The sequence below is a fragment of the Xanthomonas arboricola genome, from assembly GCF_003353015.1.
Taxonomy (GTDB): Bacteria; Pseudomonadota; Gammaproteobacteria; order Xanthomonadales; family Xanthomonadaceae; genus Xanthomonas; species Xanthomonas arboricola_E.
The window spans coordinates 472855-579350 of record NZ_QREM01000008.1 but is presented as its reverse complement, the minus strand read 5'-3'; the positions used below and the strand labels follow the sequence as shown (position 1 = coordinate 579350).

Sequence of the window (106496 nt, the reverse complement as noted above, 5' to 3'; positions counted from 1 at the left end):
GGCGACGAAATCGAAATCGTCGGTATCCGCGACACCCAGAAGACCACCGTCACCGGCGTGGAAATGTTCCGCAAGCTGCTGGACCAGGGTCAGGCAGGCGACAACGCCGGTCTGCTGCTGCGCGGCACCAAGCGTGACGACGTCGAGCGCGGCCAGGTGCTGTGCAAGCCGGGTTCGATCAAGCCGCATACCGAGTTCGAAGCCGAAGTGTACGTGCTGTCCAAGGACGAGGGTGGCCGTCATACCCCGTTCTTCAAGGGCTACCGTCCGCAGTTCTACTTCCGCACCACCGACATCACTGGCGCCTGCCAGCTGCCGGAAGGCGTGGAGATGGTGATGCCGGGCGACAACGTGAAGATGGTCGTGACCCTGATCAACCCGGTCGCGATGGACGAAGGTCTGCGCTTCGCCATCCGTGAAGGCGGTCGTACCGTCGGCGCCGGCGTGGTTGCCAAGATCGTCAAGTAAGTNCCCGGTCGCGATGGACGAAGGTCTGCGCTTCGCCATCCGTGAAGGCGGTCGTACCGTCGGCGCCGGCGTGGTTGCCAAGATCGTCAAGTAAGTCCTGCAATCCGGCGGCTTCGGTCGCTGGATCCGCACGAACAAGGGTCGGCGCAAGCCGGCCCTTTTTTTGTCGCGCGCCGGCCCGGGCAGAGGTGCATCGACCGACGTACTGGCGGAGTGGAATGCTTGCGCAGGCGAGAAGCCATCGCTATAATGCGCGGCTCGGTGTCCCTGGGTAGGGCGCTGAGTTACAGCGAAAAGAACGGCAGGATGCCGCTCGTGTTCGCCAGACCGGGAAGGTCGCGTTGCATGGAGCACTCAACAACTCACGCGTTGTTGACCGTGCTCTTGTTGCGCATTATACTTTTCCGTCTGGGCAGGCCGGTTTACCGGGCTGCCTCAGTTTTTGGGCGGAGGAAATGCCCTCGTCAGCAGGATGCATGGCGATTTCATCTACGTCAGGAATATCGGGGCAGGTATCCCAGAGGCCTTGCCCGTCGCTCTTTTAACGAAGGAAGCTTCCGTCATGTCGGAACAAAAGATCCGGATTCGGTTGAAGGCGTTCGATCATCGTTTGATCGACCGTTCGGCCAGCGAGATCGTCGAAACGGCTAAGCGGACCGGCGCGCAAGTGCGTGGCCCGATCCCGTTGCCGACCAAGATCGAACGTTACACCATCCTCGTATCCCCGCATGCCGACAAGGATGCGCGTGACCAGTACGAAACCCGCACGCACAAGCGTGTGCTCGATATCGTCGACCCGAACGACAAGACCGTGGACGCGCTGATGAAGCTCGAACTCGCGGCTGGCGTCGACGTTCAGATCAAGTTGACCTGAGGACTACGACCATGACGAAGAAATATTCGTTGGGCTTCGTAGGCCGCAAGGCCGGTATGAGCCGCGTCTTCACTGAAGACGGTCGCTCGGTGCCGGTCACGCTGATCGAAGCAACTCCAAACCGCATCGCGCAGATCAAGACCGTCGAAGCCGACGGCTACAGCGCCGTGCAGATTACCGTTGGCGCGCGTCGCGCCGCACTGGTCAACAAGCCGGCCGCCGGTCACTTCGCCAAGGCGAAGGTCGAAGCAGGTCGTGGCTTGTGGGAATTCCGCGTTGAAGATGCGCAGCTCGGCGATTTCGCCGTCGGCGGCGAGATCAAGGCGGACATCTTCGAGGTCGGCCAGAAGGTCGACGTCCAGGGCGTCACCAAGGGTAAGGGTTTCCAGGGCACCATCAAGCGCTACAACTTCCGTATGGGCGATGCAACTCACGGTAACTCGCTGTCGCATCGCGCGCCGGGTTCGTTGGGTCAGCGCCAGACCCCGGGTCGTGTTTTCCCGGGCAAGAAGATGTCGGGCCACATGGGCGCCGTGCAGCAAAGCACGCAGAACCTGGAAGTGGTCAAGGTCGACGTCGAGCGTGGTCTGATTGCTATCCGCGGCGCCGTGCCTGGCGCAGCTGGTGGCGACGTGATCGTCCGTCCGGCGAGCAAGGCATAAGGAGAGATGACGATGGAACTCGTTATCACGGGTAGCAACAACAAGGTCTCGGTCTCCGATGCCGTGTTCGGTCGCGAATTCAGCGAAGATCTGGTTCACCAGGTCGTCGTCGCTTATCGCAATGCCGGTCGCGCTGGTACCAAGGCACAGAAGACGCGTTCGGAAGTTGCGGGCACGACCAAGAAGTCGAAGAAGCAGAAGGGCGGCGGTGCGCGTCATGGCGCGCTGACGGCTCCGATCTTCGTCGGCGGCGGCGTGACCTTCGCGGCCAAGCCGCGCAGCTTCGAACAGAAAGTCAACCGCAAGATGTACCGTGCGGCCATCTGCGCGATCTTCTCTGAGCTCAACCGCCAGGGTCGCCTGATGATCGTCGATGCGTTCGACGTCGAAACCACCAAGACCCAGGGTCTGATCGAGAAGCTGAAGGGACTGGATGTGGGCAAGCGCCCGCTGATCGTCACCGAGGAAGCCTCCGAGCACCTGTATCTGTCCGCCCGCAATCTGCCGTATGTGCAGGTGCGTGATGTGCAGGGTCTGGATCCGGTCGCTCTGGTCGGGGCCGATACGGTCGTGATCACCGCCGATGCGGTCAAGAAGGTCGAGGAGTGGCTGGCATGAGCAGCAACGAAAAAATCTTCAGCGTGCTGCGTGCTCCGCGAGTCTCCGAAAAGACCGCGCGCCTGCAGGAAATCTCCAACCAGTATGTCTTCGAAGTTTCGAACGAAGCCACCAAGGCCGATGTAAAGGCCGCGGTCGAGCAGCTGTTCGACGTCAAGGTCAAGGCAGTCAACGTGGTCAACGTCAAGGGCAAGAGCAAGTCCTTCCGTAACCGTGCTGGCAGCCGTGGCAATTGGCGCAAGGCGTACGTCCGCCTGGTTGATGGTCAGTCCATCGACGTAACGGCCAAGGCCTGAGGTCCATCCCATGCCATTGATGAAGTTCAAACCCACCTCTCCCGGCCGTCGTTCCGCCGTGCGCGTGGTTACTCCCGATCTGCACAAGGGCGCACCGCACGCGGCGCTGCTCGACTCGCAGAGCAAGTCCGGTGGTCGTAACCACCATGGCCGCATCACCGTGCGTCACGTCGGTGGTGGCCACAAGCAGCACTACCGCATCATCGACTTCAAGCGCAACAAGGAAGGCATTCCGGCGCGTGTGGAGCGGATCGAATACGATCCGAACCGTACCGCCCATATCGCCCTGCTGTGCTATGTCGACGGCGAGCGTCGCTACATCATCGCCCCCAAGGGCCTGAAGGCTGGCGACCAGGTCATTGCCGGTGCCAACGCGCCGATCAAGACCGGCAACACGCTGCCGCTGCGCAACATCCCGGTCGGTACGACGGTCCACGGTATCGAGCTGAAGCCGGGTAAGGGCGCTCAGATCGCACGTGCTGCCGGTGCAGCCGTCCAGCTGGTCGCTCGCGAAGGCATCTATGCCACGCTGCGCCTGCGCTCGGGCGAAATGCGCAAGGTGCCGGTCGAGTGCCGCGCCACCATCGGCGAAGTCGGCAACGACGAGCACAACCTCGAGAAGCTGGGCAAGGCTGGCGCCAAGCGCTGGCGCGGTGTTCGTCCGACCGTTCGCGGTGCGGCCATGAACCCGGTCGATCACCCGCACGGTGGTGGTGAGGCCAAGGCTGGCCAGGGTAATCCGCATCCGGTCACCCCGTGGGGTGTGCCGACCAAGGGTTACAAGACGCGCAAGAACAAGCGCACCCAGCAATTCATCGTCCGCGATCGTAGGGGCTAATCGACCATGGCACGTTCACTCAAGAAGGGCCCGTTCGTCGATCACCACCTTGCAAAGAAGGTGGAGTCCGCTGCGGGTAGCAAGAAGCCGATCAAGACCTGGTCGCGCCGTTCGATGATCCTGCCGGAAATGGTAGGCATCACCATCGCCGTGCATAACGGCAAGAACCACATTCCGGTGCTCGTCAACGAGAATATGGTCGGCCACAAGCTCGGCGAATTTGCCGTCACCCGGACCTTCAAGGGTCACGGTGGCGACAAGAAGTCGAGCAGGTAAGGAGAGATGACGATGGAAGCGAAAGCAATCCTGCGCACCGCGCGCATCTCCCCGCAGAAGGCCCGCCTGGTCGCTGACCAGGTGCGTGGTTTGTCCGCCGAGCGTGCGGTCAATCTGCTGAAGTTCTCGGATAAAAAGGCTGCGCACCTGATCAAGAAGGTTGTGGAGTCGGCGATTGCCAATGCCGAGAACAATCAGGGCGCGGATGTCGACGAGCTGAAGGTCAAGACCATCATGGTTGATGAAGGTCCGTCCCTGAAGCGTTTCATGGCGCGGGCGAAAGGCCGCGGTACCCGCATCCTCAAGCGCACCAGTCACATCACTGTGATTGTCGGCGCCGCCAAGTAAGCGGAAAGGAAAAGACCATGGGTCATAAAGTTCATCCGACTGGAATTCGCCTTGGCATCGCCAAGGACTGGAATTCCAAGTGGTACGCAAGCAAGGCCGACTTCGCCGCCTATCTGGCAGCCGACCTGAAAGTGCGTGAAATGCTGCGCAAGAAGCTCGCGCAGGCAGGTATCAGCAAGATCTTGATCGAGCGCCCTGCCAAAACCGCCCGCGTGACGATCCACACCGCCCGTCCGGGCGTGGTGATCGGCAAGCGTGGCGAGGACATTGAAAAGCTGCGTAAGGAAGTGAGCGCGATGATGGGTGTTCCTGCCCACATCAACGTCACCGAAGTGCGCAAGCCGGAGCTGGATGCGCAGCTGGTCGCCGAGTCGATCGCGCAGCAGCTTGAGCGTCGCATCATGTTCCGCCGTGCAATGAAGCGCTCGGTCGGCAACGCGATGCGCCTGGGTGCCCTGGGCATCAAGGTCAATGTGGCTGGCCGCCTCAACGGTGCAGAAATCGCCCGTTCGGAGTGGTACCGCGAAGGCCGCGTGCCGCTGCACACGCTACGTGCCGACATCGATTACGGTTTTGCCGAGGCGTCCACGACGTACGGCATCATCGGTATCAAGGTCTGGATCTATAAGGGCGAGGTCTTCGACTTCTCCCAGGTTGGCCAGGAGAAGCAGGACGACAGCCCGCGCAACGATCGTAACGATCGCGGCGACCGTGGTGACCGTCCTTCGCGCCCGGCTCGTGAAGCGAGGTAACGGCAATGTTGCAACCCAAGCGAACCAAATATCGCAAGATGCACAAGGGCCGTAACGACGGCCTGGCATGGAGCGGAAACGCCGTCAGCTTCGGCGAGTACGGCCTCAAGGCAACCGCGCACGGTCAGCTGACCGCGCGCCAGATTGAAGCAGCACGTCGTACGATCAGCCGCCACGTCAAGAAGGGCGGCAAGATGTGGATTCGTGTGTTCCCCGACAAGCCGATCACCAAGAAGCCGATCGAAGTCCGCATGGGCTCCGGTAAGGGCAACGTGGAGTACTGGGTCGCGCAGATTCAGCCGGGCCGCATGATCTATGAAATCGAGGGGATCCCCGAAGATGTCGCACGTGAGGCGTTCCGCCTTGCCGCCGCGAAATTGTCGGTGACCACCACTTTCGTGACCCGGACGGTGCGCTGATGGATATCAAACAACTCCGCGAGAAGTCGGCTGACGAACTGAAGGCCCACCTGACCGATCTGCGTAAGGAGCAGTTCTCGCTCCGTATGCAGCAGGTCACCGGCCAGCTGCCGAAGACCCACGATACCCGCCGGGTGCGCCGCGAGATTGCTCGCGTCAAGTACCTGCTCGGCAGCACCAAGTAAGGACGGCCGCGATGAGCGACAACAACGAAAAGCAAACGCTGCGCACGGTCGAAGGCCGTGTCGTCAGCAACAAGATGGACAAGACGGTCACCGTGTTGGTGGAGCGCCAGGTCAAGCACCCGTTGTACGGTAAGTACATCAAGCGCTCGTCCAAGCTCCACGCACACGACGCCGACAATGCCTGCAACGAAGGCGACGTCGTGCGTGTGACCGAGATTGCTCCGATGTCCAAGACCAAGAACTGGCGGGTGGTCGAAATCGTCACCCGTTCGGCCGAATAAGGGAGATCTGAATCATGATCCAGATGCAGAGCTACCTCGATGTCGCCGACAATTCGGGTGCCAAGGAAGTGATGTGCATCAAGGTGCTGGGCGGCTCCAAGCGCCGTTACGCACACATTGGCGACATCATCAAGGTGACCGTCAAGGACGCCATTCCGCGTGGCAAGGTCAAGAAGGGCGAAGTCTACGACGCCGTCGTGGTGCGTACCCGCAAGGGTGTGCGCCGTCCCGACGGTTCGCTGATCCGCTTCGATGGCAACGCCGCTGTGCTGTTGAACAATAAGCAGGAGCCGATCGGGACCCGCATCTTCGGGCCGGTGACGCGCGAGCTGCGTTCCGAGAAGTTCATGAAGATCGTCTCGCTCGCTCCCGAAGTGCTGTGAGCGGAGGACATATACATGGCTAACCGTATCAAGAAGGGCGACCAGGTCGTCATCAACACCGGCAAGGACAAGGGTAAGCAGGGTGAAGTTGTGCGTGTGGACGGCGATCGCGTGATCGTCTCCAATGCCAACGTCATCAAGCGCCACACCAAGCCGAACCCGCAGGCGGGTGTCGCCGGCGGCGTGGTCGAGCGTGAAGCGTCGATCCATATCTCCAACGTCAATATCGTCAACCCGGCAACGGGCAAGGGCGAACGCGTTGGCTTCAAGGTGCTGGAGGATGGACGCAAATTGCGTGTGTTCCGCTCCAGCGGTGAGGCGCTCGACGCCTGAGGAATGAGATCATGAATACGCGTCTCGAAAAGTTTTACAAGGAAAACGTGGTGCCGGCCCTGATGAAGGAATTCGGCTACACCAATCCGATGGAAGTGCCGAAGCTGGTCAAGGTCACGCTCAACATGGGCGTGGGCGAGGCTGCTACCAACAAGAAGATTCTGGAAAATGCGGTCGCCGACATGTCCAAGATCTCCGGCCAGAAGCCGGTGGTCACCAAGTCGCGCGTCTCGGTCGCATCGTTCAAGATTCGCGACGGTTGGCCGATCGGCTGCAAGACCACCTTGCGTCGCGCCAAGATGTACGAGTTTCTGGATCGTCTGATCAACATCTCGTTGCCGCGCGTGCGCGACTTCCGTGGTGTTTCGGGTCGCTCCTTTGACGGTCGTGGCAACTTCAACATGGGTGTGAAGGAACAGATCATCTTCCCGGAAATCGACTTCGACGCCGTCGACGCGATTCGCGGTATGGATATCGCCATCACCACCACCGCCAAGACGGATGCGGAAGCGAAGGCGCTGCTGGCAGCGTTCAAGTTCCCGTTCCGTAACTGACCGTCGAGGACATCCGAAATGGCAAAGACCTCCATGATCCACCGCGACATCAAGCGTGCAAAGCTGGCGAAGAAATTCGCCGGCAAGCGTGATGCGCTGAAGAAGATCCTCTCCAGCCAGGATGCGTCCTACGAAGAGAAGATCGATGCGTCGACCAAGTTGCAGAAGCTGCCGCGCGATTCGTCGCCGAGCCGCCACCGCAACCGTTGCGAGCTGTCCGGCCGTCCGCGCGGTGTCTACCGCAAGTTCGGTCTGGGTCGCAACATGCTGCGCAAGGCCACGATGAACGGCGACGTTCCGGGTCTGCGCAAGGCAAGCTGGTAACAGCAGTGCCGGCCGCTCGCGGCCGGCTTGAACAGGATCGTTCTGTTCAACAGGGGAGTCCGACGCAAGTCGGGCTCTTTTGTCGTATACTTCCGCTTCTGTCTTGCCCGCATGGGTTCGGCATGGCGTAAAGGGTCCTGGCCCATCCCCAGGAAAACACAAGATTTTCGCGAAAGCGGATATCGGTGCACTCAAAGGTACTCATATGAGCATGACTGATCCCATCGCCGACCTGCTGGTACGCATCAAGAATGCGGCCGCGGTCGGTAAGCAGACGGTGAAATTGCCGTCGTCCAAGATCAAGGTCGCGATCGCCCAGGTCCTGAAGGACGAGGGTTACATCACCGACCTGCGCGTGACAGCGACCGAAAACAACAAGTCGGAGCTGGAAATCGTGCTGAAGTATTTCGAAGGCCGTCCGGTCATCGAGACCCTGAAGCGTTTTTCGCGCTCGGGTCTGCGCCAGTACCGCGGCAAGACCGAGCTGCCCAAGGTCCTGGGTGGCCTGGGTATCGCCATCATCTCCACGTCGAAGGGCATCATGACCGATGCGCAGGCTCGCGAAGCCGGCGTTGGTGGTGAAGTCCTGTGCTTCGTGGCCTAAGGGAAGGAATCGATCATGTCCCGTGTAGCCAAGAAGCCTGTTTCCCTTCCGAAGGGTGTTGAGCTCAACGTCCAGCCCGAGCAGGTCAGTGTCAAGGGCCCGAAGGGCACCCTGACCCTGCCGAAGCCGGTTGGCGTTGAAATCGCCATCGACGGCGGCGTTGCCACGCTGTCGGCAAACGATCCGTCGCAGATCGCCATCACCGGCACCGTGCGCGCCATCCTGGCCAATATGGTCAAGGGTGTGTCCGAAGGCTTCGAGCGCAAGCTCGAGCTGGTCGGCGTCGGTTACCGCGCCGCCATGCAGGGCAAGGATCTGAACCTGTCGCTCGGCTTCTCGCACCCGCTGGTGTTCGTGGCGCCGGAAGGCATCACGCTGTCGACCCCGACCCAGACCGAGATCGTGGTCCAGGGTGCCGACAAGCAGCGCGTCGGCGAAGTCGCCGCCAAGATTCGCGGCTTCCGTCCGCCGGAGCCCTACAAGGGCAAGGGTGTGAAGTACGCCGGTGAAGTCATCATTCGCAAGGAAGCCAAGAAGGCGTAAGGCAGGTCCCTCTGCGAGAAGCCCGGCCATCCATGGCCGGACTTCCTGCTGCAAAAGCCTGTTTTCCTTCAGCTTCCGTAGGATAAATATCATGAGCATCAACAAGAACATCGCCCGTCTGCGTCGCGCCAAGTCCACCCGTTCGCACATCCGTGAACTGGGCGTCGCTCGCCTGTCGGTGCTGCGCACCGGCCAGCATCTGTACGCGCAGGTCTTCACTGCCGACGGTTCCAAGGTGATCGCCGCGGCGAACACCCTGCAGGCCGACGTGAAGGAAGGCCTGAAGAACGGCAAGAACAGCGATGCGGCCGTCAAGGTCGGCAAGCTGATTGCCGAGCGCGCCAAGGCTGCCGGTATCGAGAAGGTCGCATTCGACCGCTCGGGCTACCGCTACCATGGCCGTATCAAGGCGCTGGCCGACGCAGCTCGCGAAGGCGGCCTGCAGTTCTAAGCACTGCTGCGGATGTGGCCATCGGCCACATCCGCGTTACCGCCGGCAGGGGAGATGCCGGACCGTCCCGTTCTTTTGCAGCGGCCACGGGAACACCGTTTCACTCCACAACCATAAGCGGCTTCGAGCCGTACATACTCAATCAATCAAGGAATCAAGATGGCAGAAGAACGTGCACCGCGGGGTCGTGATCGCGACCGTAACCGCGAAGAGAAAGTCGACGATGGCATGATCGAAAAGCTGGTCGCGGTCAATCGCGTCAGCAAGACCGTCAAGGGTGGCCGCCAGTTCACCTTCACCGCGCTGACCGTGGTCGGCGATGGTCTGGGCAAGGTCGGTTTTGGCTATGGCAAGGCGCGCGAAGTGCCGGTCGCCATCCAGAAGTCGATGGAACAGGCGCGCAAGAACCTGGCCACCGTGGATCTGAACAACGGCACCTTGTGGCACGCGGTCAAGTCCGGCCATGGCGCTGCGCGCGTCTACATGCAGCCTGCGTCGGAAGGTACCGGCGTCATCGCCGGCGGTGCCATGCGCGCTGTGCTGGAAGCGGTCGGCGTCAAGAACGTGCTGGCCAAGGCAGTTGGTTCGCGTAACCCGATCAACCTGGTCCGTGCAACCCTGAAGGGCCTGTCGGAAGTGCAGTCGCCGGCGCGTGTTGCGGCCAAGCGCGGCAAGAAGGTGGAGGAGCTCAACCATGGCTAAGGACACCAACAAGACCGTGACGGTGCGCCTGGTGCGTGGCCTGCGTGGAACCCAGTCGCGTCACCGCCTGTCGGTGCGTGCGTTGGGCCTGAATAAGCTCAACGATGTGCGTGAACTCAAGGACAGCCCGCAGGTTCGCGGTCTGATCAATACCGTTCATTACCTCGTCAAGGTTGAGGACTAATCCCATGACTTTGCATCTCAATGACCTCAAGCCCGCCGACGGCGCCCGCACCGAGCGCACCCGCGTCGGCCGCGGCATCGGCTCGGGCCTTGGCAAGACCTGCGGCCGCGGCCACAAGGGTTCGTTCGCGCGCAAGGGCGGCGGCAAGATCAAGGCCGGCTTCGAAGGCGGCCAGACCCCGATGCAGCGCCGTCTGCCGAAGATCGGCTTCCGTTCCAAGATGGCGCGTGACAGTGCCGAAGTGTTGTCCTACCAGCTGGACAAGCTGGAAGCCGGTGAGATCGACTTTGCAGCGCTGCGTGCGGCCAATCTGGTCCCGAGCCGCGCCAAGAAGGCGAAGATCGTGCTGAAGGGTGAGCTGAGCAAGAAGTTCGTGCTGAAGGGCGTGGCTGCAAGTGCAGGCGCCAAGGCAGCAATCGAAGCTGCCGGCGGCAGCGTAGAGGAGTAATCGGCAGATGGCGCAGGCTGGCATTGGTAACCTCGGTGGCGGGCTCGGCAAGTTCACGGAACTTCGCCAGCGGCTGCTGTTCGTCCTCGGGGCATTGATCGTCTATCGCATCGGCTGCTATGTGCCGGTGCCTGGCGTGAATCCCGATGCCATGCTTTCGTTGATGCAGGCGCAGGGCGGCGGCATCGTGGACATGTTCAACATGTTCTCGGGCGGCGCCCTGCACCGTTTCAGCATCTTCGCGTTGAACGTGATGCCGTACATCTCGGCATCGATCGTGATCCAGTTGGCCACGCACATCTTTCCCGCCCTCAAGGCGATGCAGAAGGAAGGCGAATCCGGCCGACGCAAGATCACCCAGTATTCGCGCATCGGTGCGGTGCTTCTGGCGGTGGTGCAGGGCGGCAGTATCGCGCTGGCACTGCAGAACCAGACCGCGCCCGGTGGCGCTCCGGTGGTGTATGCGCCAGGCATGGGCTTTGTGCTCACCGCAGTGATCGCGCTGACCGCTGGCACCATCTTCCTGATGTGGGTGGGCGAGCAGGTTACCGAGCGCGGCATCGGCAACGGCGTGTCGCTGATCATCTTCGCCGGCATTGTGGCAGGTCTTCCGTCGGCGGCCATCCAGACCGTCGAAGCCTTCCGCGAAGGCAATCTGAGCTTCATTTCGCTGCTGCTGATCGTCATCACCATCCTGGCGTTCACGCTGTTCGTGGTGTTCGTCGAACGCGGGCAGCGACGCATCACGGTCAACTACGCGCGCCGCCAGGGCGGCCGCAATGCGTACATGAACCAGACCTCGTTCCTGCCGCTGAAGCTCAACATGGCGGGCGTGATTCCGCCGATCTTCGCCTCCAGCATCCTCGCTTTCCCGGCGACGCTGTCGATGTGGTCCGGTCAGGCGGCGTCCGGCAGCGGCGTGGGTTCCTGGCTGCAGAAGATCGCCAATGCGCTCGGGCCGGGCGAGCCGGTGCACATGCTGGTGTTTGCGGCACTGATCATCGGCTTTGCGTTCTTCTACACCGCGCTGGTGTTCAACTCGCAGGAAACCGCCGACAACCTCAAGAAGTCGGGTGCGCTGATTCCGGGCATCCGTCCGGGCAAGGCGACGGCGGATTACGTGGACGGCGTGCTGACACGTCTGACCGCAGCCGGTTCGTTGTACCTGGTGATCGTCTGCCTGCTGCCGGAAATCATGCGCACGCAGCTAGGCACCTCGTTCCACTTCGGTGGTACGTCGCTGTTGATCGCCGTGGTGGTGGTGATGGACTTCATTGCGCAGATCCAGGCGCATCTGATGTCGCATCAGTACGAGAGCCTGCTGAAGAAGGCCAACCTCAAGGGTGGCTCGCGCGGCGGTCTGGCGCGCAGTTAAGTCCCGCGGGCAGTTAGGTGGTACACTAGATCTTCATTGCGTGAAGACGGCCTGGTTCCCGGGCCACGATCTTCCGATCAGAAGGGCGGCTCGCGCGACGTCTCGCGCGCGGGTGTGACGAGGTGGTCCTGTGCGGGAGTAGTACAGGCGATTCGGAGAAGTTTTCTGGATCAACATCGTCCGGCGCCGGAGCGAGGGCACACTCCCCACGCCGGGTCCATGGAACTTTTGGTTCCACGGGCTTCAAAGCAATCCGAGGCCTTGCTACAATTCCGAGTTCACTTTTGATCCATCCTGCCGGATGGCGCCTGGGCGCTGTCGGGCCATCACTCAGTTGGAGAATCGCGTCATGGCGCGTATTGCAGGCGTCAACCTGCCAGCCCAGAAGCACGTCTGGGTCGGGTTGCAAAGCATCTACGGCATCGGCCGTACCCGTTCGAAGAAGCTCTGCGAATCCGCAGGCGTTACCTCGACCACGAAGATTCGTGATCTGTCCGAACCCGAAATCGAGCGCCTGCGCGCCGAGGTCGGCAAGTATGTCGTCGAAGGCGACCTGCGCCGCGAAATCGGTATCGCGATCAAGCGACTGATGGACCTGGGCTGCTATCGCGGTCTGCGTCATCGCCGTGGTCTCCCGCTGCGTGGTCAGCGCACCCGTACCAACGCCCGCACCCGCAAGGGTCCGCGCAAGGCGATCAGGAAGTAAGGGATAGATCATGGCAAAGCCAGCAGAAAAGAAAACGAAGAAGAAGATCAAGCGCGTCATCACTGACGGCGTCGCCCACGTCCACGCTTCGTTCAACAACACCATCGTCACCATCACCGATCGCCAGGGCAATGCACTGTCGTGGGCCACGTCCGGCGGCGCCGGTTTCCGTGGTTCGCGCAAGTCGACCCCGTTCGCTGCCCAGGTTGCCGCCGAAAAGGCTGGCCGCGCTGCGCTCGACTACGGCGTGAAGTCGCTGGAAGTACGTATCAAGGGTCCGGGTCCGGGCCGTGAGTCGGCCGTGCGTTCGTTGAACAACGTGGGCTACAAGATCACCAACATCATCGACGTGACGCCAATCCCGCACAACGGGTGCCGTCCGCCGAAGAAGCGTCGCGTCTAAAGGGAGCGATAAGAAATGGCTCGTTATATCGGTCCTACCTGTAAGCTCGCCCGCCGCGAAGGCGCCGATCTTTCCCTCAAGAGCCCGGCGCGTGCGCTGGACTCCAAGTGCAAGCTTGAGCAGAAGCCTGGCCAACACGGCGCGGCTCGCAAAGGCAAGCTCTCCGACTACGCTACCCAGCTGCGTGAAAAGCAGAAGGTCAAGCGCATCTACGGTTTGCTGGAGCGTCAGTTCCGCAACTACTACAAGAAGGCCTCGACCAAGAAGGGCAACACCGGCGAGAACCTGCTGCAGTTGCTGGAAACCCGTCTGGACAACGTCTGCTACCGCATGGGCTTTGCCGTCACCCGTCCGGCCGCGCGCCAGCTGGTGTCGCACCGTGGCGTGCTGGTCAATGGCAAGTCGGTGAACCTGGCCTCGTACCAGATCAAGGCTGGCGATGCGATCACGCTGTCGGAAAAGGCACAGAAGCAGCTCCGCGTGCAGGAAGCCCTGACCGTGGCTGAGCAGCACGACATGACGCCGTCGTGGGTCGAAGTCGATTCGAAGAAGTTCAGCGGCGTGTTCAAGGCCGTTCCGGATCGCGCTGACCTGCCTTCGGATATCAACGAAGCGCTGATCGTCGAGTTGTATTCGAAGTAATTCACATTGGAGAGCCTCCGGCACCGCCGGAGGTTCGCAGGAGACCCCGCAACATGACGGTTACCGCCAACCAGGTTCTGCGCCCCCGTGGTCCGCAGATCGAACGTCTTACCGACAATCGCGCAAAGGTCGTGATCGAGCCCTTGGAGCGCGGTTACGGGCACACGCTGGGCAATGCCCTGCGTCGTGTGCTGTTGTCGTCGATCCCGGGTTTTGCGATCACCGAGGTCGAGATCGACGGCGTGCTGCACGAGTACACCACGGTCGAAGGGCTGCAGGAAGACGTGCTTGACGTCCTGCTCAACCTGAAAGACGTGGCGATTCGTATGCATAGTGGCGACAGCGCGACGCTGTCGTTGTCCAAGCAGGGTCCGGGCACGGTCACTGCGGCCGACATCAGGACCGATCACAACGTCGAGATCATCAACGGCGACCACGTGATCTGCCACCTGACCAAGGACACGGCGCTGAACATGCGCCTGAAGATCGAGCGTGGTTTCGGCTATCAGCCGGCGGCCGCGCGTCGTCGTCCGGACGAAGAGACCCGCACCATCGGTCGTCTGATGCTGGATGCGTCGTTCTCGCCGGTGCGTCGCGTTGCCTATGCCGTGGAAGCTGCGCGCGTTGAACAGCGCACCGACCTCGACAAGCTGGTGATCGATATCGAAACCAACGGCACCATCGATGCCGAGGAAGCCGTGCGCACCGCCGCCGACATCCTCAGCGATCAGCTGTCGGTGTTCGGCGATTTCACCCACCGCGATCGCGGTGCGGCCAAGCCGGCTGCCAGTGGCGTGGATCCGGTGCTGCTGCGCCCGATCGACGACCTCGAGCTGACCGTGCGTTCGGCCAACTGCCTGAAGGCCGAGAGCATCTACTACATCGGCGATCTGATCCAGAAGACCGAAGTGGAACTGCTCAAGACCCCGAATCTGGGCAAGAAGTCGCTGACCGAAATCAAGGAAGTGCTGGCACAGCGCGGCCTTGCACTGGGCATGAAGCTGGAGAACTGGCCGCCGGCCGGTGTCGCCCAGCACGGCATGCTTGGTTAATGCTGCAAGGCATGGGCGTCTTCGGGCGCCCATGTTTGTTTTTCCTCATCGACGGGCCAAAGCCCGCGCTGACACCCGGTCGAGGGACGGCCGGTTCGGACCAACCGCAGTCCATTCAACAGCGCCAGGATGGCGACAACGTTTCTCAAGCAGTCTCAACATTCCTTAGGAAATCACACTCATGCGTCACCAGAAATCTGGCCGTAAGTTCAACCGCACCAGCGCGCACCGCGAAGCCATGTTCCGCAATATGGCCGCCTCGCTGTTCAAGCACGAGCTGATCAAGACCACCTTGCCGAAGGCCAAGGAACTGCGTCGCGTCGCCGAGCCGCTGATCACCATCGGCAAGGTCGATGGCGTTGCCAATCGTCGTCTGGCGTTTGCCCGCCTGCGCGACAAGGAAGCAGTGGGCAAGCTGTTCGTCGAACTGGGCCCGCGCTACGCGACCCGTCCCGGCGGCTACCTGCGCATCCTGAAGGCCGGCTTCCGTGCCGGTGACAATGCGCCGATGGCGTATGTCGAGCTGGTCGACCGTCCGGTCGTCGCCGAGGAAGTGGCCGAGTAATCGGTTCGCCCTTCGCAGAGATTCCTGAAAAGCCCGGCTAGCGCCGGGCTTTTTCATTGCAGGCCCTGAACCGGGTCGGCTGGCCCTGGTGTCGGTGGTGCAGCCGCACTGCGGTGCACGGCAACGGGCTGGTCCCGAGCATGGCCAAGCAAGCCGGCGCAGCGGTGGGTGCGGCCTGGCTGCATCGCTGGCGTACGAGGTGGCGCGTGACCGTCGATAGGCATGGCTGGACGCGACTTCGTGCCGCGATCTGTCCGATGCAGCGATCCGTGGTCACCGCGGCAGCGATGGCTGATAATCGGGCATTCGATCCTAGGCACGCGGTAGCGATGAATCCATTTCGTTGGGGTTTCCGGGCGCAGTTCTTGCTGGGCTTTGTTGCCTGCGCAGGTCTGCTTGGCTATGCGATCTATGTGCAGCTGCATCTTGGGCTGGAACCATGCCCGCTCTGCATCTTCCAGCGGATCGCCTTTGCGGCGCTGGCGGTGTTGTTCCTGCTGGGTGCGTTGCATGGGCCGCGCGCCGCGGGCACGCGCAAGGTCTATGGCGTGCTGGGTTTCATCGCTGCCGGCGTGGGCATGGGCATCGCGGCGCGGCATGTCTGGGTGCAGATCCGGCCCAAGGACATGATGTCGTCGTGCGGGCCGCCGTTGAGCTTCCTGAGCGAGACGATGGGGCCATTCGAGGTGCTCCGCACGGTACTGACCGGCACCGGCGACTGCGGCAATATCGATTGGCGCTTCCTGGGCCTGAGCATGCCGATGTGGAGCATGCTGTGGTTCACGGGCCTGGCGTTGTGGGCGCTGTATGCCGGCTTCAGGCAACGTGGTCCGCGCAAGTTGTTCTGATCGTTCCGTTCCGGCGGTTGCCGGCGCCCGAGATTTCTGGAGTTCACGATGTCCGCTTCCCCTCAGTCGTCCGTCAACCAGGCAGACCCGTGGTCGCCGCAGAGCTGGCGGCAGCGTCCGGCACTGCAGATGCCGGTCTACCCGGATGCCGTTGCGTTGGAACACACGCTGGGCGAGTTGCGGCAGTTGCCGCCGCTGGTGACCTCCTGGGAAATCTTCGCGCTCAAGCGCCAGCTGGCCGAGGCCCAGGAGGGCAAGCGCTTCCTGCTGCAGGGCGGGGATTGCGCCGAAAATTTCAGCGATTGCGAATCGGGCACGATCTCCAATCGCCTGAAGGTGCTGCTGCAAATGAGCCTGGTGCTGGTGCACGGCCTGCACCTGCCGGTGGTGCGGGTCGGGCGCTTTGCCGGGCAGTACGCCAAGCCGCGTTCGGCCGATACCGAAACCCGTGACGGGGTGACCCTGCCGAGCTACCGCGGCGATGTGATCAACGCGCCGGCCTTCACCGAGGCGGCGCGCGTGCCGGATCCGCAGCGCATGATCACCGCGCATTCGCGCTCGGCGATGACGATGAACTTCGTGCGCGCCCTGATCGACGGCGGCTTTGCCGACCTGCACCATCCCGAATACTGGAATCTGGATTGGGTGGGGTATTCGCCGCTGGCAGCGGACTACCAGAAGATGGTGGCGTCGATCGGCGATGCGGTCCGCTTCATGGAGACCCTGTCCGGCGCGGAGGTCTACAACCTCAATCGCATCGATTTCTATACCTCGCACGAGGCGCTGTTGCTGCCGTACGAGGAAGGCCTGACCCGCCAGGTGCCGCGCCAGTGGGGCTGGTTCAACCTGAGCACGCATTACCCGTGGATCGGCATGCGCACCGCCGCGCTGGATGGCGCGCACGTGGAGTATCTGCGGGGCGTGCGCAATCCGATCGCGATCAAGGTGGGGCCGTCGGTGCAGCCGGATCAGCTGCTGCGTCTGATCGATGTGCTCAATCCGGAAGACGAGCCCGGCCGCCTGAGCTTCATCCATCGCATGGGGGCGGCGCAGATCGCCGAGAATTTGCCGCCGCTGCTGGAGGCGGTCAGGCGCGACGGGCGTCGGGTGTTGTGGGTGTGCGATGCGATGCACGGCAACACCGAAAGCACCGGAAACGGCTACAAGACACGGCGTTTCGACAATATCCGCAGCGAGGTCGAGTTGTCGTTTGATCTGCACGCGGCCGCCGGGACGCGGCTGGGCGGGGTACATCTGGAACTCACCGGCGAAGACGTCACCGAATGTACCGGTGGCGCGCGCGAGTTGACCGAGCGCGATCTGGAACGCGCCTACCGTTCCAGCGTGGATCCGCGCCTGAACTACGAGCAGTCGCTGGAGATCGCAATGGCGATCGTGCGCAAGCAGCAGCAGGTGGCGGCGCAGCCGCTGGGCACATGATGTCGCCGTGCGCATGACGTGACGCTCATGCCGCGTGCGGCATGATGTTGCAGCCATCCCTCTTTCCCCCACAGGAGGAACGGTTTGACTGCCGACTGGAGCGTCATCCGCGACTACGCAATCCCGCTTGGTGCCGCGCTGCTCGCGGGCATCGTCACCTGGTCGTTGCTGCTGTGGCTGTTTCGCCGCATGCAGGGCCGCGACTACCGCCGCGCACGCATCATCCGCGTGGTCACGCTGCCGGCGGCCTTTATCCTGCCGCTGCTGTTTCTGGGCGTCGCCACCGAGGCGACGCCGCTGTCGGGCAAGGCGCTGACTGCGGTACAGCACCTGCTGCACGTCGGTATCGTCGGCTGCGTGACCTGGTTGCTGGTCCGTGCGGTCGCTGCCGGCGAGATGGCAATCCTGCGCAGCAACCCGATCGAAGTGTCCGACAACCTCACCGCACGGCGCATCCAGACGCAAACGCGCGTGCTGAGCCGGGTGGTGATGGGCGCGGTGATCCTGCTCGGCATCTCGGTGGTGCTGCTTGGCTTCGAGCAGGTGCGCCAGATCGGCAAGACGCTGCTGGCCTCGGCCGGCATCATCGGGCTGGTGGCCGGTATCGCGGCCAAGCCGGTGTTCGGCAACCTGATCGCCGGACTGCAGATCGCGCTGACCCAGCCGATCCGGCTGGACGACGTGGTGATCGTGGAAGGCGAATGGGGCCGCATCGAGGAGATCGGCAGCTCGTACGTGGTGGTGCGGATCTGGGACGAGCGACGGATGGTGGTGCCGCTCACCTGGTTCATCGAAAACCCGTTCCAGAACTGGACACGCAGCAGCGCCGACCTGCTCGGTACCGCATTCCTGTGGCTGGACTACCGCACCCCGATCGCGGCGGTGCGTGCCGAGCTGGAGCGCATCTGCAGGAGCGAGCCGCTGTGGGATGGGCGCGTCTGCGTGACCCAGGTGACCGAAACCAGCGAGAGCACGATCCAGGTGCGCCTGCTGGTGAGCGCGCGCAATTCCGGCGATGCGTTCGACCTGCGCTGCATCTGCCGCGAGCGCATGATCGACTTCCTGACCCGCGAGCACCCCTACGCCTTGCCAAGGATCCGTGCCGAAATCGCCGCGCAGGAAAAGCCGCCGCTGCGCGCCGCCGCGCCGATCGCCCCGGAGAGCGTGCGCTCGCCCGGTGCTGAAGACGGCGAGCCTGCGACTACGGTGTAGTAGCTGCAGGCGCGGCCGCCGGTGCGCTGGGCGCAGTCGGCGCATAGCCGGGCGCAAACCGCGCCTGGCTGCGCTGCTCGTACGCGTAGGCCAGTTCGATCAGGCGTGGCTCGCTCCAGGCGCTGCCCATGAACAACAAGCCCAGCGGCAGGCCCTGAGTGTGTCCCATCGGCACGCTCAGGCTCGGGTAACCGGCCACCGCGGCGGCCCCATAGCCGGCGCCGGGAAAGGTGTCGCCCTTGACCAGGTCGGTGACCCAGGCAGCCCCGGTGGTCGGCACGATCAGGGCGTCCAGGCGATTGGCCTGCAACGCGGCATCGATGCCTTCCGGCCCGGCCAGGCGTCTGGCTGTGGCGCGGGCGGTGAGATAGGCGGCATCGTCGAGCCCGGGCGCGGCCTGCGCCTGCTCGAACAACTCCTGCCCGAAGTAAGGCATCTCGCGCTGTGCGTGGCTGCGATTGAAGGCGATCAATTGCTCCAGGCTCGCTACGGGTGCAGCGTGGCTGCGCAGATAGGCGTTCAGGCCGGCCTTGAACTCGACCAGCAAGACCGTCTGTTCGGCAGCATCCCACTGGCCGTCGGTCGCCAGGCGGGTTTCGATCACGGTGGCGCCGGCCGCACGCAGGGTCTGCACCGCACGGTTCAAGGTGGCGGCGATCGCGGGATCCTCGCGCAGTGGATTGCGCAGCAGGCCCAGGCGCGCGCCACGCAGGCCATCGCGCTTGAGATGCGCCAGGTAGTTCGGGGTGGGTGCCGGCGCAGTGCGCGTGGCCGGGTCCTGCGGGTCGGGCGCGGCGATCGCCTGCAGCACGGCGGCCGCATCGGCGACGCTGCGCGTCATCGGGCCGGCGGTGTCCTGGCTGGCCGAGATCGGAATGATGCCGTCGCGGCTGACCAGGCCCACGGTCGGCTTGAGCCCGACCAGACCGTTCACCGCGGCCGGGCAGGTGATGCTGCCGTCGGTTTCGGTGCCGATGCCGACCGTGGCCAGGCTGGCGGCGATCGCCGCGCCGGTGCCGGCGCTGGAGCCGCAGGGATTGCGATCCAGCACGTAGGGATTGCGGGTCAGGCCACCGCGTGCACTCCAGCCGGAACTCGACTTGGTGGAGCGGAAATTGGCCCATTCGCTCAGGTTGGTCTTGCCCAGGATCACTGCGCCGGCGGTGCGCAGGCGTTGCACCAGGAAGGCATCGCGGGCCGGCCTGAAATCGGCCAGCGCCAGCGAGCCGGCGCTGTTGACCATCGGCAGCGCATCGATGTTGTCCTTCAGCAGCACCGGAATGCCGTGCAGGGGGCCGCGCACGCGGCCGGCACGGCGTTCGGCGTCCAGTGCACGCGCGTCGGCTTCGGCCTGCGGGTTGAGTTCGATCACCGAATTGAGGGTGGGGCCGGCGCGATCGATGGTCGCCACGCGCTGCAGGTAGGCGCGGGTCAGATCCAGGCTGCTGGTCTTGCCGGACATCATGCGTGCCTGCAGACCGCCGATGTCGGCATCGCCGAGGTCTTCATGCCCGGTGGCGGCGCCGGCACCGGCCGGCGTCAGGTCATCGGCATACGCATGGCCGCACAGCGCAAGCAGCAGCGCGAAGGACAAGGTGGTGGATCGCATTGGTTGGTCTTCCCCGGAGGACTGTTGGCAGGCTAACGGCGCTGCGTCGGGGTGACAACGTGTATGAGGTGCCCGCAGACGGGCAGGGCGTCAGCGCCGCCGGCGCTTGATCAGGTCGCGTGCCAGCACGCCGACCACGATCAGATTGATCGCCAGCACAGCCCAGGCGGTCCAGCCGGGATGGCGGACGATGGCGTAGATATCGAAAGGCAGGTAGATGGCCGCCGACAGGCAGCCCAGCAGCGACGCCCAGGCCTTGGCACGCCACAGCCCCCAGGCTTCCACGACGTGCAGCAGGCCGTAGGCCAGCATTGCGGCAGCGGCCAGATGGACGGCGTCGGGGTTGATGGTCTTGAGCAGCGACGGCAGTGCGCCGTGGTCGGGATCCAGGCTGAAACGGCGGATCAGCGTGCTCACCGCATTCTGCAGCGGGAGCGGGCCCAGAATTTCCAGGCCCGTCGCCGCCAACAGCGCAAGCGTCCCCTTGACCGCCTCTAGCAAGGCGATCGCGTGCAGCCCCGGATGCGCGCGCGGATCCGGGCTGTAGGGCGTGTTGCTCACGAAGAGGGACCGGCCGTGCTTAGCCGGAACGGCCAGCGCGCTTGCGATCGCTTTCGGTGAGGAACTTCTTGCGCAGGCGGATTTCCTTCGGGGTGACTTCGACCAGCTCGTCGTCCTCGATGAAGTCCAGTGCCTGTTCCAGCGTGTACTTGATTGCCGGGGTCAGCTTGATCGCATCGTCCTTGCCCGAGGCGCGCATGTTGGTCAGCGGCTTGGTCTTGATCGCGTTGACGGTCAGGTCGTTGTCCTTGGAGTGGATACCGACCAGCTGGCCTTCGTACACGTTGTCGCCTTCTGCAGCGAACAGGCGGCCACGCTCTTCCAGCGGACCCAGCGCATAGGCGGGGGTGGCGCCGGCGGCATTGGCGATCATCACGCCGTTCTGGCGCTTGGCGATGGCGCCCTGTTCCTTCGGGCCGTAATGGTCGAACACGTGGAACAGCAGGCCCGAGCCCTGGGTCAGGGTGCGGAACTCGTTCTGGAAGCCGATCAGGCCACGCGCCGGGATCATGTAGTCCAGGCGCACGCGGCCCTTGCCGTCCGGCTCCATGTTCTTCAGCTGGCCCTTGCGGGTGCCCAGCTTTTCCATCACGCCGCCCTGGTGCTGTTCTTCGATGTCCACCACGAGCTGTTCGATCGGCTCCATCTGCTTGCCGTCAATCTCCTTGATGATCACTTCCGGACGCGACACGGCCAGCTCGTAGCCTTCGCGACGCATGTTCTCGATCAGCACCGACAGATGCAGTTCGCCACGGCCGGAGACCAGGAACTTGTCGGCGTCGGAGCCTTCCTCGACCTTCAGTGCCACGTTGTGCACCTTCTCGCGGTCCAGGCGGTCGCGCAGCTGGCGGCTGGTCAGGAACTTGCCACCGGACAGGTCCTTGTTACCGGCGAACGGCGAGTTGTTGACCTGGAAGGTCATCGAGATGGTGGGCTCGTCCACGGTCAGCGCCGGCAGCGCTTCGGGCGCGTCGAGCGCGCACACGGTGTCGGAAATGGTCAGTTCGGCCACGCCGGAGATGGCGACGATGTCGCCGGCCTCGGCGGTGTCCTGCTCGATGCGCTCCAGGCCCAAAAAGCCCAGCACCTGCAGCACCTTGCCCTGGCGCTTCTTGCCTTCGCGGTCGATCACGCTGACCGGCATGTTCTTCTTCAGCACGCCGCGCTGGATGCGGCCGATGCCGATCACGCCGACGAAGTTGTTGTAGTCCAGCTGGCTGATGCGCATCTGGAACGGGCCGTCCGGATCCACGGCCGGTGCCGACACGTGCTGCATGATCGCTTCGTACAGCGGGGTCATGTCGCCGTCGCGCACGCTCGAATCCAGGCTGGCGTAGCCGTTCAGGGCGGAGGTGTAGACGATCGGGAAATCCAGCTGCTCGTCGGTGGCGCCGAGCTTGTCGAACAGGTCGAACACCTGGTCGATCACCCAGTCCGGGCGGGCGCCGGGACGGTCGATCTTGTTGACCACCACGATCGGCTTGAAGCCCATCGCGAACGCCTTCTGGGTCACGAAGCGGGTCTGCGGCATCGGGCCGTCCATCGCGTCGACCAGGATCAGCACCGAGTCCACCATCGACAGCACGCGCTCGACCTCGCCACCGAAGTCGGCGTGTCCCGGGGTGTCGACGATGTTGATGCGGTTGCCGTTCCAGGTGATGGCCGTGTTCTTGGCCAGGATCGTGATGCCACGCTCCTTTTCCTGGTCGTTGCTGTCCATCACGCGCTCAGCCAGCACGGTGCGTTCGGACAGGGTGCCGGACTGCTTCAGCAGGCAGTCGACGAGAGTGGTCTTGCCATGGTCAACGTGCGCGACGATGGCGATATTGCGGAGTTTTTCGATAGACATGCGGAAAGGGCCCCTGTCTGGCGCCAGTCTTGAGATGAGGTAAGCCCGACATTATAGCGGTTTCGTTGCCGTGCCGTTGCGTTCGGCCGCCAGGCGGTCCAAAACGCCCATTCAGCTTGCCGGCGCACCCCCGACGATGGTCCAACCTGCACGGTCGCCTGCGTGGCCGGGTGTATTCTAATGGGCTGTCATACACCCTGAAACCTGCAAGGATTTCCATGTCCCTGATTGCCCATTTCGACACCACCCGCGGCCCGATCGCGGTCGAGCTGTTCGCCGACAAGGCCCCGCTGACCGTCGCCAACTTCGTGAACCTGGTCCAGCGAGGCTTCTACGACGGCCTGAGCTTCCACCGCGTCATCGCCGACTTCATGATCCAGGGCGGCTGCCCGGAAGGCTCCGGCCGCGGCGGCCCGGGCTATCGTTTCGAGGACGAAGCCAACAACGGCGTCGGCCACGAGCGCGGCGTGCTGTCCATGGCCAATGCCGGCCCCAACACCAATGGCAGCCAGTTCTTCATCACCCATACCGCCACCCCGTGGCTGGACGGCAAGCACACCGTGTTCGGCAAGGTCACCCAGGGCCTGGACGTGGTCGATGCCGTCGCCCAGGGCGATGTGATCAACAAGGTGACGATCGAAGGCGATACCGACGCCGTGCTGGCCGCCAAGGCCGACCGCGTCGCGGAGTGGAACAAGATCCTCGCCGCCTGATGGCTTTTCCCGAACGGCCGCCGAGTGCGGCCGTTCGTCTGTCCCTGCGCGCCGCCAGGCCCCGCGCCACGCCAGCGTGCACCTCCACCCATGTTTTTTAGCAGAGGAAACTCCCCATGAAAGCACCTGTTCGTGTTGCCGTGACCGGCGCTGCCGGCCAGATCGGCTATGCCCTGCTGTTCCGCATCGCCTCCGGCGAAATGCTGGGCAAGGATCAGCCGGTGATCCTGCAATTGCTGGAACTGTCCAATGAAAAGGCCCAGGCCGCGCTCAAGGGCGTGATCATGGAGCTGGAAGACTGCGCATTCCCGTTGCTGGCCGGCGTGGTCGGCACCGACGACGCCGAAGTGGCGTTCAAGGACATCGATGTTGCGCTGCTGGTCGGCGCGCGTCCGCGCGGCCCGGGCATGGAGCGCAAGGACCTGCTGCTGGAGAACGCCAAGATCTTCACCGCGCAGGGCGCGGCGTTGAACAAGGTCGCCAAGCGTGACGTCAAGGTGCTGGTGGTCGGCAACCCGGCCAACACCAATGCCTACATCGCGATGAAGTCGGCACCGGATCTGAACCCGAAGAACTTCACTGCCATGCTGCGTCTGGACCACAACCGTGCGCTCAGCCAGCTGTCGCAGAAGCTCGGCAAGCCGGTCGGCGGCATCGAGAAGCTGGTGGTGTGGGGCAACCACAGCCCGACCATGTACCCGGACTACCGTTTCGCCACCGCCGATGGCGCGTCCATCGGCGATGCGATCAATGACCAGGAATGGAATGCGTCCACCTTCATCCCGACCGTGGGCAAGCGCGGCGCGGCGATCATCGAAGCGCGCGGCCTGTCCTCGGCAGCGTCGGCCGCCAATGCCGCGATCGATCACGTGCGTGACTGGGTGCTGGGCAGCAATGGCAAGTGGGTGACGATGGGCGTGCCGTCCGACGGCTCCTACGGCATTCCGGAAGGCGTGATCTTCGGCTTCCCGGTCACCACCGCCAACGGCGAGTACACCCTGGTCAAGGATCTGCCGATCGACGACTTCAGCCAGAAGTACATCGACAAGACCCTGGCCGAGCTGGAAGAAGAGCGCGGCGGCGTGTCGCATCTGCTGGGCTGAGTTTTCCGGCTTGGCAGTACATGAAGAACGCCGGGCAGTGCCCGGCGTTTTTTATGGGTCGCGTCCGTGATGCGTTGGGTTACATGCGTTGGGCGGTGGCGCGAGAAAGGCGCGATCACGCCCATCGATCCTGCACGGCCGCTGCGATACGCGTTGCCGCCGCACTGATCACATCATGCGGTGCGCCCGGCTCAGGCCAGGCCTTCGGCCTTCAGTGCGGCCTGCACAGCGGCATCGTCGAGCATGCGCTGCACGAAAGCAGCCACTGCGTCCAGGCCGCTCAGGTCCACGCCCGTCTTCTGCGCCCATCGCAGCGTCACGAACAGATACGCATCGGCGCCGGTGTGGGTGTCGCCGGCCAGCCAGTTGCGTCCTTGCAGATGCGCGTCGACACGTTCGTACAGGGCGCGCAGCTTGTTGCGCGCGTCGTCATGGCTGCGCGCAATCAGCGCCTCGTCCTGCAGATAGGCGGTGCTGCCGAAGATCGGCTTGAAGGCCGGATGCACATCGGCATTGGCGAAGGCGATCCAGCGATTGATCTCCGCACGGCTGCGCGCAGTGCCATCGCCGGACAGCCCGGTGAGCGGCGCGATGTCGGCGATGTAGTTCAGGATGGCCGCGTTCTGGGTCAGTGCCCAATCGTCGACGACCAGCAGCGGCACGGCACCGGCTGGATTGAGGCGCAGATATTCGGGGGACTTCATCGTTGCGGCGTCGACCACTTCCAGATCGAAGGGCAACCCCGACCAGCGCAGCACGATGTGATCTGCCAGCGAACAGGCGCCCGGCTTGGTGTACAGCTTCATGAGAATTTCCGCACAAAAACGAAGGCGCCAGCTTAGCGGCAACGCGTGAGTGCGTGGGTCACGTCAGGATGCGGTGCGTGGACGCAGCTTCTGCACGCGATAGAACGTGTGGTCGCCGATGGTGGCCACCTGATATGCATTGCGCCAGCTCGGGCTGGCGATCGCGCTTGCGGCAAAGTGGCTGGCGCCCGGCACGATTTCCTTGCGTTGACCCACCGGCAGCGCCCAGTTGCGCTCTGCAGCCAGTGCAACATCCAGTGCCTTGTTCCAGGCATCGTCATTTTTCAGCTGCGTTCCCGGAGCCACGATGGTGGGCGCGAACTGCTTGCGCGCAGTGACCACCTGGCACATCGAATCGCCCCACAAACCACTGTCCAGACGGCGCAACGCAACTTCCGCGACGGCTTGCTGGCCGCGCAAGGTCTGGTCGCGTGCTTCCAGGTACACGGTGGTGCTCAGGCACAACGAATCTGCAGCCGGCTGCGGCAACAACTGCGACAGCCAAAGTATCCAAACCAGTTTCATAGAACTCCTTGCTCCGTATGGGCCGGTCCGCAGAGCATCCAAGGTGGATGCACCAGTACAGAGGGCTTGGCGTCATGGGGAGGCGGCCTGCCACGGGTCGCCCGGTCTCCGGCGAAAGAGGATCTACCGGAGGTGCCCACCAAATGCGGTGGGTCAAAAAGTTGGCGCAAGGTAGGCGGCGATCACAGAATCGCGGCTGAATAGGCGGGCTTGACGCGTGTGATGGCCTGCGGCATCTACCGCTGCGCTCGGTGACGACCGCGCAAGGCCGCCGCTGGATGCGTCGCATCGCCGAGGCGACAGCGGATGCTGCAAGGATCGGTGCGGCGCGCATGCCACGCAGTGCGTTCCTGCAAAGTTGCGAGCGTCGCAAGGCCGTGCCTGGCCAATGGTTGCAGCGTCAGCCGCAATCTGTGCTGCACAGCATCGTCACCGAAGGATGTGCTTGTGTCGGTGTGTTGACGCAGCAGCGATATCTCGAGATGCGAAGGTCGGATGTGCACAGCGGTCAACGCTTCATCATCGCGATCATCGGCGGTGTCGTTGAACCCCGACTCCCACGATGCTCGCACGCGTGTGCGTACGGGCATCATGGGCCAGCTGCCGTGGCCTTCAGCCCGTCGCAGCAATGCACACTACAACGTCGCCGCCAGTCGGCAGGCCTGATTGATCGCACGCTTGGCATCCAGTTCGGCAGCGACATCCGCACCGCCGATCAGATGCGGTTGCCGGCCGTCCGCCTGCAGCGCGGCAAGCAGGTCACGGCGCGGTTCCTGCCCGGCGCAGACCACCACCGTGCCGACATCGAGCAGTTGCTCGTTACCTTCCACGCGGATCCGCAGCCCGGCGTCGTCCACGCCCAGATATTCCACGCCCCCGAGCATCTTGACGCCCTTGGCCTTGAGCGTGGCGCGGTGGATCCAGCCGGTGGTCTTGCCCAGGCGCGCGCCGGGCCTGCCGGGGCTGCGTTGCAGCAGCCAGACCTGGCGGGCAGGGCGTTCGGGCTGCGGGCTGGTCAACGCGCCAGGGGTCTCGAAGCTGGGGTCCACGCCCCATTCGGCCATCCAGCGTGCCGGATCCAGCGACGGCGATTGCCCCGTGTGCACGAGAAATTCGCCGACATCGAAACCGATCCCGCCGGCCCCGATGATCGCGACCTTGTCGGCAGCCACATGACGGCCCAGCACCACGTCCAGATAGCTCACGACCATCGGGTGATCGGCGCCAGGGAAATCCACCTTGCGCGGCTCGATACCGGTGGCCAGCACGATCTCGTCGAAGTCCTTCAGATCGGCCGCCTGTACGTGGGTATTCAGGCGCAACTGCACCCCGGTCGCCTCGATACGGTGACCGAAATAGCGCAGCGTCTCATTGAATTCCTCCTTGCCGGGAATCCGCCTGGCGACGTTGAATTGCCCACCGATCGCATCGCCTGCATCGAACAGGGTCACGCGGTGGCCGCGCTCGGCGGCCACTGTTGCGCAGGCCAGGCCGGCCGGGCCTGCACCGACCACCGCAATGCGTTTGGGATCGGCGGTCGGTACGTAGATCAGTTCGGTTTCGTGCGCTGCGCGTGGGTTGACCAGGCAGCTCGCCAACTTGTTCTCGAACACATGATCCAGGCAGGCCTGATTGCAGGCGATGCAGGTATTGATGGCCTGCGACTGGCCGGCGCGGGCCTTGTCGGCCCACTGCGGATCGGCCAGCAGCGGGCGCGCCAGCGACACCATGTCGGCCGCGCCGTCGGCAAGGATGCGCTCGGCCACGTCCGGCATGTTGATGCGGTTGGTCGCCACCACCGGAATGCGCAGGTGCGGCTTGAGCTTGGCGGTCACACCGGCAAATGCCGCGCGCGGTACCGACGTGGCAATGGTCGGAATGCGTGCCTCGTGCCAGCCGATGCCGGAATTGATGATGGTCGCGCCTGCCGCTTCGATCGCCTGCGCCTGCGCCAGGATGTCCTGCCACTGGTTGCCGCCGTCGACCAGATCCACCAGCGACAGCCGGTAGATGATGATGAAGTCCGGCCCGCAGGCCTCACGGATGCGCTGCACGATCTCCACCGCAAAGCGCATGCGTCTTGCGGCATCGCCACCCCAGGCATCGCTGCGCTGGTTGGTGCGCGCGGCGGTGAATTCATTGATCAGGTAGCCTTCCGATCCCATCACCTCCACGCCGTCGTAGCCGGCCTCGCGCGCCAGCCGCGCCGCACGCGCGTAGGCGGCGATCTGCCGATCCACCGCACGTGCCGAAAGCGCGCGCGGGGTAAACGGGTTGATCGGCGCCTTGAGCCTGGACGGCGCCACCGACAGCGGGTGATAGGCGTAGCGCCCGGCATGCAGTAGCTGCAGGCAGATCTTGGCGCCGTGCGCATGCACCGCGCGGGTGACCTGGCGATGCGGGCGCACCTCCCACGGCCAGGACAGCTTGCCGCCGAACGGCTTGAGCCAGCCCACCACGTTCGGCGAGAACCCGCCGGTGACGATCAACCCGACTCCGCCGGCCGCACGCTCGGCGAAATACGCGGCCAACTTGGGGAAATCGCGCGCACGGTCTTCCAGGCCGGTGTGCATCGAGCCCATCAGGACGCGGTTGCGCAGTTGCGTGAAGCCAAGATCGAGCGGCGTGAACAGGTGCGGATAAGGCGAGGCGGAGGGGCCGGTGGCGGGCGACATGGTGTGGATACGCTGGCGTACGGAGTACGCACGATGCCGGCAAACGGGCCTGCCGGCAAGTCTTGACGCGCGCGGCCGGTGCTGTCGGCAGCCCGGGGCTGCGGCGGAGCGCTCGATCTGTGCAGCCAGCAGGCCGGTGCGCCACGCGGCAGCAAACCTCAGGCGCTGATGCCGCTCACCAGCCCGCCAGCACCAGCTTGCCGATCGTGCTGCCGCTCTCCAGGCGCCGATGCGCCTCGCGCAGGTGCTGCGCATTGATCGGCGACAGCGTTTCGGTATGCGTGGTGCGCAACTCGCCCGCATCGATCAGGCTGGCGGCGCGGTTGAGGATGCGGTGTTGCTCGACCATGTCCTCGGTGGCGTAGCGGGCGCGGGTGAACATCAGTTCCCAATGGATGCCGATGCACTTGGCCTTGTAGGGATCGCCGATCGGCAGCGGGCCGCGCGGCTCCACGATCAGGCCCACATGCCCCTGCGGTGCCAGGACCTCGCCCAGCTGTTCCCAGTAGCGATCGGTGTCGGCCAGGTTGAGGGCGGCCTCCACGTCCTGCATCCCCAGGGCCTGCAGCTGCGGCAGCAGCGGCTGGTGATGGTCGATCACATGCTGGGCGCCCATCTGCCGCACCCATTCAATGGTCTCCGGTCGCGAGGCGGTGGCGATCACGCTGAAGCCGGCATGCCGCGCCAACTGGATGGCGATCGAGCCCACGCCGCCCGCGCCACCGATGATCAGCACGTGCTTGCCGCGATTGCGCGCGCCGTCGAAAGAGAATGGCATGCGCTGGAACAGCAGCTCCCACGCGGTCAGCGTGGTCAGCGGCAGCGCCGCGGCCTGGGCGAAGCTGAGCGAGGTGGGCTTGCAGCCGGCTATGCGTGCATCGACCAATTGATACTGCGCATTGCTGCCCGGTCGCCCGATATCGCCCGCGTAGTAGACCTCGTCGCCGACCGCGAACGCGGTGACGTCAGGACCCACCGCTTCGACGACGCCGGCCGCGTCGTAGCCCAGGATCTTCGGCGCATCCAGTGTCTGCGGCTTGGGTGCGCGCACCTTGGTGTCGACCGGATTGACCGAGATCGCCTCCACACGCACCAATAAGTCATACCCCGATGGGGCCGGCGGGGCCGGAAGTTCCATGTCAAGCAATGCGGCCGGATCGTCGATCGGCAGGTGACGGGTGATGACGACAGCTTTCATCGGGTCGCTCCAGGTGGGGAGTTCAGGGTGCGTTGTGTTGCCGTCGCGCTGCAACCACCGACCCCACAATTCAGCTCGGACGGGGTCTGGCGTTCACCAATGTGGTTTTCGCATCACTGCGCAGTCCGTTCGTCGCCCCAATCCGAGGGCGTATTCAACTGGCTTAATTGGGCTGCGGTTCATGCAGGCGCGATGCGCAAACTGGGCGCGCGGTCCTTCCCTTCATCAAGCTGTATACGTAGTATTGAAAGGGATCGCCGGCCCTGGAGATTGCTTTCACATGTTATATGACCGTTAACGCGATCTTCACTGAGGCCGGCTTAATCTGCGCCCCGATGGCTCTGGATGTGACGAGCATCTTTACCAAGAACAACGCCTCTATCGGTTTTATCTCCCAAAGAAGGAGCTGTATACACATGAACAAGAAAATTCTCACTGCCGCGTTGCTCGGCGGTCTGGCGGTTGCCCAGGCTGCTTCCGCGCAGGAGTTCGATGACCGTTGGTACCTGACCGGTAGCGCTGGCTTCAACTTCCAGGACAGCGATCGTCTGACCAATGACGCCCCGTTCGTCACCCTGGGTCTGGGCAAGTTCGTCAGCCCGAACTGGTCGATCGACGGCGAGCTGAACTATCAGAACCCGAACTTCGACGCCAATCAGGACCAGAACTGGAGCCAGTACGGCATCTCGTTCGACCTGCGTCGCCACTTCATCCAGGAAGGCCGCGGCTGGAACCCCTACCTGCTGTTCGGTCTGGGCTACCAGCGTTCGGAAGAAGAGTTCGACGCCACCCCGAACCCGGTTTCGCCGGGCCAGCAGAAGGACGGCAACTTTGCCGCCAAGGCTGGTGTCGGTCTGCAGACCACCTTCGACAAGCGCGTCGCCGTGCGTGCCGAGTTGGCCTACCGCGCTGACTTCAACGACCAGAGCGTTGCTGCTCCGCAGGAAGACTGGTTCGGCGACGTGCTGGCTTCGGTCGGCGTCGTGATCCCGTTGGGACCTGCTCCGGTGACCGCTCCGCCGCCGGCTCCGGCTCCGGTTGCCCCGAGCTGCGCAGACCTGGATGACGACGGTGACGGCGTCAACAACTGCGACGACAAGTGCCCGGCTTCGCAGCCTGGCCAGACCATCGGTCCGGACGGCTGCCCGGTGCCTGTGTCGATCGACCTGAAGGGCGTGAACTTCGACTTCAACAAGTCGACCCTGCGTCCGGACGCCGTCTCGATCCTGAGCGAAGCGACCGAGATCCTGAAGCGTTACCCCGACCTGAAGGTCGAGGTTGCCGGTCACACCGACTCGAAGGGTACCGACGCGTACAACCAGAAGCTGTCCGAGCGTCGTGCGACCACCGTGTACGACTACCTGACCAAGAACGGCGTCGATGCGTCGCGTCTGGTCGGCCCGATCGGCTACGGCGAGAGCCGTCCGATTGCTCCGAACGCCAACCCGGATGGTTCCGACAATCCGGAAGGCCGTGCGAAGAACCGTCGTACCGAGCTGAACGTCCAGAACTAATTGGACCGCTAGCTGTTGCACACAAAACCCGGCCTAGTGCCGGGTTTTGTCTTTGTGGGAACCGCAAATCCGTACCTGGACAGTGCAAATCCTGTCTGTGTTGCGATCCAGGCACGGTTCCGGTTGAAACGGCGTTCATCGCTGCCTACACTCGCCGCGTCGCCACCACACTCATAACTGGAAGAACCCGATGCTGCGTACCGCTACGGCTGGATTGCTCTGTCTCGCCCTGATTCCCGCCGCCTACGCCGCTCCGAACTGCGCCGGCAGCACGGTGTCCCAGCCACTGCCGTTGCCCGCCACCGTCATTGCGCCGGCGGCCGCCGAGCTCTATGCCCGCAGCGTGCAGTTGGGCATGCCCACCGGCGTGCTGGCACAGCCGTACACCACCGAGCAGTCGGTGGACCGCGTGCTGCTGCGCCTGCGCGTGGAAGGCTGCCAGGACCTGGCCAAGGTCATTCCGCCCGGCGGCACCGTCAATCCGAACGATCCGGCCGCCTACAAGGCCACCACCGCATTCGACAACACGCCGTGGCGCTTTGACATGAGCCAGAACGGCAAGCGCATGACCGCCGAGGAATTCGACGCCTGGATGAAGGCGCGCGGCGTGCGCGTGGTGAAGGCGCGTCCGGTTGCCGGCGCAGCGCCGACGGCGGCGGCGCCTGCACCGGCGGCCGACGCCAAGCCGGTCGAAAACAAGTAAGCCGCGCGGTCGGGACGGCATGACCCGGCGACCTGCGCCGGCGACGTCCCGGCAGCGCACGCGTGGTCCGGCCGGCGCGTCGCGCGCCTCCGTGACGACCACCGCGACCACCGCGCCACGCCATGGGCTGGCGCGCGTGCTGTCCAAACTGGGCGTGTGTTCGCGTACCGAAGCGGCGCGCTGGATCGCCGCAGGGCGGGTCAGCGTGGCGGCGCGCGTGGTGCACGATCCCGAATATCCGGTCCGCGCCGACCAGCACTCCGCCATCCGCATCGACGGACAACCGTTGGCAGGGCCGGCGCGCTGCTACCTGATGCTCAACAAGCCGCGCGGCGTGGTCACCACGGTGCGCGACGAGCAGGGCAGGGACACGGTGTATCGCTGCTTCGATGGCGCCGGCCTGCCGTGGATCGCCCCGGTCGGGCGATTGGACAAGGCCAGCGAAGGCCTGCTGCTCTTCAGCAACGACCCGCAATGGGCAGCGGCCGTGACCGACCCGGCAACCGGGCCGGACAAGACCTACCACGTGCAGATCGATTGCCGCCCAAGTCCTGCGCAACTGGCGCAGCTGCAGGCTGGCGTGGTCGATCCCGATCCGGACGGCGATGGTGTGCTGCTGCGCGCCAGGCGGGTGGCTGTGCTGCGCGAAGGCGAGCGCAATGCGTGGCTGGAGATCGTGCTGGACGAAGGCCGCAATCGGCAGATTCGCCGCTTGCTGGCGGCGGTGGAGATCGGTGTGCTGCGGCTGGTGCGGGTGGCGATCGGCGCGCTGGCGATGGGCGAGTTGGGCAAGGGGGCGTGGCGGATGCTCAGTCCGGAGGAAGTCAGCGCGCTGACGGCGGCTCCCGCCAACGCGCCAGGCGCGCGCTGAGCAAGGCGCTGACCACCTCGACGGCGCGGGCGTCGCCGGCACCGTTGGCATCGTGGCGACGGCCCTTGGCATGGTTGCAGCTGGCACAGGCCAGGGCGAGGTTACGTGCTGCATTGGCATCGTCGCCGACCAGCGCACAGAGCGCCGCTGCCGCGCGACGGCCGAACCAGGCCTGCGGGACCACGTGTTCCAGCGTGGTATGCCCGAGCGGTTCGCCGTCGACGCCGATGTGCAAGCGCCGACGGCAATGCAGGCAGCGGGTTTCCCAGTTGCCGTCCACCAGGTGCGCGTGCGTATCGGTCTGCGCCGCCAGCAGCAGCCGTTGGCGCAGTACCGTGCGCATCAGTCCTTGATGACGTCGAGTTCGCGGCCGATCTTGATGAACGCAGCGATCGCCTGGTCGAGGTGCTCGCGGGTGTGCGCGGCGCTGATCTGGGTACGGATGCGCGCCTGCCCCTTGGGCACTACCGGGAAGAAGAAGCCGATGGCGTAGATGCCTTCTTCCAGCAGTCGCTCGGCGAACGTCTGCGCCAGCGGGGCGTCGTAGAGCATCACCGGGCTGATCGGATGCACGCCGGGCTTGAGATCGAACCCGGCAGCGGTCATGCGCTCGCGGAAGTAGCGGGTGTTGTCGACCAGTTGCGTGCGCAGCTCGCCGGCGGCTTCCAGCATCTCGAAGGCCTTGATGCCGGCGGCCACCACATGCGGCGGCAGCGAGTTGGAGAACAGATACGGGCGCGAGCGCTGGCGCAGCAGTTCGATGACTTCGCGCCTGGCGGTGGTGAAGCCGCCCAACGCACCGCCCATCGCCTTGCCCAGCGTGCCGGTGATGATGTCGATCCGGTCCAGCACGCCCTTGACCTCGGCCGAGCCGCGGCCGGTGGCGCCGAGAAAGCCGGTGGCATGGCATTCGTCGATATGCACCAGCGCGTTGTACTTGCGGGCGAGGGCGGTGATCTCGTCCAGCGGGGCGATGAAGCCGTCCATCGAGAACACGCCGTCGCTGGTGATCAGCTTGGTCCTGCAGCCGGCCGCATCGGCGGCCTGCAGCTGCGCTTCCAGGTCGGCCATGTCGCAGTTGGCATAGCGGAAGCGCTTGGCCTTGCACAGGCGCACGCCGTCGATGATGGAGGCGTGGTTGAGCGCGTCGGAGATGATGGCATCGTGCTCGCCGAGCAGCGGTTCGAACAGGCCGCCGTTGGCATCGAAACAGGCCGCGTAGAGGATGGTGTCCTCGGTACCGAAGAAGTCGGCGATGGTGCGTTCGAGCTGCTTGTGCAGATCCTGGGTGCCGCAGATGAAGCGCACCGAGGCCATGCCGAAGCCGTGCGTGTCCAGTGCGTCCTTGGCGGCCTGGATGATGTCCGGGTGGTCGGCCAGGCCCAGATAGTTGTTGGCGCAGAAGTTGAGTACGCTGCGGCCATCGGCCAAGGTGATCCGGGCCGACTGCGGGCCGGTGATGATGCGCTCGGACTTGAACAGCCCCTGGGCCTGGATGGTGTCCAGTTCGGCGGCGTAATGGGCGGTCAGCGCGGCGGGAGCGTTGGTCATGGCGATCGCAGTGGCAAGAGACGCATGATTTTAACGATCACGGTGGCATACCACTACGTCATGCAAAATCGGCATAAGGTGCGGCCTTGATGTCATTTCACCGCCTGCGTGCCGCTACGCAGCATGGCATGCTTGCTGTTCAGCTGCGCCTCAACGGTTTGGAGATTGCTGTGACCCACCCCCGCTTCCGTCTTGTATCGACCGTGTTGTGCAGCCTGCTGGTCCTGGCCGGCCCGGCAGGCGCGCGCGACATCGGCCTGCTCAATGTCAGTTACGACCCCACCCGCGAGTTCTACCGCGACTACAACAGCGCCTTTGCCGCGCAGTGGAAGCAGCAGCATCCGCAGGACACCGTCACGGTGGAGACCTCGCACGGCGGCTCCGGCAAACAGGCGCGCGCGGTGATCGACGGCATCGAAGCCGACGTGGTGACGCTGGCGCTGGCCTATGACGTCGATGCGATCGCCGAAAAGGCCAAGCTGATCGACCGCGACTGGGAAAAGCGCCTGCCCGACAACAGCGCGCCGTACACCTCGACGATCGTGTTCCTGGTGCGCAAGGGCAACCCGAAGAACATCCACGACTGGCCGGACCTGCTGCGCTCGGGCGTGGCGGTGGTGACGCCCAACCCCAAGACCTCCGGCGGCGCGCGCTGGAACTACCTGGCTGCCTGGGCCTACGCCGACCACATCTTCAAGGGCGACCGCGAGCGCATCATGCGCTACATGCAGGCGTTGTTCCGCAACGTGCCGGTGCTCGATACCGGCGCGCGCGGCGCCACCACCACGTTCGTGCAGCGTGGCATCGGCGATGTGCTGCTGGCCTGGGAAAACGAGGCGCTGCTGGCGCGCGAGGAGCTGGGCAAGGACAAGTTCGAGATCGTGGTGCCGAAGCTGTCGATCCTGGCCGAGCCGTCGGTGGCGCTGGTCGACAAGAACGTCGACAAGCACGGCACCCGCGATGTGGCCGAGGCGTATCTGCGCTACCTGTATGCGCCGGAAGGACAGAAGCTGGCGGCCAGGCACTTCTATCGCCCGCGCCACCCGGAATTTGCCGACCCTGCCGACCTGGCACGGTTCCCGGACATCAAGCTGGTGACCATCCAGGACGCGTTCGGGTCCTGGGACAAGGCGCAGCAGGAACACTTCGCCGACGGTGGCGTGTTCGACCAGATCCAGGCGAAAAAGTAGGCGATGTCGATGTCGGTTGCACCCCACACGGCGCCGTCGCCGCGCCGACGCGTGATGCCGGGGCTGGGCTTGAGTCTTGGAATCACCCTGACCTGGCTGGGGTTGATCGTGCTGATCCCGCTGCTGGGTATCTTCGTCAAGACCAGCGGACTGGGCTGGGACGGCCTGTGGCGGGTGTGGAGCGAGCCGCGCGTGCTGTCGGCGCTGCGGGTGAGCTTCGGCACCGCGTTTGCGGCCGGTGCCTTCAATGCGGTGATGGGCACCTGGGTGGCCTGGGTGTTCGTGCGCTACAGCTTCCCGGGCAAGCGCCTGTTCGATGCGGTGATCGACCTGCCGTTCGCGTTGCCGACCGCAGTGGCCGGCATCGCGCTGACCGCCTTGTACGGCGGCAACGGCTGGGTCGGACGCTGGCTGGAGGCGGCCGGCATCAAGGTGGCCTACACCCAGCTGGGCATCGTGCTGGCGCTGGTGTTCGTGGGCCTGCCGTTCGTGGTGCGGGTGGTGCAGCCGGTGCTGGCCGAGAGCGAGCGCGAACTGGAAGCGGCCGCCGCCACGTTGGGCGCATCGCGCTGGCAGACCGTGTGGCGGGTAGTCCTGCCGGGGCTGTGGCCGGCGGTGCTGACCGGGTTTGCGCTGGCGTTCGCGCGTGGCGTGGGTGAGTACGGGTCGGTGATCTTCATCGCCGGCAACCTGCCAAACTCCACCGAGATCGCGCCGTTGCTGATCACCATCCGGCTGGAGGAGTTCGACTACGCCGGCGCCACCGCGATTGCCGCGGCGATGCTGCTGCTGTCGTTCGTGATCCTGCTGGTGGTCAATACGCTGCAGGCACGCCTGCTGCGCCATCAACGGAGGACGGCATGAACGATGCTGTCTCGCCGCTGCCCGCCATGCTGCAGACCCGCCAGATGACCGAACAGGCGCGCCGCATCACCGACTCGGCCACCAACGAGCCGCGCTGGGTGCAGTGGTCGATGATTGCGGGGGCGCTGCTGTTCCTGCTGGCGTTCCTGCTGCTGCCGCTGGTGCTGGTGTTCGCCGAGGCGCTGCGCGGCGGCTGGGAGACCTTCCTGCGTGCGATCGTCGACCCGGATGCGCTGTCGGCGATCAAGCTGACCCTGATCGTCACTGCCATCGTGCTGCCGCTGAACCTGGTGTTCGGCGTGGCGGCGGCGTGGGCGGTCAGCAAGCACCAGTTTCCCGGCAAGCGCTTGCTGATCAGCCTGATCGACCTGCCGTTCTCGGTATCGCCGGTGGTGGCCGGCCTGATCTTCGTGCTGATCTTCGGCCGCAGCGGTTGGGCATGGCCGTTGATCGACGAAGGCTGGCGGCTGCAACTGCCGTTGTTCGGCGAGCTGCTGATCCAGTTGCCGCGCATCGTGTTTGCCTTGCCCGGCATCGTGCTGGCGACGACCTTCGTCACGTTCCCGTTCATCGCACGCGAGCTGATGCCGCTGATGGAGCAGCAGGGCAGCGATGAGGAGCTGGCCGCATTGAGCCTGGGCGCGAACGGGTGGCAGATGTTCTGGCGGGTGACCCTGCCCAACATCCGCTGGGGCCTGATGTACGGCGTGTTGCTGTGCGCGGCACGCGCGATGGGCGAGTTCGGTGCGGTGTCGGTGGTGTCCGGGCATATCCGCGGGCGCACCAACACGCTGCCCCTGCATGTGGAAATTCTCTACAACGAATACGCCTACAGCGCCGCGTTCGCGTGTGCCTCGTTGCTGGCATTGACCGCGCTGCTGACGCTGGCGCTGAAGACGTACCTGGAATGGCGGCACGGCGATTCGCTCGCCGCCAACCACCGACATTGAGGTGAACATGGGCATCCGCATCCACCGCCTGCGCAAGCAGTTCGACACGTTCACCGCGCTGGACGACATCACTCTTGACGTACGTCAGGGCGAGTTGCTGGCCTTGCTGGGGCCGTCCGGTTCGGGCAAGACCACCTTGCTGCGGATCATGGCCGGGCTGGAGCATGCCGATGGCGGGCAGGTGCTGTTCGGCGACGAAGACGCCACCCGCATGAGCGTGCAGTCGCGCCGGGTCGGTTTCGTGTTCCAGCACTATGCGCTGTTCAAGCATATGGACGTGTTCGAGAACATCGCCTTCGGGCTGCGGGTGCGGCGCGGTGCCGAGCGCTGGGCCGAAGCGCGCATCCGCGCACGCGTGGAAGAGCTGCTGGCGCTGGTGCAGTTGCAGGGCCTGGAGCGACGCTATCCCACCCAGCTGTCCGGCGGCCAGCGGCAGCGCGTGGCGCTGGCGCGTGCACTGGCGATCGAGCCGCGCGTGCTGCTGCTGGACGAGCCCTTCGGTGCGCTGGATGCGCAGGTGCGTCGCGACCTGCGCCGCTGGCTGCGCGAGCTGCACGAGCGCACCGGCCTGACCACGGTGTTCGTCACCCACGACCAGGAAGAGGCGCTGGAGCTCGCCGATCGGGTGGCCATCCTCAACCGTGGCCGCATCGAGCAGCTCGACACGCCGGCGCTGATCTACGACAAGCCGGCCTCGCCGTTCGTGTATTCGTTCGTGGGCGCGGTGAACCGCATTCCCGGTGTGCTGGCGCAAGGCCAGATCCAGGTCGCCGGGCATGCCCTGCCGGCAGCCGATGCCGCGCTGGCAGCCGGGCCGGTGGAGGTCTACGTGCGGCCGGAGGACCTGGTGCCGGACGACGCCGGCTGGCCGGCCACGGTAGCCTGGTCACAGCGCAGCGGGGCGCGTCTGCGGCTGCGCGCCACGCTGGAGCCGGCAGGCAACGAGGTGGAAGTGGAATTGCCGGCATCGGCGGGGAGCTTCGAGCCGGGGCAGCAGCTGCGGCTGGCCGCGCGGCAGTACGGGGTGTTTCCGGTCTGATTCAGGCCGGCATTGGGAATTGGGAATTGGGAATTGGGAATNTCGAGCCGGGGCAGCAGCTGCGGCTGGCCGCGCGGCAGTACGGGGTGTTTCCGGTCTGATTCAGGCCGGCATTGGGAATTGGGAATTGGGAATTGGGAATTGGGAATTCGCAAAAGCGAAGCGAATCCCTGCTGATCCCCAATCCCCCATCCCGGCCCATCAAGATTCCGCGTGGGCGGTCGATGAGACAGAACCTGACCGGCGTCATGGGCTCGCAAGCTTGTGCGCCCGGTCAAGCGAGCGCGACCTGTCTGTTGCGCTGCAATGACGGTTGGACTAATAAGTCATGGCAGTCCCGCATCGCGCAACCCGACCGCCCATCGTTCCAGGAGATGTCCATGAAGCCGTCCTCGCTCGCGTGTTGTCTGTCGTTGCTGTTGCTCGGTGTCGCGCCGTTGGCCCAGGCCCAGGATGAGGAGGCGCCCGCCTCACCGTTCACCGGGACCTTCGCGGTGACCAGCGACTACCTGTTCCGCGGTATTTCGCAGACCAATGAAGAGCCCGCCTTCCAGGCCGGGCTCACCTACAAGACGCCGTTCGGCCTGTACATCGGTACCTGGACGTCCAACGTCGATTACGGTGCCGGCGATCCGGATTGGGAAGTGGATGGCTTTGTCGGCTACAACACCGACCTGGGCACACACTTCAATTTCGATGTGATGGTCAATCGTTACCAGTATCTGGGAGCGGGCGCGTCCAATTACGCCGAGCTGATCACCAAGACCACGTTCCTGAAGACCTATAGCCTCACCGTTGCCTACACCAACGATCTCTATGGCACCAAGACCGATGGCTATTACTACGCGCTGGATGCCAACTGGCCGCTGCCGCACGACTTCACCTTCGGCGCGCATGCGGGGCACAGCGTCTATACCTCGTCGCTGAGCCAGGTGGACCACGACTACAACGACTTCGGCGTGAATGTCGGCAAGGCGTTCGGTCCACTGGGTCTGAGCGTGGGCTATTACGACACCAGCGAAGCGGCGGAATTCGGCTTCGGGCGGCAGAATTCGCAGAACCATCTGGTGGCGACTGCGACGGTCACCTGGCCGTGAGGGCAGTCGCCTGAACAGCGGTTTTGACGGTCTGGCGATGGGGTGATGAGGCGGGAAGAGTCGATGCTCGGACTCCTAGGTGGCTGACGTTGAAGACCCCAAGATTCAAAATCTCGTTTGTTTTGTCTTTAAGTGATTGCAACGTGCGGATGGATCACTTGCAGATGCAGAGCGGCTGATCTGCTGCCTGCCTGCAGGGCCCTTGCCCGCCCACCATCGCAGGACACGCCATGAATCCTTCCATGGAGGCCCTCTCGACCAATTGAGAGCCTTGTCCGCATCCTCGCCGACCATGCGTTTCCTGGAGTACTCCGCGCGCATCAGGATTGCTCGCCGCGTTTGTACTTCTGAAGATGGACATGCAAAAGGCGCCTCGCGGCGCCTTTTGCGTTGAAACGTATTGACCGGTCAGTTCCAGCTCAACACGACCTTGCCGGCCTTGCCTTCTTCCATCAGGTCGAAGCCCTTCTGGAAGTCGTCGATCGGCAACTGATGGGTCAGCACCTTGTGCAGCGGGAAACCCGACAGCACCAGTTGCGTCATCTTGTACCAGGTCTCGTACATCTTGCGGCCGTAGATGCCCTGCACGGTGAGACCCTTGAAGATGATCTTGTCCCAGTCGCAACCGGCGCCGCGCGGCATGATGCCGAGCATGGCGATCTTGCCGCCGTGATACATGCAGTCGAGCATGTCGTTGAAGGCGCGTGGGTTGCCGCTCATTTCCAGGCCCACGTCGAAGCCTTCCATGTGCAGGTCGGCCATGACGTCCTTGAGCGAGGTCTTGGACACGTTGACCACGCGGGTGGCGCCCATGTCGGCGGCCAGCTTGAGGCGGAAGTCGTTGACGTCGGTGACCACCACGTTGCGCGCACCGATGTGCTTGCAGATGCCGGCGGCGATGATGCCGATCGGACCGGCGCCGGTAATCAGCACGTCCTCGCCGATGACATCGAACTCCAGCGCGCAGTGCGCCGCATTGCCATAAGGGTCGAAGAACGCGGCCAGCTCGGAGGGGATCTGGTCGGGGATCGGCCACAGGTTGCTGGCCGGCATCACCATGTATTCGGCAAAGGCGCCGTTGACGTTGACACCGATGCCGACCGTGTTGGGGCACAGGTGCGGGCGGCCGCCGCGGCAGTTGCGGCAGTGGCCGCAGACGATGTGGCCTTCGGCCGACACGCGCTGGCCGACCTGGTAGCCGGTCACCGCAGAACCGAGCTCGGCCACGCGGCCGACGAACTCATGGCCGATGGTCAGGCCGGGGGTGATGGTGCGCTGGCTCCACTCGTCCCACAGGTAGATATGCAGGTCGGTGCCGCAGATCGCGGTCTTTTCCAGCTTGATCAGCACCTCGTTGGGGCCGGGGCTGGGGACGGCGACCTGTTCCAGCCAGATGCCCTTGTTTGCTTCGCGCTTGACCAGCGCCTTCATCGTCTGCGCCATCTGGCGGGACCTGTTGAGTGAAAGTAAGGCGGCAATTATATGCGGCGCGCAGCGCGTGCATGTGGCGGTGCAACAGCAAGGGCCCCTGAGCCGTCCGGGTTGGGGCAGCGGTGGCGCTGGGGTGGTTGGCAGACTGCGTGCGTCTGTTGCGGGGCGGTTGCCCCCATCCGCCCTTCGGGCACCTTCCCCCGCAAGCGGGAGAAGGGCGGGGAAGTCGGTAACGGGAAGGCCTATAAGCAGGGAATTCGAGAGGCAGGCAAGGCAACGAACAGGCAGGTCAACTAGCGGGCAGGTCGACGAACAGGTAAGTCGCCGGGCACGAAGGGCCACTACGCAGGGGGGGGCAAAAAGGAAAAGCGGGGAAAACAAGAGAAAAAGCAGGCAAGACAGCAAGCAGGTGAGGCAGAGATACGCAACGGCCGAGCCGGCGTGCAGACTCGGATGAGGTAGCTGCCGGCCTGTTTGAGGATCGGGGCACCGTTGGCCTGCCTTCTCCCGCATGCGGGAGAAGGTGGCGCGTAGCGCCGGATGAGGGCGCCTTGAGGTGCTACAGAGCTACTTAAAACTTCACATCCAGGCTCATGAAGTACTGCCGCGGCGCGCCGGCCACCATGGTCTGGTTGTAGCCCTGCGGATCGGAGGCCACGTAGCCATTGGTGCCGGTGCTGGCGAAATAGCGCTTGTCGGTGAGGTTGGTGATGTTGAGCGCCAACGCCACATCGGCCACTCCGCCCACGCGACCGAAGTCGTAACGCGCGCCGGCATTGAACAGCCAGTACGAGGGCACCTGCGAATCGTTGAGGAAGGTGATGTAACGCTTGTCGACATACTTGCCGTCCAGATCCAGGCGCAGGTTACCGAACTGGTAGCTGGCGCTGGAGGAGAACATCAACGCGGGGATACCGACCACGTCCTTGCCGGAGGTGGCGACCACGCCGTTGTTGAGGTAATCGTCCTGGTAGCGCGAGCGATTCCAGGACAGCGAATTCAACCAGCTCAGGCCCTCCATCGGACGCCACATCAAGGCCAGATCCGCACCGGCGCTATGCACGGCGCCGACATTGCTCAGGATCGCCGCGCAGGTCTGCACCGCGCTACACGGCGAGGTGGTCAACAAGCGGTTGGAGAACTTGGTGAAGTAGGCATCGGCCGACAGCTGGAATTGCGCATCCTGCACGCGATAACCCATCTGCACGGTCTGCGACTCTTCCGGCTCCAGCGTGGAGCGACTGCGGTCGAACGCCGCCTGCGAGGTGCCGAACGGGGTGAAGCCGAATGCGGCGATGTTCTTGCTGTAGGAGGCGTAGATGTCCTGGCGCTCGTCCAGCTTGTAGTTGACGCCAACCTGCGGCAGGAAGTTGTCTTCGGCGCGGATGCGGCCCTGTGCCAGCGCGGTGGTCGGCACCAGCGACTGCGCACGCGTGGTGGTGCTGAGCGCCTTTGCACCGTAGTTGAGGGTCAGGCGGTCGTCGAGCAGGCGCACGCTGTCCTGCAGGTACAGCATGCGGGTCTGGGTGGTGTAGCGCTGCAGGAAATCGCGGCGGAACGGCGTCTGCACTTCGTACACGTTGTACAGCGAGGTATAGCCCTCATTGCCGAGCGCGAAGTAGTTGCGCTGCTGCGTGGTACGTGCGTTTTCCGCCCACAGGCCCACTTCCAGATCGTGGTTGCCCCACGCCCATTTCAATGAGCTGGTGCCGCCGTACCGATCCAGGCCGTAGTCGGTGGTGCGCATCGACAGCGGAGCCTGCGCAGAGGTCGGCACATAGGGCGTCACCCACTGACCTTCGCCGCGATTGCCGTGGTAGTAGCCGCTGGCATCCAGGGTGGCGCTGCCGAACACGAACGTGCCCGACAACCCGGCCAGGTTGTCGCGGCGCAGGCCGCCGCCGGCGTAGTAGCTGGCGTCGAGCCAGCTGTAGTCGTCGGGCAGCCCGGCCAGCGATTGCGGATAGCCGTTGGCCACGCCGCCGGTGGCACCGGTGGTTTGATACGCACGCGCCATCTGCACCGCGGTGGCCCAATCCGGCTGCAGATAGTCGTGGTCCCAGCCCAGCGCACGTTGGCTGGTCAACGACAGGTCCATGTAGTCGTATTCCTTGCGCCGCGAGGTATCCACGAACAGGCTCAGACGGTTGCCATCGCCCCACTGGTAGACGGTCTTGAGGTTGGCCTGCTCGGACTGCTGGTCGCCGAAGCCTTTCCACTTGTCGGTGCTGGCATTGGCGTAGGACAGATACGCCGACAGGCCATTACGGTCGCCGGTGTCGCCACGCACGAAGGTGCGCCGCGTGGCATCGCTGCCGACCGTCTGCACCAGGCGCAGGCCGGGCGTGGTCTGCGGGTCGGCCGAGTAGAACTGCATGGTGCCGCCGAGGTTGGTGTTGGACGCCGTCCCGAGCGCACCGGCGCCTTGCGCGATCTCCACCGAGCCGAGGTTCTCCGAAATGATGGCGCGGGTGATGTGCAGGCCGTTGGTGACGCCGTAGCTCATGTTGCCGAGCGGAATGCCATCGAGCGTATAGCCCAGCCGGCTCTGGTCGAATCCGTGCAGGGTGACCTGCGTGGACCACTCGTAGGTGCCGAACGGATCGGCCGACTGGAACTGCACGCCCGGCAGTTTTTCCACCGCCTTGAAGGCGCTGCTGCCCGGTGTCAGCTGCTCGATGTCCTGGCGGCTGATGCGCTGGACCTGGCGGGTACTGCCTTGCGACACCACATTGATCGCATCCAGCTGGGTGGCACCGGTGGCGGCGTCGGCAACAGCTGCCGGTGAATCTGCAACGGCTACCGGATCGGCGACCGGTGTGGCGGCAGATGCGATGACCGGAAGCAGCGCGGCCAGGGCAAGCGCCAGCGGAGTGACATGGAAACGGCGAGCGGAAGTCATGGGGAATCCTGTTCGGGCACGGCTGAGGGTGACGCACGGTGCAAGACCGGCGTTTCGCGACGCAGGGTGTCAAGGGCTCATGAAACATTGATGACGGCAGCTGTCGCAAAACTGTCGTGCTTGCCCGCTATACGTGTCCTACCCGGCCGCGGTGCGCGGCGATGTACACGTATTTCTCGCAGGTCCCGTAGCCATGACGTCTTCCCCCTCACGCCGCGATTTCCTCAAGCGCGTCGCCGCACTGACCGCCGCCGGCGCCCTGCCGTCCTCGATCGGTCGCGCACTTGCGTTGCCGGCCAACTCGCGCACCGGCACGCTGCGCGACATCGAACACGTGGTGATCCTGATGCAGGAGAATCGCTCGTTCGATCATTACTTCGGCGCGTTGCGTGGCGTGCGTGGCTTCGGCGATCCGCGCCCGTTGCAGCTGCGCGATGGCCACCCGGTCTGGAGCCAGCCGGCCGCCGATGGGCGCCGCCTGCTGCCGTTCGCCTTCGATTCGCAAAACACCTCCGCGCCGTTGATCAAGAGCCTGGATCATTCGTGGAAAGCCGGCCACGGCCAGGACCCGGCGCGCTGGGCCGAGTACGACGCCTGGGTGCCGTACAAGGGCGAATTGACGATGGGCTATTTCCAGCGTCACGACATCCCGTACTACCACGCACTGGCCGATGCGTTCACCATTTGCGATGGCTATTTCTGTTCGTTGCACGGGCCGACCAATCCCAATCGCATGTACCTGTTCACCGGCACCAGCGGCACCAGCGTGGGCAATCTCGGCGCGCAGGCGGTGACCAATGCCGACGACGGCAACTGGACCGCCGACATGGCGCGCGACAAGCCCGGTTATGCGGCAATGGGCTGGACCACCTACGCGCAGCGCCTGCAGGCCGCAGGCGTGGACTGGCGCGTGTACCAGGAGTACGACAACTTCGGCTGCAACTCGCTGGCGTATTTTTCGCACTACCGCGATCTGCACCCCGACGACGAGCGCTATCGACGCGCGCGTGCCTGCGTGCCCGGTTCCACCGCCGACAACGCCGCCACCACGCAGGCCGAGCATCTCATCGCCGCGATCGCCGCCGACGTGCAGGCCGACCGCTTGCCGCAGGTGTCCTGGATCGTGCCGCCCACCGCGTACTGCGAACATCCGGAAGCGCCGCCGGCCTATGGCGAATCGCTGGTGGCGCGCCTGATCGATGCGCTCACCGCCAACCCGCAGGTGTGGGCCAAGACCGCCTTGATCATCAACTACGACGAGAACGACGGCTTCTTCGATCACGTGCCCGCAGCGTTGCCGGCGCTGGATGCGCGCATGGGGCGCAGCAACGTCGAGACGCGCGGGGAGGTCTACGCGGGTGTGCCGATGGGCCTGGGCATCCGCGTGCCGATGCTGGTGATCTCGCCCTGGACGCGCGGTGGCTGGGTCAACTCGCAGGTGTTCGATCACACCTCGGTGCTGCGCCTTCTGGAACGCCGCTTCGGGGTGGCCGAACCCAACATCAGCCCGTGGCGCCGGGCGGTCAGTGGCGATCTGACCAGCGTGTTCGATTTCCGCAGGCCGGACGATTCGGCCGTGAGCGCGTTGCCGTCGGTCGATGACTACCGCGCGCGCACCGCCGCGGTGCGCGACAAGCCGCTGCCGGTGCCGCCGACCAAGGCCAGCATGCCGCGACAGGAACCTGGCCAACGTCCGGCACGCGCGTTGCCGTACGCCTTGCAGGTGCATGCGCGCGTGCAGGGCGACGGTGGCGTGCAGCTGCAGTTCGTCAACAGCGGCGCTGCGGCGGCCGCGTTCAATGTCTACACCAGCGCTGCAAGCGGCGGCCCGTGGTACTACACCGTGTTGCCCGGCACCCAGCTGGACGATGTGCCGGTCGGCGCTGCGCACAACGGTGCTTATGCGCTGAGCGTGCATGGGCCCAATGGCTTCCTGCGCGAATTCGCCGGCGACCTCGCTGCGGCCGGGACGCAATCGGCTGCGCCATGGTTGGAGGCGCGGCAGGACGGCGAGGCGCTGGTCCTGGAGATCGGCAACGCCGGACGGCAGCCATGCACGCTGCAGCTGCGCGCGCTGGACTACGCAGACCCGACCGCGCGCTCGCTGCACCTGGCCGCAGGGCAGCGCCAGACCGTGCGTCTGGCGCTTGCTGCCAGCGATCACTGGTACGACGTGGTGCTGGAACAACCGGGCGCTGCATTCCGCCGCCGCCTGGCCGGGCATCTGGAAACCGGCAGGCCCAGCCGCAGCGATCCGGCCTTCGGGCGCGCCTGACCGGTGCCGGAGTTCGCGAGCGCTGGACGGGCAGGGCGGGCTGGTTGGCCAGGCCTTGATGGCAAGCGGACATCGGTGAGCGGCAGCTGGATCTTCGTTCCGGCGATGACCCGCGTGATCGCCGTGGAACGCCGGTCGTTGCACTGGGGCATGACAGAGGTCACCCCCTCGCACCACCGCTGCCGCAGCAACCCGGCCTGCGCCGACGCGGGCGGCCGGCACCGCAGCGGGAGGGGTTATCATGCGCTCCCGTTTCGCTGCGGCGAGCCGGCCCCTCCCCCAAGGAATCTCTCGCGCATGCGCATCCTGCTTGCCCGTCACGGCGAGACGCCGTGGAACGCCGAAGGCCGCTACCAGGGCCAGATCGATATCCCGCTGTCGCCGGTCGGCGAAGGCCAGGCGGCCGCGCTCGGCGCGCGTCTGCAGTCGTTGGAGATCACCCGCGCGGTGGCGTCGCCGCTGTCGCGTGCACAGGCCACCGCCAGGCTGGCGCTGGGCAGTAATCGTGAAAGCCTGCTGCAGACCGATGCAGACCTGCAGGAAATCGCCCACGGCGAATGGGAAGGCCTGCTGGCCAGCGAGATCAACGACAAGGATCCGGCACGTCTGCGCGCCTGGCGCGACGAGCCCGATACCGTGCTGATGCCCGGCGGCGAATCCCTGCGCCAGGTGCTGGACCGCAGCTGGCGTGGCCTGGCGCGTGCGGCCGACGGCCTGGGCGCGGCCGACACCTTGCTGGTGGTCGCGCACGATGCGGTCAACCGGGTGATCCTGTGCAAGATCCTGGGCCTGCCGCTGTCCCGGCTGTGGACCTTCCGCCAGGCGCCGACCACGCTCAACCTGCTCGAAGGCGAGGACGTGGATCACCTGGAAGTGGTGCGGCTCAACGACTGCGCGCACCACACGCCGTTCTTTGGCGAAGCCAAGCATCGGGCGCTTTAGCAACACCAGGGTCAGTATGTTGCTCAAGGATGGCGGCTAAGTCACTTACTCCGGTGTCTCAAGCATGAGAGATTTTGATAATCGTTTTCGTGTTTTATTACTGTTTGTGACGCCGGTGGCGTTGCTTTTCCTCGCTAATTCTTTCAAGTTCCTTCCGCCGGCCAACGCCTTGATCGACCTCACCCTCGTGGTGTTCGGTTTCACTGCGTTAGCCCTGTTTGGCGCGCTGCTCTGGGCCAATGCCAGTGGCAGGCTCCAGCGTCAGTTGCAGCGAATCGGTATCGAACGCTGTATCTTTCGCTGGCTGATGTCCACGATGGTGATCGGGCTGGTGGTATGGGCGCTGGTCGTCAGGATTGTGCCGTGGGCATGGACCGAGGCATTCGGCAGCATGTATTCGGAACAAGTGCTCATACGCCCTGCGCATAAAAGCATGATGTGCCCTTACGGGCTCATGATCTACCCATTGCCTCATGGCGCACCAACGCGGCTTTGCACACGCGAGCACGATTTGATGAGCTTCCCAAATGGCGCGTTGAGTGTGGTCATTCAAGGCAAACGCTCATCTTTGGGTTCCACGGTGCACGGTTACTTTATCGTCGCACCGCAGGCAACGGCACCTTAGCCATGGCGACGTGCTGCCTGTATTTGCGCTGCGTGCGATGAATTCGTCACTTTTTATCGCGGATGAAGTTAAGGCTTGGCTATCATTGCGCTTTATTTGGCGCGCGGTCCAACGAGAAACTTGGGGGTGGTCCAGTGAAATCAAAGCTGTTTGCCTTGATGAAGGTGGCCTCTGTACTTCTTGTGATGGGCCTGATTCTGCTTGGCTTATTTGTCGATTTTGCCCCGTCAGAGTTCATGCAAGGACGCTATTTGAAATGGCCATTTTTGATGGTCGGTATCGTGCTAACGGTATTGCTGCGCAAGCACAATCGGCGTCTTGGTCGACCAACAGATATCGAGGGGCAGGGACGCATTGCAAATGTCTTTATGTTCTTAGGGACACCAGTAATGCTGGGTTTCTTAACTTGGCTGCTGCTCGCAAAAACGGTGCCTTGGTTGCTGACCTTGGCCGTTGGTAGGTCGTTTGAAGAAGCGTACGTCATGCAAACGTACTCTCAACCGAGCCGGCAATCTTGCGAGTATCGGTTGCGCGGTGGACCGATCGAGCATGCGTTTCCGGATTACCTCTGCATCAGTGAAAGCCTGTATCGTCGATATCCCGAGCAACGGATCGCAGTGACATTGAAAGGGCGGCGTTCAGTGCTGGGTTCACAGATAGCTGAGATCTACGGGCCGCAGTAAAGCACTCAGTGCTATCCTTCATGCGCGCCGCTGCTTACTGGTTCGGTCCACGCCCCAATACCCGGTCGATGGCAGAGAGTAGACGTCAATGCCTACGATTCAGGAATGAAGTTCCGGCTCTATTGGTCCAAGACTTCATCAAGCGTGATAATGCTTGTCGCACGCAAGATTTCAGGTAGCAAGTGACAATCCCCGCCACCCTCTCCGACTGGCTCGCCTACATCGAGCAACAGCATCCGCAGAACATCGCCATGGGCCTGGAGCGCGTGCGCGAGGTGGCGGCACGTCTGCAGCTTGCAGCGCCTGCCAGGCACGTCATCGTCGTCGGCGGCACCAATGGCAAGGGGTCCACCGTGGCCTTTATCGAGGCGATCGGCCGCGCCGCTGGGTGGAAGGTGGGGTCCTACACCTCGCCGCATCTGTCTCTTATACACATCNGCGGCACCAATGGCAAGGGGTCCACCGTGGCCTTTATCGAGGCGATCGGCCGCGCCGCTGGGTGGAAGGTGGGGTCCTACACCTCGCCGCATCTGCTGCGCTACAACGAGCGCGTGCGCATCGACGGCAACGAGGTCGGCGATGCGCAACTGGTGGACGCCTTTGCCGCCGTCGAAGCGGCGCGCGGCCAGACCGCGCTGACCTATTTCGAGTACGGCACGCTGGCGGCGCTGTGGCTGCTGCAGCGCTCCGCGCTGGACCTGGCGGTGCTGGAAATCGGCCTGGGCGGGCGCCTGGATGCAGTCAATATCGTCGACTCGGATGTCGCGGTGATCACCACCGTGGATATCGACCATACCGATTGGCTGGGCGAAGACCGCGAAGCGATCGGCGCCGAGAAGGCCGGCATCCTCCGCGCCTGGAAGCCGGTGGTGCTGGGCGAAATCGACCCGCCATCGAGCGTACTGCGGCGTGCCTACCAGCTGGGCGCCAACGCGATCCGCGCCGGCAGCGATTACTTCTTCGAGCCGATCGAGGCGCAGCATCCGGAGGTGCCGCAGTGGCGCTGGCGCGATGTCGCGGTGACGCTGGAGCTGCCGATGCCGGCCCTGCACGCGCCGGTGCAGCTGGCCAACGCCGCTGCGGCCATTGCCGCGCTGCAGGCCTTGCCGGTGGAGCTTCCGCAGGCCGCCTGGGCGCAGGGGATTGCCCATGCCCAGGTGGTCGGACGGCTGCAGCGCGTTGACATCGATGGCGTGCAGGTGCTGCTGGATGTCGGCCACAATCCGCAGGCCGCGCGCGCGCTGGCCGATGCACTGGGCGCGCAGGCGCACGGCGGCAGCACGCATGCCATCTACGCCGCCCTGGCCGACAAGGATGCGCTGGGCGTGGTGGAGGCGTTGGGCGCGCAGGTCGACCACTGGACCCTGGCCGGGCTGGACGGCGCGCGTGGACAGTCGGCGCAGGCCTTGCAGGCCCGTCTGCAAGGCAGTGCGGCAGCGCAGGCGGTATGTCACGGCGACGTGGCGGGCGCATTGGCCGCAGTGCTGGCGCAGGCCGCCCCCGGTGATCGGGTGCTGGTGTTCGGCTCGTTTCATACCGTTGCCGACGCGCTAAACGCACTTCGTTCAGTCCACCCGGGGCGGTAGCCCGGCTGCGGCCTTATAATCGCCGCGGCACCCCGCCACGCCGCCTTTCGTCTCTCTACGTGGATACTGCTCTGAAACAGCGACTGATTGGCGCCATCGTTCTGGTGGCGCTTGCCGTGATCTTCCTGCCGATGCTGGTCAAGGGCCCCGCGCCGTCGAGCGGTGTGGCCGACGTGCCGCTGGAGGCACCTGCCGCGCCGGCCAATGGCGAGTTCGAGACCCGCGAATTGCCGCTGGTCACCCCGGGCGATGCGCCGGCCGGTGGCGCGCTGGGCATGCGCGGTGCCGCCACCGCGCCGGCCGCGGTGCAGGACAACCCCGATGCAGCCGATCTGGCCAACCCGGCCAGTACGCCGTCGGCACCCGAGGTGGCGGCCGGCAACTACGCAGTCAACTTCGGCGCCTACGCCACCAGCGCCGATGCCGACGCGGTGCTGGCGCGGCTCAAGCAGGCGCAGCTGCCCGGCTTCAGCGAAAAGACCCAGATCAACGGCCGCCCGGCCTGGCGTGTGCGTGTGGGGCCGTATGTCGACCAGGCCCAGGCCGAAGCGGCGCGCCTGCAGGCGGTGAAGGTACGCAGCGACGTCAACGCCCAGGTGGTGACGCTGGATGCCAATGCCGCCGCGCCAGCGCCGGCCGCCAGTACGCCGACGCCCGCGACGGCCGCCAAGCCGAACAGCAGCGTGGCCGCCGCCGGCACGACCGCCCCGACCAGGACCGAAAGCCTGCCGCCGGAGCCGGCCAAGCCGGTCGCCACCGCGCCCAAGCCGGCCGAAGCGCCCAAGCCTGCCCCGGCCAAGCCGGAGGTGGCGAAAACCGAACCGGCCAAGCCCGAGCCGGCCAAGCCGGTCGTCGCGGCGCCCACCGCGCCGGCAGCACCTGCAGCCAGTTCGGTCGGCTTTGCGGTGCAGCTGGGCGCCTTCGGCCGCGCCGAAGACGCCGACGCCTTGCGCGACCGCGTGCGCGCTGCTGGCTTCAGCGCTTTCGTCGAACAGGTGCGTACCGACAAGGGCGCGCTCAACCGCGTGCGCGTCGGCCCGGTTGCCAACCGCGGCGATGCCGAACAGCTGCGCGCGCAGGTGGCGGCCAAGGTCGGCATTTCCGGCATGGTGCGTCCGCATCCGTAAGCCACTGCGCCGCCATCGGGCGGGCGCGGTGCGTGCCGGAGACCGGCACGCCGGGCGATTCGCTGCGCGCGGTGCGGCGCATCCGCAGCACGCCTGGTCGCCGCTTGCGTGACGGTGCCAGCGGCGAGCGGATGTCCTGATCGCCTTACACCCAGGGAAGGGAGCGCAATGAACACCGAGCCAGGTTGGACCAGCGGCGTGCGCGCCGTGCGGAGAAGTGGGCAATGATCGACATGGTGCTGGGCGTCATCATCCTGGTGTCGGCCCTGTTGGGCTTGCTGCGCGGGTTTGTCGCCATCGTGGTCGGCACGCTGTCGTGGTTGCTGGCCGGCTGGGCAACGTTCCAGTTCGGCGGCCCGGCCGCGCGCTGGATCGCCGATGGCAGGCATCCGTCGGCCACCGAGTCGTTCGGCGGCTACGCGATGGTATTCGTCGGCGTGCTGATCACCGTGGCGGTGATCGGCATGGTGATCCGCGCCGGCGTGGACGCGGTGCGGCTGGGCGGGATGGACCGCATGCTCGGGTTCGGTCTGGGCCTGGTGCGCGGCGGCTTCCTGGCCAGCGTGCTGGTGCTGCTGATGAGCTTCACGCCGTTGCCGCGCGAGCCGGCCTGGCGCCAGTCGATGCTGATGCCGATGCTGTCGCCGGGCGCGAGCTGGATGCGGGCGCAACTGCCGGCCTGGCGGATGCCGTCGATGGACATGCCATCGATGGAACTCGGCAACCTGCCAACGGAGTTGGGGAAGTTGCCCTCGGCAGGCGATAATACGGACCTGGGCAAGGCGCTGTCCGGGTCCGGTCTGAGCGACACCATCACGCGTGCGCTCGGGCAACCCGGCAAAGCTGCCAGCGACGGACGCGATCCGACGCAGGCGATGCCGGCCAATATCGATCCGGCGCAGGTTCGCGGCGGAGAAAGCGACCCGGCCCGGGTCGAGTCCCAAGGCCAGGCACGGCCCCCTTCACAGTAACGGCGCAAGCCGTAGCGGAGAACGCGCACCATGTGTGGCATCGTCGGTATTGTCGGCAACCAGAACGTCGCCGGGCAGCTCTATGACGGGCTGACCGTCCTGCAGCATCGTGGGCAGGACGCCGCAGGCATCGCCACCGCAGACGGCACGCGCCTGCGCGTGCAAAAGGCCAACGGGCTGGTGCGCGATGTCTTCGACGAAAAGAAGATGGCGGTGCTGGAAGGCCGCGTCGGCATCGCGCATTGCCGCTATCCGACCGCAGGCTCGGAAGGCATGGACGAGGCGCAGCCGTTTTACGTCAACTCGCCCTACGGCATCGCGCTGGCGCACAACGGCAACCTGATCAACACCGAATCCCTGCGCCAGCAGGTGTTCGAGGCCGACCGCCGCAACATCAACACCGATTCGGACAGCGAAGTGCTGTTGAACGTGTTCGCCTACGAGCTGGACGCGCAGCGCATGCTCACCCCCGAGGCGGCGATCCGCGCGGTGGCCGGCGTGCACCGTCGCTGCAAGGGTGGCTATGCGGTGGTCAGCGTGGTGCTGGGCCTGGGCCTGGTGGCGTTCCGCGACCCGCACGGCATCCGTCCGCTGGTGCTGGGCAAGCGCGAGCACGCCGAAGGCACCGAATACATCGTCTCCTCCGAATCGGCCGCGCTGGACATCCTCGGCTACCAGCGCGTGCGCGACCTGCGCCCCGGCGAGGCGATGGTGATCACCGCGCGCGGCGAGCTGTTTTCGGAAGTCTGCGCGGCGCCGACCGTCAATGCGCCGTGCATCTTCGAGTATGTGTACTTCGCGCGCCCGGATTCGATGATCGACAACATCTCGGTGCACAAGGCGCGCATGCGCATGGGCCTGAAGCTGGGCGAGAAGATCCTGCGCCTGCGCCCGGACCATGATATCGACACCATCATCCCGATCCCGGACACCTCGCGCGATGTGGCGCTGGAAATGTCCAACGTGCTCGGGGTGAAGTACCGCGAGGGCTTCGTCAAGAATCGCTACGTGGGCCGGACCTTCATCATGCCGGGGCAGGGCGAGCGGCAGAAATCGGTGCGTCGCAAGCTCAATCCGATCCACCTGGAATTCCGCAACCGCGTGGTGCTGCTGGTCGACGATTCGATCGTGCGCGGCACCACCAGCCGGCAGATCGTGCAGATGGCGCGCGATGCCGGTGCACGCAAGGTGTACCTGGCCTCGGCCGCGCCGCCGGTGCGTTACCCCAATATCTACGGCATCGACATGCCGGCGGCCGAAGAGCTGATCGCGCATGGCCGCAGCGAGCTGGAAATCCAGGAATTCCTCGGTTGCGACTGGCTGATCTACCAGGATCTGGAAGACCTGGAAGTGGCGGTGCGCGAAGGCAATCCGGACATCCAGCAGTTCGATTCCTCGTGCTTCAACGGCGAGTACATCACCGGCATCGAGCCGGGCTATTTCGAACGCATCCAGCAACTGCGCTCGGACGATGCCAAGAAGCGTCGCCGCGCGTGAGGGTCTGCGCTAGCGCTGCAGGGCGGCGCTCCCCAGGCGTGGCATAGCGTCCCTGTGCCATGCGGATCAGCTGCGCGGAGATCGCGTCAGCTGGATGCAGTCGGGCGCGACATGGCGTGCGCTGCGGTGGTTCGGCAGTGTCGCTGGCCGCTGTGGATGTGCGCAGACCGAACATGCGATGGCGGCGTCGGGGTAGCGATCGCTGCAGCGTGAAGTGGCAACTGTCGGGGTCGTCGATCCTGCGGTTTATCGCAACGACGGAGTGATGGACACGATGGATCTTCTGCAAGCCGCACATGCCTGCCTGCAGGCGGCCGATCCGCTGGAGAAGGTCGCACTGACGCAGCGGCATGCGGCCGCGTTCCGCGCCGGCACCTTGCCGCTGCCATCGCCGCAGGCGGCGCCAGCGCAGCCGATCCGCATGCCGGGCCGGCCTGCCAGGCCGGTGCTGGTGCATCCGCGGCAGGTGCCGCGGCGTGGGCTGGGCAGCCTGGAAGGGCGCGCCGCCTTTATCCACGCCATCGCGCATATCGAGCTCAACGCCATCGATCTGGCCTGGGATGCGGTGTATCGCTTCCGTGGGTTGCCGGCTGCGTTCTATGCCGACTGGGTTGGCGTGGCCGATGACGAATCGCGCCACTTCATGCTGCTGCGCGCGCGGTTGCACGCACACGACCACGACTACGGCGACTTCGCCGCGCACAACGGCCTGTGGGAAATGTGCGAGAAAACCGCGCACGATGGCCTGGCGCGCATGGCGCTGGTGCCGCGCGTGCTGGAAGCGCGCGGGCTGGATGTGACGCCGGCGATGATCGTCAAACTGCGTTCGCTCGGCGATACCGCCACTGCCGAGGTGCTGGAGACCATCCTGCGCGAGGAAGTGGCGCACGTGGCGGCCGGCTCGCGCTGGTACCGCTGGTATTGCGCGCAGGCCGGCATCGAGCCGCGCGCGCGCTTCAAGGCGCTGCTGCACGAGTACGCCGGCGGTTACCTGCATGGGCCGTTCAATCTGCAGGCACGGCTGCTTGCCGGCTTCGACGAGGACGAACTGGCCGATCTGGTGGAGCAGGCCGGCTGAGCAGCCGGTGGTGGAGGCGTGGGCCGTAGTTGCACGCTCGCTCGAGCGACGCCTGCGGGCAGATCGCGTCGGCCCGTACCGATGCCACGCTGCCGAGGCGCGCCCGCCGCAGCGCGCGCATGCAGCACTGCATGCGCAACGAGCGCAACGGCCGCATCGATGCGCGCCGCCGTCGGTCATCCCGACAGTCACCCGCACTCGATGGCGCCGGATGCCGCAGGCGGCCTGCGCTGCAACGCGGCTCGACGACCGGACTGTGCGCTGCGTCCTTCCATGCAGCCGCCGGAATCGCATCCATTCAACGCTAGACATCACAAAAACGTAATTTTCTTTTGTAACAACTTGCAATCCATACAGCGCGGCGCGCCTTAATGGCGTCCCGGGGGCAGGGGCCCGGTGTTTCACATCCGTTACTTCCATGTCTAAGGAGAGAGAGACGATGAAGTCGAAGTCGATGTGCACCACGGTGGGTCTGATCGCCATGTGCCTGGCCGGTTCGGCCGCCGCTGCCGGCAAGCCGCTGTATCAATCCGGCCCGGCGTTGAGCCGCAGCGCGGCCGCCACCGCCACTGCCGAGCCCTCGTTGCAGCGCCTGCTCAGCGCACCGTCCACCGCCAACGCGCAGGTCGTCCAGCTCGACGCCGGTGCGGTGACCGCCGCGGAGAAGCTGCTGGAGCTGCAACTGGACGGCCAGGCCATCACCGCCACCCAGGCCAAGGTCGATGCCCTGGAGGGCGGCGATAGCGTGTGGTACGGCAACCTCGGCCCGCGTGCCGGGACCCGCGCACGCACGCTGTCGGGGGTGGATCCGCTGAACTCGGCCATCCTGGTGCGCAGCGGCGACACCGTCACCGGGACCATCCGCTACGCCGGCAAGCTGTATCGGCTGCGCCCGCTCGCCGATGGCCGCCACGTGCTGGTGCAGGTGGAGGAAAGCCGCCTGCCGCAGGAGCACCCGGCCGAATACAGCCTGTTGCCGAAGATCGACATGCCCAGCGACGGGCGCGTCACCGCGGCCGCCGCATCGTCGGGCAGCCCGGCGACCATCCGCGTGCTGGTGGTGGCCACCAATCAGGCGGTGACTGCCTACGGCGGCAACATGCAGTCGCTGGTGCAACTGGCAGTGGCCGAGGCCAACCAGGGCTACATCAACAGCAACGTCGGCATCACCCTGCAACTGGCGCGTTACGAGACCACCAGCTACAGCGAAACCGGCAATTTCACCACCGACCTGCAGCGCTTCCGCGTGACCAACGACGGTTACATGGACAGCATCCACACCAGCCGCAACACCTACAGCGCCGATGTGGGCGTGATCGTGTTGAACAACAGCAGCTACTGCGGCCTGGCATCGGGAATCGGTTCTACCGCCGCGACCGCGTTCGCCTCGGTGTACTGGGATTGCGCCACCGGCTATTACAGCTTCGCGCATGAAATCGGCCATCTGCAGAGCGCCCGTCACGACGCCACCAACGACCCGAGCACCTCGCCGTATGCCTACGGGCACGGTTACCGCTACGGCAACAGCTGGCGCACCATCATGGCCTACGACTGCAGCAGCGGCTGCCCGCGCCTGAACTACTGGTCCAACCCCAACATCAGCTACAACGGCGTGCCGATGGGCAATGCCAGCACCGCCGACAATCAGCGCGTGCTGGTCAATACCAAGGCCACCATCGCCGGCTTCCGCTGAGGACCACGCGTCGCGTTCCGCTGACGGCCCGGCACCGCAGGTGCCGGGCCTTTGCCACTACACGCAGGCGCAGTGATCGCGCAGACTGGAGGCACTGCCGGTTGTCGCCGGCGTGTCCTGCGGAGCGGAGCACCATGTCCAAGTCCCTGCGTTACGCGGCGCTGTGCCTGGCCGCGCTGGCAATTGCCGGCTGCAAACAGCAACCTGCCGACCCAGCCCCTGCGCCCCCCAAACCGGCCGTGTCCGCGCCGCCCGCGCCGACTGGCAACGATGCCCGCGCCCGCGCGCTGCATGTGCTGGAAACCCGGCTGCAGGGTGACCATTTCTATCCGGACAACTGCATCAGCATCATCGCCGAAGACGATGCTGCGTCGCCGCCGGATGCATTCGAATTCGCAGTCCGCGAGCGCCATGGCAACGAGTGCCCCGGCGACCCGCAGACCAGCCCGGTGCGCGATCGTTTCCGCGTGCAGGCCGATGGCACGGTGCTCTGGTACGACGTGGTCAACGCCGACTTCGTCGACTATGCCGAGCATGCGCGCAGCATGCAGTGATGCCTTGGGATGCTGCATGGACTGTGCGGCTGGATAGACGGCATGCTGGTTCGCGGTCGCGGTCGCGGTCGCGGGTTTGGCGACAGCGCGTCAACGCGTCCAGCTGCGTGGGTGAGCCGCGTGCCAAGCGCGCAGGCCCGGTGTCGAAACCACGGCGCGCACCTGCAGACCGTGCGGCCGATGTCCATCGCGGCAGCGCGCTTGCACCGTGGTTCCGGCCGAGCGACCTGCGCCCGGCTACTGGCCAGCTGCGGTCAGCGACGTCAAAGCGGCAGCTGCTCCAGCGACACGCCATCGGCATCCACGTGCAGTACCGAGCCTTGTTCATACCAGTCGCCCAGCACGATGCGTGTGCAGGTCTGGCCACCGGCCTGCAGGGTGTGGATCGCAGGGCGATGGGTATGGCCATGGATCAGACGGTCCAGGCCATACCGCACGAAGGTGGTTTCCACCTCGGCCGGGGTGACATCGGTGACGGTCTCGAAGCGCGACTGGTCGCCTTGCTTGAGTTCTGCATGACGCGCCTGGCTGGCCGCGCGTGCCTGCTGCGCGAAGGCGACCCGCGCGGCCAGCGGCTGCGCCAGGAACTGCGCCTGGAAGACCGGATCGCGCGTCTGTGCACGGAACGCCTGGTAGGCGGTGTCGTCGGTACACAGCAGGTCGCCATGCATCAGCAAGGTTGGGTGCCCGTATAGATCGACCACCGTGGGATCGGGCAGGATGCGGAAGCCGGCACGTTGCGCGTATGCCTTGCCCACCAGGAAGTCGCGATTGCCCGGCATGAAGAACACCGGCACGCCGCTGTCGGCCACTGCATGCAGCGCCACGGCCACCGCATCGGCAGCGGTCGATGGCGTGTCATCGCCGATCCAGGCTTCGAACAGATCGCCCAGGATGTAGAGCGCGTCGCTGCCCGGCACCTGCGTGCGCAGGAAGTCCAGAAACAGCGCGGTGATCGCCGGCCGGGCCGGATCCAGGTGCAGGTCGGAAATGAACAGGGTCGTCATGGCGCCATTGTACGGCGGCAGCACGGGACGGGAGTCGGGAATCGGGAATCGGGAATCGGTGGAGCGTTGCATCGCCGAGCGCGTGCCGGGCGAACGGCCGGCTGCGCGACGAGGGGCATCGGCTTGGTCATGCAAGCGCGGCGATGGCAGATCTCACGCTTTAGCCGAGCAGCACCGGAAATGCCCATAGCGACAGGCTGGCCAGCACCACGCCGATCGCCGTGGCAGCCAGCACATCGCTGGGATAGTGCAGGCCCAGTACCACGCGCGACAGCGCCACGCCGGCCGAAAACGGCACCAGCAGGGGGGCAAGCCACGGGTAGTAGGCCACCGCCACGATGCTGAAGGACACCGCATGCAAGGTGTGGCCGGACGGAAAACTGAACTCGTCCAGCGGCGCCACCCAGGCGCGGATGCGCACATCGGCCGCATACGGGCGTGGCCGACGCGTCCAGCGCTTGAGCGACTTGTACAAGCTCAGCGCGAGCACGCCGGTGGCGGCCATGTGCGCAGAAGCGCGCACGCCGTCCATGCCGTCGGCCAGCACCAGCAAGCCCATCAGGCTGTACCAGAACACCCCGTCGCCAAGCCGGCTGATGGTCGCAAATGCACGCCGCACCGGGTGGCGCCGGCACCAGTGATTGGCGCGCCGGCACCAGCGCGCTTCGTGACCGCGCAGGAGCTCAAGCCGCGTTGCCGACATAACGTCCCCGTGCCGCAGTGATGCCGACCAGCAAGGCCTCGAAGTCGGACACCACGTTGTCCGGATGCAGTTTCTTCATCGCCTGTGCGGCCGCAGCCCCCAGGCGCTGGCGCAGCGCATCGTCCTCGGTCAGCGCGACGGCGGCCTGGATGAACGCCTCGTCGGTCTCCACCGCCATCCCGCTGTGGCCGCTGCGCAGATACTCGCGCGCGGCGCCGTAATCGAAGGCCACCGTGGCCACACCGCTGGCCATCGCCTCCAGGGTCACGTTGCCGAAGGTCTCGCTGCGGCTGGGGAACAGGAACAGATCGCCGCTGGCGAAGTGGCGTGCCAACGCCGCGCCGCGCTGGATGCCGCAGAAGAGGAAGTCCGGATTTTCGTGCGCGATCTTCTCGCGTGCCGGGCCATCGCCGACCCAGACGAAGCGCGCCTTCGGGCGGATCTGCTGCAACTTGCGGAAGGCGCGGATCGCCAACGGCAGATTCTTCTCGTTGGCGATGCGTCCGACGTAGATCGCGGCAAAGCCTTCGCCTTCGATGCCCCATTCGGCACGCAGGGCCGGATCGCGCCGGGCCGGATCGAACTGCTGGCTGTCCACCGCGCGTGCCAGCAACTGCACCCGCTCGAAGCCGCCGTCGCGCAGGAACTGCTGCAGCTCGCGCGTGGGTACCAGGGTGGCCTCGGCCTGGTTATGGAAGCGGCGCATCCAGCGCAACGCGGTGCCCTGCAGCCAGGCGGCACCGTAATCGGGCAGGTACTCGTCGAACCGTGTATGGAAGCCGGTGGCGACCGGGATGCCGAGCCGGCGTGCCGCACGCATCGCCGACCAGCCCAGCGGGCCTTCCGTGGCCACATAGACCGCATCCGGTTGCGTGATCTGCCAATGACGCACCAGGCGTTGTGTTGCCGGCAGCCCGAACTTCAGTCCCGGATAGCGCGGCAGCGATGCGCCGCGCACCAGCAGGGCCGTGGCCGCATCCGTATCGCCGCTCTGCCGTGGACGTACCAGGTCCACCTGGTGTCCGCGTGCGCGCAGGCCGGTTTCCAGCCCGTGCACGGTCAGCGCAACACCGTTGACTTCGGGGGGGTAGGTTTCGGTAACGATCGCGTAGCGCATGCCCGTTCTCCGGTTTTCGCTAGCTTCCGGGAGGGCGATGGCATGGATGTTGCGCGTACAAGTCGCGGCGGTGACAAGTGCGACGGGATTAGGAATTCGGGATTGGAGATTCGCAAAAGCGGTCTTCGCGCATCTGGGCGAGTACGCAATACATCACGTGCCGCGGTCAACGAATCCCGAATCCCGAATCCCGAATCCCGCCTGAGGCCGCAGGCCTCAGGTCACAAACGGTTTGAACGCGATCCCCAGCCCGGCCATGCTTTCGACTTCGCCGATCAGGTCGGCGCGCAGCAGCGGGCGCGAATCGATCCAGCTTTGCGACAGGATCAGCGACAGGCGTGCGTCGTCGGCGGTGAGTTCCAGGGTCGGAATCGGGTCGGATTCGTGCGCGCGATGCAGCAGCACCGCCAGCCGCAGCAGTGCGGCCTTGCGTCGGGTTGGCAGCAGCAACCGATCCGGCAGGGCCTCGAACGCGGTCTTGGGCACATTGCGCCGATGCGTGCGCACCAGCGATGCCAGCACCTGCTGCTCCTGCCGCGAGAAGCCGGCAATATCGGAGTGCTCCAGGATGTAGCTGCCGTGCACGTGATACTGGCTGTGCGCGATGATCAGCCCCAGCTCGTGCAGGCGGGCGGCGCGGCGTAGCACCTGTGCGTCGTCGCCATCCAGCTGCCAGGAATCACAGACCTGGTCGAACAGGCGGCAGGCCGTGGCCTCCACGCGCTGCGCCTGCACTTCGTCGATGCCGTAACGCTGCACCAGCGAGGCCACCGAGCTGTCGCGCGGGTCGTTTTCGCCGCCGCGGCCGAGCATGTCGTAGAGGATGCCTTCGCGCATGGCCGCCTTGCTGACCATCAGCTTCTCCAGCCCCAGGGCCTGGAACGCCGCTTCCAGCACCAGAATGCCGCCGGCGATGATCGGCCGGCGTTCGGCAGCCAGGCCGGGCAACTGGATGTCCTCGATACGCTTGGCCTTGAGCAGTTCGTCGCGCAGCGCCGGCAGCGCCTCGGCAGTGATCGCACCCTTGGTGAGCTTCATCGCCGCACAGATCTCGCCGATGGCCTTGTGCGTGCCGGACGAACCGATCGCCTCGTGCCAGCCCAGCGCCTTGTACTGATTGGCGAACTGCTGGAACTCGGCGCCGATCTCGGTCAGCGCATCCTTCCATTTCTTCTTCGACAGCTTGCCGCCGGGAAAGAAGCGCCGCGTGCTGGCGATGCAGCCGGCCTGCAGGGACTCGCGTTCCAGGGTCTGGAACCCGCGGCCGATGATGAACTCGGTCGAGCCGCCGCCGATGTCGATCACCAGCCGGCGTTGATCGGGTTTGGGCGGTTGCGCATGCGCAACGCCGAGATAGATCAGGCGTGCTTCCTCACGTCCGCTGACCACTTCGATCGCATGCCCGAGCGCGGTTTCGGCCGGCATCAGAAACGCCTGCGGCGAGCGCAGCTGGCGCACCGTGTTGGTGGCCAGCGCGCGCACGCGCAACGACGGCACTTCGCGGATGCGCTGGCCGAAACGTGCCAGACATTCGAGCGCGCGCTGGCGCGCTTCGTTGGAAATGCCACCCTTGCCATCCAGGCCGTCGGCCATGCGCACGGTTTCGCGCAGGCGATCGACCACACGCAGCTGACCCATCAGGTAGCGCGCAATGACCATGTGGAAGCTGTTGGACCCTAGGTCGATGGCGGCAAGGAAATCGCCATCGCGCAGGGGCGGGATCGTGGGGGAGGGCATTGGCATGGGCGCATGGTAGCCGATGGGCCGTTGGCCCCGTGAGGGGCCGCGCCCGCGCCACTTTCAGATCCGCTCGAGCAAGGTCATCTGCGCCGAATGTGCCGGCTCGCCAGGGCCGGGGACGCGCTTGTGATAGACGCCTTCGGCATCCAGTTCCCAGGCGTTGACGTTGTCGTCCAGGTAGTTCTGCAGCACTTCGCGGTAGACGCGCCTGGCCAGATCCGGATCCAGGATCGGGAAGCAGGTCTCCACGCGCCGCAGCAGGTTGCGTTCCAGCCAGTCGGCGCTGGCGCAGTACAGCTCTGCCGCGCCATCGTTGCCGAACCAGTACACGCGGCTATGTTCCAGGAAGCGCCCCACGATCGAGCGCACGCGGATATTGTCGGACACGCCGGGCACGCCCGGCCGCAGCGTGCAGGCGCCGCGCACGATCAGGTCGATCTGCACGCCGGCCTGCGAGGCGGTATACAGCGCGCGCACGACCTGCGGCTCGTTGAGGGCATTCATCTTGGCGATGATGCGGCCCGGGCGGCCGTTGCGGGCCAGCCGCGTCTCGCGCTCGATCCGCTTCAACACGCCGGCGTGCAGGGTGAAGGGCGACTGCAGCAACTGTTCCAGCTTCATGCGCGGGGCCAGCCCGGACAATTGCTGGAACAGCATGTGCACATCGTTGCCGATTTCCACGTCCGCGGTGATCAGGCTGATGTCGGTATACAGGCGCGCGGTGCCGCTGTGGTAATTGCCTGTGCCCAGGTGCACATAGCGTTTGAGCTTGCGTCCCTCGCGGCGCACGATCAGCAGCATCTTGGCGTGCGTCTTGAAGCCGACCACGCCGTACACCACCTGCACGCCGGCTTCCTGCAGCTTGTCGGCCAGGCCCAGGTTGGCCTCTTCGTCGAAGCGCGCGCGCAGCTCGACCACCACGGTGACATCCTTGCCGTTGCGCGCGGCCAGGATCAGTGCATCGACGATCAACGAGTCCTTGCCGGTGCGGTACAGCGTCTGCTTGATCGCCAGCACGTTCGGGTCGACCGCGGCCTGACGGATCACGTCCAGCACCGCAGTGAACGCATCGAAGGGGTGGTGCAGCAACACATCGCCCTTGCTGACGATCTCGAAGATGCCGTCGTTGTCGCGCAGGGTGCGCGGATTGAATACCGGATACTTGAGTTCTGGGCGCTGCACCAGATCGTAGACCTGGGTGACACGGCTCAGATTGACCGGCCCGACGATGCGGTACACCGCGTTCTCGTTCAGGCCGAAGTTCTGCAGCAAGGTGCGCATGATCGGCGCCGGGCAGTCGTGGGCGATTTCCAGGCGCACCGCCGGGCGATAGCCGCGCGTGACCAGCTCGTCGCGCAACGCCAGCGCCAGGTTCTCGACTTCTTCCTCGTCCACCACCAGTTCGGAATTGCGGGTGACCCGGAACTGATACGAGCCCTTGACCTGCATGCCCGGGAACAGCTCGTCGACGAACTCGGACAGCACCGAGGACAGGAACACGAAGCTCTGCGTGCCCTGCGGCGACAGGCTCGCCGGCAGCTGGATGATGCGCGGCAACGAGCGCGGTGCACGCACGATGGCCAGATGGCCGGCGCGCCCGAATGCGTCCTGCCCCTCCAGCACCACCACGATGTTCAAGGTCTTGTTGAGGATCTTCGGAAACGGATGCGCCGGATCCAGTCCCAACGGCGACAGCACCGGCATGATCTCGTTGCGGAAGTACGCCCGCAGCCAGCGCTTCTGACGTGCCGTCCAGACGGTGCGGCTGAGCACGGCCACGCCGGCATCTTCCATCGCCGGACGCAGCACTTCATTCCACGCGTGGTACTGCTGTTCGACCAGCTTGGCGGCGCGGTCGTGCACTGCGTTGAGGATGGCGGTGGGGCTCAGGCCATCGGGCGCCGGCGGCAGGCCGAACTCCTGCGCATGCCGCACGGTGGCCGCACGGATCTCGAAGAATTCATCCAGGTTGGTGCAGGAAATGCACAGGAAACGCAGCCGCTCCAGCAATGGCACCTGCTCGTCCAACGCCTGCGCCAGCACCCGGAAATTGAAGTCCAGCTGCGACAGTTCCCGGTTGATGTACAGCGCCGGATCGCGCAGCGGATCGGTGGCGATGTCCTCGGAAGGTGTGACGTCGTGCAGTTCTTTGGCGTGGCCCATTGGAATCGGTCATCAAGACGGAGATGGTGTGCGGCGTACGGCGCGCCAGGTGCAGCGCGGGCAATGCGGCGCCTCCTGCGCGCGCGCATCGCACCGCGTTGCGCGTGCGCACCTCCTACATATCACGCCGAACGTGACAGTGGCAGGGATTGATCGCGCTGCACGACGCGTGCAGCGACAAAATGGCATGAGAATTCGCTGCCGCGTCCGACTTCGCTTTCAATGTCCAGACGCGCCTGGTGCAATCCCAGGATGTGCTTGACGATCGACAGCCCCAGCCCGGTGCCGCCGCTCTCGCGCGAGCGGCTGCTGGACACGCGATAGAAGCGCTCGGTGATGCGCGGCAGGTGCGAGGCGGGAATGCCGTAGCCGGTGTCGCGTACCGCCAGGGCCGCGCCATCGCCTTCGCGCACGAAGCGGATCGTCACCGTACCGCCGCCGGGTGTGTAGCGCACTGCGTTGGTGACCAGGTTGGAGAAGGCGCTATGCAGTTCCTTGTTGGAGCCGAGCAGGTCCACGCCGGCCTCGTCGAACACGTCCACCGTGTGGCGGCCCTGGCTGTGCGCTTCGGCCTCGCGACGCAGCGTCGACAGCATCGGCGCCATCGCCACGTGTTCCTCGCCGAGTTCCTCCTGCGATTCCAGCCGCGACAGCGTCAGCAGATCCTCGACCAGCTGCGCCATGCGCTGCGACTGCTTGCGCATCTCGGCCAGCATCGGGCCGGCGTCGGGAAAGTCTTCCGGGTCGAGCATGTCCAGGTAGCCATGCACCACCGTCAGCGGCGTACGCAACTCGTGCGAGACATTGGCCACGAAGTCGCGGCGCACCTGCTCCAGCCGCAGCAGCTTGCTGACATCGCGCGCCACCAGCAGCCAGTAGTCGTCGGAGTAGGGGATCAGGCGCAGGTTCAGGCGCAGGTCCGGATCCACCGGCGAGGCGGCGTCGAGCATGGGTTCGGCATTGCGGCCGGCCGCCAGCCAGTGCGCCAGCGGCAACGGCTGCAGCCGCTCCACCACCGACACGCCCATGTCGCCCGGGTGATGCAGGCCGAGCAGGCCGCCGGCGGCCCGGTTGAACCACTGCACGCGCTGGCTGTTGCGATCCACCACCACCACCGCATCCGGCAGCGCCTGTGCGGCGGCGCGGTAGGTCCGCAGCATCTCGATCAGGCGACGCTTGCGCCCGCGCATCTCGGCCTGGCTGCGATACAGCAGGCGGTCCAGTTCGTTCCAGGCCCCGATCCCGGCGGCCGGTTCGGCACGCTGGCGGGCGGTCAGCCGCCGCAGCACCTGGCGCAGCCGCCAGTAATGCCAGGCCAGCACCCCCAGCGCGGTCAGCGTCAGCGCCATCCACACATGCTCGATCAGCACGCCGACCAGCACGGCAGCGCCCAGCAACAGCGCGAGGGTGCCGAGCGTCTTGAGCCAGGCGGAACGGATATGTCGAGGCATGGAAGGCGTTACCACCGAGCGTCAGATGGGCGTGCGAGCCGGGCGGCCTGCGTGGCCGACCGGCTGTGCGGCAACCACTAGGTTGCCGAAGAGAAACGGTAGCCCGAGCCACGCACGGTCTGCACCATGTTTTCCAGCCCGAACGGTTCCAGCGTCTTGCGCAGGCGGCGGATATGCACGTCGATGGTGCGCTCTTCCACGTACACGCTGCCGCCCCAGACATGATCCAGCAGCTGGGTGCGCGTGTACACGCGCTCGGGGTGTGTCATGAAAAAGTGCAGCAGGCGGTATTCGGTGGGGCCGATCGGCACCGGCGCGTCGCCGGCAAACACCCGGTGCGCGGCGCCGTCGATGCGCAGGCGGCCCACGGCCACGCTGCCGTCTTCGTCGTCCTCGCGGGTGCGGCGCATCACCGCACGGATGCGTGCCAGCAACTCGCGCGCCGAGAATGGCTTGACCACGTAATCGTCGACCCCGGCTTCCAGGCCACCGACGCGGTCGTTCTCTTCGCCGCGCGCGGTCAGCATGATGATCGGAATCTCGCGGGTCAGCTGTTCCTTGCGCCAGCGCCGCGCCAGATCCAGCCCGCTGGTGCCCGGCAACATCCAGTCCAGCAGGATCAGGTCGGGCACGCGGTCGGCGATGGCGGTCTGCGCCTCGCGGGCATCGCCGGCATGGATGGGTTCGAACTCGCCTTTGCGCAGCGCGAACGCCACCATGTCGCGAATCGCGGGTTCGTCATCGACGATCAGAATGCGTTTTTGCACGCGGGGCTTACCGTCTGGCTTTGGTGATCGCCAGTAGACTACGGTTTTGTGACTCTAATGTGACATGCCGGGCGGCTGCGACCTTGGCGACAGCGGCCTGCACCGGTGGCCGGCGCGACGCCGGACGCCCCGGCGCACGCCGGCACGAGCACTGCGCCAGCCGTCACAAGCGCTGGCGGGTGGAAAGATCCGGGTCGCGAATCCCTTGCCGGCGCAGCTCCAGCACGGTCGGAGTGATCGCCGCAATGCGCGCATCCACCCGCGCCCGTGTCACATAGTCGAGATCTTTCTTCTTCAGCGCTTCCAGCTGGATCAGCGCCTGTTCCGGGCGTCCGTTCAAGTACGCGGATTCGGCATAGGCCTCGCTGGCGCGCAGATGGTCGCCGGACAGCTCGCAGGCGCGTGCGTAGGTCTGTTGCAACAGGGCATCTTCGCCACTGCGATGCAGCAGCGGCTCCAGCACCTGGCGCGCGCGCTGGCCGGATTCCTTGCTGGCCTGCTCGTTGAGCGCGCCGGCATAGGTCAGCGCCACCGCGCGGTTGTTCGGCAGTTGCTTGAGCAGCGCGTCGAAGCGGGCATTGGCCACCTCGCGCTGGCCCAGCCGCGCCTGCGCTTCGCTCAGGCCCAGCGTCAGCCATAAATTGTCCGGATGCGCCTCCAGCAGGCTGGTCAGCTCGGCCACCGGCTCGCCCGGCCGGCCGCCGCTGTTGCGCAGGCGTGCCAGCGCCAGCCCGTAGCGCTGCGCATCGGTCAGGCCGTGCTTGGCGCTGCGACGCAGGGTCTCGTACTCGCGGATCGCCGCATCCGGCGTGGTCGCACTGAGCACGCGCAGGCGCTCCTTGGCCCAGTCGAAGTTCTGCTGGTCGCCGCCGCGGCTCAGCGCATCCACCGGCAGCCGCAGCGCGTACGGCAGCAGCGCATTGCCGTTGCGGCTCAGTGGTTCGGACAGCGACGGGTCGGCCGGGTCCACCCGCTCCTGGCGCGTTCCACCCGGCACCGAGGTGGTCAGCACCACGGTGTTCTTCTTCATCTGTTCGGCACGTGCCTTGGCCTCGCTGATGCGCGTGACCGTGACCGGGTGGGTCTGCAGGAAGTCCGGCGCGCTGTAGCCGCCCTCGTTGGCACGCATCGCCACCGACATGCGTTCGAAGAAGCCGGCCATCGCATCCACGTCGTAGCCGCTGCGCACCAGCGTACGGATGCCCAGCCGGTCGGCCTCCGATTCGTTGGAGCGGGTGTAGTCGATCTGGCGTTGCTGCATCAGCCCCATCGCGCTGGTGATGCCGGCCATGGTGGCATCGCCCTTGGAATTGCCGCCGGCCTGTTGCGCGGCGACCACCGCTGCCAGCATGCCCAGCAGGATCGGGATCTGGTCGCGCTGGGCCCGCTCCACCCCACGCAGCACGTGCTGCTGGGTGACGTGGGCGATTTCGTGCGACAGCACCGCAGCCACCTCGTCCTCGCGCTCGGCGGTCAACACCAGCCCGGCATTGACCGCGATATAGCCGCCCAGGGTGGCGAAGGCGTTGATCTGGCGGTCGCGCAGCATGAAGAACGTAAACGGCTGCTGCGGCTGGTCGCTGTTGGCGCCGAGCCGGGTGCCCATGGTCTGCAGCCAGTCGGTGACCAGCGGGTCGTCCAGCACATAGTCGTAGTTGCGCAACTCGGCCAGCATCATCTTGCCGTACTCGGCCTGGCGCGCCGGGGTCAGCAGCTCGCCGGCGGACGAGCCGATGTCGGGCAGGCGGTTTTCCTGCGCGGGTGCCACCCCCACGGCAACGGCCAGCGTGAGGGCGGTGGCGAGCGGTAGCAGGCGCAAGTGGAACTCCCAGGTGGTGCGCGGAGCATGCGGGCAGCACGGCGCAATGGCGTGAATCATCGGTTAATCCACAGTGTTGCGGTGACGACATGGAAATTCCAGTCGCCCGGTACCATTGTCTGACCTCAGACCAACCACGGAGTTTCCCGTGAGCCAAGACCCCAATGTGCAGGATGCGGCCGCCGGCCCGCAGATCACCCTGTATTCCTCCGCGATCTGCCCCTACTGCGTGGCGGCCAAGAACTTCCTCAAGAGCAAGGGCCAGACCTGGACCGAGGTGCGCATCGACCTGGACCCTGCCGAACGCAACAAGATGGTCGCGCTGGCCAAGCGCACCAGCGTGCCGCAGATCTTCGTCGGCGACGTCCATGTGGGTGGCTACGACGACATGATGGCGATGCACCGGGCCGGCAAGCTCGAACCGTTGCTGGCCGGCACCGCAGGCGGCCAGGCATGAGTGAGCATGAGGGCAGCAGCGAGGACCGCCTGCGCGAGTTCACCGAATTTCGCCAGCGCATGAACCAGCGCATCCTGGCCGAGCCCAACCAGGTGGTACGCCGGTTCTTCGCGCTGGACACCCAGACCTACCAGGCCGGCGCGCTGGACGTGAAGACCAAGGAGCTGCTCGGCCTGGTCGCCTCGATGGTGCTGCGCTGCGACGACTGCATCAGCTACCACGTCGCCCAGTGCAAGGAGGCCGGTGTGACCCGCGAAGAGTTCTTCGAGACCTTCTCGGTCGGCCTGGTGGTCGGTGGCTCCATCGTCATCCCGCACCTGCGCCGCGCGGTGGACTTCCTCGACCAGCTCGAGGGTGGCGCCCAGGCACCGGCGCAGCACGCGCACGATTGATGTGGGCGGGAGTCGGGAGGGGAGTCGGGATTCGTAACAGCGGGCCCGCGCCCGTGGCGCCCCTTGTCGGCAGCGCTGCCTCCGTGCGCCCTGATTGTCCGGCGCCGGCCGCAGGCTGGGGGCGAGTGCTTCCAGGGCGCGTCCACACGTCGGGTCCCGGTGCGCCTGCAGGCTGCGGGCGCGCGTTGCCGCTCTCTGGCGCTACCGGCTGCACCGGGCTTTCGCAGCGGTCATCGGCGCCGCCCTTAGACCAAGGTCGGTTTGGGCGCCTTCACCGGCATCGGGCATAATTGCCTGTGAAACCTCCTTGCGCCGCTCTGCCGGGTATTGCGGCTGGCGCTCCCCCCTTCTAGTTCGGAAACCCAACGTTATGACGCAGACAATCACGGTCATCCGCGGCGACGGTATTGGCCCGGAGATCATGGATGCCACGCTGTTCGTGCTCGACGCGCTGCAGGCTGGCCTGACCTACGAGTACGCCGACGCTGGCCTGGTCGCGCTGGAAAAGCACGGCGATCTGCTGCCCGAGTCCACCCTGGCCTCGATCTCCAAGAACAAGGTGGCCCTGAAGAGCCCGCTGACCACGCCGGTCGGCGAAGGCTTCAGCTCGATCAACGTCGCCATGCGTCGCAAGTTCGACCTGTACGCCAACGTGCGTCCGGCCAAGTCGTTCCCCAACACCAAGTCGCGCTTCGCCGATGGCGTGGACCTGATCACGGTGCGCGAGAACACCGAAGGCGCCTACCTGAGCGAAGGCCAGACCGTGTCCGAGGACGGCGAGACCGCGTTCTCCGGCGCCCGCGTCACCCGCAAGGGCTCCGAGCGCATCGTGCGCTACGCCTTCGACCTGGCGCGCGCCACCGGCCGCAAGAAGGTCACCGCGGTCCACAAGGCCAACATCATCAAGTCGACTTCGGGCCTGTTCCTGAAGGTGGCGCGCGATGTGGCCACGCAGTACCCGGAAATCGAGTTCCAGGAAATGATCGTCGACAACACCTGCATGCAGTTGGTGATGCGTCCGGAACAGTTCGACATCATCGTGACCACCAACCTGTTCGGCGACATCATCTCCGACCTGTGCGCCGGCCTGGTCGGCGGCCTGGGCCTGGCCCCGGGTGCCAACATCGGTGTGGACGCGGCGATCTTCGAGGCCGTCCACGGCTCGGCGCCGGACATCGCAGGGCAGGGCAAGGCCAATCCGTGTGCACTGCTGCTGGGTGCCGCACAGATGCTGGACCACATCGGCCAGCCGCAGAACGCCGAGCGCCTGCGCGAAGCGATCGTGGCCACCCTGGAAGCCAAGGATGCGCTGACCCCCGACCTGGGCGGCACCGGCAACACCATGGGCTTCGCCAAGGCCATCGCCAGTCGCCTCTGAGCGCGCCGGTAGGTCGCACAAGAGAAAGGGCGCCGACGGCGCCCTTTCTTTTTGTTGGAAGCGGGTTGCTTGAAGCTTGTGTCACGCCATCAGGCGAAGGGGTCGCTGTTGCGATTCCCCACTCCCGATTCCCGATTTTCCACTCAGTTACGCGACTGCAGCTTCGACAGCAAGCGCAGGAACTCGATGTACAGCCACACCAGCGTGACCATCAGGCCGAACGCGCCATACCACTCCATGTGCTTGGGCGCGCCGTGTTCGACGCCGCTTTCGATGAAGTCGAAGTCCAGCACCAGGTTCAGTGCAGCCACCACTACGACCAACAGGCTGAAGCCGATCCCGATCAGGCCAGAGTCGTGGATGAAGGGGATCCGCACGCCGAAGAAGCCCAGCACGATGGTCGCCAGATACACCAGTGCAATGCCGCCGGTGGCCGCCACCACGCCCAGCTTGAAGTTCTCGGTGGCCTTGATCATGCCGCTGCGGTAGGCGAACAGCAGCGCGAACATGGTGCCGAAGGTCAGCAACACCGCCTGGAACACGATGCCGTTGAAACGCGCCTCGTACACCGCCGAGATCGAGCCCAGGAAGAAGCCTTCCACCAGCGCGTACAGCGGCGCGGTGACCGGAGCCCAGGTCGGCTTGAAGCTGGTCGCCAGCGCGAACACCAGCCCACCGATCGCACCGGCGATCATGTACAGACGTGCGGCCGGTAGCGGCATGCCGTCGGCGCCGACCGACTGCGACCAGGCGAAGGCGGCGGTGAGTACTGCCATCAGCAACAGCAGGCCGGTCTTGTTGACGGTGCCATTGAGGGTCATCGCCTGGCCGTCGCGGGTGACCACCGCGCCGGAGCCCAGGTCGAGGAAGGTGGATTCCCGAAGGGCGGGATTGCCGCTACGCATGCGTGTTCTCCATGAAATGTAGGTGCCTGCCGACTTGGCGGGCGATGGTGCGAGGATACCGGATCGCCCGATTTACACAGAGTGATTGACAGCAAGGCCAATCATTCCCAAAATAGCCGACCTTTCCACCCTTCGGGATTGAAAGGTCCCGCCGGGGTATAGCGCAGTCTGGTAGCGCGCCTGCTTTGGGAGCAGGATGTCGGGGGTTCGAATCCCTCTACCCCGACCATTCCGAGCTCTTGACGGCGTGGGAATGCGAAGTTCGGTCCGGGCGCCCGTAGCTCAACCGGATAGAGCACCGGCCTTCTAAGCCGGCGGTTACAGGTTCGAGTCCTGTCGGGCGCGCCATCGGCGGTGCGGTAGGAAGTAGGTTTCAGTGGTGGCTGTAGCTCAGCTGGTTAGAGTACTGGATTGTGATTCCAGATGTCGGGGGTTCGAGTCCCCTCAGCCACCCCACTGATTGCAGGACATGTTGGACCCGATGCATCGCGAGGTGTTGCAACGAAGCAAAAATGCACATACACTGTGCGACCAGTTTCAGGGCCGTTAGCTCAGTTGGTAGAGCAGTTGACTCTTAATCAATAGGTCCAAGGTTCGAATCCTTGACGGCCCACCAAACAAAAGCACTTAGGCATCCGCCTAGGTGCTTTTCTTTTTGTGCTGCGGAAAGAAGAGGGCGCAGGGAATTGGCTGCAGCGTTGTTGTCGTCTCCGTTGCTGGCAGCGCAACTGCAGTGACCCGTCCGGCCCGGCGCGCTGTGTTGCCTGCGCCAGGTGCGCAATCGCCACTGACGGCCGTCTCCGCCTGGATGAACATGCGCGAATGAGGGCTGATGTGGCTGGAGTGATGCGGCATTCGATCCTGGGTCAGGTCGGCGTCTTCGCGATCGTCGGTCCGCCGCTGGGTGGCCTGCTGGGCCTGGCGCGGTGGAGCCGGTTCGATCTGCAGGCCGCTCTGTCGATCGTCGCCTGGTCGTATGGGCTGGTGCTTCCGGTGATTGCCTGCGCTGCCGCAGGATGGCTGTGTGCGCGCACATGCGCCTGGCGGTACCGCGGGCGCCGGCCCAACCCGTTGGTTCACATCGGCATCGGTGCGTCGAGCGGTCTGCTCTCGGCCGGGGTGGTGGTGCTGCTGCTGGCGATCATCGGTGGCTGGTCGTGGATGTCCGATCGCGCGGTGATGCTGACGCTGCTGCAGTGCGGGCTGGCGGCAGGCAGTGCCTGCGCGGCGATCGTCTGGTTGATATGGGTGCGCCTGACAGTGTCTCCCCGGGCCGGGGGATAGGCCGGCGGGGAACGCGCCCTCACTAAGCGCAGCAGGACGTTCCCTGTCGCGTCGGGCGGGGCTTTCGATACGCCCGACGGCGATAACGATGCGATGCGCAAAGCGGTTGCGGGCGAGGGCGGCCGCAGCCGCCTTACGGCAATGCAGTGGGCGCAGGCGCCGGGCCTTGCTGCATGCGTGGAAATGCCAGCGTAAAGCGCGCGCCCTGGCCGGGCGCCGAGGTCACTTCGACAAAGCCACCTGCCTGGCGGACCGCGCTATACACCTGCGCCAGTCCCAGGCCCGCGCCCTTGTCGGCATCCTTGGTGGTGAAATACGCTTCGAAAAGGTGCGCCTGCACGTGCGCATCCATGCCATGCCCGTTGTCGGCCACGGCAATGGTGACGTAGCGCCCGGCCGGCCTGGCCAGGTTGGCCTGTTCGTCAGCGACCACGGTCTCGCCCGTCTCCACGCGGATGACGTCGCCACCTTGGCAGGCATCGCGGGAGTTGATCACCAGGTTCAAGATCGCGCGTTCCACCGTGTGGCGATCGACCATGGCGCAGCATCCGCCGTCGCGGGTGTGCACCTGCAATTGCAGGTCGGCGCCGATCGCCTGTTCCAGCAGGGGGCTCAGGTGTTCGGTTAATGCAGCCAGATCCACCGATTCGGGGCTGTACGGATACTGGCGCGAAAATCCGACCAGACGCTGCGCCATGACCGAGCCATGTTGAAGCGCCGCATCTGCCACGCTTAATAGCTTGGCATCGTGTGCATCGATCTTGGCGCGCTGTACCACCAGGTCGATGGCCGATGTCGCCGCTTGCAGCACGTTGTTCAAGTCGTGCACGACACCTGCCAGCAACTGGCCGACCGCTTCGCCCTTCTGTGCCTGCTCCGAGATCTTTTCGGCCGCGCCTTGTGCGGCGCGTGCAATGTCCAGATCGCCTTCGATGCGCTCCCGCAGGTCGCGCAGGGTATGCAGCTCGGTCGACAACGAATTTTCGCGCGCACGCGCCAGCATCAAGGCGCCGGTGGAAAACTCGCGCTCGGCCTTCAGCATGGAATCCAGCGTGTGGAAGGCGGTCTCCAGCGCCCTGCGGTCCGAGATGTTCTTGCTCACCGCGAGAATCGCTTCGACGTTGCCAAGTGCGTCGAACAGCGGGCTGGTAACCACCTGCCAGGTCTGGCGCACGCCGGCGAAATTCACGCTGGCGGCCTCGAATTGCTGGATCGAACCGGCGCGGGAGCCGGCGATCGCCGCGTCCACCAGCTCGGCTGCTTCCGCTGGCCACAGCTCGCGCCACGGCCGCGCGATCAGCTGATCCTGGTGGCTGGCACCCAATTCGGTCAGGCCATTGACGTTGATCGCGGTGATCCGCCCGTCGAGATCGATTTCCTTGATGCAGTCGCGGGACAGGGCCACGATCTGCCGATAACGATCTCTCATGCGGTGCCTGCCTCTCACGGGTGTTAACGGAATTTTAGCGAGTCTCAGCTTTACCCAGCGCTAGCGGAGCGCACGCAGGGAGCGTGTGCATCGCTACATGATGAATGTATTTATCTTCACCATCCAGGATTTGGGGCCGGCCCTGGTCGCGCTGCCCGGGCCGGCCCGCAGCGCACCGGCCGCGGCAGCATCCGGCAGTGCCATCGCTCCGGTGATGCTTTTTCTTTCCTGGCATCCCTGCAACAATGGCACGGCAACTGCAGCATCGCGAAAGTGGCGGAATTGGTAGACGCACCAGATTTAGGTTCTGACGCCGCAAGGCGTGGGGGTTCGAGTCCCCCCTTTCGCACCAATGCAGTGCGGCCGTGCGTCGTCCGGCCGCTTCCAGCCGTCGCCCTGGTGCCCCTGCCTTGCGCGCCGCGCTGACGCGTATTCCGCTGGCAGCGGCCGCCGTTATCGGCGAAACTACAAGGCTCGGCGGCTTTCTCGCCATCCGTCAACCCGCATCTTCCATCTCGTGCCGACGCTTGTGCAGTCGGTGGCAGGAGTCAACATGCAAGCATCGATCGAATCCACCGGCAATCTGGAACGCCGCCTGACCTTCACCCTGCCGCAGGAGCTCCTGGAGACGCATGTCGGTGGTCGCCTGCGCGAGCTTGCGCGGACCACGCGCATCAAGGGTTTCCGCCCCGGCAAGGTGCCCACCAAGGTCATCGAGCAGCGCTTCGGTCAGCAGGTGCGTGCCGAGGCAATGGAAGGCCTGCTGCGTGAGACCTTCGACTCGGCGGTGCGCGAGCATTCGCTGCGTCTGGCCGGCAACCCGCGCATCGATCAGGGCGAGAGCGATTTCGACTTCGTCGCCACCTTCGAAGTGGTGCCGGATTTCGGCGACATCGACGTGAGCCAGCTGTCGGTGGTGCGTCACACCGCCGAGGTGACCGATGCCGACATCGACCAGATGATCGAGAACCTGCGTCTGCAGCGCCGCACCTGGAACCCGGTCGAGCGCGGCGCGCAGGTCGGTGACCTGGTGGCGCTGGAGACGTGGTCGCAGGCCGGCGACGAGCGCCTGCCCGCCGAGGGCGTGGAGACCGGCAGCAGCGTGCTGGGCTCGGGCGTGATGTTCGACCAGATCGAAAAGGGCCTGGAAGGCTTGGCCAAGGGCGAAGACAAGACCCTGACCATCGACTTCCCGGCCGAATGGCGCGTGCCGCAGCTGGCCGGCAAGACCGTGCAGGTGCACGTCAAGGCGGTCGAGGTGTCCGAGCCGGTGTTGCCGGTGGTGGACAAGGAGTTCATCAAGAGCTTCGGCGTGAAGAGTGGCGATGCCGAGCAGTTTCGCGCCGACATCCGCACCAACTTGGAGCGCGAGCTCAAGGGCGCGCTGATGAATCGCCTGCGCCGCGAAGTGGGTGAGCAACTGATCGCCGCCTATGCGCACGTGGAAATGCCGCCGCGTCTGGTCGAGAACGAAGCGCGTTCGATGCTGGCACAGCAAGTCGAGCAGGTCCGCCGCAGCGGGCGCGATCCGGGCCAGGTGCCGGACGACGCGCACCAGGGCTTCATGGACGCGGCCGCCAAGCGCGTGCTGGTCGGTCTGCTGGTGGGCGAGGTGGCCCGTCGCAATGAACTGCGTCTGGAATCCAAGCGCGTCAGCGAAACGCTGCGTCTGATCGCCTCGACCTACGAAGAGCCCGAACAGGTCATTGAGATGTACCGCAACGACCCCCAACTGATGGGGGGACTGCAGAGCCGTGTCATGGAAGAGCAGGTGATCGACTGGATCGCCGAGCGCGCCCAGCACACCGAGCAGTCGCTGTCGTTCCAGGACGCCATCCGGGTCTGAGGCGGTAGCAAGAGAACCGCGCCCTGCCGTCGTCAGGGTGTGGATATCGAACACGGGCATCGGCACAGGCCGCTGCCACAACAGGAAGACCGATGAGCATTGTGACCAAAGCCCTGAACCTGGTGCCGATGGTGGTCGAACAGACCAGCCGCGGCGAGCGTGCGTATGACATCTACTCGCGTCTGCTGAAGGAGCGTCTGATCTTCCTGGTCGGTCCCATCGACGACCACATGGCCAACGTGATCGTGGCCCAGCTGCTGTTCCTGGAAGCGGACAACCCGGAAAAGGACATCAGCATCTACATCAACTCGCCTGGCGGCGTGGTCACCGCCGGCATGGCGATCTACGACACCATGCAGTACATCAAGCCGGACGTGAGCACCATCTGCGTCGGCCAGGCCGCCTCGATGGGCGCGCTGTTGCTGGCATCGGGCGCGGCCGGCAAGCGCTATGCGCTGCCGAACTCGCGCGTGATGATCCACCAGCCGCTGGGTGGTTTCCAGGGCCAGGCCACCGATATCGACATCCATGCGCGCGAGATCCTGACCTTGCGTTCGCGTCTGAACGAGATCCTGGCCAAGCACACCGGGCAGTCGCTGGAGACCATTGCGCGCGATACCGAGCGCGACAACTTCAAGAGCGCGGTCGATGCGCAGGCCTATGGCCTGGTCGACCAGGTGCTGGAACGCCGTCCGGAAGAGTCGATCCAGCCGTCTTGATCGCCAGATTGCTGAAATTGCAGGAAAAACCGGCAGGGTCGGGCAGGGCGGATGTCCTCCCGACCCTGTGCTATTCTCGAAATCGAACCCCCGTGCATCGGGTGGGGTAACTGGGTAACAGAAGCATGAGCGAAGACCGCCAAGGTCGTTCCGGCGACAGCAACAAGATTCTCTACTGCTCGTTCTGCGGTAAGAGTCAGCATGAAGTCCGCAAGCTGATTGCCGGTCCCAGCGTATTCATCTGCGATGAGTGCGTTGAGCTGTGCAACGACATCATCCGCGAGGAACTCGAAGAGAAGGCGCAGTCGGCCCGTTCCAGCCTGCCCAAGCCGCGCGAGATTCTCGAGGTGCTGGATCAATACGTGATCGGGCAGTTGCGCGCCAAGCGCACGCTCGCCGTGGCGGTGTACAACCACTACAAGCGTATCGAGAGCCGCAGCAAGAACGATGACGTCGAGCTGGCGAAATCCAACATCCTGCTGGTCGGTCCGACCGGCTCGGGCAAGACGCTGCTGGCCGAAACGCTGGCGCGCCTGCTCAATGTGCCGTTCACGATCGCCGATGCCACCACGCTGACCGAAGCCGGCTATGTCGGCGAGGACGTGGAAAACATCATCCAGAAGCTGCTGCAGAAGTGCGATTACGATGTCGAAAAGGCCCAGCAGGGCATCGTCTACATCGATGAAATCGACAAGATCTCGCGCAAGAGCGAAAACCCGTCGATCACCCGCGACGTGTCCGGCGAAGGCGTGCAGCAGGCGCTGTTGAAGCTGATCGAAGGCACGGTGGCCTCGGTACCGCCGCAGGGCGGCCGCAAGCATCCGCAGCAGGAATTCCTGCAGGTCGACACCAAGAACATCCTGTTCATCTGCGGCGGTGCATTCGCCGGGCTGGACAAGGTGATCCAGCAGCGCTCCAACGATGCCGGCGGCATTGGCTTCGGTGCCAAGGTCAAGAGCAGCGAACGCAAGCAGGAAGTGGGCAAGATCCTGGCCGAGGTCGAGCCGGAAGATCTGATCAAGTTCGGCCTGATTCCCGAGTTCGTCGGTCGCCTGCCGGTGGTTGCCACGCTCGAGGAGCTGGACGAGCCGGCACTGATCAAGATCCTGACCGAGCCGAAGAACGCCATCACCAAGCAGTTCAAGAAGCTGTTCGACATGGAAGGCGTGGAACTGGAGTTCCGCCCGGACGCCCTGTCGGCGATCGCCAAGAAGGCGCTCAAGCGCAAGACCGGCGCGCGTGGTCTGCGCACCATCGTCGAATCGGTGCTGCTGGACACGATGTACGAGCTTCCCTCGCAGGAAAATGTCAGCAAGGTGGTGGTGGACGAGTCGGTGATCGAGCACAAGTCCGAGCCGTACCTGATCTACCAGGCGCAACCGGCTCCGGCCAAGGCAGCGTCCGGCGATTGACCCCCTGGGGCCGCTTCGCCGGGCTCCGGCCTCGCTCGCGGATAAAGGGTTTCCGAACGCTACTTGCAACACCTCGCCGATGGCCCCATAACGGGGCCATCGGCTTTTTTTACGCCCCAAAATCCCCATTCCTGCGGAGCGCCCCATGGCCCAGTCCCAACCAGAAGTTCTCGATCTGCCGGTGTTGCCGCTACGCGACGTAGTGGTGTTTCCGCACATGGTGATTCCGCTGTTCGTCGGCCGTGACAAGTCGATGCGCGCGCTGGAAAAGGCCATGGAAGCGGACAAGCGCATCCTGCTGGTCGCGCAGAAGTCGGCCGAAACCGACGACCCGGCCGCCGGCGACCTCTATACCGTCGGCACGCTCGCACAGGTGCTGCAGCTGCTCAAGCTGCCCGATGGCACCATCAAGGTGCTGGTCGAGGGGCTGTCGCGGGTCACCGTCGACAAGGTCGTCGAGCTGGATGGCGCGCTGCAGGGCCAGGGCGCCGAGATCGAAGCGAGCGATGCGCGTGAGCCGCGCGAAGTGGAGGCCATTGCGCGTTCGTTGATGTCGCTGTTTGAGCAGTACGTTAAGACCAACCGCAAGCTGCCGCCGGAGCTGCTGCAGACCCTGGCCGGCATCGACGAGCCGGGCCGTCTGGCCGACACCATCGCCGCGCACATCGGCGTGCGCCTGGCCGACAAGCAACGGCTGCTGGAAATCACCGAGATCGGCGAGCGGCTGGAGCTGCTGGTCGGACTGGTGGATGGCGAGATCGATGTGCAGCAGCTGGAAAAGCGCATCCGCGGCCGCGTCAAGTCGCAGATGGAAAAGAGCCAGCGCGAGTACTACCTCAACGAACAGATGAAGGCGATCCAGAAGGAGCTGGGCGACCTGGACGATGCGCCGGGCGAGCTGGAAGAACTGGCGCGCAAGATTGCCGAGGCGGGCATGCCCAAGCCGGTCGAGACCAAGGCCAAGGCCGAGCTCAACAAGCTCAAGCAGATGTCGCCGATGTCCGCCGAGGCGGCCGTGGTGCGCAATTATCTGGACTGGCTGCTGGGCGTGCCGTGGAAGAAGCGCACCAAGGTTCGCAAGGACCTGAAGGTCGCCGAGGACACGCTGGATGCCGATCACTATGGTCTGGACAAGGTCAAGGAGCGCATCCTCGAGTACCTGGCGGTGCAGTCGCGCGTGAAGCAGATGAAGGGGCCGATCCTGTGCCTGGTCGGGCCGCCGGGCGTGGGCAAGACCTCGCTCGGCCAGTCGATCGCCAAGGCAACCAACCGCAAGTTCGTGCGCATGAGCCTGGGCGGTATCCGCGACGAGGCCGAGATCCGTGGCCACCGCCGCACCTACGTCGGTTCGATGCCCGGCCGCCTGGTGCAGAACCTCAACAAGGTGGGCAGCAAGAACCCGCTGTTCCTGCTCGACGAGATCGACAAGATGTCGATGGATTTCCGTGGCGATCCGTCCTCGGCGCTGCTGGAAGTACTCGATCCGGAGCAGAACAACTCCTTCAACGACCACTACCTGGAAGTGGATCTGGACCTGTCGGAGGTGATGTTCGTCGCCACCTCCAACTCGCTCAATATTCCGGGTCCGTTGCTGGACCGCATGGAAGTGATCCGCATCCCCGGTTACACCGAGGATGAAAAGCTCAACATCGCCATGCGCTACCTGGTGCCCAAGCAGATCAAGGCCAACGGCCTGAAGCCGGAAGAGATCGAGATCGGCAGCGATGCGATCCAGGACATCGTGCGGTACTACACGCGCGAATCGGGCGTGCGTAACCTCGAGCGCGAAGTCGCCAAGATCTGCCGCAAGGTGGTCAAGGAAATCGCGCTTGCCGGCCCGCAGCTCGTTGCCAAGAAGGTGCCTGCCAAGAAGGGCAAGCCCAAGGCGCTGGTCACGGTCAATGCGAAGAACCTCGACAAGTACCTGGGTGTGCGTCGCTTCGACTTCGGCCGCGCCGAGGAGGAGAACGAAATCGGCCTGGTGACCGGCCTGGCCTGGACCGAGGTCGGTGGCGAGCTGCTGCAGGTCGAGTCCACGCTGGTACCGGGCAAGGGCAACCTGATCCTGACCGGTCAGCTTGGCAACGTCATGAAGGAATCGGCGTCGGCTGCGTTGTCGGTGGTGCGTTCGCGCGCCGAGCGGCTGGGCATCGACGTGGACTTCCTGCAGAAGCAGGACGTGCACGTGCACGTGCCCGACGGCGCGACGCCGAAGGACGGCCCGAGCGCCGGTATTGCGATGGTGACGTCGCTGGTGTCGGTGCTGACCAGGGTGCCGATCCGTGCCGACGTGGCGATGACCGGCGAGATCACCTTGCGCGGTCGCGTGTCGGCCATCGGTGGCCTGAAGGAGAAGTTGCTGGCTGCGTTGCGCGGTGGCATCCGCACCGTGCTGATTCCCGACGAGAACCGCAAGGATCTTGCCGACATCCCGGCCAACGTGACGCGCGACCTGGAGATCGTGCCGGTCAAGTGGATCGACGAAGTGCTGGATCTCGCATTGGAGCGTCCGCTGGCACCGAAGAAGGCGGGCAAGGAAAAGGTCCGCAAGGCTGCCTCGCGGGTTGCGGTTCGCGGCAAGCCACGCACGACGCCGGGGACCCGCGTCAAGCACTGAAATCGCTTGTCTAAACCCAGGCAAAACAAGCCAAAACCCGCGTCGTTATTGGGTTTTGGCTTGCGTGCGGTTGGGGGCGCTGGTATAAATGCACGACTCGTGGGCGCGGCAAATTGTGATGCGTCACGCGATACCACTTGTGTCGGGTTCTTCGCCAACGGCAAGAGCGCCGATTGTCGATTCCGCGGCATCTGCCGCAAAGGGAGTTTCAAGAATGAATAAAACCGAATTGATCGATGGCGTTGCCGCTGCCGCTGACATCTCCAAGGCTGAAGCTGGCCGTGCTGTTGACGCGGTTGTGAGCGAAATCACCAAGGCGCTGAAGAAGGGCGATGCCGTCACCCTCGTTGGCTTCGGCACCTTCCAGGTCCGCGCGCGCGCTGAGCGTACCGGCCGCAATCCGAAGACCGGCGACAGCATCAAGATCGCTGCTTCGAAGAATCCTGCATTCAAGGCTGGCAAAGCCCTGAAGGATGCAGTAAACTAATCGACTCGCTAGGGTGCTTAGCTCAGCGGTAGAGCGTCTCCCTTACACGGAGAGGGTCGGGGGTTCGAAACCCTCAGCACCCACCATTAAGCACCAGGCAAATGTTTCAAGCGCGGAGCGGTAGTTCAGCTGGTTAGAATGCTGGCCTGTCACGCCGGAGGTCGCGGGTTCGAGTCCCGTCCGCTCCGCCAGTTGTACCGAAGCCCCTGAGCGATTGGGGGCTTCGTTTTCTCCACCATATCTGTGTCGCAGGTACGGTGGAGAAGCAGAGGTCCAAGTTTAAAGCGGAGCGGTAGTTCAGCTGGTTAGAATGCTGGCCTGTCACGCCGGAGGTCGCGGGTTCGAGTCCCGTCCGCTCCGCCAGTTCTACGAGCCCTCGGCGTCATGCCGGGGGCTTTTTTTTNGCGGAGCGGTAGTTCAGCTGGTTAGAATGCTGGCCTGTCACGCCGGAGGTCGCGGGTTCGAGTCCCGTCCGCTCCGCCAGTTCTACGAGCCCTCGGCGTCATGCCGGGGGCTTTTTTTTGCGGCTGTGGCGGTCATTGCGCAATGAAAGCCATGCCGAATCCAGCCTGGCACGGGATTGGGCTGGGTGCCCGGCGTCAGGCGCGTTACACTGCGCGGCTCGCCCACAGGCCGTGATTTGCCAATGCTGCAGAAACTTCGCGACAAGACGTCAGGCTGGATCGCTACCGCCATCCTGGGGTTGCTGATGATTCCGTTCCTGTTCGTCATCGACAACAGCTACCTCGGCGGCATTGGCGCCAACAACGTGGCCAAGGTGCAGGCGCCACCGACATGGTGGAAATCGGCTCCGTCCTGGTGGCCGGTCTCGCTGCTGTGGCAGCACCATGAAATCAGTACGCAGGATTTCCGCGAACGCTTCGAGCAGGCGCGCATGCAGGAGCGGCAGCGCCAGGGCGACAAATTCGATCCGCGCACGTTCGAATCCCGCGAGAACAAGTTGCAGGTGCTCGACCAGCTGGTCGACGAGCAGGTCGTGCGTCTGGGTGCCGAAGATGCCGGCATCGTGATCGGCGATGCGACGGTGCGCGATTACATCGCCGGCATTCAGGCGTTCCAGGTCGATGGCAAGTTCAGTCCCGACCAGTACCGCGCGGCCCTTGCGCAGGGCACGCCGCCACGCACACCGGCGCAGTTCGATGCACTGGTGCGCGATAGCTTGCAGCAGTCGGTGATTCCGCAGGCGATTGCCGAGTCGGGCTTTGCGACCAAGGCCGAGTTCGAGCGCCTGCTCAAGCTGATGGGCGAAACGCGCGACGTGGAGCTGGCAATGCTGCCGCCACCGGCTGCCGATACCGCGCCAGTCAGCGATGCGCAGATCAAGCAATGGTACGACGGGCATACCCAGGAGTTCCGTCAGCCGGAGACGGTGACAATCGAGTACGTCGAGCTCGATGCTGCCAAGTTGCCGCCGGCAACCGCCGCCGACGAAGCGACGCTGCGCAAGCGCTACGACGAAGAGAAGGCGCGCTTTGTCGAGCCGGATCAGCGTCTGGCATCGCACATCCTGATCAGCGCCGGCAGCGATCCCGCCGCGCAGAAGGCCGCCGAGGAAAAGGCGGCCAAGCTGGCCGCACAGGCCAAGCAGCCGGGTGCCGATTTCGCCGCGTTGGCCAAGGCCAATTCGCAGGATCCCGGCTCCAAGGGGGCCGGTGGTGATCTGGGCTGGGTCGAGAAAGGCACGATGGTCAAGCCGTTCGAAGATGCCTTGTTCGCGATGAAGGCTGGCGAGGTGGTCGGCCCGATCAAGAGCGAGTTCGGTTACCACGTGATCCAGCTGCGCGAGGTCAAGGGCGGCCAGGGCAAGTCGTTCGAGCAGGTACGCGACCAGCTCGCCGCCGAGCAGCTCAAGGCCGATGCCGACAAGGCGTTTGCGGATGTGAGCGGCAAGCTGGTGGATCAGGTCTACAAGAACCCCACCGCGCTGGAGCCGGCAGCCAAGCAGGTCGGTCTGCCGGTGCAGACGCTGGGGCCGTTCTCGCGCGCCGAGGCCAGCGGTATCGCGGCCAACCCGGCGGTGCTGCGCGCGGCATTTTCCGACACGCTGGTGCAGGACGGCACGGTGAGCGATCCAATCACCATCTCGCCGAACCACAGTGTGGTGTTGCGCGTGACCAATCACACCGCCGAGGCAGCCTTGCCGCTGGACAAGGTGCGCGACAAGGTAATCGCGGCGGTCCGCGCCGACCGCACCGAGAAGGCGGCCGCAGCAGCTGCCGACGCCTTGCTGGCCAAGGTGCAGAAGGGTGAAACCCTGCAGGCGCTGGCCGCCAGCGAAAAGTTGCAGGTGCAGCCGATCCCGGGCTTGCCGCGCACCGCGCCAATTCCGACGCCGGCGGCAAACCGCGCCATCTTCAGCGCGCCGCGTCCGAGCGAAGGCAAGCCGTCGGTGGGCAAGGTGGAGCTGGATGGCGGGCGCTTTGCGGTCTTCGTCATCAGCAAGGCGACCCCGGGCGATCTGAAGCAGATGCCGGCCGAGCAGCAGACCATGCTGCGCGAGCAGCTGAGCCAGATCGACGGCAACAACGCGGCGCAGGCCTACGTCAAGGGAATGCGCCAGCGCTACAAGATCCAGATCGAAGAGGCGCAGCTGTAACGGCTGCCCTTGGACTGGAGGAGAAAGAGCCCGGGTGACCGGGCTTTTTCTTTGGCCGGCGCTGCGGGCCGCCGCCAGTTTTCCGTGCGGGGTATTGCGTCGTCCGGCCGCCGGCGCGACTACGGGTCCGTGGTCGTACGGAGCGAGGTGGCGGGCGCATGACGGCGACCGATCCCGGGTCTGGCGCGTCGTTACCGATTGGGGGCATGCCTGCCGGAACTGCGGGCTGGCCAGGTCAGGGCCGCAGGTGGCAGCGGCGACGCGCGTCATTCAAGGCGCTGATCTGCCAGGCAACGAGATGTCAGGCTCGGTTTGCGCAGTTGGCGTCGTGGCGGAAGGCTGCCTGCGTGGGCTTGGCAGCAGGCACGGCAGGCGCGCGCTCAACGGTGAGCTGGCTTGCGGCGATGGCGGGGCCAGTCGCCCGCGAGCATGCCGGCTCCCGATTCCACCTGGGGTGTCCGATTCCGCGCCGTGTCGTGTCAGCCACGCAAGCGATGGGCGAACGTCACCAGACGCTCCGTTCGCATCCGACCTCTACCTGGGCACGCGGCTTGCGCGTACGCGATGTCCAATGACGCGGGCGTCGCTGGAGCGGGGGCCGTCAGTAGCGCTGGAGGCAGCGCTTGCGTCAGCGTGCGTCTTCGAACGACAACACCATGCCGGGCTTCAGGACGGCGCGCTTGTCCAGGCCATTGCTGGTGAGCAGGGTGGTGACGGTGACGCCGTAGCGACGCGCGATGGCCCAGGCGGATTCGCCATTGCGCACCGTGTGCGTGGTGCGCGCCTGCGGCCTGGATGCCCTTGTCGCTGCGGTGGCAACGACGGTGGGAGCGCCAGCACTGTCGCCGGCAAGGCTGTCCGCTTCGGCGGAGGCGACCATGGTGCCTGCCGCACCTGGCTGTGCGGGTGCGATCGGGGCAAGCACGTGCACGCCGCGCGGTGCGGCGCGCGCGCTGGCCAGTGCCGGATTCAGCCTGGCCAGCAGCTGCGGCTCGATGGCGCGTTGTCCCGCAAAGGCGTCGAGGCTGGTGCCGGCCGGCAACGCGTGTTCGGTGAGTACCGGTACCGGGCGGTCGAGCGAGGTCAGCAGGTTGTCCTGCTGCTGCGCATGGTCGAGCACGCAGGCGAGCGCGTGCAGCTTCTCCACGTACTCATAGGTGACCTTGGACATGCCGGGCAATTCGGACGGGCGCGCGTTCTGCGCATTCATGCCGGCCGTGCGCATGGCCTGCAGCACCCGGTACTCGCCGGCGTTGTAGGCCATCAGGGCCAGCCGCCAGTCGCCACCGAACATGCCATACAGTGTCTTGAGATAGCGCACCGCCGCCGTGGTGGAATCCACTGCCGAAAGGCGACCGTCGTACTGCGCGCCAACCGGTACGTGATGATTGCGGGCAGTGGTGGCGATGAATTGCCAGAGGCCGGCCGGGCCGCTGCCGTTGCGCGCCCCGGGGCGGTAACCGCTCTCGACGAACGGAATCAGCGCGAATTCGGTCGGCATGTCGGCTTCGCGCAGTTCATCGACCACGTAGCCGAACAGCGGCAACACGTCCTGCGCATCGTCGGCCAGGCGGGCCGGTGCGCGAGAGAAGTGTTGTTCCCAGCGCGTATCGCTATGCGCGCTGTCGCAGCCGGGGTCGGCGCGGCCGTCCAGGAACGACGAAAAGATCTCCCGGCCGTTGCGCACTTCGGGCGCGGCAGACCGGGTGATCGAGCTCTGGGCGGGTTTGGAGCGGCTGGCGTCGTTGGACCATGCGGCTGCAGGTGCAATGACCGCCGATGCGGTCAGCACTGCCAGAAGCAGGCGCCTCATGCGCGAAATTCGTCTTTCCAGCGCCTAAGTTCGGCGAAAACGTCAACTTCGGAGGAGAGTGCGCCGGCTGCACGCGATGCGACTGCGGCACGGATTTCAGGACTGCTGGTACGTAGGAAAGGATTGGTGGCCAGTTCACTCTTGAGCGAAATCGGCAGGGGAGGACGGGCTGCTTGACGCATGGCCTGGGCTTCCTGTTGACGGCGCTGCAAGGCAGCGTTGGTGGGATCGACGTGCAGCGCGAAGGCCGCATTGGCCAACGTGTATTCGTGGCCGCAACACACAAGCGTTTCGCCGGGCAGGGAGGCCAGGCGCTGCAATGCGTCGAACATCTGAGGAGCGGTACCTTCGAACATCCGCCCACAGCCTAGGCTGAACAGGGTATCACCGCTGAACAGATGGCGGTCGGTGACGAAGGCGATATGGCTGCGGGTGTGGCCCGGCACTTCCAGCACATCGACCTGGCTGCCAAGCAGGCTCAGGCGCTCGCCCTGGCCCACACGGCGGGCGTCTGCGGGGATGCGTTCGTCGGCCGGCCCGTATAGCGCAAGCTCCGGCCAACGCTGCTGCAGCGCTGCCACGCCGCCGATATGGTCGGCATGGTGGTGGGTCAGCAGGATCGCGCTGGGGATGAAGCCCTCGCGCTCTGCGGCGGCCACTACCGGCTCGGACTGGCCGGGATCGACGATGACTGCGCGGCCATCGTCGGCCACCAGCGCCCAGATGTAGTTGTCGTCGAATGCGGGCAGGGCGGTGAGTCGCATAGAATTGGGACCATGCCTGTCACGCCATTCTCCCGTCAAGCTGGCGTCTCATCCTGGTTTGAAACAGGTGCAGGGCGCAGCCTGCTTCAGCTGGAGCGCAAATTGGCGCTTGCGGCGCTGCAGACGCGCCCGTCGCAGCCCTGGCTGTGGCTGACGCCAACGCCCGAACTGCCGCCGCGCGAGCTGCTGCAGGGGCGGGGGCTGCGACTGCAACGCCACGCTGGCCGCTTCGCGGGCGACGCGCGTTGCGCCATGCCGTTTCCGTTGCCGACCGAAAGCCTGCAGGCCATCGTGGTGCAGCATGCGGTGGTGGGCGGCGCGGCGGAGTTCCTGGCCGAATGCGAGCGGCTGCTGATGCCGGGCGGGCGGCTATGGCTGTTCACGCTCAATCCGCTGAGCCCATACCGCTTCCGCTGGGCGCGGCGCGGTCCGGTGGCCTTGCGGCCGGATCGCTGGCGGCTGCTGGCGCAGCGTGCGGGGCTCCAATGCGTGGGGGCCGAGCGCTACCTGGGGCCGGTCTGGCGCACCGGGCGTGGCGCTCCCGGTACCGATCGCGCACCCTGGCGCGCGGTGTATCTGCTCGAAGTGGAAAAGCGCGCCGCCGCGTCGATCGGGCCGACCCCGATCGCGATCCCCTCGCGCTGGCCGCAGCCGGTGGCCACGATCTGACGACTTACCATTCCAACCACCAGAAGCTGATGAAATCCATTGAAGTGCATACCGACGGCTCCTGCCTCGGCAATCCCGGGCCGGGCGGTTGGGCGGCCCTGTTGCGTTACAACGGCCGCGAGAAGGAATTGTCCGGCGGCGAAGCCACCTCCACCAACAACCGCATGGAATTGATGGCGGCGATCATGGCGCTGGAAACGCTCACCGAGCCGTGCCAGATCGTGCTGCACACCGACTCGCAGTACGTGCGCCAGGGCATTACCGAGTGGATGTCCGGCTGGGTGCGGCGCGGCTGGAAGACGGCCGGCGGCGACCCGGTCAAGAACCGTGAACTGTGGGAGCGGCTGCATGCGGCCACGCAACGTCACCGCATCGATTGGCGTTGGGTGAAAGGCCACAATGGCGACCCGGACAACGAGCGCGTCGACGTGCTCGCCCGCAACCAGGCCATCGCCCAGCGCGGTGGCAGCGCAATCGCGTAGGCAATCAGCAAGAGGATTCATGCGTCAGATCATTCTCGATACCGAAACCACCGGCCTGGAATGGCGCAAGGGCAACCGCGTCGTCGAAATCGGTGCGGTGGAGCTGCTGGAGCGGCGCCCGAGCGGCAACAACTTCCATCGTTATCTGAAGCCCGATTGCGATTTCGAACCCGGCGCGCAGGAAGTGACCGGATTGACCCTGGAGTTCCTGGCCGACAAGCCGCTGTTTGCCGATGTGGTCGAGGAGTTCCTGGCCTACATCGATGGCGCGGAGCTGATCATCCACAACGCCGCGTTCGATCTGGGATTCCTGGACAACGAGCTGGCGCTGCTGGGCGACAACTATGGCCGTATCGTCGAGCGCGCCACCGTGGTGGACACCTTGATGATGGCGCGCGAGCGCTACCCGGGGCAGCGCAACTCGCTGGATGCCTTGTGCAAGCGCCTGGGCGTGGACAACTCGCATCGCCAGTTGCATGGCGCCTTGCTCGATGCGCAGATCCTGGCCGATGTGTATATCGCGCTGACCTCGGGCCAGGAAGAAATCGGCTTTGCCAGTGCCGATGCCGGCCAGCGCAGCGAGCATGGCGAGGACATGATCGCCTTCGATCCGGCGCTGCTGCTGCCGCGCGCGCGGGTGGTGGTGACTGCCTCGGAGTCGCAGGCGCACGAGGCGCGCCTGGCGTATCTGCGCAAGAAGGCCGGGCGCGCGTTGTGGGATGCGCCGGTCGAAGAGGTGGCCGCCGCTGGGTGATGCGGCTGTCGGCAACGGTTGCTCGACTGTCACGCGGCGGGCGGTGAGGGCGCCGCGCCCTCGACCGGCCAGGCATTTGTCTGCATCAGCAAAATGCGGGCCAGTAAACCTGCGCCCGCCGCCCCGCCAGCCGGGGCTGGCTGGGTTTCGTCGGCCGCGTTTAGTGGCTGCGCACCAGGATCGCGGTGATGTTGTCCGAGCCGCCGCCATCGAGCGCGGCGGCGACCAAGCACTCGACACATTCCTGGGCGCTGCAATCGGCCTGCGACAGGGTTGCGGCGATCGCGGCATCGTCGACCTCTTCGGTGAGGCCGTCGCTGCACAGCAGCAACTGCATGCCGGACTTGAGTTCGCCCTGCATGGTGGCGACATTGAGGTGGACCGGATCGGTGACGCCCAGCGCCTGGGTCACCACGTTGCGATGCGGGTGCGCGCGCGCCTGCTCGCTGGTCAGGGTGCCCTGGGCGATGAGTTCCTGCACATAGCTATGGTCCTGGCTCAGTTGCGCCAGCCGCCCGTCGCGCCACAGGTAGGCACGGCTGTCGCCGACCCAGGCCACTTCGAAGCGCTGGCCGAGGACGCGCGCAGCGACGACGGTGGTGCCCATCGGCAAGGTGTCGTTGCAGCGGCGCGAGGTCTTGATGATCTCTTCGTCGGCGATGCGTACCGCCTGGGCCAGCGGGGTGCCGGCGCGCACCTCGCGCACGATGGTTTCGCGCGCCAGCGCGCTGGCCACTTCGCCACAGGCGTGCCCGCCCATGCCGTCGGCCACCAGCCACAGCCCCAGTTCGCTGTCGCCGTAGTACGTGTCCTCGTTGAGGTCACGGCGCAGGCCGACATGGGTGAGGTGTCCGAATTCGAGCATGGGGGCGGGTCGCCAAAGAGAGAAGGTGCGTGACCATCATCGCGGCGCGGCCGGCCCGCAGCAACACGCCGATTGCCGATGCCGCAGGGCGGGTTCACGCCCGGCGCCGCGATCGTGCCGGCGATGCCGGCCCGGGCCGCTTGTGGCCTGGCGCCGGTGCCCGTATGATGCACGGCCCCGGGACACTGGGGACCATCTGGAGAGGTGGCAGAGCGGTTGAATGTACCTGACTCGAAATCAGGCAGGCGTTTATAGCGCCTCGGGGGTTCGAATCCCCCCCTCTCCGCCAGATTCGCATCAGCCCCCGCAAGGGGGCTTTTGTTTATGTGCCGCCGCCGCGCGTTGCTGCGATGGCTACAATCCGCCCGATATCCGTTGGAGGCCTGTCATGTCCGAGATCCTGGTGCCCGTGTCCTTTGGTGAGCTGCTGGACAAGATCGCGATCCTGCAGATCAAGTCCGAGCGCATGCGCGACCCCGCCAAGCTGGCCAATGTGCGCAGCGAGCTGTCTGCGCTGGAGACCAGCTGGATGGCGCATCCGGCCGCCGGCCACGACATCGTGCGTCTGCGTGCCGCGCTCAAGGCCGTCAACGAGCGGCTATGGGTGATCGAGGACGACATCCGGCTCAAGGAGCAGGCGCAGAGCTTCGACGACGGCTTCGTGCAGCTGGCGCGCAGCGTCTATATCGAAAACGACGAGCGCGCGCGCATCAAGAAAGAGATCAACCTGGCGCTGGGTTCGTCGTACGTGGAAGAGAAGTCGTACCAGGACTATCGCGCCACCGGTGCCTGATGGCCGCTGATCGCAGGCCTGCGTGACCGGAGGCATGACGGCGGCCGGTCCGTGAGCCGCGCACCCTGGCGTGTCGCCGGGTGTACGCCATCGGTTACCGCAGCGGTTGTCTGCCGCGCGCGTGCCGGGTCGGGATTTCGCTGTCGCTTCCCGGCCGTTGGGGCAAACGGGCCGCGGTGTGGGCCGTCCGGCAACGATTGACTCCCCGTTCCAGCGACGATCCGTCGCCGGCCTTCAGCGCGGATGGTCACCACGATAACGCTCGAATGCGGCGATCGCATCGTCCACGGTGATCAGTGCCATCACCTCGTCGAACTCGATCTTGGTGCCCCATTTCAGCTGGTCGGCCGGCTTGCCCAGGTATTTGCGGGCGGCGGCGTCGTAGCGGTCCACGCAATAGCGCACGTCCGAATACGGGCCGCTGCGCAGTGGATTGCTGGCCGCATGCAGGCCCAGCACCTTGGTGCCCATCGCGTTGGCGATGTGCATCGGCCCGGAATCGGGAGTGACCACCAGATCGGCGCGGGCCAGCAGGGCGGGGAGCTGCTTGAGCGTGTCCTTGCCGATCAGGTCCAGCACCGGCGCGCGCGTGGCCGCGACGATGGCATCGGCGGTGCTGCGTTCCAGCTCACTGCGGCCACCGCACAGCACGACCCGCCAGCCCTGGGCTGCTGCATGGTCGGCCAGCGCGGCATGCCGGTCGGGATACCAGTTGCGGCGTGCGTGGCTGGAGCACGGCGAAATCATCAGTACCGGGCGGCCGTCGTCGTCCCACTGTGCGCGTGCCCAGTGATGGGCCTCGTCGGGAACCGGCAGGTCCCAGCGCACCTGGTGCTGGGTCAGGCCGAGCGGCTGGGCGAAGCTGCCGATGGCGTCGAGCACGTGGATGCCGGGGCGGTCGGCGATACGCTCGTTGACGAACAGGCCGTGCAGGTCCTTGGAGCGGCTGCGGTCATAGCCGATCCGCCGCCGCGCCGGCACGAAGGCCGACAGCACATTCGCGCGCAAGGCCACCTGCATCTGCAGCAGCGCATCGAAGCGACCCAAGGGCGCCAGCGACTGGCGTAGCGCGCGCATGCCGGCCACGCCGGTGCGCTTGTCGTAGGCGTGGAACTGCACGCCGGGCAGGCCGTCGAGCAATTTCAAGCCGGCCTTGTCGATGATCCAATGCAGCTGGCTTGCCGGAAATCCCGCCTGCAAGGTGCGCACCAGCGGCACCACGTGGGTGACGTCACCCAGGGCGGACAGGCGCAGCAGGCATAACGAAGCGGGCGTAGAAGCCATGGTGTTGTTAGACTCGATGGATGGTTGCTTTCGACGCCACTGAAGCGCTGACGCCGTACCGCGAAGGCCGCGGCTATGGCGCCATTCTGTTCGACCGCGAACGGCTGCGGCAAGCCGATGCCGGGCTGTTTTCGCCGCAACGCTGGGGCGACAGGGCGCGGCCGGTCGACGAGGGCGGGCGGGGTGGGGCCTGGTTCGTGGATGCGCCGTTCGGTCACAGCGTGCTGCGGCAGTACCTGCGCGGCGGCATGGCCGCACGCGTGAGCCGCGATCGCTATGTGTGGAAGGGCGCGGCGCGCACCCGCAGTTTTGCCGAGTTCCGGCTGTTGCGCGAACTGCTCAGGCGCAAGTTGCCGGTGCCGCGTCCGTTGGCGGCCTGCTATCTGCGCGAGGGGCTGAGCTACCGGGCTGCGTTGTTGATGGAGCGCCTGGAGAACATGCGCTCGCTCGCAGATCATGCGCAGGTCGCCGGGCGCGGCGCGCCGTGGGAAGAGACCGGGCGGTTGATTGCGCGCTTTCATCGCGCCGGCCTGGATCATGCCGACCTCAACGCGCACAACATCCTGTTCGATGCCGGCGGGCATGGCTGGCTGATCGATTTCGACCGCGGCGTATTGCGCATTCCGGCCACGCGCTGGCGCGAACGCAATCTCAAGCGCCTGCATCGCTCGCTGCTGAAGTTGCGCGGCAACCGCAGCCGCGAAGAGGTCGACAAGGATTACCAGCGCCTGCATCGCGCTTACGAACTGGCCTGGGGCCGGGGCTACTGATGCACTGGGCGTTGCGTGTGCAGGGGGTCGGCAATGCGTCGGCGGTCGCGCTTGGTTCGCCGATGGCCACCATCGAGCGCGCCGGCGCGCCGTGGCTGACCATCGACTGCGGCAGCGAAGGGCTCACCGCTTATCAGGCCCATTACGGTCATCTGCCGCAGGCAGTGTTCATCACCCACGTGCATCTGGACCACGTCGGCGGGCTGGAGCGACTGTTCGTGGACAGCTATTTCTCCGAACGCCGTGGGCGCACACGCCTGTACGTGCCGGCGCCGGTGGTGCCGTTGCTGCAGCGGCGGATCGCCGACTACCCGAATGTGCTGGCCGAGGGCGGTGCGAATTTCTGGGACGCGTTCCAGCTGGTACCGGTCGGCGAGGCGTTCTGGCACGACGGGGTACGGCTGGAGGTGTTCCCGGCGCGCCACCACTGGCCGGAGACCGCCTACGGGCTGCGGTTGCAGGGGGCCCTGGTCTGGAGCGGCGACACCCGGCCGATCCCGGAGATCCTGGCCCGCTACGCCGATGACGGCGAGCTCATCGCGCATGACTGCGGCGTTCACGGCAACCCGTCGCATACTGGGGTGGACGATTTGGAGCGGGAATACCCGCAGGACCTGTTGAGCCGCATGCTGCTGTACCACTACGCCAGCGACGCCGACGGCGACGTGCTACGCGCACGCGGCCATCGCGTGGCCGTGCCCGGCCAACATCTGCCGCTGGCGGAGCCGACTGCCGCCATGGTGCGCTGATGGCGGCCTTGCTGCTGCCGAACCTGACCGCCGCGCCGATGCAGGACCGCTATGGCCGGCCGCTGCGCGACCTGCGCCTGTCGGTCATCGAGGCGTGCAACTTCCGTTGCGGCTACTGCATGCCGGCCGACCGCGTGCCCGACGATTACGGATTCGATGCACGGCAGCGCCTGAGTTTCGATCAGCTGGAAACGCTGGTGCGTGCCTTCGTCGCGGTTGGCGTCACCAAGGTACGCCTGACCGGTGGCGAGCCGCTGCTGCGCCGCGATCTTCCCGGCCTGGTTGCGCGCCTGACCACGATCGAGGGTATCGAGGATCTGGCGCTCACCACCAATGGCACCTTGCTCGCGCGGCAGGCGGTGGCGCTGCGCCAGGCCGGGTTGCGCCGCATCACCGTGAGCATGGACGCCCTGGAGCCGGAGCTGTTCAGGCGCATGAGTGGCAACCGCGGCGAGATTGCGCAGGTGCTCGCCGGTATCGCCGCCGCCGGGCAGGCCGGCTTCCAGCGCCTGAAGATCAACTGCGTGGTGCAGCGCGGCGTCAACGAAGATCAGGTGCTGCCGCTGGTGGAGCACTTCCGTGGCAGCGGCCACGTGCTGCGCTTCATCGAGTTCATGGATGTGGGCAGCTGCAATGGCTGGACGGCCGATGCGGTGGTGACCTCCGCGCAACTGCACGCGCGTATCCACGCGCGCTGGCCGCTGGTGCCGCTGGATGCCAATTACACCGGCGAAGTGGCGCAGCGGCATGCATTTGCCGATGGCGCGGGCGAGGTGGGTTTTGTCAGTTCGGTCAGCGTGCCGTTCTGCGGCGATTGCCAGCGTGCACGCGTGTCGGCCGACGGGCAGTTGTATACCTGCCTGTTCGCCAGCCAGGGACATGACCTCAAGCCGGCCCTGGCCGAGGGCGAGCATGGACTGTCCGAACATCTGCGCGCGCGCTGGAGCGTGCGTGGCGATCGCTATAGCGAAGTGCGTGCATCGACGCCACGGCGCGGCAAGCCGGTCGAAATGTTTTTGATCGGCGGGTAGGGAATGCGGTTCCATCGAGGCGCCGCGTTCACCGAGAATGCCGCATCCTGAGCGCCAGTCATCGTGTCGTTTCCCATGCCCGCAAACTCCCGTTCCGCACGCCTGACCCACCTGGACGCTTCCGGACTGCCCACGATGGTGGATGTCTCGGACAAGGCGGTCACTGCGCGTAGCGCCACCGCCCAGAGCCGGGTGCGTTTTCCGGCCGCTGTCGCCGCGCAGCTGCGCGCCAATGGCTTGCGCAGCGCCAAGGGCGGCATCGTGGAAACGGCGGTGATCGCCGGCACCATGGCGGTCAAGCGCACCCACGAGTTGATTCCGTTCTGCCATCCATTGCCGATCGATGCGTGCCGCTTCGAGATCGACTGGGCGGGCGGGCAGGTGCTGGACATCCACTGCACGGTGCGCTGCGTGCATCGCACCGGCGTGGAAATGGAAGCGCTCACCGGTGCCAGCGTGGCCGCCTTGACGGTCTATGACATGTGCAAGGCCTTGTCGCACGGCATGAGCATCGGCCCGACCAGGTTGGTGTCCAAGCGCGGCGGCAAGCGCGATATCGGAGCAAGCCAATGAGCGCCACGGTGACGGTGCTGTATTTCGCCAGCCTGCGTGAGGCCGCGGGCATTGCCAGCGAGCAGGTGCAATCGGCGGCGCAGGACCTGCGCGCGCTGTATGCCGAACTCGAGACGCGTCACGGCCTGCGCTGGACGCCGGCACAGCTGCGCGTGGCGGTGGATGGCGCGTTCGCGCGCTGGGAGGATGGCGTGCGCGATGGCAGTGAAATTGTGTTTATTCCGCCGGTGTCGGGAGGTTGAACGTGAGCGAGCAGACGACCGCCCTCTTTGCGCTGTCCGACGTGCCATTGCCGGTCGACAGCTTGCGCGCCGCGCTGGAGCACCCGCACGCCGGCGCGTTCGCCAGTTTCGAAGGCTGGGTGCGCAACCACAACGAAGGCCGCAGCGTGGCCGGGCTGCGCTATGAAGCCTACGCCGCGCTTGCCCAGGCCGAAGGCCAGCGCGTGCTCGACGAGGCGATGCGCCGGTTCGCCATCGTCAACGCCTACTGCGTGCACCGTGTGGGCGAGCTGCGCATCGGCGACATGGCGGTGTGGGTCGGCGTCAGCGCAGCGCATCGCGGCGCGGCATTCGATGCCTGTCGCTTCATCATCGACGAGGTCAAGGCACGCGTGCCGATCTGGAAGCACGAGCATTATCTGGAAGGCGACGCGGGCTGGCTGCATCCGGAATCGCAGGCGCAGTAGACGCTTGCAACTCAAGCGCTGCGGGGAACCCGGGGAGTTGGGGGTGGTGTCCCCGCCGGTTGACCTCGGCGCCCGCATCAATCGATACCGTTGCTGCCTTCCGGCCCTGGCGGGATTTTCAATCTAGCGTCGCGAGGGACCGACGGGGCCACCATAAGACGTGGGCCACCGGCGTGGCCCTGGATCCATGCAAGCGCGCTGCAGGATCATGAAACTGGCGGAGAGAGGGGGAGGTACTGATCCCGCTCGAACGTCCTGACTCTCCTACAGCCACGCAAACCAGGAGGGTGTCCTGCTTTGTGGTCTGTCATTGTAGCTGGCTGGCGTCTGTGCCGCTAGCCTCAAAGTGGGCAGAGGTTAGCCCTCTTCTTGCGTAGGGCACCGCCAAACGACGTTGCGTGCTGGTCGCGCGTGGCGCGACCAGCTAAAGTTGTAGTGCTTCCAACGAATTAAAAATGAGTTGTCCTGCGTGAACCTTGATCTTGCAGGTGGCCATAGCGCCACTACCGACGAAAGCGAGTCTGCTAAGCAGTTCTCCAGCAGCAGTGCCGACGAGCGGGGGGCCATCTTCACGCGAGGCGAGGTGGTCGAGTTCATTTTGGACCTAGTCGGTTATACCGAAGATCAGGACCTGCACCAGACCACACTGCTCGAGCCGTCAGCCGGACACGCGGATTTCCTGCTACCAATCATTCGTCGTCTCGTTCGGTCCTACTTAGCCCATGGGGGTGACCTGAGCAAAGCTGCGCAGAAGCTGGCACCCTCCATTCGCGCCTACGAGGTGCATGAAGCTAGCCTTGAAACTGCTCGCTCTCTGGTAGTAGCTGAACTCCAGCGCTTGGGGGTCAAGAAGACTGCCGCCGACGCGTTGGGACGGAAATGGCTAGTTCGAGCCGACTTCCTCATGGCCCCTTTGCCTCACACCTTTGATTTCGTAGTAGGTAACCCACCTTACGTCCGCCAAGAGCTGATCCCTAGCGCCCTGCTCGCTCTATACCGCACGCGTTTTAAGACGCTTTATGACCGGGCTGACCTTTACATCCCCTTCTTTGAATGCTGTTTGGATGTTCTGGCGCCAGGTGGACGTTTGGGCTTCATCTGCACTGACCGGTGGACTAAAAACAAATACGGCGGTCCGCTTCGGGCTATGGTGTCTGCGCAGTTCGCCTTGACGCACTTTGTGGATTTGGTTAACACGCAGGCATTTCTCTCTGACGTTATGACTTATCCGGCTATCACTGTGATTGAGCGGCCGAAGCCAAAGGCCGAATCGCGATCTACCCGGGTTGCCTATCGTCCAGCGATCTCTGCGAAGGTGTTGGGACCACTTGCCAAGGCAATGACTGCCTCGAACTTGAACAACCATGCGGGCGCAGTCGAAATGCGTGGCGTGGTCAACGGCTCGGAGCCTTGGATCTTGCATAAAGCCGACCGCTTAGCTTTGGTGCGTCGCTTGGAGGAAACTCTGCCGACGATTGAAGAGGCCGGCTGCAAGGTGGGGATTGGTGTTGCAACAGGCAACGACGGTATCTACATTGGCAATATGAAAGATCTCGACGTTGAGCTTTCTCGCAAGCTCCCCCTGGTTCGAACGCAAGACCTACGTGGCGGAAATATTAATTGGCAGGGCAAGGGTGTTCTCAATCCATTCGAGAATAACGGGCAGGTGGTGGATCTGGCGCGCTACCCGAAATTTGCGGCATATCTCGATGCGCATGCGGTGGGCATCAAGGCACGACACGTTGCTAAGAAGAATCCAGACCGGTGGTTTCGCACAATTGATCGCATTTATCCTGAGCTTGCCAAAATTCCGAAGCTACTAATTCCCGACATCAAGGGCGATGCGCATGTTGTCTACGAGGAAGGCAAGCTTTACCCGCACCACAATCTTTACTTCATCACGGCTAGCAATTGGGATCTTCGTGCGCTTCAAGCCGTGCTGATGTCAGGAATGGCGCGGTTATTTGTGGGCACCTATTCGACTACGATGCGAGGAGATTTTTTGCGTTTCCAAGCGCAATATCTGCGTCGGATTCGCATACCTCACTGGAAAGATGTGCCAAAACCTTTGCAGAAGGCATTGCGGGAAGCTGCGGTTTCTGGGGATCGTGAAGCGGCCAATCGCGCTACTTCTAAGCTTTATGGACTGAATGAGGCCGAGCGAGCCATTATCGCGACAGCGTGAGGAAAGTGAGATGGGTTTAGATTTAGCTGATTACGACCGCTTGGCGCGGTTAGGTGTTGCGCAGTTCTGGGATGGCAGGAGCAGTGCGCTCGAAAACGATGAAGAGCGTAGCCAGGGCGGTGAGCGATCTGGTGTGCTCGGCGGTCGGAACATGGATGGTTTCTTGAGCATGATCGAAGGGCTTGTTCGAAAGAACGGTTTGCCGAATGCTGATGTTTGCGTCAAGGGGCGGCCCAATCTCACGCTGCCCGGCTACTACCGGCCAACGAAGCTCTGGGATGTTTTGGTTTTTGATGGCAAGAAGCTTGTCGTCGCTGTGGAGCTGAAAAGTCATGTTGGTCCGTCTTTCGGCAATAACTTCAACAACCGTGCAGAAGAAGCTATCGGCACTGCCCATGATCTTGTGACCGCCATTCGAGAGGGCATTCTCGGTGACCAGCTTCCCCCTTTCACTGGTTGGCTGATTCTCGTTGAGGATTGCGAAAAATCGCAAAGGGCGGTGCGGGACAATTCGCCGCATTTCCCCGTATTCCCTGAGTTCAAAGGGGTGTCATACCTAGCGCGCTATGACGTACTGTGTCGCAAGCTCATCCAAGAAGGGCTCTACACTCAGGCCACAGTTATTACATCGCCGCGCACCGCTCGTTTCGGTGGCGACTACCGTGAGCTATCCCAAACAACTAGTTTGCGCTCATTTGCGGCACGCCTAGCTGGTCATATATTGAGCTGGTCCGAGGCATGTTCACGTAACTCCTAAAGATATCCAATAATCAGAGGGATAGCGTGTGTAGGATGGGCGCGCGCGTCGACGCGATTGGCCTAGCTGGAATATATGATATGATCTAGAAGATCTTCGAGAGTCGGATTGTTTCCTAGCTGGGTAAGAGCTGTATATGCGTCTCTTTTATTATTGTCGGATCTAATATGCGGCATGGCAATTTCATTCACTGCTAAATCTCTTGCCACATAAAGTAACAAGTGATCTTTTATATTCTCCCATAATAGATCGTAGCCAGCCGTTTTTGCCAGATGTCTTGTGAATGATCGTGCCGTTCGGCTATTTCCATCGCTAAATGGATGTGAGTAATCTATCTGAGAATATAGCTTTGCCATGTTGCTGACAAATGCGCCTCTCTCTGGTATTTTTTTAAGTCTTGATGCATATTGGTTTAAATTTTTTTCTAGGTTACTTATTGCCTTTCTATCCATCGGTGAGTAGCACACTAAGAAGCTGCTACCTTTTATTTCCCGACGCTTAACCCAGTCCTGATTGCGCGGAGTGGGGTTCCTTAATTGGCCAGGATGGAAGTCAACTAGATCTTGAAAGATATGCTTGTGGAAAAGGCATAGATGTGCCAGGTCAAAATTCCCTGAGATTGGCCGTGCGGCAAGTTCTATTATCCTAACAAATGTGAGGTCAGCCTCTTTGTCTTTTGAGGTCAAGATCTCTTTAGTCACGAGCGCGCTTTATAAGTTCATCCAAATCGATCTCGCCGTTTTCATACTGAATGGCCAAATCATGCACTTTACTACTAATAACTAGGCCCTCGAGAGCAACCGAAGAGCTAGCAAATTCCACGATCTTCTTCCGCCCAGCCTTTGATGAGGCCAAGTTGTCCCGCGCAACCGTGCGAAAGGATGCATATTGCTCTTCGCGATCAATGATCTTTTCAGGAGGCGTGGCGGACACGAGGCTAAATAGTTTCATGTCTGCATTTCCTAAAATGGGCTTCTATAGCTTAGCGTGAATGCTCTTGATAGTCAATCATTTTGGTTCTTTAGGGGTTGGCTAAGTGGTGAGTCCTCCTTGCTGAGGATTGGCGGTGATCTAGTCAGAACGATGCCAGTCTCCATATGGTTCCTGAAACTGCGGCAGATTACTGAACCAGCTTGGCATATATGACTAGCAGGAATATGGGCAGTCCGCTCAGCACCGATGTGACCCAAAAAACTCCCATCACGGTCAGCGGCGTCATCACCCACCACTGGGCCCAACTGAAGCCTTGGTCGCGCTGCCAAGCCGCGTAGGCCTCCTGCGGATAAAGCCGCTCCGCTTTCCGGAGGCCCCGCCGAGCCATCAGCGGACCGACGATGAAGCCAAACGGGCCGAGCAGCAGCAGACTCAACGAGAACCACCGGAAGAACCTCGTATGGGGCGTCAGGACCTTAATGGGGGCGGCGCGCAGGGCGCCGTCCCCACGGAACCTGCCCGCAGCACCCGCCGGCGTGCCGGCCATCGGGTCAGTGTTGGTCGTCATTTCGCGTAGGCCCTCCAAGTTCCGGATTCCTTGGCNCCCCACGGAACCTGCCCGCAGCACCCGCCGGCGTGCCGGCCATCGGGTCAGTGTTGGTCGTCATTTCGCGTAGGCCCTCCAAGTTCCGGATTCCTTGGCATACCTCAAGTTCTTGCTCACGGGGATCGGCACTTGCCGGCCCTCGATGTTGAGCACGGCTTGGCCGCGGGTATCGCAGCGGTAGCCCTCGGCGCTTTCCGCTTCCACGCAACCGGTCAGTTCGAAGTTTTGGACGTCGGTGACCTGGCCGGCACCGCTCTGTTGAAGCAGCCTGACGAACGCTTCCTTGGCGTTGTCAGACGAGGGCTTGCCGCCGCAGGCGGTCAGGCCCAGGGCCATGGTCAGGACGACCAAGGCGATCCGTGCGTTTTTCATGTCGTTCCTTTACTGATAAGTGATGGCGAGAGGGCGGATCATTTGTCGCGGTTCCCGTCAGACTTGAACCCCGCGATCCACATCCGGGCGTCTTTGAACGGGGTCAGCATTCCCGAAGGGCCGGGGTGCAGGTCAGCGGTCTGGAGGAATCCCGACACCCAGGCGACGCGCAGGGCGACATCGACGGCGCGGTCAGCCACGCCGGGCCGGCTCACATTGACCACGAAGGGCTGAGCCGGAGGGTTGGGGCCCGTGGACCGCTGAGCGCCGGTGTTGGGCCTGCTGGGCAGCACGCGAATGCCGGTGAGCGTGTCCCTGCCTTTCCACAGGGCTGCGCTGTTGAGCTCCGCCGTTTCGCCCAGGTCGTCAGTCTCGGTCACCGCGGCATCAAAGCAGGTCCGGAAGGTTTCGGTGGTCGATGCGGTAGGGCTGGTCCAGATGCGGGCTTCTGCGGTCCAGCAGGGCAGGGAAGCGCCCCACTCGGTGAACGTGAGCGCCACTCGGGGCCAATCTAGGCGTCCGGCTTGGGCAGCCTGGTGGTTGTCGCCCTTGAACAGGCCGGGCAGCTTCCCGGCACCACTGACGGGCATGTAGATCGAGCCGGCTCCCTGATTGCCGGCCTTGCTGCCCGAAGTCGGCTTGAGGCCAACCATCTGCTTCCCCGAGTCGGCCAAGCTCTTTCCGAGCTGGCGGAAGAAGCCAGACTTCGGGGGCTGGGTGTCCTGGGCGTGGGTGGTGAGCGGCGCGGCGAGCGCCAACGCCAAGAGCGCAGCGAACGCTCCTTGTCCTGTGTGATTCATCGCAAACCCCTGCAATAGCGCCCGTTCGGCGTATTTGCAAATATGGCAAATGCAGCGCAGGATTGGAAGCGGCAGACTTGGGGGTCAATTCATCCTTCGTTGGTCTTCATGCCTGCTCCGCTGCCTCCCGCATACACCTTTGGCCGTCGCCTTCGTGAGGCCAGGCTTGCGCGGGGCATGAACCAAGCCGCCTTGGGGGCTGTTCTCGGGCTTGAGGAACAGAACTCGGCAGCTCCTAGGATTTCGCGCTACGAGCGAGGGGACCGCATGCCCGACAACGAAAGCATGGCGAAGCTGGCAGAAGCCTTGGAGTTGCCTGTGGCCTACTTCCACGCCGTCAGTGAGCCTATGGCCGAAGCCATCTTGGTGATGTCGAAGCTGCCTGAAGCAGCGCAGGAGGAATTGGTGCGCCGGATGCGCGACTTTGCACGAGACAGCTTGCGAGAACATGGCGGGCAATAGCTAGGCTAAAGGCCCGTCCCCAAAAAGATTCTCCTAAGCTCAACCGTGAGGGGGAGGTAACAAGTTGATTAAAATTTGCCCTATTTTCTGAAAGCCAATTTCTTGCCTTCCGATTAAATAATCGAAAATTTCCTCCTGCGTAGCGATTCCCTTATCTATTAGATATCTTTCGAAGTCTCTGTCGCTAGTAAAGTTGTCGCGCGGAGTAGTAAATGGGAATTCGGGGTCTTCACTCCTGGCGGCCCAGAGCGCTTTTTCAACGCTTTTTAGAGGGATCATGTGAATGCTCGCATGTTGGGCGTATTTCTCCTTGTATTGGTCGCCATCGAGGAACGCGACCAACTTTTCAGGAGTGGATAGGAATTTATCTAGCTCATTGCTTTCGATGAATGCTGCAACCTGAGACGCGCCTCCAATGTGAATAACTTTGTAATTTAGCAAAGTGTCTTGGCAGTATTTTTTAATCAAGTGGTGAACTAGGGCGGTGAGCTTTTTATCTTCCGTCGCGATATATCTATCATAACCTACGAATCCAAAGAGCATCAGCATTGCATGGCTGTAAGACGTGGGTTTGATTGAGACACTGTCAGACTCTGCCTCCATGTAGAAGAGTTCGTCAGCCTCTAGTTGGCGCATCAGCGCAAGAGAGTGAGTGGTGAAGAGGATCTTGCGGTCATATTCCGCGCAGAACTCGCGTAGCCAACTGGGAAGGTTTGCTTGCGCAGCTGCATCCAGGGACAAATCAATCTCGTCGATGACTAAGAGCTTTGAGGGTCCCTTGATGGTGCGAAAGAGATTGATAAGGAAGTGCTCCCCGGAGCTCAGATAATCTTCTCTGATGTATGTCCCGTCTTCCCTGACAAGCGCGTAGTAGCTCTTCCCCTTGAGCCGAACTTCGACCATTGCTGAGTAACGGTCAGTCTCATAAACCGCGTTCAAAAAGGAGATGAGTTCTTCTGGGCGATCATAGGTTCCAAAGGCAATGGCGGTCCGGATGTCCTGGTCTGCCTCGCTGGCACTTCTGAAATAGTTGAACCGGGCCCCGTATGGCATCGGAAGTTCAGCATCGACAAGTTCGCGCATTTCTTTGGAGATTTTCTCGCGACAGTCGAGAGAGCGAACAGCGCTGTTGTAGGAGAACGTCACTTGTTCGCCGTCTAGGTCGTAGACGATCCTGCTTTTCTCTGAGAACGCGTAAGGCGTTGCTGTTCGCACAAACGTATCTGAGTTGGAAAGGTTTCGGAGCGCCCTAACCAAAGTCGTCTTTCCTGCTCCGTTTCGGCCGACCAGGCACATCAGTCCGCTCTTGGAAAGATCTACGTCAAGCTGGAGGTGAGCGACGTGTTGGATAGCGTCCAGCGTCACTTGAAGGCGGCTCATTTGGCAGACCTGTGCAGGAGGCTGTCAATGACGGTGGTGCCGAACTTGCTTCTAAGCTTGTCAAGATAGGTCGGGTCTGCAGTATGAGCGTAGCTAACGAGGCCACTAAGACGTTCTAAGCCCTCTTCCATCCCTTGATTCGGAGTCTCTTCAAATATCCTCAGTAATTTCGCCCGATCTCGCAGGTAGAAGTGAATCCAGGACTCAATCCGGTTCCTAACATCGCGATCGATAGCAACATCGCCACTGGGGAGGATGACCAGTCCCAAATGCTTCACCTTACGCCCGATAGTGGTCAGTTTGCTCTTTGCAGGGTTGAGCTTAAATTCGCCGCCCATCTCAGCGGAAAGACAGTCCTCGATGACGGTGCCTGCATCCGAAAGTTTGGACCGGTCCAGGGTAGACAGCATGATGTCATCGGCATAGCGCGTATAGATCCATCCCCTATCATGACTAATCTGTGCCAATCGCTGATCGAAGGAAAGGAGACAGGCGTTGCTCAAAATAGGTGAGGTGGAGAAGCCGATAGGCAACTTGCCTTCGACCGTTAGGAGCTTGAGGATGTGCTCTAGGTGATCCTGCAGGTCGGTAACTGGCGTCTGGCTTTCCACCAAGACTTTGCGAATAAGCGGTGTCGTGATGCTGTCGAAAAACCGTTCCAGATCTGCTTGGAAGAATGCACGGCTCTTTGCGTGGGGTTCGACCGCCTGTATGAGGGATGCGCCTCTGCGGTAGGCAAAGGAGACTGAAGCGTCGACAGGTAGATGATCTAGAACAACCCGATTCAGGAAGACGTGGAAGTCCTTCAGGGTGCTGAACGGCTTGTAGATGGTGCGGCTCTTCCAGCGGACAAGGCCGTGGTTCTCTTCAGCAGAGATCGCCAGAAAATCTTCGAAACGGTATTTGCCGTGAAACATGGCATCGAACAGCTTGTGCAGCGGCTGTGGGGTCATGGATCGCGGCCTGACGTTTGAATGGGATAAATGAAAGCGTATCCGATTACCTGCCAGGACTGCACAAACGAAATGCCCGGTCGGGCGTTAGCCTGCGACCGGGCATACGTAAATAAATGAAACGCCCTAGGGACCAGACATTAGACCGGAGCTACTCCTGGTCGCTGGTATGAGAAAATGCTAGCACGGGTGGCGCGACACGTGCAAGCCCTCGCTTCAGGGGTGGAACTTGCTCGGATCAGCCAAGCACTGAGCGAACTGCCCCCGCTGGTAGCGCGGCAGCTCCACGTTGGGCTGATACAGTTCCAGTGCGCTGATCTGCTTGCTGCGCGTCGCCTGCGATCGCTTGTGTAAGTAGTGCTTGCGCAGCACTGGAACCCGTTCGCGGGGATCGGTGCTGTGGCCCGTGACCATGGCAATCTCCTTCTCGGGGACGTCGATTGCATCGAGTTCGGTGGCCAAGGTGTGGCGGAAGGCATGGAAGCCGATTCCTTTCTCGAACCCAAGGGTCTTCAGGTAGCGGCCAAAGTCCACCACGAACTGCTGGCTGTAACGCGCATTGGTTTCGCCTGTCCTGCGGTTCACACCAGCGGAAAGCAGCGGGAACAGTCGGGGATGGCCGGTGGCTTTCATGTCTTCCACGAATTCCAGGAAGCCTGCCTCCAAGAGCGGCTTGGCGATGGGGATGATGCGCATGCAGCCCGCGCCCTTCATGCTTTGCCGGCTGCGCCGCCGGCGTTTCGGGTCCGCGGCCAAGTCTTGGTCCAACGTCTTCTGGAAAGCGATGCACCACACCCCGCGTTCTTCGATGATGTCGGTCAACTTCAACTGGCAAACCTCATTTACCCGCGCGCCGGTGTAGAGGCCGATCATCGGTGCCCACCAATACTGCGGCTTCTTCGCCCAGGCCACGAAGGTGGTGGGGTCAAAGATGGCTTGAAGATCCTCATCTTCGAACAGCCGGATGGCTTTCTCTGGGTCGATAGTGTCGTCCTTCTTGATCTTCCGGAAGGCTTTCATGGGCGAAGACACGATGGCCTGTCCGTTGACCAGGTGGTTGAAGAAAGCGACGAGGAACCGGCGATGACGCTCCTCAGTGGCAGGCGCCAGCGGTGGCACGTCCTGCGCTTTCCCCAGGGCGATGGCTTCGTCGAAGGTGAGGTCCTTGAGCAGCGGATCCGATACCAGGTTCTTCGGAGCCCAACGCAGCAGCGTCCAGAGCGCTTGGATGTGGTGATAGTCCACTCGAGACGCGGAGATGTTGCCGCAGGTCAAAAGGAGCAGCTTCAAGGTGCGCTCGGTGGCCAAGACGGTCTTCGGGTCGAGCTGCCGGCGGCGCATGTCTTCCAGGTGGTCCTCGATTTCCTTGGCCAAGGGACGCGACGGCGTGCCCATAGGGAGCTGGGCGGGATAGCGTGTGTTGCTCTTAAGGCCGCTCTTTCGTCCGGTTTCGTCGAGCGCGGCGAGGATGCATTCTTGGAGATTGATGGCCGCCTCCCGGCCGCGGATGATGGCGCGGTCGATGCGGAACCGTCCGATGTGGATGCCTTCCAGATGCAGGAGGCCGAAGGGCGAGGCGATGTAATCGTTGAGTGCTGCGGAGGGGTTGCTGGTCATGGGTCACTTCCATCGAGAGATGGAAGTAGGGATAAAACAGGGCGCGAATTCGTCAATGGGGGCGATACAAAAATCTGCGCTGTCGGCGCAGTCCTTAGGTGTTGGCATATTCCCAATGGAGTGCTTCCCGGGTCCGCCAATTCGTTATCCGGCGAGAAGCCTTGTAAACCAAGGGTTTCAAGAGAATTTGTATCGATTTATCGCAGTCAATTGCGTACTGTTTGCAGTAAATAAGCTAACTAAATAAGATGTTTGAGCTGCTTAGAAAATGAATGCAGTTTAAATGTTAGGCTATCATTTGTTGGGTTAAATTGCTTATTCGAGGGGCAGCGCGCTTGGTTCGGCACTTTCCGACATCAAATATTGCAAGAGACTTATGGTGCGGTAAACGTGGAAGGTTCAATGTGAGCTTGCCGGACGCGGGACACACAACGGTCGCTCACCTCGCGCGACGCTTGAGCACCGTCGTGCCGGTGCCCACCACACGCGCAAGATGATAGGTGGGTGGGCGGAGGCATGATGGCCACGTGATTGGCTAACTGTATTGTCCTTTCGTGGAAATCAACTTTTGCCTCAGTAGCTCAATGCGCGACTTACGCTGACCGCACAATACATCTAGGGTGTATTCATAGATCTCGAAGGCGTCCAATAGCGCCTCCTGTTGAACATTTTCCCCATGCGAACCTAAGTTTCCAATCATCCTCAAGGCGGTCAGGGAAGTAGCGTGCTCAGCATTCAGTAGTTCGTAGTGAGCAATCCGCCCGTTGAGATCTAGGCGCTTTGCTTTTCCTGTGCTGCTGTTGATAGTTTCGCGAGGGACCTGAAGGAAGTCTAGAAGGAACTCAACACTGGTTCGGAGTCGATTGGCGGCTGCGCTTGTGTCTAGCCAGTAGTGCGAAGAGGCGAGTCGAATGTTATCGATCACATTCTGTGGAGCCTGAGTTGGGACGTCGATGATGAGTGGGGCTGGGAACATTGAACGTGGGCGCAGGTGAGAGAAATAAACCCACCGATCATCTTCGTCGTCGTATAACTCCACAAGTGATGTATCTCCTGTCACGACCACTACTTCACCGCAGACGACGTTGTCGCAAATGAGCTGGAGGCTAAAACGCTCGATGTCCCAACCTGGCTCCCAGTCAACATGATCTCGGTCCTTGGCAGAGTATGTTGGTTCCATGATCTTGACATCTTCCCCATCGTGTCTTGCACGCCCTTTAAAGCATTTAGGGCAAAGGAAGTTGGGGAAATGCACTCGGTCATAAGTGCCAGACCAGAGCTCACGATTAAATGCCATAGATGCTTTCCTTAGTTAGGATTATCTAATTATCTAGCCGTTACGCGAATATTTAAAAAACACACTCCTGTGGCCTATCCAGATTGCACTAAAAACCTGCTCCCGAAAAGGAATTTGCTTGCAGCCCATCGTATTGCTTCGTTCTTACCGCACTCGATCGGTGGGCAGGGATGATCCTTGCAAAGTGCGGGGTGGAGACATCTTATTCAGTGCTACCCAGCGATTGGAATGTGGCCCACGAGTGACTCGCTATACCGGGAGATATGTCACACAACCATAGGGTGTGCCCGACAAGTCTTACGTTTGACTTGCTGGGCCACTGTGCGGATAGACTGAGCCTCCCAACTCTTCGTATGAGCTGGCTTATGGACTTCAGTCGCAACGGACGCCCCCTCTCCTTTGCCTTGGCCATGACATTGGCCGCAGGGGTTTTGACTTCGGGACTGGTGGCGTGCGCTCAACCTTCGGCCTTGCCCCAGGAGACCACTGTGCCAACACCCCCAAGCCAGGCCGCGATTGAGGCCGAGCAGAACAAAGCTGCTGCGGCATCCGATATCGCGGCGGACGCGGCGGCAAAGGTCACGCCTCGGCTTGTCGAGGGAGACGACTACCCCGAGTTG

General features: G+C 64.2%; 110 protein-coding genes, 10 tRNA genes, 1 other RNA gene and 2 pseudogenes (1 of these 123 running past the window's edge). 88 read left to right on the top strand and 35 right to left on the bottom strand.

Annotated features, from left to right (window positions below):
• From C0541_RS10620 to C0541_RS10465, 32 genes and pseudogenes are all read left to right on the top strand, one after another.
• Window positions 1-468, top strand: a 468-nt coding sequence (locus C0541_RS10620; protein WP_274519099.1) for an EF-Tu/IF-2/RF-3 family GTPase, incomplete at its 5' end; no start/stop codon positions are given.
• A 4-nt stretch (window positions 469-472) separates the two neighbouring features.
• Window positions 473-562: pseudogene (locus tag C0541_RS10615) on the top strand (hypothetical protein); the annotation flags it as partial.
• Window positions 563-1030: 468 nt separating this feature from the next.
• Complete coding sequence (gene rpsJ, locus C0541_RS10610) at window positions 1031-1342, top strand: 30S ribosomal protein S10 (protein WP_003486723.1); 312 nt, start codon at window positions 1031-1033, stop codon at window positions 1340-1342.
• An 11-nt stretch (window positions 1343-1353) separates the two neighbouring features.
• Complete coding sequence (rplC, locus tag C0541_RS10605; RefSeq protein ID WP_006450633.1) at window positions 1354-2004, top strand: 50S ribosomal protein L3; 651 nt, start codon at window positions 1354-1356, stop codon at window positions 2002-2004.
• A 12-nt stretch (window positions 2005-2016) separates the two neighbouring features.
• On the top strand, window positions 2017-2622 hold the full coding sequence (gene rplD / locus C0541_RS10600; RefSeq protein WP_016900669.1) for a 50S ribosomal protein L4: 606 nt from the start codon (window positions 2017-2019) through the stop codon (window positions 2620-2622).
• Entirely contained in the window at window positions 2619-2918 is a 300-nt protein-coding gene (gene rplW / locus C0541_RS10595) for a 50S ribosomal protein L23 (RefSeq protein WP_002811694.1), read from the top strand. Before rplD ends, rplW begins: the two co-directional genes overlap by 4 nt.
• 10 nt (window positions 2919-2928) lie before the next feature.
• Window positions 2929-3756, top strand: coding sequence for a 50S ribosomal protein L2 (gene rplB / locus C0541_RS10590; RefSeq protein WP_003486715.1), 828 nt, complete (start codon window positions 2929-2931; stop codon window positions 3754-3756).
• Between the two features lie 6 nt (window positions 3757-3762).
• Window positions 3763-4032 (top strand): 30S ribosomal protein S19, encoded by a 270-nt coding sequence (rpsS, locus tag C0541_RS10585; protein ID WP_005993369.1) that lies wholly within the window; start codon window positions 3763-3765, stop codon window positions 4030-4032.
• 12 nt (window positions 4033-4044) lie between these two features.
• Window positions 4045-4380, top strand: coding sequence for a 50S ribosomal protein L22 (gene rplV / locus C0541_RS10580; RefSeq protein ID WP_002811686.1), 336 nt, complete (start codon window positions 4045-4047; stop codon window positions 4378-4380).
• A gap of 17 nt (window positions 4381-4397) precedes the next feature.
• Window positions 4398-5132: a 30S ribosomal protein S3 gene (gene rpsC / locus C0541_RS10575; RefSeq protein WP_024938565.1), complete on the top strand. Its 735-nt coding sequence runs from the start codon at window positions 4398-4400 to the stop codon at window positions 5130-5132.
• A gap of 5 nt (window positions 5133-5137) precedes the next feature.
• On the top strand, window positions 5138-5551 hold the full coding sequence (rplP, locus tag C0541_RS10570) for a 50S ribosomal protein L16 (protein ID WP_006450637.1): 414 nt from the start codon (window positions 5138-5140) through the stop codon (window positions 5549-5551).
• Window positions 5551-5736 (top strand): 50S ribosomal protein L29, encoded by a 186-nt coding sequence (rpmC, locus tag C0541_RS10565; RefSeq protein WP_006450638.1) that lies wholly within the window; start codon window positions 5551-5553, stop codon window positions 5734-5736. The genes rplP and rpmC overlap by 1 nt, the downstream gene beginning before the upstream one ends.
• Window positions 5737-5747: 11 nt before the next feature.
• The gene (gene rpsQ / locus C0541_RS10560) at window positions 5748-6017 is read left to right on the top strand and encodes a 30S ribosomal protein S17 (protein WP_102252624.1); all 270 of its coding nucleotides are present in this window, start codon (window positions 5748-5750) and stop codon (window positions 6015-6017) included.
• Window positions 6018-6031: 14 nt separating this feature from the next.
• Complete coding sequence (gene rplN / locus C0541_RS10555) at window positions 6032-6400, top strand: 50S ribosomal protein L14 (RefSeq protein WP_003486699.1); 369 nt, start codon at window positions 6032-6034, stop codon at window positions 6398-6400.
• Between the two features lie 15 nt (window positions 6401-6415).
• Window positions 6416-6733, top strand: a complete 318-nt coding sequence (gene rplX / locus C0541_RS10550) for a 50S ribosomal protein L24 (RefSeq protein WP_003486696.1) — start codon at window positions 6416-6418, stop codon at window positions 6731-6733.
• An 11-nt stretch (window positions 6734-6744) separates the two neighbouring features.
• Entirely contained in the window at window positions 6745-7287 is a 543-nt protein-coding gene (gene rplE, locus C0541_RS10545; protein WP_010371090.1) for a 50S ribosomal protein L5, read from the top strand.
• Between the two features lie 18 nt (window positions 7288-7305).
• Complete coding sequence (gene rpsN / locus C0541_RS10540) at window positions 7306-7611, top strand: 30S ribosomal protein S14 (RefSeq protein ID WP_005917137.1); 306 nt, start codon at window positions 7306-7308, stop codon at window positions 7609-7611.
• Between the two features lie 205 nt (window positions 7612-7816).
• Window positions 7817-8215 (top strand): 30S ribosomal protein S8, encoded by a 399-nt coding sequence (gene rpsH / locus C0541_RS10535; RefSeq protein ID WP_010371096.1) that lies wholly within the window; start codon window positions 7817-7819, stop codon window positions 8213-8215.
• Window positions 8216-8230: 15 nt separating this feature from the next.
• Window positions 8231-8758 carry a 50S ribosomal protein L6 gene (gene rplF / locus C0541_RS10530; RefSeq protein ID WP_115048121.1) on the top strand — a complete coding sequence of 176 codons (528 nt, stop codon included), beginning with the start codon at window positions 8231-8233 and terminating at the stop codon, window positions 8756-8758.
• Window positions 8759-8849: 91 nt separating this feature from the next.
• Window positions 8850-9209: a 50S ribosomal protein L18 gene (rplR, locus tag C0541_RS10525; RefSeq protein ID WP_016900655.1), complete on the top strand. Its 360-nt coding sequence runs from the start codon at window positions 8850-8852 to the stop codon at window positions 9207-9209.
• Between the two features lie 159 nt (window positions 9210-9368).
• Entirely contained in the window at window positions 9369-9911 is a 543-nt protein-coding gene (gene rpsE / locus C0541_RS10520) for a 30S ribosomal protein S5 (RefSeq protein WP_003486682.1), read from the top strand.
• Window positions 9904-10095, top strand: a complete 192-nt coding sequence (gene rpmD / locus C0541_RS10515; RefSeq protein ID WP_104582267.1) for a 50S ribosomal protein L30 — start codon at window positions 9904-9906, stop codon at window positions 10093-10095. Before rpsE ends, rpmD begins: the two co-directional genes overlap by 8 nt.
• Before the next feature lie 4 nt (window positions 10096-10099).
• Window positions 10100-10543 carry a 50S ribosomal protein L15 gene (gene rplO / locus C0541_RS10510; protein ID WP_016900650.1) on the top strand — a complete coding sequence of 148 codons (444 nt, stop codon included), beginning with the start codon at window positions 10100-10102 and terminating at the stop codon, window positions 10541-10543.
• Between the two features lie 7 nt (window positions 10544-10550).
• Window positions 10551-11918 (top strand): preprotein translocase subunit SecY, encoded by a 1368-nt coding sequence (gene secY, locus C0541_RS10505; RefSeq protein ID WP_016900648.1) that lies wholly within the window; start codon window positions 10551-10553, stop codon window positions 11916-11918.
• Between the two features lie 349 nt (window positions 11919-12267).
• Window positions 12268-12624, top strand: coding sequence for a 30S ribosomal protein S13 (gene rpsM, locus C0541_RS10500; protein WP_003486672.1), 357 nt, complete (start codon window positions 12268-12270; stop codon window positions 12622-12624).
• A gap of 10 nt (window positions 12625-12634) precedes the next feature.
• Window positions 12635-13027, top strand: coding sequence for a 30S ribosomal protein S11 (gene rpsK, locus C0541_RS10495; RefSeq protein ID WP_003486671.1), 393 nt, complete (start codon window positions 12635-12637; stop codon window positions 13025-13027).
• Between the two features lie 15 nt (window positions 13028-13042).
• Window positions 13043-13669, top strand: coding sequence for a 30S ribosomal protein S4 (rpsD, locus tag C0541_RS10490; protein WP_002811641.1), 627 nt, complete (start codon window positions 13043-13045; stop codon window positions 13667-13669).
• 53 nt (window positions 13670-13722) lie between these two features.
• On the top strand, window positions 13723-14721 hold the full coding sequence (locus C0541_RS10485) for a DNA-directed RNA polymerase subunit alpha (RefSeq protein WP_002811635.1): 999 nt from the start codon (window positions 13723-13725) through the stop codon (window positions 14719-14721).
• Between the two features lie 181 nt (window positions 14722-14902).
• Window positions 14903-15286: a 50S ribosomal protein L17 gene (gene rplQ / locus C0541_RS10480; protein WP_003486665.1), complete on the top strand. Its 384-nt coding sequence runs from the start codon at window positions 14903-14905 to the stop codon at window positions 15284-15286.
• A 329-nt stretch (window positions 15287-15615) separates the two neighbouring features.
• Window positions 15616-16134 carry a disulfide bond formation protein B gene (locus C0541_RS10475; RefSeq protein WP_115048119.1) on the top strand — a complete coding sequence of 173 codons (519 nt, stop codon included), beginning with the start codon at window positions 15616-15618 and terminating at the stop codon, window positions 16132-16134.
• Window positions 16135-16182: 48 nt separating this feature from the next.
• Window positions 16183-17574, top strand: a complete 1392-nt coding sequence (locus tag C0541_RS10470) for a class II 3-deoxy-7-phosphoheptulonate synthase (protein ID WP_115048117.1) — start codon at window positions 16183-16185, stop codon at window positions 17572-17574.
• An 84-nt stretch (window positions 17575-17658) separates the two neighbouring features.
• Window positions 17659-18786, top strand: coding sequence for a mechanosensitive ion channel family protein (locus C0541_RS10465; protein WP_115048115.1), 1128 nt, complete (start codon window positions 17659-17661; stop codon window positions 18784-18786).
• On the opposite strand, the gene C0541_RS10460 is transcribed toward C0541_RS10465, so the two are convergent.
• The 3 genes from C0541_RS10460 to typA form a co-directional block, all read right to left on the bottom strand.
• Window positions 18776-20380, bottom strand: coding sequence for an amidase (locus tag C0541_RS10460; RefSeq protein WP_193725912.1), 1605 nt, complete (start codon window positions 20378-20380; stop codon window positions 18776-18778). The two genes, C0541_RS10465 and C0541_RS10460, sit on opposite strands and share 11 nt — an antisense overlap.
• A gap of 105 nt (window positions 20381-20485) precedes the next feature.
• Entirely contained in the window at window positions 20486-20956 is a 471-nt protein-coding gene (locus C0541_RS10455) for a DUF2127 domain-containing protein (RefSeq protein WP_115048113.1), read from the bottom strand.
• A gap of 19 nt (window positions 20957-20975) precedes the next feature.
• A complete protein-coding gene (gene typA, locus C0541_RS10450) occupies window positions 20976-22805 on the bottom strand; it encodes a translational GTPase TypA (RefSeq protein WP_115048111.1) in 1830 nt (609 codons plus the stop codon).
• Between the two features lie 218 nt (window positions 22806-23023).
• Between typA and C0541_RS10445 the strand changes: the two genes are divergently transcribed.
• Complete coding sequence (locus C0541_RS10445) at window positions 23024-23518, top strand: peptidylprolyl isomerase (RefSeq protein ID WP_102252625.1); 495 nt, start codon at window positions 23024-23026, stop codon at window positions 23516-23518.
• A 116-nt stretch (window positions 23519-23634) separates the two neighbouring features.
• On the top strand, window positions 23635-24621 hold the full coding sequence (locus C0541_RS10440; protein ID WP_065046558.1) for a malate dehydrogenase: 987 nt from the start codon (window positions 23635-23637) through the stop codon (window positions 24619-24621).
• Window positions 24622-24812: 191 nt separating this feature from the next.
• On the opposite strand, the gene C0541_RS10435 is transcribed toward C0541_RS10440, so the two are convergent.
• From C0541_RS10435 to C0541_RS10420, 4 genes are all read right to left on the bottom strand, one after another.
• A complete protein-coding gene (locus C0541_RS10435) occupies window positions 24813-25427 on the bottom strand; it encodes a glutathione S-transferase family protein (RefSeq protein WP_115048108.1) in 615 nt (204 codons plus the stop codon).
• 63 nt (window positions 25428-25490) lie between these two features.
• Window positions 25491-25952 (bottom strand): cell wall hydrolase, encoded by a 462-nt coding sequence (locus C0541_RS10430; RefSeq protein WP_016905076.1) that lies wholly within the window; start codon window positions 25950-25952, stop codon window positions 25491-25493.
• A gap of 635 nt (window positions 25953-26587) precedes the next feature.
• Window positions 26588-28627 carry an NADPH-dependent 2,4-dienoyl-CoA reductase gene (locus tag C0541_RS10425; RefSeq protein WP_115048106.1) on the bottom strand — a complete coding sequence of 680 codons (2040 nt, stop codon included), beginning with the start codon at window positions 28625-28627 and terminating at the stop codon, window positions 26588-26590.
• A gap of 175 nt (window positions 28628-28802) precedes the next feature.
• Window positions 28803-29825, bottom strand: coding sequence for a zinc-binding alcohol dehydrogenase family protein (locus C0541_RS10420; RefSeq protein ID WP_115048104.1), 1023 nt, complete (start codon window positions 29823-29825; stop codon window positions 28803-28805).
• A 416-nt stretch (window positions 29826-30241) separates the two neighbouring features.
• Between C0541_RS10420 and C0541_RS10410 the strand changes: the two genes are divergently transcribed.
• The 3 genes from C0541_RS10410 to C0541_RS10400 all read left to right on the top strand — a co-directional run bounded on the left by C0541_RS10410 (window position 30242) and on the right by C0541_RS10400 (window position 32913).
• Window positions 30242-31339: an OmpA family protein gene (locus C0541_RS10410; protein ID WP_115048102.1), complete on the top strand. Its 1098-nt coding sequence runs from the start codon at window positions 30242-30244 to the stop codon at window positions 31337-31339.
• Between the two features lie 190 nt (window positions 31340-31529).
• The gene (locus tag C0541_RS10405) at window positions 31530-32042 is read left to right on the top strand and encodes a hypothetical protein (RefSeq protein ID WP_115048100.1); all 513 of its coding nucleotides are present in this window, start codon (window positions 31530-31532) and stop codon (window positions 32040-32042) included.
• Between the two features lie 19 nt (window positions 32043-32061).
• The gene (locus tag C0541_RS10400) at window positions 32062-32913 is read left to right on the top strand and encodes a pseudouridine synthase (RefSeq protein ID WP_115048098.1); all 852 of its coding nucleotides are present in this window, start codon (window positions 32062-32064) and stop codon (window positions 32911-32913) included.
• Here the strand turns inward: C0541_RS10400 and C0541_RS10395 are convergent.
• Together C0541_RS10395 and kbl are read right to left on the bottom strand one after the other, a co-directional pair.
• Window positions 32867-33256 (bottom strand): HNH endonuclease, encoded by a 390-nt coding sequence (locus C0541_RS10395; RefSeq protein ID WP_115048096.1) that lies wholly within the window; start codon window positions 33254-33256, stop codon window positions 32867-32869. The genes C0541_RS10400 and C0541_RS10395 overlap by 47 nt on opposite strands.
• The gene (kbl, locus tag C0541_RS10390) at window positions 33256-34464 is read right to left on the bottom strand and encodes a glycine C-acetyltransferase (RefSeq protein ID WP_115048095.1); all 1209 of its coding nucleotides are present in this window, start codon (window positions 34462-34464) and stop codon (window positions 33256-33258) included. The genes C0541_RS10395 and kbl overlap by 1 nt, the downstream gene beginning before the upstream one ends.
• An 89-nt stretch (window positions 34465-34553) precedes the next feature.
• Here kbl and C0541_RS10385 point away from each other — a divergent pair, with 89 nt between their 5' ends.
• From C0541_RS10385 to C0541_RS10365, 5 genes are all read left to right on the top strand, one after another.
• Complete coding sequence (locus tag C0541_RS10385; RefSeq protein ID WP_161959996.1) at window positions 34554-35654, top strand: sulfate ABC transporter substrate-binding protein; 1101 nt, start codon at window positions 34554-34556, stop codon at window positions 35652-35654.
• 3 nt (window positions 35655-35657) lie between these two features.
• Window positions 35658-36518: a sulfate ABC transporter permease subunit CysT gene (gene cysT, locus C0541_RS10380; protein ID WP_115048093.1), complete on the top strand. Its 861-nt coding sequence runs from the start codon at window positions 35658-35660 to the stop codon at window positions 36516-36518.
• The gene (gene cysW / locus C0541_RS10375) at window positions 36515-37468 is read left to right on the top strand and encodes a sulfate ABC transporter permease subunit CysW (protein ID WP_115048091.1); all 954 of its coding nucleotides are present in this window, start codon (window positions 36515-36517) and stop codon (window positions 37466-37468) included. The genes cysT and cysW overlap by 4 nt, the downstream gene beginning before the upstream one ends.
• Before the next feature lie 7 nt (window positions 37469-37475).
• On the top strand, window positions 37476-38507 hold the full coding sequence (locus C0541_RS10370; protein ID WP_115048089.1) for a sulfate/molybdate ABC transporter ATP-binding protein: 1032 nt from the start codon (window positions 37476-37478) through the stop codon (window positions 38505-38507).
• Window positions 38508-38887: 380 nt separating this feature from the next.
• Window positions 38888-39604 carry a TorF family putative porin gene (locus C0541_RS10365; RefSeq protein ID WP_115048220.1) on the top strand — a complete coding sequence of 239 codons (717 nt, stop codon included), beginning with the start codon at window positions 38888-38890 and terminating at the stop codon, window positions 39602-39604.
• Between the two features lie 408 nt (window positions 39605-40012).
• Here the strand turns inward: C0541_RS10365 and tdh are convergent, their stop codons facing one another.
• Window positions 40013-41047, bottom strand: coding sequence for an L-threonine 3-dehydrogenase (gene tdh, locus C0541_RS10360; RefSeq protein ID WP_180496889.1), 1035 nt, complete (start codon window positions 41045-41047; stop codon window positions 40013-40015).
• 559 nt (window positions 41048-41606) lie between these two features.
• Complete coding sequence (locus tag C0541_RS10355; protein WP_115048087.1) at window positions 41607-43937, bottom strand: TonB-dependent receptor; 2331 nt, start codon at window positions 43935-43937, stop codon at window positions 41607-41609.
• 193 nt (window positions 43938-44130) lie between these two features.
• On the opposite strand from C0541_RS10355, the gene C0541_RS10350 reads away from it, so the two are divergent.
• The 11 genes and pseudogenes from C0541_RS10350 (at window position 44131) to C0541_RS10300 (ending at window position 56968) form a co-directional block, all read left to right on the top strand.
• Window positions 44131-46212, top strand: a complete 2082-nt coding sequence (locus C0541_RS10350) for a phosphocholine-specific phospholipase C (RefSeq protein WP_115048085.1) — start codon at window positions 44131-44133, stop codon at window positions 46210-46212.
• A 297-nt stretch (window positions 46213-46509) separates the two neighbouring features.
• On the top strand, window positions 46510-47154 hold the full coding sequence (locus tag C0541_RS10345; RefSeq protein ID WP_039514852.1) for a histidine phosphatase family protein: 645 nt from the start codon (window positions 46510-46512) through the stop codon (window positions 47152-47154).
• Between the two features lie 64 nt (window positions 47155-47218).
• On the top strand, window positions 47219-47779 hold the full coding sequence (locus tag C0541_RS10340; RefSeq protein WP_153064979.1) for a hypothetical protein: 561 nt from the start codon (window positions 47219-47221) through the stop codon (window positions 47777-47779).
• 134 nt (window positions 47780-47913) lie between these two features.
• Window positions 47914-48462 carry a hypothetical protein gene (locus tag C0541_RS10335; RefSeq protein ID WP_115048219.1) on the top strand — a complete coding sequence of 183 codons (549 nt, stop codon included), beginning with the start codon at window positions 47914-47916 and terminating at the stop codon, window positions 48460-48462.
• Window positions 48463-48896: 434 nt separating this feature from the next.
• A pseudogene (gene folC, locus C0541_RS10330) lies at window positions 48897-50048 on the top strand (bifunctional tetrahydrofolate synthase/dihydrofolate synthase); the annotation flags it as partial.
• Window positions 50049-50107: 59 nt separating this feature from the next.
• Window positions 50108-51175 carry an SPOR domain-containing protein gene (locus tag C0541_RS10325; protein WP_115048081.1) on the top strand — a complete coding sequence of 356 codons (1068 nt, stop codon included), beginning with the start codon at window positions 50108-50110 and terminating at the stop codon, window positions 51173-51175.
• 224 nt (window positions 51176-51399) lie between these two features.
• Window positions 51400-52146, top strand: coding sequence for a CvpA family protein (locus C0541_RS10320; protein WP_115048080.1), 747 nt, complete (start codon window positions 51400-51402; stop codon window positions 52144-52146).
• Between the two features lie 30 nt (window positions 52147-52176).
• A complete protein-coding gene (gene purF / locus C0541_RS10315; RefSeq protein WP_115048078.1) occupies window positions 52177-53643 on the top strand; it encodes an amidophosphoribosyltransferase in 1467 nt (488 codons plus the stop codon).
• Between the two features lie 274 nt (window positions 53644-53917).
• Window positions 53918-54721 carry a ferritin-like domain-containing protein gene (locus tag C0541_RS10310; RefSeq protein WP_115048217.1) on the top strand — a complete coding sequence of 268 codons (804 nt, stop codon included), beginning with the start codon at window positions 53918-53920 and terminating at the stop codon, window positions 54719-54721.
• 439 nt (window positions 54722-55160) lie between these two features.
• Window positions 55161-56414: a zinc-dependent metalloprotease gene (locus C0541_RS10305; RefSeq protein WP_115048076.1), complete on the top strand. Its 1254-nt coding sequence runs from the start codon at window positions 55161-55163 to the stop codon at window positions 56412-56414.
• A gap of 134 nt (window positions 56415-56548) precedes the next feature.
• Window positions 56549-56968: a hypothetical protein gene (locus C0541_RS10300; protein WP_115048073.1), complete on the top strand. Its 420-nt coding sequence runs from the start codon at window positions 56549-56551 to the stop codon at window positions 56966-56968.
• 263 nt (window positions 56969-57231) lie between these two features.
• On the opposite strand, the gene lpxH is transcribed toward C0541_RS10300, so the two are convergent.
• From lpxH to C0541_RS10260, 8 genes are all read right to left on the bottom strand, one after another.
• A complete protein-coding gene (gene lpxH / locus C0541_RS10295) occupies window positions 57232-57975 on the bottom strand; it encodes a UDP-2,3-diacylglucosamine diphosphatase (protein ID WP_115048215.1) in 744 nt (247 codons plus the stop codon).
• 160 nt (window positions 57976-58135) lie between these two features.
• Window positions 58136-58678: a phosphatase PAP2 family protein gene (locus tag C0541_RS10290; protein WP_115048070.1), complete on the bottom strand. Its 543-nt coding sequence runs from the start codon at window positions 58676-58678 to the stop codon at window positions 58136-58138.
• Entirely contained in the window at window positions 58659-59795 is a 1137-nt protein-coding gene (locus tag C0541_RS10285; protein ID WP_115048068.1) for a glycosyltransferase family 4 protein, read from the bottom strand. The genes C0541_RS10290 and C0541_RS10285 overlap by 20 nt, the downstream gene beginning before the upstream one ends.
• Before the next feature lie 216 nt (window positions 59796-60011).
• Window positions 60012-61532, bottom strand: coding sequence for an exopolyphosphatase (ppx, locus tag C0541_RS10280; RefSeq protein ID WP_193725911.1), 1521 nt, complete (start codon window positions 61530-61532; stop codon window positions 60012-60014).
• 63 nt (window positions 61533-61595) lie between these two features.
• Window positions 61596-63698 carry a polyphosphate kinase 1 gene (gene ppk1, locus C0541_RS10275; protein WP_115048064.1) on the bottom strand — a complete coding sequence of 701 codons (2103 nt, stop codon included), beginning with the start codon at window positions 63696-63698 and terminating at the stop codon, window positions 61596-61598.
• 122 nt (window positions 63699-63820) lie between these two features.
• Entirely contained in the window at window positions 63821-65149 is a 1329-nt protein-coding gene (gene phoR / locus C0541_RS10270) for a phosphate regulon sensor histidine kinase PhoR (protein ID WP_161959995.1), read from the bottom strand.
• 77 nt (window positions 65150-65226) lie between these two features.
• Window positions 65227-65916, bottom strand: coding sequence for a phosphate regulon transcriptional regulator PhoB (phoB, locus tag C0541_RS10265; RefSeq protein WP_002806631.1), 690 nt, complete (start codon window positions 65914-65916; stop codon window positions 65227-65229).
• Between the two features lie 163 nt (window positions 65917-66079).
• Window positions 66080-67795 carry a M48 family metalloprotease gene (locus C0541_RS10260; RefSeq protein ID WP_161959994.1) on the bottom strand — a complete coding sequence of 572 codons (1716 nt, stop codon included), beginning with the start codon at window positions 67793-67795 and terminating at the stop codon, window positions 66080-66082.
• Between the two features lie 88 nt (window positions 67796-67883).
• On the opposite strand from C0541_RS10260, the gene grxC reads away from it, so the two are divergent.
• From grxC to C0541_RS10245, 3 genes are all read left to right on the top strand, one after another.
• Window positions 67884-68192: a glutaredoxin 3 gene (gene grxC / locus C0541_RS10255; RefSeq protein ID WP_115048060.1), complete on the top strand. Its 309-nt coding sequence runs from the start codon at window positions 67884-67886 to the stop codon at window positions 68190-68192.
• Window positions 68189-68584 (top strand): carboxymuconolactone decarboxylase family protein, encoded by a 396-nt coding sequence (locus tag C0541_RS10250; RefSeq protein WP_115048058.1) that lies wholly within the window; start codon window positions 68189-68191, stop codon window positions 68582-68584. The genes grxC and C0541_RS10250 overlap by 4 nt, the downstream gene beginning before the upstream one ends.
• Window positions 68585-68954: 370 nt before the next feature.
• A complete protein-coding gene (locus C0541_RS10245) occupies window positions 68955-69962 on the top strand; it encodes an isocitrate dehydrogenase (RefSeq protein WP_115048057.1) in 1008 nt (335 codons plus the stop codon).
• Window positions 69963-70105: 143 nt separating this feature from the next.
• Here C0541_RS10245 and C0541_RS10240 read toward each other — a convergent pair whose 3' ends face one another.
• Window positions 70106-70867, bottom strand: a complete 762-nt coding sequence (locus C0541_RS10240) for a Bax inhibitor-1/YccA family protein (RefSeq protein WP_115048055.1) — start codon at window positions 70865-70867, stop codon at window positions 70106-70108.
• Between the two features lie 152 nt (window positions 70868-71019).
• On the opposite strand from C0541_RS10240, the gene C0541_RS10235 reads away from it, so the two are divergent.
• From C0541_RS10235 to C0541_RS10215, 5 genes are all read left to right on the top strand, one after another.
• Window positions 71020-71096: transfer RNA gene (locus C0541_RS10235), tRNA-Pro, on the top strand.
• Window positions 71097-71138: 42 nt separating this feature from the next.
• A tRNA-Arg gene (locus C0541_RS10230) sits at window positions 71139-71215 on the top strand.
• Window positions 71216-71246: 31 nt separating this feature from the next.
• Window positions 71247-71323: transfer RNA gene (locus tag C0541_RS10225), tRNA-His, on the top strand.
• Window positions 71324-71407: 84 nt separating this feature from the next.
• Window positions 71408-71483: transfer RNA gene (locus C0541_RS10220), tRNA-Lys, on the top strand.
• Window positions 71484-71713: 230 nt separating this feature from the next.
• Window positions 71714-72151, top strand: a complete 438-nt coding sequence (locus C0541_RS10215; protein WP_115048053.1) for a hypothetical protein — start codon at window positions 71714-71716, stop codon at window positions 72149-72151.
• A gap of 133 nt (window positions 72152-72284) precedes the next feature.
• Here C0541_RS10215 and C0541_RS10210 read toward each other — a convergent pair whose 3' ends face one another.
• Window positions 72285-73580 carry a two-component system sensor histidine kinase NtrB gene (locus C0541_RS10210; RefSeq protein ID WP_115048051.1) on the bottom strand — a complete coding sequence of 432 codons (1296 nt, stop codon included), beginning with the start codon at window positions 73578-73580 and terminating at the stop codon, window positions 72285-72287.
• 97 nt (window positions 73581-73677) lie between these two features.
• On the opposite strand from C0541_RS10210, the gene C0541_RS20730 reads away from it, so the two are divergent.
• The 12 genes from C0541_RS20730 (at window position 73678) to C0541_RS10155 (ending at window position 83278) form a co-directional block, all read left to right on the top strand.
• Window positions 73678-73869, top strand: a complete 192-nt coding sequence (locus C0541_RS20730; protein WP_153064978.1) for a hypothetical protein — start codon at window positions 73678-73680, stop codon at window positions 73867-73869.
• Window positions 73848-73932: transfer RNA gene (locus C0541_RS10205), tRNA-Leu, on the top strand. Before C0541_RS20730 ends, C0541_RS10205 begins: the two co-directional genes overlap by 22 nt.
• A gap of 201 nt (window positions 73933-74133) precedes the next feature.
• Entirely contained in the window at window positions 74134-75426 is a 1293-nt protein-coding gene (gene tig, locus C0541_RS10200; protein ID WP_115048211.1) for a trigger factor, read from the top strand.
• A 92-nt stretch (window positions 75427-75518) separates the two neighbouring features.
• Window positions 75519-76145, top strand: a complete 627-nt coding sequence (gene clpP, locus C0541_RS10195; protein WP_002806026.1) for an ATP-dependent Clp endopeptidase proteolytic subunit ClpP — start codon at window positions 75519-75521, stop codon at window positions 76143-76145.
• A gap of 125 nt (window positions 76146-76270) precedes the next feature.
• Window positions 76271-77557 carry an ATP-dependent Clp protease ATP-binding subunit ClpX gene (gene clpX / locus C0541_RS10190; protein ID WP_003483788.1) on the top strand — a complete coding sequence of 429 codons (1287 nt, stop codon included), beginning with the start codon at window positions 76271-76273 and terminating at the stop codon, window positions 77555-77557.
• Between the two features lie 145 nt (window positions 77558-77702).
• Entirely contained in the window at window positions 77703-80174 is a 2472-nt protein-coding gene (gene lon, locus C0541_RS10185; protein WP_115048049.1) for an endopeptidase La, read from the top strand.
• A 214-nt stretch (window positions 80175-80388) separates the two neighbouring features.
• On the top strand, window positions 80389-80661 hold the full coding sequence (locus C0541_RS10180; RefSeq protein WP_024938423.1) for an HU family DNA-binding protein: 273 nt from the start codon (window positions 80389-80391) through the stop codon (window positions 80659-80661).
• Between the two features lie 11 nt (window positions 80662-80672).
• Window positions 80673-80747: transfer RNA gene (locus C0541_RS10175), tRNA-Val, on the top strand.
• 28 nt (window positions 80748-80775) lie between these two features.
• Window positions 80776-80852 (top strand) — tRNA-Asp (locus tag C0541_RS10170).
• A gap of 95 nt (window positions 80853-80947) precedes the next feature.
• A tRNA-Asp gene (locus C0541_RS10165) sits at window positions 80948-81024 on the top strand.
• 43 nt (window positions 81025-81067) lie between these two features.
• Window positions 81068-81144, top strand: a tRNA-Asp gene (locus C0541_RS10160).
• 163 nt (window positions 81145-81307) lie between these two features.
• Window positions 81308-83278 carry a peptidyl-prolyl cis-trans isomerase gene (locus tag C0541_RS10155; RefSeq protein ID WP_115048047.1) on the top strand — a complete coding sequence of 657 codons (1971 nt, stop codon included), beginning with the start codon at window positions 81308-81310 and terminating at the stop codon, window positions 83276-83278.
• A 628-nt stretch (window positions 83279-83906) separates the two neighbouring features.
• On the opposite strand, the gene C0541_RS10150 is transcribed toward C0541_RS10155, so the two are convergent.
• The gene (locus tag C0541_RS10150) at window positions 83907-85091 is read right to left on the bottom strand and encodes a lytic transglycosylase domain-containing protein (protein ID WP_115048045.1); all 1185 of its coding nucleotides are present in this window, start codon (window positions 85089-85091) and stop codon (window positions 83907-83909) included.
• Window positions 85088-85855: a hydroxyacylglutathione hydrolase gene (gene gloB / locus C0541_RS10145; RefSeq protein ID WP_115048043.1), complete on the bottom strand. Its 768-nt coding sequence runs from the start codon at window positions 85853-85855 to the stop codon at window positions 85088-85090. The genes C0541_RS10150 and gloB overlap by 4 nt, the downstream gene beginning before the upstream one ends.
• A gap of 12 nt (window positions 85856-85867) precedes the next feature.
• Between gloB and C0541_RS10140 the strand changes: the two genes are divergently transcribed.
• From C0541_RS10140 to dnaQ, 3 genes are read left to right on the top strand one after another with little or no spacing between them, the layout of a single operon-like run.
• A complete protein-coding gene (locus tag C0541_RS10140; protein ID WP_115048041.1) occupies window positions 85868-86524 on the top strand; it encodes a hypothetical protein in 657 nt (218 codons plus the stop codon).
• A 29-nt stretch (window positions 86525-86553) separates the two neighbouring features.
• On the top strand, window positions 86554-87006 hold the full coding sequence (gene rnhA / locus C0541_RS10135; RefSeq protein ID WP_115048039.1) for a ribonuclease HI: 453 nt from the start codon (window positions 86554-86556) through the stop codon (window positions 87004-87006).
• A gap of 19 nt (window positions 87007-87025) precedes the next feature.
• Window positions 87026-87760, top strand: a complete 735-nt coding sequence (gene dnaQ, locus C0541_RS10130) for a DNA polymerase III subunit epsilon (RefSeq protein WP_115048037.1) — start codon at window positions 87026-87028, stop codon at window positions 87758-87760.
• Between the two features lie 160 nt (window positions 87761-87920).
• Here the strand turns inward: dnaQ and C0541_RS10125 are convergent, their stop codons facing one another.
• Complete coding sequence (locus C0541_RS10125) at window positions 87921-88625, bottom strand: PP2C family protein-serine/threonine phosphatase (RefSeq protein WP_115048035.1); 705 nt, start codon at window positions 88623-88625, stop codon at window positions 87921-87923.
• 198 nt (window positions 88626-88823) lie between these two features.
• On the opposite strand from C0541_RS10125, the gene C0541_RS10120 reads away from it, so the two are divergent.
• Window positions 88824-88914 (top strand) — tRNA-Ser (locus C0541_RS10120).
• A 99-nt stretch (window positions 88915-89013) separates the two neighbouring features.
• Entirely contained in the window at window positions 89014-89418 is a 405-nt protein-coding gene (locus C0541_RS10115; protein ID WP_104582314.1) for a DUF6165 family protein, read from the top strand.
• Between the two features lie 234 nt (window positions 89419-89652).
• Here C0541_RS10115 and C0541_RS10110 read toward each other — a convergent pair whose 3' ends face one another.
• Window positions 89653-90702, bottom strand: a complete 1050-nt coding sequence (locus C0541_RS10110; protein ID WP_115048033.1) for a glycosyltransferase family 9 protein — start codon at window positions 90700-90702, stop codon at window positions 89653-89655.
• 20 nt (window positions 90703-90722) lie between these two features.
• On the opposite strand from C0541_RS10110, the gene C0541_RS10105 reads away from it, so the two are divergent.
• The 6 genes from C0541_RS10105 to C0541_RS10080 all read left to right on the top strand — a co-directional run bounded on the left by C0541_RS10105 (window position 90723) and on the right by C0541_RS10080 (window position 94513).
• The gene (locus C0541_RS10105; RefSeq protein WP_115048031.1) at window positions 90723-91472 is read left to right on the top strand and encodes a 3-deoxy-D-manno-octulosonic acid kinase; all 750 of its coding nucleotides are present in this window, start codon (window positions 90723-90725) and stop codon (window positions 91470-91472) included.
• The gene (locus tag C0541_RS10100) at window positions 91472-92221 is read left to right on the top strand and encodes an MBL fold metallo-hydrolase (RefSeq protein WP_115048030.1); all 750 of its coding nucleotides are present in this window, start codon (window positions 91472-91474) and stop codon (window positions 92219-92221) included. The genes C0541_RS10105 and C0541_RS10100 overlap by 1 nt, the downstream gene beginning before the upstream one ends.
• Entirely contained in the window at window positions 92221-93252 is a 1032-nt protein-coding gene (gene moaA / locus C0541_RS10095; RefSeq protein ID WP_115048028.1) for a GTP 3',8-cyclase MoaA, read from the top strand. Before C0541_RS10100 ends, moaA begins: the two co-directional genes overlap by 1 nt.
• A 75-nt stretch (window positions 93253-93327) precedes the next feature.
• Window positions 93328-93825, top strand: coding sequence for a cyclic pyranopterin monophosphate synthase MoaC (moaC, locus tag C0541_RS10090; RefSeq protein WP_115048026.1), 498 nt, complete (start codon window positions 93328-93330; stop codon window positions 93823-93825).
• Window positions 93822-94067, top strand: a complete 246-nt coding sequence (locus C0541_RS10085; protein WP_104582320.1) for a MoaD/ThiS family protein — start codon at window positions 93822-93824, stop codon at window positions 94065-94067. The genes moaC and C0541_RS10085 overlap by 4 nt, the downstream gene beginning before the upstream one ends.
• Window positions 94064-94513: a molybdenum cofactor biosynthesis protein MoaE gene (locus tag C0541_RS10080; RefSeq protein WP_115048024.1), complete on the top strand. Its 450-nt coding sequence runs from the start codon at window positions 94064-94066 to the stop codon at window positions 94511-94513. Before C0541_RS10085 ends, C0541_RS10080 begins: the two co-directional genes overlap by 4 nt.
• A gap of 49 nt (window positions 94514-94562) precedes the next feature.
• On the opposite strand, the gene ffs is transcribed toward C0541_RS10080, so the two are convergent.
• Window positions 94563-94659: signal recognition particle sRNA small type (gene ffs / locus C0541_RS10075), an RNA gene on the bottom strand.
• 323 nt (window positions 94660-94982) lie between these two features.
• Between ffs and C0541_RS10070 the strand changes: the two genes are divergently transcribed.
• Window positions 94983-96698, top strand: coding sequence for an Eco57I restriction-modification methylase domain-containing protein (locus C0541_RS10070; protein WP_115048208.1), 1716 nt, complete (start codon window positions 94983-94985; stop codon window positions 96696-96698).
• A 10-nt stretch (window positions 96699-96708) separates the two neighbouring features.
• Window positions 96709-97455, top strand: a complete 747-nt coding sequence (locus C0541_RS10065; RefSeq protein ID WP_115048022.1) for a PaeR7I family type II restriction endonuclease — start codon at window positions 96709-96711, stop codon at window positions 97453-97455.
• A gap of 62 nt (window positions 97456-97517) precedes the next feature.
• Here C0541_RS10065 and C0541_RS10060 read toward each other — a convergent pair whose 3' ends face one another.
• The 5 genes from C0541_RS10060 to C0541_RS10040 form a co-directional block, all read right to left on the bottom strand.
• The gene (locus C0541_RS10060; RefSeq protein ID WP_115048020.1) at window positions 97518-98156 is read right to left on the bottom strand and encodes a Fic family protein; all 639 of its coding nucleotides are present in this window, start codon (window positions 98154-98156) and stop codon (window positions 97518-97520) included.
• Window positions 98149-98406, bottom strand: a complete 258-nt coding sequence (locus C0541_RS10055) for an antitoxin VbhA family protein (RefSeq protein ID WP_115048018.1) — start codon at window positions 98404-98406, stop codon at window positions 98149-98151. Before C0541_RS10055 ends, C0541_RS10060 begins: the two co-directional genes overlap by 8 nt.
• A gap of 169 nt (window positions 98407-98575) precedes the next feature.
• Window positions 98576-98956 (bottom strand): hypothetical protein, encoded by a 381-nt coding sequence (locus tag C0541_RS10050; RefSeq protein ID WP_115048016.1) that lies wholly within the window; start codon window positions 98954-98956, stop codon window positions 98576-98578.
• A 96-nt stretch (window positions 98957-99052) separates the two neighbouring features.
• Window positions 99053-99367 (bottom strand): hypothetical protein, encoded by a 315-nt coding sequence (locus C0541_RS10045; RefSeq protein WP_115048014.1) that lies wholly within the window; start codon window positions 99365-99367, stop codon window positions 99053-99055.
• A 38-nt stretch (window positions 99368-99405) separates the two neighbouring features.
• Window positions 99406-100167 carry a hypothetical protein gene (locus C0541_RS10040; RefSeq protein WP_115048206.1) on the bottom strand — a complete coding sequence of 254 codons (762 nt, stop codon included), beginning with the start codon at window positions 100165-100167 and terminating at the stop codon, window positions 99406-99408.
• 42 nt (window positions 100168-100209) lie between these two features.
• Between C0541_RS10040 and C0541_RS10035 the strand changes: the two genes are divergently transcribed.
• Complete coding sequence (locus C0541_RS10035) at window positions 100210-100629, top strand: helix-turn-helix domain-containing protein (RefSeq protein WP_338016133.1); 420 nt, start codon at window positions 100210-100212, stop codon at window positions 100627-100629.
• Between the two features lie 39 nt (window positions 100630-100668).
• Here the strand turns inward: C0541_RS10035 and C0541_RS10030 are convergent, their stop codons facing one another.
• The 4 genes from C0541_RS10030 to C0541_RS10015 all read right to left on the bottom strand — a co-directional run bounded on the left by C0541_RS10030 (window position 100669) and on the right by C0541_RS10015 (window position 105876).
• Complete coding sequence (locus C0541_RS10030; protein WP_115048012.1) at window positions 100669-102009, bottom strand: ATP-dependent nuclease; 1341 nt, start codon at window positions 102007-102009, stop codon at window positions 100669-100671.
• Window positions 102006-102962 carry a reverse transcriptase domain-containing protein gene (locus C0541_RS10025; protein ID WP_115048010.1) on the bottom strand — a complete coding sequence of 319 codons (957 nt, stop codon included), beginning with the start codon at window positions 102960-102962 and terminating at the stop codon, window positions 102006-102008. The genes C0541_RS10030 and C0541_RS10025 overlap by 4 nt, the downstream gene beginning before the upstream one ends.
• Window positions 102963-103178: 216 nt before the next feature.
• Window positions 103179-104579: a site-specific integrase gene (locus C0541_RS10020; protein ID WP_115048008.1), complete on the bottom strand. Its 1401-nt coding sequence runs from the start codon at window positions 104577-104579 to the stop codon at window positions 103179-103181.
• Window positions 104580-105114: 535 nt separating this feature from the next.
• Window positions 105115-105876 (bottom strand): DUF4145 domain-containing protein, encoded by a 762-nt coding sequence (locus C0541_RS10015; RefSeq protein WP_115048006.1) that lies wholly within the window; start codon window positions 105874-105876, stop codon window positions 105115-105117.
• A gap of 365 nt (window positions 105877-106241) precedes the next feature.
• Here C0541_RS10015 and C0541_RS10010 point away from each other — a divergent pair, with 365 nt between their 5' ends.
• On the top strand, window positions 106242-106496 hold the beginning of the coding sequence (locus C0541_RS10010; RefSeq protein ID WP_115048203.1) for a hypothetical protein. Its footprint extends 468 nt past the window's final position; the window shows 255 of its 723 coding nt (coding positions 1-255); its start codon is at window positions 106242-106244; its stop codon lies off the right edge, out of view.

Bases quoted from the DNA above. Each gene is read 5' to 3' on its own strand.
- rpsJ (WP_003486723.1), top strand. From the start codon at position 1,031: ATGTCGGAACAAAAGATCCGGATTCGGTTGAAGGCGTTCGATCATCGT.
- rplC (WP_006450633.1), top strand. From the start codon at position 1,354: ATGACGAAGAAATATTCGTTGGGCTTCGTAGGCCGCAAGGCCGGTATG.
- rplD (WP_016900669.1), top strand. From the start codon at position 2,017: ATGGAACTCGTTATCACGGGTAGCAACAACAAGGTCTCGGTCTCCGAT.
- rplW (WP_002811694.1), top strand. From the start codon at position 2,619: ATGAGCAGCAACGAAAAAATCTTCAGCGTGCTGCGTGCTCCGCGAGTC.
- rplB (WP_003486715.1), top strand. From the start codon at position 2,929: ATGCCATTGATGAAGTTCAAACCCACCTCTCCCGGCCGTCGTTCCGCC.
- rpsS (WP_005993369.1), top strand. From the start codon at position 3,763: ATGGCACGTTCACTCAAGAAGGGCCCGTTCGTCGATCACCACCTTGCA.
- rplV (WP_002811686.1), top strand. From the start codon at position 4,045: ATGGAAGCGAAAGCAATCCTGCGCACCGCGCGCATCTCCCCGCAGAAG.
- rpsC (WP_024938565.1), top strand. From the start codon at position 4,398: ATGGGTCATAAAGTTCATCCGACTGGAATTCGCCTTGGCATCGCCAAG.
- rplP (WP_006450637.1), top strand. From the start codon at position 5,138: ATGTTGCAACCCAAGCGAACCAAATATCGCAAGATGCACAAGGGCCGT.
- rpmC (WP_006450638.1), top strand. From the start codon at position 5,551: ATGGATATCAAACAACTCCGCGAGAAGTCGGCTGACGAACTGAAGGCC.
- rpsQ (WP_102252624.1), top strand. From the start codon at position 5,748: ATGAGCGACAACAACGAAAAGCAAACGCTGCGCACGGTCGAAGGCCGT.
- rplN (WP_003486699.1), top strand. From the start codon at position 6,032: ATGATCCAGATGCAGAGCTACCTCGATGTCGCCGACAATTCGGGTGCC.
- rplX (WP_003486696.1), top strand. From the start codon at position 6,416: ATGGCTAACCGTATCAAGAAGGGCGACCAGGTCGTCATCAACACCGGC.
- rplE (WP_010371090.1), top strand. From the start codon at position 6,745: ATGAATACGCGTCTCGAAAAGTTTTACAAGGAAAACGTGGTGCCGGCC.
- rpsN (WP_005917137.1), top strand. From the start codon at position 7,306: ATGGCAAAGACCTCCATGATCCACCGCGACATCAAGCGTGCAAAGCTG.
- rpsH (WP_010371096.1), top strand. From the start codon at position 7,817: ATGAGCATGACTGATCCCATCGCCGACCTGCTGGTACGCATCAAGAAT.
- rplF (WP_115048121.1), top strand. From the start codon at position 8,231: ATGTCCCGTGTAGCCAAGAAGCCTGTTTCCCTTCCGAAGGGTGTTGAG.
- rplR (WP_016900655.1), top strand. From the start codon at position 8,850: ATGAGCATCAACAAGAACATCGCCCGTCTGCGTCGCGCCAAGTCCACC.
- rpsE (WP_003486682.1), top strand. From the start codon at position 9,369: ATGGCAGAAGAACGTGCACCGCGGGGTCGTGATCGCGACCGTAACCGC.
- rpmD (WP_104582267.1), top strand. From the start codon at position 9,904: ATGGCTAAGGACACCAACAAGACCGTGACGGTGCGCCTGGTGCGTGGC.
- rplO (WP_016900650.1), top strand. From the start codon at position 10,100: ATGACTTTGCATCTCAATGACCTCAAGCCCGCCGACGGCGCCCGCACC.
- secY (WP_016900648.1), top strand. From the start codon at position 10,551: ATGGCGCAGGCTGGCATTGGTAACCTCGGTGGCGGGCTCGGCAAGTTC.
- rpsM (WP_003486672.1), top strand. From the start codon at position 12,268: ATGGCGCGTATTGCAGGCGTCAACCTGCCAGCCCAGAAGCACGTCTGG.
- rpsK (WP_003486671.1), top strand. From the start codon at position 12,635: ATGGCAAAGCCAGCAGAAAAGAAAACGAAGAAGAAGATCAAGCGCGTC.
- rpsD (WP_002811641.1), top strand. From the start codon at position 13,043: ATGGCTCGTTATATCGGTCCTACCTGTAAGCTCGCCCGCCGCGAAGGC.
- C0541_RS10485 (WP_002811635.1), top strand. From the start codon at position 13,723: ATGACGGTTACCGCCAACCAGGTTCTGCGCCCCCGTGGTCCGCAGATC.
- rplQ (WP_003486665.1), top strand. From the start codon at position 14,903: ATGCGTCACCAGAAATCTGGCCGTAAGTTCAACCGCACCAGCGCGCAC.
- C0541_RS10475 (WP_115048119.1), top strand. From the start codon at position 15,616: ATGAATCCATTTCGTTGGGGTTTCCGGGCGCAGTTCTTGCTGGGCTTT.
- C0541_RS10470 (WP_115048117.1), top strand. From the start codon at position 16,183: ATGTCCGCTTCCCCTCAGTCGTCCGTCAACCAGGCAGACCCGTGGTCG.
- typA (WP_115048111.1), bottom strand. From the start codon at position 22,805: ATGTCTATCGAAAAACTCCGCAATATCGCCATCGTCGCGCACGTTGAC.
- C0541_RS10445 (WP_102252625.1), top strand. From the start codon at position 23,024: ATGTCCCTGATTGCCCATTTCGACACCACCCGCGGCCCGATCGCGGTC.
- C0541_RS10440 (WP_065046558.1), top strand. From the start codon at position 23,635: ATGAAAGCACCTGTTCGTGTTGCCGTGACCGGCGCTGCCGGCCAGATC.
- C0541_RS10435 (WP_115048108.1), bottom strand. From the start codon at position 25,427: ATGAAGCTGTACACCAAGCCGGGCGCCTGTTCGCTGGCAGATCACATC.
- C0541_RS10430 (WP_016905076.1), bottom strand. From the start codon at position 25,952: ATGAAACTGGTTTGGATACTTTGGCTGTCGCAGTTGTTGCCGCAGCCG.
- C0541_RS10425 (WP_115048106.1), bottom strand. From the start codon at position 28,627: ATGTCGCCCGCCACCGGCCCCTCCGCCTCGCCTTATCCGCACCTGTTC.
- C0541_RS10420 (WP_115048104.1), bottom strand. From the start codon at position 29,825: ATGAAAGCTGTCGTCATCACCCGTCACCTGCCGATCGACGATCCGGCC.
- C0541_RS10410 (WP_115048102.1), top strand. From the start codon at position 30,242: ATGAACAAGAAAATTCTCACTGCCGCGTTGCTCGGCGGTCTGGCGGTT.
- C0541_RS10405 (WP_115048100.1), top strand. From the start codon at position 31,530: ATGCTGCGTACCGCTACGGCTGGATTGCTCTGTCTCGCCCTGATTCCC.
- C0541_RS10400 (WP_115048098.1), top strand. From the start codon at position 32,062: ATGACCCGGCGACCTGCGCCGGCGACGTCCCGGCAGCGCACGCGTGGT.
- C0541_RS10395 (WP_115048096.1), bottom strand. From the start codon at position 33,256: ATGCGCACGGTACTGCGCCAACGGCTGCTGCTGGCGGCGCAGACCGAT.
- kbl (WP_115048095.1), bottom strand. From the start codon at position 34,464: ATGACCAACGCTCCCGCCGCGCTGACCGCCCATTACGCCGCCGAACTG.
- C0541_RS10385 (WP_161959996.1), top strand. From the start codon at position 34,554: ATGTCATTTCACCGCCTGCGTGCCGCTACGCAGCATGGCATGCTTGCT.
- cysT (WP_115048093.1), top strand. From the start codon at position 35,658: ATGTCGATGTCGGTTGCACCCCACACGGCGCCGTCGCCGCGCCGACGC.
- cysW (WP_115048091.1), top strand. From the start codon at position 36,515: ATGAACGATGCTGTCTCGCCGCTGCCCGCCATGCTGCAGACCCGCCAG.
- C0541_RS10370 (WP_115048089.1), top strand. From the start codon at position 37,476: ATGGGCATCCGCATCCACCGCCTGCGCAAGCAGTTCGACACGTTCACC.
- C0541_RS10365 (WP_115048220.1), top strand. From the start codon at position 38,888: ATGAAGCCGTCCTCGCTCGCGTGTTGTCTGTCGTTGCTGTTGCTCGGT.
- tdh (WP_180496889.1), bottom strand. From the start codon at position 41,047: ATGGCGCAGACGATGAAGGCGCTGGTCAAGCGCGAAGCAAACAAGGGC.
- C0541_RS10355 (WP_115048087.1), bottom strand. From the start codon at position 43,937: ATGACTTCCGCTCGCCGTTTCCATGTCACTCCGCTGGCGCTTGCCCTG.
- C0541_RS10350 (WP_115048085.1), top strand. From the start codon at position 44,131: ATGACGTCTTCCCCCTCACGCCGCGATTTCCTCAAGCGCGTCGCCGCA.
- C0541_RS10345 (WP_039514852.1), top strand. From the start codon at position 46,510: ATGCGCATCCTGCTTGCCCGTCACGGCGAGACGCCGTGGAACGCCGAA.
- C0541_RS10340 (WP_153064979.1), top strand. From the start codon at position 47,219: ATGAGAGATTTTGATAATCGTTTTCGTGTTTTATTACTGTTTGTGACG.
- C0541_RS10320 (WP_115048080.1), top strand. From the start codon at position 51,400: ATGATCGACATGGTGCTGGGCGTCATCATCCTGGTGTCGGCCCTGTTG.
- purF (WP_115048078.1), top strand. From the start codon at position 52,177: ATGTGTGGCATCGTCGGTATTGTCGGCAACCAGAACGTCGCCGGGCAG.
- C0541_RS10310 (WP_115048217.1), top strand. From the start codon at position 53,918: ATGGATCTTCTGCAAGCCGCACATGCCTGCCTGCAGGCGGCCGATCCG.
- C0541_RS10305 (WP_115048076.1), top strand. From the start codon at position 55,161: ATGAAGTCGAAGTCGATGTGCACCACGGTGGGTCTGATCGCCATGTGC.
- C0541_RS10300 (WP_115048073.1), top strand. From the start codon at position 56,549: ATGTCCAAGTCCCTGCGTTACGCGGCGCTGTGCCTGGCCGCGCTGGCA.
- lpxH (WP_115048215.1), bottom strand. From the start codon at position 57,975: ATGACGACCCTGTTCATTTCCGACCTGCACCTGGATCCGGCCCGGCCG.
- C0541_RS10290 (WP_115048070.1), bottom strand. From the start codon at position 58,678: ATGTCGGCAACGCGGCTTGAGCTCCTGCGCGGTCACGAAGCGCGCTGG.
- C0541_RS10285 (WP_115048068.1), bottom strand. From the start codon at position 59,795: ATGCGCTACGCGATCGTTACCGAAACCTACCCCCCCGAAGTCAACGGT.
- ppx (WP_193725911.1), bottom strand. From the start codon at position 61,532: ATGCCCTCCCCCACGATCCCGCCCCTGCGCGATGGCGATTTCCTTGCC.
- ppk1 (WP_115048064.1), bottom strand. From the start codon at position 63,698: ATGGGCCACGCCAAAGAACTGCACGACGTCACACCTTCCGAGGACATC.
- phoR (WP_161959995.1), bottom strand. From the start codon at position 65,149: ATGCCTCGACATATCCGTTCCGCCTGGCTCAAGACGCTCGGCACCCTC.
- C0541_RS10260 (WP_161959994.1), bottom strand. From the start codon at position 67,795: ATGATTCACGCCATTGCGCCGTGCTGCCCGCATGCTCCGCGCACCACC.
- C0541_RS10250 (WP_115048058.1), top strand. From the start codon at position 68,189: ATGAGTGAGCATGAGGGCAGCAGCGAGGACCGCCTGCGCGAGTTCACC.
- C0541_RS10245 (WP_115048057.1), top strand. From the start codon at position 68,955: ATGACGCAGACAATCACGGTCATCCGCGGCGACGGTATTGGCCCGGAG.
- C0541_RS10240 (WP_115048055.1), bottom strand. From the start codon at position 70,867: ATGCGTAGCGGCAATCCCGCCCTTCGGGAATCCACCTTCCTCGACCTG.
- C0541_RS10215 (WP_115048053.1), top strand. From the start codon at position 71,714: ATGCGGCATTCGATCCTGGGTCAGGTCGGCGTCTTCGCGATCGTCGGT.
- C0541_RS10210 (WP_115048051.1), bottom strand. From the start codon at position 73,580: ATGAGAGATCGTTATCGGCAGATCGTGGCCCTGTCCCGCGACTGCATC.
- C0541_RS20730 (WP_153064978.1), top strand. From the start codon at position 73,678: ATGATGAATGTATTTATCTTCACCATCCAGGATTTGGGGCCGGCCCTG.
- tig (WP_115048211.1), top strand. From the start codon at position 74,134: ATGCAAGCATCGATCGAATCCACCGGCAATCTGGAACGCCGCCTGACC.
- clpP (WP_002806026.1), top strand. From the start codon at position 75,519: ATGAGCATTGTGACCAAAGCCCTGAACCTGGTGCCGATGGTGGTCGAA.
- clpX (WP_003483788.1), top strand. From the start codon at position 76,271: ATGAGCGAAGACCGCCAAGGTCGTTCCGGCGACAGCAACAAGATTCTC.
- lon (WP_115048049.1), top strand. From the start codon at position 77,703: ATGGCCCAGTCCCAACCAGAAGTTCTCGATCTGCCGGTGTTGCCGCTA.
- C0541_RS10180 (WP_024938423.1), top strand. From the start codon at position 80,389: ATGAATAAAACCGAATTGATCGATGGCGTTGCCGCTGCCGCTGACATC.
- C0541_RS10155 (WP_115048047.1), top strand. From the start codon at position 81,308: ATGCTGCAGAAACTTCGCGACAAGACGTCAGGCTGGATCGCTACCGCC.
- C0541_RS10150 (WP_115048045.1), bottom strand. From the start codon at position 85,091: ATGAGGCGCCTGCTTCTGGCAGTGCTGACCGCATCGGCGGTCATTGCA.
- gloB (WP_115048043.1), bottom strand. From the start codon at position 85,855: ATGCGACTCACCGCCCTGCCCGCATTCGACGACAACTACATCTGGGCG.
- C0541_RS10140 (WP_115048041.1), top strand. From the start codon at position 85,868: ATGCCTGTCACGCCATTCTCCCGTCAAGCTGGCGTCTCATCCTGGTTT.
- rnhA (WP_115048039.1), top strand. From the start codon at position 86,554: ATGAAATCCATTGAAGTGCATACCGACGGCTCCTGCCTCGGCAATCCC.
- dnaQ (WP_115048037.1), top strand. From the start codon at position 87,026: ATGCGTCAGATCATTCTCGATACCGAAACCACCGGCCTGGAATGGCGC.
- C0541_RS10125 (WP_115048035.1), bottom strand. From the start codon at position 88,625: ATGCTCGAATTCGGACACCTCACCCATGTCGGCCTGCGCCGTGACCTC.
- C0541_RS10115 (WP_104582314.1), top strand. From the start codon at position 89,014: ATGTCCGAGATCCTGGTGCCCGTGTCCTTTGGTGAGCTGCTGGACAAG.
- C0541_RS10110 (WP_115048033.1), bottom strand. From the start codon at position 90,702: ATGGCTTCTACGCCCGCTTCGTTATGCCTGCTGCGCCTGTCCGCCCTG.
- C0541_RS10105 (WP_115048031.1), top strand. From the start codon at position 90,723: ATGGTTGCTTTCGACGCCACTGAAGCGCTGACGCCGTACCGCGAAGGC.
- C0541_RS10100 (WP_115048030.1), top strand. From the start codon at position 91,472: ATGCACTGGGCGTTGCGTGTGCAGGGGGTCGGCAATGCGTCGGCGGTC.
- moaA (WP_115048028.1), top strand. From the start codon at position 92,221: ATGGCGGCCTTGCTGCTGCCGAACCTGACCGCCGCGCCGATGCAGGAC.
- moaC (WP_115048026.1), top strand. From the start codon at position 93,328: ATGCCCGCAAACTCCCGTTCCGCACGCCTGACCCACCTGGACGCTTCC.
- C0541_RS10085 (WP_104582320.1), top strand. From the start codon at position 93,822: ATGAGCGCCACGGTGACGGTGCTGTATTTCGCCAGCCTGCGTGAGGCC.
- C0541_RS10065 (WP_115048022.1), top strand. From the start codon at position 96,709: ATGGGTTTAGATTTAGCTGATTACGACCGCTTGGCGCGGTTAGGTGTT.
- C0541_RS10055 (WP_115048018.1), bottom strand. From the start codon at position 98,406: ATGAAACTATTTAGCCTCGTGTCCGCCACGCCTCCTGAAAAGATCATT.
- C0541_RS10050 (WP_115048016.1), bottom strand. From the start codon at position 98,956: ATGACGACCAACACTGACCCGATGGCCGGCACGCCGGCGGGTGCTGCG.
- C0541_RS10045 (WP_115048014.1), bottom strand. From the start codon at position 99,367: ATGAAAAACGCACGGATCGCCTTGGTCGTCCTGACCATGGCCCTGGGC.
- C0541_RS10040 (WP_115048206.1), bottom strand. From the start codon at position 100,167: ATGAATCACACAGGACAAGGAGCGTTCGCTGCGCTCTTGGCGTTGGCG.
- C0541_RS10035 (WP_338016133.1), top strand. From the start codon at position 100,210: ATGGCAAATGCAGCGCAGGATTGGAAGCGGCAGACTTGGGGGTCAATT.
- C0541_RS10030 (WP_115048012.1), bottom strand. From the start codon at position 102,009: ATGAGCCGCCTTCAAGTGACGCTGGACGCTATCCAACACGTCGCTCAC.
- C0541_RS10025 (WP_115048010.1), bottom strand. From the start codon at position 102,962: ATGACCCCACAGCCGCTGCACAAGCTGTTCGATGCCATGTTTCACGGC.
- C0541_RS10020 (WP_115048008.1), bottom strand. From the start codon at position 104,579: ATGACCAGCAACCCCTCCGCAGCACTCAACGATTACATCGCCTCGCCC.
- C0541_RS10015 (WP_115048006.1), bottom strand. From the start codon at position 105,876: ATGGCATTTAATCGTGAGCTCTGGTCTGGCACTTATGACCGAGTGCAT.